We start from the raw sequence: 92,974 nt of genomic DNA, 5'->3' as shown, positions 1-92,974 counted from the left end.
CCTTTGCGCCATGCCAACTTGTCTCCAGGACCGTCCTGAAAATATAACGCTTGAGACACTCAACGGTTGTCATGATTTACGGAAAAATCAATAAGTCTATTAGGGGGGTCCCGGTAGGCGCGATTTCCTATCATAAGCGCCGGGGTTACGTACCATTAGCGACTCCCCCGCAAAATTGTCATAGCGTGACATATAAAATCCGCTGTGCAAGTAGGGCCGACAGGGTCACGGAACGAAATCCGGCCCCCGCAATTCGCCCCCCCTACGGAGCGGTCCGAATTCAAAGCAGATATCCGGCGAACCCAAGCGAGACTTGGTGGGCCATGTCGGATTCGAACCGAGGTTGTCCATTCGGAGGCGGATTATGATCCGGATACTGCGAAAGCGGACGCTCAGGTCGTCGCTACTGAGCACCCTGGGGACTGACCGCTTAGGCCGACAACGTGCTGGCCAATCTGACCGAGCGAATGGCCGTTGCACCTGGAAGCGGCCATTGAGGCCGTGCCCAGACGACCGGCTGTTGTGGGTCGGGTGCCGCCGATCGCCGTCCTTTCCACTCCGCCGTAAAATAGCTTCGCCTGTGACAGCGGAGAGTACAAGGCGCTATGAAAATCCGTACGCGGTTCGTCACCGCAATATTGGCGGTGCTCGTCGCCATCGCGGTGCTCTTTATCCCGTTGCCGCAGCGAATTGGGCTCGACACGCGCATCATTTCGGTTGCGTCGATACAACGCCCTCCCACGGTCGTGTTCGACTATGTCACGACGCCGGCTCACTGGCCAATCTGGCATCCGTCGTCGCTCGCGGTCAGCGGTTCGGTGGAACATTCGCTCGATGTGGGCGAGCAGGTAACGGAGGAATTCAGGGTGGCGGGCAGGCGTGGCCGAGTTGTGTGGACAGTCGCGGCACGTGTGCGTCCGAGCAAGTGGGTGATAGCAGGAAAGATTGACGGCAGATCGGCCGGCACCGTCACTTATTCGCTGACATCGACTGTGAGCGGAACCCGTTTCGAACGTGAATTCACCTATCGCGCGCCGTCGTTGTGGTTCGCGATATTGAACTGGTCCGTGCTGCGCGCGCGGATTCAATCTGAATCGGATACGGCAGTCTTGCGACTTAAGAGCCTTGTGGAAGCGTCACCGCAGCATTAGCAACGTCGCTCGGCTGGCGTTGTGACTTGGCGTTTTCACGACCAGACTGAATCCTTGGGTACAAGTCTGCTAGCGGCCATTCGTGAGGGCAATCGAAGCGCAAGAGGGTGCCATATGCGGAACCGGGTCAGAGTCAGCGCGCGGCCATGAGGTCGTTCGCCATTGCCACGATTTGGACATTTGAGTGTCCGTTCACACCGGTTGAATCCGCTATTCATTGGAAAGTCCGCTTCGGATCGCGGGCCTAGACCGCTCGCGCGGCAGGGGCTCCGATAGACGGTGGCGCAATGGAGAGGAAACCGACTCTGTCTTCATGTCGACGGGCGGGGAAATCCGCCTCGTCTTCCATAGTGGGAAGCATTGACGGCCACATGTCGCCGAGATCGGTGGGGGCAGGCGGTGAGCAGAACTTCCTAGCGCCAATCGTCGAGGACGAAGTCGTTAGGGCGGCTGTAGGCAGGCTCGTTAGGCCGATGCATGGTCACCACCTGCATTTGGCTGCGGAAACCGCGTGCCATCATCTGGCGATAGGCTTGCTCGCGCCCGGTATTGACCCCAACCAGGACCCTCGCCATCCCCAATGCGGTGGCGAGCGCGCCGGCGGCGTCGAGCAGCACGCCGAACCGATCGGAGGCACCCGGGCCGGGGCGCACCGCGCCGAATTTGATGAAGAGACAATCGGCACCGGCCTCGCTCGCCGGTCCCCAATGGCAAACCGCGAAGCCGCCCAGCTGGCCCGAACGCTCCCATAACAGCAGGGCGTCGCCGAGGCCGCGCGCGGCGACGGTGCGGATCTCAGCGGAGAGATCGAGGCCGTCGAGGATCTCGTCGCTGAGCGCGCGGCTCGCTTCTTCCGCCGCCCGCCGCTCGCCGGCCGCGAGCGCCGTATAGCGCGCGTCCTGCGGCAGCGGGCCGGACGCCGCCGCCGGCGCCGCCATGATCGCGGTGAGAAAGCGCGGATAGAAGCCGAACTTCTGATAGAGCCAAATGTGTTTCGTGCTTTGGGCGAACGTGCACAGGCCGGCATGGCGCGTGCCCCAGTCCGCGAATTGTTCCGAGACCGCTGCGACCAGCGGCTGGGCGATGCCCTTGTCCCACAGATCAGGGCGAACCGAGAGTGGGCCGAAAAAGCCGACACTGCCCCAGTTGGTGGCGAAGTTGACGCCGGCGAGCGTGCCGTCGTGGTCGGCAGCGAAGGCGGCAGTATGCTCGCATCCGAAGCGGCCATAGACGTAGTCGAAATCGGTCCAGAAACTATCGGGATCGGCGACGCCGAAGAAGGTACCGAAGGCGCGCCGCACGATGCGCTGCCCCTCCGGCAGGTCGCGCTCTTCAAGTGGACGAACGTTGAGCATGTTGGCAATCCCCCGTCCTCGGCCATAACCTGCAACGATCGTAGCATACGGTCGGGTCCTCGCGAATAGGCGGGGCGGAGGTCTGTTGAGGTTTACGGGCGGCCCCGTCAGGCCGAGGTTGGCCCAAGAGCGGTCGGTCGACATCGACGTCCGGAACGTTGGCAATCGATGCGCACCCGTATTCGGATGGAGCGTTCCCATGCGAATTCTCGTTGCTGTCCTGCTCTCGCTGGTCAGCGAGCTTTGCTGTTACTGCCTACGATGTACATATCGTTCTTAAAGCGTTTTGGGCCGAAGAGTCGCAGCCCCAATTCATCTTGGCAGAGTGACAGAGCGACCTTGGCGGTGGCAACGAGGTCCACCTCGTCCAACGCGACGACGATTAGGGCAATCGTTTGGAGACAGCCATGCATTTCGACTACCAACAATTCCACATCGACGCGTCACCTCTTGATGAAGGCGGCCGCTATTACGCTCGCGCAAAGATCTACCGGCGCGCCTCGGCGAGTGGCGATGCCGTCGAGGTAAAGTATTCGGGCGACCTCGGCGATTACCCCTCCGACGCGGATGCTATTGAGGCGGCGCAGCGTTGGGCGATTCAGTGGTGCGACGAGAACTCCGCTTAGGCTTCACTATCCAGGTCCAGGCTGTTCCGGAGTATTCGCCGCACCCACCAGACATCCAGTTCGGGGGCACGCGTCAGGCGAGAGCGATACGTGCAGCAAGGGCTGACAACGGCCCTCACGACTGGTCCTGCTGAACCCCGGCAAAAGAAGCGGCGCATAATGCACACATCCCTTTGTCAGGACGATGGAGGTAGATGTGACAACTTTTGCTATCGACGCCGTTCGCATCAACCCGACGAACGACAGGTTTACCCATGTGCGTTGGGCTCCCGTCGATCCGTCGACGCGTGAATGGCTGTCCCCCCCTGCGATTGTGGAGGTGGCCGAAGTCGTCGCCGCGATCCGTCGGGGCGATGTTGTTTGGTCCCTTTTTACGCTTGGTGGCACACGGTATCTCGGGCCAAAAATTGTGTCTGTCTCTCACACCGACGGACACGCCGGGATCGACACGGATGCCCCTGGCGATCATGTCGAAAAATGCATTGACGATTTGCCGCACCTTTGACGGCATACCTTTGAGGCCGTCGGCGATCGGACTGTGAAAGGTCTGGACGGGTCGGTAAGACTCGTTGATGGACAGAGACAGCTGACATTCGCCGACGCCAGTTTGTAAAAGTCAGCAAAGCGATACGCGACAGCCGCACCAATTTGATCGGCGAACGTCGGCTCAGGCCGATGACCCACCGGTAGCCTTTCCGCGACGAAAGTCCGCTTCACTCTTCAAAGAGCCATTGATGCTTCGACATGCCGGAAGTCGGCTCTGGGTCGGCAAGACTCATCCATCCATGACTTAGCTGACATTCACCGGCACTGGGTTGCGAAGGTCAGCAAAGCGACCTGCTGCCGCCGCACGCTGCCCGATCGGCAACCGACCGCTATGGCCGAAGTGTACGCGACGGTTATCAGGCAGGTCTTCTGGAGAACCAGCCATGCGGATGACGGCTTTGAGTATAAGGGGCCGGATTCACCCGATGAGAGGTGCGCCAAAAAGCGGGGCGCACGAGCCGGGACGTAGCATTGTTTCGCACGGCTAGCGTCGGTCGCGCTCGATTTCAGTCTGTTCTGGGCTGCTTCGTACGGACCAACCCCGCGCCTCGTCGCATCGCTCGGAAAATATCGAGGGTACAAGGCAGGGAGATACTCTCCGTACCATAACTTAGACGCCCCCATCCTGACGACACGCCTGAATATGAGCGGTGGCGACCGCGCGCTAAACTGGGTGTGTGCTATCGAAAAGTTCGGTGGGTCGAGCGCAAGACGATGAAATTCACCCGAATGATGGTCGGCCTCGCCGTCGCGTACATGACCGTGTTAGCCGGAGTCGCCATCTTGCAGGATCGTTTTCTCTACTTCCCTCAGAAGGCCGCAATCGAGGAGCTCACCTCCGATGGACTGCGCGCCTGGCCGACACCTGAGGCGTTCAGGGGCCTCATGGCGGAGCCGGCCGGGTCCGCGCGCGCCACGGTCATCGTCTTTCATGGCAACGCGGGGCATGCCGGCCACCGCTCATTCTATGCCGCGGCGCTCACCCGGCTCGGGCTGCGCGTGGTTCTCGCCGAATATCCAGGCTACGGGCCGCGCGGCGGGGCGTTAGGCGAAGCGAGTCTGGTCGCCGATGCTCAACAAACCATCGCGCTGGCCCATCGCCTCTATGGCGCGCCGCTGCTGCTCATCGGCGAATCGCTCGGGGGCGGCGTGGTGGCCGCGGCCGGCTCGCGTGAACGCGACAAGATCGCCGGTTTAATGCTGATCACGCCATGGGATCGGCTCGAGCACGTCGCCGCTTACCACTATCCGTGGCTGCCCGTGAAGTGGCTGCTGCGCGACCAATACGACAGCGTGACCCATCTGGCGTCGTTCGGCCGCCCGGTTCTCGTCGTGGTTGCTGAACGCGACAGCATAGTCCCCCCGCGCTTCGGCGAAGCGCTCTACAACTCGCTGGCCGAACCGAGACAACTGATGGTGGTGAAGGCGGCTGACCATAACGACTGGATTGGCCACGTCGACGAAACCTGGTGGCGGGAGGCGACCGACTTCCTTCTCACGCCTTTGCATTGAAATATGAAGACGCCACCGGTCTCGTTTAGCTCGGAGCGCATCTATGTTCTCGATGCGAAGAACAGGCCTGTCGAGGTGTTCGACCACGGCGCGTGGTCGCGCTGGATGACGGAAAACGAACTGATCTTCCGCCGCACACTGCTGGACGACTACGGTGTAACGGTCACGACCCGCTTCCGTGGTGTGTCCAAACCGAAAACCGGGGAGGCCTTGCTGTTCGTGACGCGCGTCGCCGGAATGCAGGCGCAAGACAACAGGAGCTACGGAGCACGTACGCTCGATGAGGCGCTGGAGCAGCATGAGCGCATCGTGCAGAAAATCCTCAGGATAATGACAGGGCGGTAACGATCACAGCACGACGATTCTGCGGAGCCGTAGCCCCAGGAAGTCGCCAGATGGATCTGGTGCAAACGGCGCAAGCGAATCGGTTAGAGTGTCCTGCTGAACGAATAGAGAGCCGTCGTGGCGTGTCGATGAAACGTAGCTGAAGATCCGCGGCAGGTGGGTGTAGCTCTGCCGGGCGGTGGATCGGGCCGGCCAGACAGTTGACTTCATGCTACGTGCAAAGCGCGACGTGAAGGCGGCCAAAGCCTTTTTCAGGAAAGCTCTCAAACATCAGGGCAAGCCGCCGAAGACCATCTCGCTGGATGGCTATGCCGCCTCACACGCGCGCGAACGGACGAACCGCCCAGCTGAGCCGCTTACTGAGAACGAGAGCCGGTCGACAGCGCACCTCAATCCCACCGCTCGTCACGCACCTGAACGACGCCCGCCTCGATCCGCACCGGAAACGCCACCACGTCCTCATATGCCGGCGGCGCCAGCACCTTTCCGGTCCTGATGCAAAATCGTGCACCGTGGCGCGGACAGACGACCACGTCGCCTTCCACCACACCGCCAGTCAGGATGCCGCCGTCGTGCGGGCAGACATCCTCGATTGCATAACAGGTGCCGTCGACGTTGAACACAGCAACCTGCGCGCCATCGACCTCGACGCTGCGAACCGACCCGGCCGGAAAATCCCCGATCGCAGCGACATCGACCCAGTCGGACATGTCAAAGCATCCCCAATTGCAGGCGCGCCGCATCCGACATCCGGTCTCTCGACCACGGCGGATCCCACACCAGTTCAACGTGCACGTCGTTCACTCCGCTCGCCGAGAACACCGCATCCTCCACCGTCGCCGGGAAGGTCTGCGCGACCGGACAGCCGGGCGCGGTCAGCGTCATGCGGATCCCAACGCGGCCTTCGGCTTCATCCACGTCAAGACCATAAACAAGCCCCAAATCGTAGATGTTGACCGGAATCTCCGGGTCGAACACGGTGCGCAGTGCATCGATCACGCGTTCTTCAAGACCTTCTGTTGTCGTGCCACTCCCGGGTTGTGCGGCCTCGGCGCGCTTCAGCCAGTCGAATGTGCTCATCGTCTGCCTCACTCTGTCGAAACGGGGCGATGCGCGTCGTGCAGCGCGGCGTGGAGCGTATGCCAGGCCAGCGTCGCGCACTTCACACGCTCGGGAAATTCCCGTACACCGGACAGCACCGCCAGCTTGCCCATCTCCGGCGCGGCTGTCGCCTGCCCTGCAGCGGGTGTTGTCACCATGTCGTGAAAGCGCCCGAACAGCGCTTCGGCCTCTGCTTCCGTTTTGCCTTTCAGCGCCTCGGTCATCAGCGACGCTGATGCCGTCGCAATTGCACAGCCCGCGCCTTCGAAACTCGCTTCTTTGACGATGCCGTCCTCGATTCGCAGATAAAGCGTAATCCGGTCGCCGCACAGCGGGTTAAAGCCCTCAGCCGTGTGATTGGCGCCGGACAGTCCATGACAGTTACGCGGCCGCCGGTAGTGGTCGAAGATGACTTCCTGATACAGATCGCGCAGATCGCTCATTTTCCGAATATCTCCCTGACCTTTCCGAGACCTTCGATCAGCGCGTCGATATCCTGGTGCGTGTTGTAGAGGGCGAGCGACGCGCGTACGGTCGCCGGTACGCCGAAGCGCTGCATCACCGGCATCGCGCAATGATGGCCCGCACGCACCGCGATGCCGTGATGATCGAGAATCGTGCCGACATCATGGGCATGCACGCCGTCGAGCACGAACGACAGAATGCCTGCCTTGTCGCGTGCACTACCGATAAAACGCAAGCCCGGTATCACCCGCAGGGCGCCCGTCGCATAGGCGAGCAGTTCGTTCTCGTGCGCGGCGATGACTTCCATGCCGATGCTGTCGACATAGTCGAGCGCCGCGCCCAGCGCAATCGCGCCGGCAATGTTCGGCGTACCCGCTTCGAACTTCCACGGAATCGCGTTGTATTCCGTTTTCTCGAACGTTACCGATCGGATCATGTCGCCGCCGCCCTGCCATGGCGGCATCGCTTCAAGCAGTGCGGCCTTGGCGTATAGCACGCCAATGCCAGTCGGCCCGTACACCTTATGCCCGGACAACGCGTAGAAATCGCAATCTATCGCGCGGACGTCGACCGGCAGATGCGTGATTGCCTGTGCACCATCCAGCAGCACCGGCACGCCCCGCGCGTGTGCCGCTGCAACGATGCGCTCCACCGGATTGATGCTGCCGAGCGCGTTGGCCAGATGAGTCATCGCGACCAGCCGCGTACGTTCACTCAACAAACGCTCGTACGCGTCGGCATCGAGCGCGCCCATATCGTCGATCGGCACGACTTTCAGCGCCGCGCCCGTCTGCTCGCAGACGAGCTGCCACGGCACAATGTTCGAATGGTGCTCCATCGCGCTAATCAGGATTTCGTCGCCGGGCTTGATCTGCGGCCGAGCATAACTCTGGGCGACGAGATTGATCGCTTCGGTCGTGCCACGCACGAACACGATCTCCTCCGGACGCTGCGCATTGATGAAGCGTGCAATCTTCGCGCGTGCGGCCTCGAATGAATCGGTCGCGCGCTGCGACAGCAGATGCACGCCGCGGTGCACATTCGCGTTGCTATGCCGGTAGTAAGCGTTTTCCGCGTAGATGACCGAGGCAGGCTTTTGCGTAGTGGCGCCATTGTCGAGATAGACCAATGGCCGGCCATGCACGCGCTCGCCCAGAATCGGAAAATCGGCTCGCCAGTGCTCGACATTGCGCGGATCGGGCGTCTGCATCTGTTCGATCGGCTTCATAGCAGCTCCCTGATGCGCTCGCCTTCCGGGGTGCGCGCGAACAGCAGGTTTTCGAGCCGGCCACGCAGCGAATCGATGCGCACACCTTCGACAATGTCGCGCGCAAATGCGTATGTCAGTAGCGCCCGCGCCATGCGCTCTTCGACACCTCGTGCACGCAAATAGAACAGCTGGTTGTCGTCCAGTTGACCGACCGTCGCGCCGTGTGTGCATTTCACGTCGTCGGCGTAGATCTCGAGTTGCGGCTTCGTGTCGATTTCCGCATCGCGTGACAGCAGCAGGTTGTGATTCGCCTGATGCGTGTCCGTTTGCTGTGCATCGCGATGCACGATGACGCGCCCGTTGAACACGCCGCGCGCTGCGCCGTCGAGCACCCCGCGGTAATGTTCGCGACTCGTGCCATGCGGCTCTGTGTGATCGATGCGCGTGTGGTGATCGACGTGCTGCCGGCCCCCGACGAAATAGAGACCGTTCAACGTCGCTTGCGCGTTCGCGGCGTTCAGGCTTGTGCCGATACCAGTGCGCGACAGCGCGGCGCCGAACGCGAACGCATGTGAGGTAAAACAGCTGCCCCGTTGCTGCGCAGCGGCGACCGACGCGATATGAAAAGCCTTCGGGCCCTCTTGCTGCAACCGGTAGTGCTGCACGTCCGCCTGCTCGTCTGCGACGATGCGGGTAACCGCATTGGTCCAGTACGCGTCGCCGCTCAGCCCTACAAAATGCTCGACGATCGTGCAGCCCGAGCGTGCTCCTGCAAGCACGACATTGAACGGCTGCACCGCAAGACCCGCTTCGTCGGTCAGGAACAGGATCTGCAGCGGTTGATCGATGACCTCGCCAGGCGGCAGCACGATGGCAAACCCATCCGTCATAAACGCCGTATTTAGCGCGGCAAAGCCATCTGAATACGCCTGCGAGGCGAATGCCGATTCCAGTTGTTGTGGCATTTCTCTCAACGCCCGGGTGAGCGAGCCCACAAATACCCCGTGTGGCAAACCATTCAGTTTCGACGGCCGCGGCACATGCCGACCGTTGACAAAGACCAGTCGATGCGCGGCAGGCTCCAGCTTGAGTTCATCGATGACGTGCCGCACGTGGCTATCGTCCGTGCGTTGTGCCTTGAAATGCCAGGGACGCTTGCCAATCGCCGACACGTTCGTGTATTTCCAGTCCTCGTGCCGCGTGGTGGGCAAACCCAGCGCGTCGAACTGGTCGAACGCACTTCGGCGCGCGGCACGCAGCCATGGAAACTCAACGCCGGGCAACGTCTTCGCGAGTTGCCCAAACTGATGGAAATAGTCGAGAGATTCGTTTTTCATGGATGCCCCGCACTTTCCTGGCTTGCTGTATTTTCTGGTTGCACCGCTTCATCGTCGATCCAACCATAGCCTTTACGCTCCAGCTCCAGCGCCAGTTCACGGGACCCCGACTTCACGATCCGGCCATTCGCCAGCACATGCACGCGATCCGGCACGACGTAGTCCAATAGCCGCTGATAGTGCGTCACGAGCACGATCGCCCGTTCTGGACTGCGCATGCTGTTGACGCCCTGCGCGACAATCTGCAATGCGTCGATGTCGAGTCCGGAATCCGTTTCGTCGAGAATGGCGAGCCGGGGCTCCAGCACGACCATCTGCAGAATCTCGTTGCGTTTCTTCTCTCCGCCGGAAAACCCTTCGTTCACGGCGCGATACAGCAGACTCTCGTCCATCCGCATCAGCGTCATCCTCTCCTTGACCCGTTGCAGAAACTCCATCGCATCGAACTCCGGCTCGCCACGATACCGCCGCTGCGCATTCAGCGCCGCCTTCAGCAGATAAACGTTGCTCACGCCGGGTATCTCGACGGGATACTGGAACGCGAGAAACAGTCCTTGGTGTGCGCGCTCCTCGGGTGCGAGCGCCAGCAGGTCGCGGCCGAGATACGAGACCTCGCCGCCCGTGACAGCAAAGTCCTCGCGCCCGGCCAGCACCTGGGCAAGCGTGCTTTTGCCCGAGCCGTTCGGACCCATGATCGCGTGCACCTCGCCGGCCCGTACATCCAGATCGATGCCACGCAGAATTTTCTTGCCGTCGACTTCGACCTGCAGATTGCTGATTTCAAGCATGGTCCGAATCCCTCGCGAATCGCTGTGGGTTATCCCACGGCGCCTTCCAGGCTGACGCCGAGCAGCTTTTGTGCCTCGACTGCAAACTCCATCGGCAGCTCCTTGAAGACCTCCTTGCAGAAGCCGTTCACGATCATCGACACCGCATCTTCCGGCGACAACCCACGCTGCCGGCAATAGAACAACTGGTCTTCGCCGATGCGTGATGTCGATGCTTCGTGTTCGACCTTCGCGGTCGGGTTCTTGACCTCGATGTAGGGGAATGTGTGAGCGCTGCAACGGTTTCCGAGCAAAAGCGAATCGCACTGCGTGTAGTTGCGCGCGCCTTCCGCCGCACGGCCGACCTTCACGAGACCGCGATATGCGTTCTTTCCGCGGCCCGCCGAAATGCCTTTCGACAGAATTGTGCTGCGCGTATTGCGGCCGACGTGAACCATCTTCGTCCCGGTATCGGCCTGTTGATAGTGGTTGGTCAGTGCCACCGAATAGAATTCACCGACCGAGTTATCGCCCTGCAGGATCACGCTCGGATACTTCCACGTAATCGCCGAACCGGTTTCCACCTGAGTCCATGAAATCTTCGAATTGGCCTCGCGGCAGTCGCCACGTTTGGTCACGAAGTTGTAGATGCCGCCCTTGCCCGACGCATCGCCCGGATACCAGTTCTGCACGGTCGAATAGCGGATCTGTGCACCTTCCAGCGCGACCAGTTCGACCACAGCGGCATGCAGCTGGTTTTCGTCGCGCATCGGCGCGGTGCAGCCTTCCAGATAGCTCACGTACGCGCCTTTGTCCGCGACGATCAGCGTGCGCTCGAACTGCCCGGTGTTCTGGGCGTTGATACGAAAGTAGGTCGATAGTTCCATCGGGCAGCGCACGCCCGGCGGGATGTAGCAGAACGACCCATCGCTGAACACGGCGGAATTAAGCGCAGCGAAGAAATTGTCGGTGTGCGGCACGACCGAGCCGAGATACTTTCGCACCAGTTCGGGATGATGCTGTACGGCATCCGAGAACGAACAGAACACAATGCCGAGTTCCGCCAGCTTTTCGCGGAACGTAGTCGCTACCGACACGCTGTCGAATACCGCATCCACCGCTACGCCCGCCAGCAGTTCGCGCTCCCTCAGCGGCACACCCAGCTTTTCGTAGGTACGCAGCAGTTCCGGATCGACTTCATCGAGACTCTTCGGACGATTCTTCTGCGTCATCGGCGCGGAATAATAGATGATGTTCTGGTAATCGATCGCCGGGTGTTCGACCGTCGCCCAATGCGGCTCGGTCATCGTGAGCCAATGGCGATAGGCCGCGAGTCGCCATTCGAGCATGAACGCCGGCTCGTCTTTCTTCACCGAAATGAGCCGGACCACATCCTCGCTCAGCCCGCGCGGAAGCGCATCGGCCTGCAGATCAGTCACGAAACCGTGCTGGTATTCGCGGCTGATCAGTTCATCGAAACCGGTTGTGGATGCGCTCATGTGTGGCCTCGGTCAATCGACTTGCGCGCAGGCGTCGCGCCCGCGCGATGGGTGGAGATACCACGCGCGCGGATCGCGCTGATATCGACTGCGCGCAAGGTGGGGCCCGCCATGTCCGCCAGCGTGACCTGCTGCAACGCTTCGTAAATCAGGCGATTGACCTTCTGCCAGTTGGCGCGCACCGCGCACGCCGCCTCCTGGATACACAGGCCTGGCGTAGTGCTGCATTCGGTCATCCCGATCGGGCCGTCGACGACGGCGATCACCTCCGCCAGCGTGATCCGCGCGGGCGGCCGCGGCAGCAGGTAGCCGCCGTTTGTGCCGCGCAGCGACTCCACGACACCACCGCGCGTCAGGACTTTCAGCACCTTTGACACCGTTGGCCCCGCGACGCCGGTCGCCGCAGCAATGCTGCTTGCGCTGTGGACGGCATCGGGATCGCGCGCCATCGCAGTCATGATCACCGTGCCGTAATCGGCAAGTTTGCTCATGCGCAACATCGGAACATCTCCCGTTTTAATCAGGACCCTTTTGGTCCAGATTACATCGAAACGAAAACCGCACGTTTGGAGTGAGCGACACTGTCCTGTGTGGGGATTCCTGGCCACGTCGCGAATCGCTTTCCGTTTCGGGAGAAGTATTTCGCGAACGGCCCAACGCCGATTCCATTCTAGACCTGTATATATAACCTTGTCAGTGTATTGGTCTTCGTGACGGACCGCTCTGGTGAGCCACGCTCCATCGACTGCGAATACCCACTCGCCCGACGAGACATCAATTGTTTGATATCCAGAATATCGAAAACTGATTTAAAAGCCGGAATCCGCGTGAAGGATGCGCGATGTGCATCGCCTATCTCGGGAGAGGCCCGCCGCATAGTACTTTGGGCTGTTGTGGCATCCGGACCCAGTGGGGCTACTGCCCGATCTTTCTGGTGATTGTGGTCGTGTGGAGTGTTGAGCAGGTGCGCGGACTGAATGTCGAACGCGCCCATTGCCCTCGGCCTACGTGTTCAGCGCATGCATGGAAGCCCGGAATCCACGGTCACCGTTGCCAGTTGTCGCTGTCGGATGAATGATCCCCCGTCAAGGTTCGGGCGTTTTACGTGCGCTAACGATGACGGCCCCTTTCGTCCGTGCCTGCATGAGATTGCCCTTCAAGGCGTACAGGCACTTAACAATTTTGCGCCGATAAATTCTGATTATTTCATTTTCAGAAAAAGTATTTTACGAAGTAGGCGTTTACCCATGATGGACACCTCCTGTTCCAAAGGATAGGTATCCACGAAAGCGGGTCAACTCCAGAAGGTCACATTCGGGTAGGTTTGGGTGCGACTTCTGTCCTTGCAATACACGATCTTTGACTTTTCAGGATGCATCGTCAGCTCACATTCCGTCAGCGCGAGCCGCTCGATCGTTAGCGGCTCCTGCAAATGCGCACGGATGTATTCCTCCACCCGTCGTACATAAAACGGCGCAAGCGGTCTGCGCTCGCGCGTCATGCCGCTTCGTACGCTGTTCGGTTGACCGTAGATAAGCGCGTTCAGTAGTGTCGACTCGAACTGCTCAAATGCGAGTGGATTGCGCAGCGGATGCGCCTCCGTACTCATGATTTCCGCGAGCATCGGCAGCAACTGCATCAGGCACACCCCTGTGCCGACGTCAGTGCGAATCCTGGCTCGAATTCGATTGCCCACGCGCCGCGTCGCCGAAATGACGCTGTGCATGACGCTCGAGCACATCGCGCTCGATACGCAGGATGGCCTGCGGGCAAGCTTCGCCCCACCGCATGCGCAGCGCCAGCGTGGGCGACACCAGCGAGCCGGCGAGCGTCCATATTGAAGTGGACCTGCGCGTAGGCGAGCTCGTACAGTTTGCGCTGCTCGTCGGAAGGGCGGCCGTCACCGATCAACGCTCGGCTCGCATCATCCCGCTGCATAGGGTATCTACCGAACATTTCATGCTTGCGTTGTCAGGATACCTGATATCAAATACGGAACTATCGCGACGGACAGGCGCGTCTTCCAGGACGCGTTTTATTTTGTTCTTTATATCAGTTTGCCTGATATTGTATCAACGGTGATCGGCGCCGGCATCCCCGTCACGCTCATCGCTGCAATCGCCTGAAACCGAAGATCCCTCAACCGCAGTTCAACAAAAGAACATACAACTGGTCTGGAGACGTCACCATGCAATTGAAGTCGACTCACGTTCTCATGTTCGGTGCGCTATGCGCGCTGAGCACTGGAGCCTTTGCGCAATCGAGCGTCACGTTGTATGGCATCGTGGACACGGGGATCGAGTATGTCTCGCACGCGAACGCGAAGGGCGACAGCGTCTTTCGCATGCCATCCGTTACCGGAGAGTTCCCATCACGCTGGGGGCTGCGCGGCAACGAAGATCTAGGCGGCGGCTACAGCGCTGTCTTCACGCTCGAAAGCGGCTTTAACGTGCGCGACGGCAGTTCTGGACAGGGCGGGAGGCTGTTTGGACGCCAGGCATTCGTCGGCATGAAAAGCCCGTATGGAACGCTCGCGTTCGGCCGTCAGTACACGATGACCTATCTTGCGGTTCAGGGCGCCGACATCATCGGTCCGGACATTTACGGCATGGGCTCCCTGGATGCCTATGTGCCCAACGCACGCGCCGACAACTCCATCACCTATCTTGGCTCGTACAAGGGCTTTACGCTGGGCGCGGGCTATTCATTCGGACGGGACGCGGCGGGTACCGGCAACTCGCCGGGACAAGGAACCTGTACCGGCTCGGTTCCAGGCCACGCCACGGAATGCCGCGACTGGTCCGCAATGCTCAAGTACGACTCTCAATATTTCGGCGCGGCTGCGTCGTACGAGGAGCAACGCGGCGGCGCGACCGCAGCCGCCAACTTCTTCGACGGAATTGCGCCGACACCCCTCATCAACGCCGCGGACAAGGACGCCCGTACCCAACTGAGCGCCTATGCGCAGTACGCGGGCGCGAAGATCGGCGCAGGTTGGATTGGACGCCGCGTAGTGACCCAGTCGCCGACAGTACCGAATATCCGTTCGGATCTGTTCTTCCTCGGCGCTTCGTACATGGTCACGCCTGCGTTCCTCCTCGATGGCGAAGTGTTTCGGATCATCAATAGCGACCACGATACCCGCGCCACGATGGGAACGCTACGCACCACCTATCTTCTGAGCAAGCGTTCGTCGGTCTATGCGCAGGCTGCGTATCTCGCGAACAGCGCGAAGGCGCGCTATTCGGTCAGCGGTGGCGGCGGTGGGACCACACCAGGCGCGGGCATGGGTCAAACGGGCGTGATGGTCGGCATTAAACACATGTTCTGATAGGGGGCGAGAATGAAACGAACTTCAATTGCTATGTGCGTATCGGCAGTGTCCGCGATGCTGGCGGCCTGCGGCGGCGGTTCCGACTCGCTCTCCACCAGTGCGACACAATTGCCTCGGCTTTCCGCAGCACAACCCGCGACGCTGTCAGGAAACTGCAGCGCGCTCGCCGCCAGGTTGACGTTTGCGGCCACGACGTTCACGTCCGTTACCGACGTGCCGGCCGGAACGCTCACGGTGGCAGGAAAGTCCGTGCCCGAACATTGCGTGATCGAAGGGAAAATGAATCAACGCACGAGCGCCGTTGACGGCCAAACTTATGCGATTGGTTTTGAAATGCGGCTACCTATCGCGTGGAATGGTCGCTTTTTCTATCAGGCCAACGGTGGTCTCGACGGTAATGTGACATCGGCGACGGGGGTGCTCAGTGGCGGGGGCCCGCTGAACAACGCGCTAAACATGGGCTTCGCCGTGATCAGTTCGGATGCAGGTCATTCCGGGTCGCAAAACCCGCTGTTTGGTCTCGATCCCCAGGCGCGCCTCGATTATGGCTATAACGCCGTTGCCACGCTCACGCCAATGGCCAGGCAGGTGATCAAGTTGGCCTATGGCAAGGGCCCCGACCGCAGCTACTTCGAAGGTTGCTCGAACGGCGGCCGTCATGCGATGGTGGCGGCAGCCAGGTCTTTCGCGGATTACGACGGCATCATTGCCGGCGACCCCGGCTTTCATTTGCCAAAGGCGGCGATCGGGCAGATGTGGAGCGCACAACAGCTAGCTACCGTCGCGACCGCCAAAACGTCGGCCGGAATTGCCGATATCACCACCGGCTTGACGACTGCTGAAAGGCAGCTCATCGCGTCGAAGGTCATCGCGAAGTGCGATTCGCTGGATGGTGTAGCGGACGGGATGGTGCAAGACATCAAAGCGTGCCAGGCGAACTTCGACCTGGCCACGGACGTACCGACATGTTCGAGCAATGGGCGCGACGGCACCTGTCTTACGGCGGCTCAAAAGCAAGCCGTTGGAAATATTTTTTCTGGGGCGAAAAATAGCGCTGGCACTGCGCTCTATGCGAGCTTTCCGTATGACGTCGGTGTCAACGGATCAGGCTGGGCCGCGTGGAAGCAAGGCAATTCGATCAGCCTTGACCCGGCCGCGGCGGCCTTCGTATTTACGTCGCCGCCGCAGAGCGCTTCGCTGCTCAGCTCCATCGGCGCCTACGCTCTGAACTTCAACATGGACAGTGACGCGCCGAAGATCTTCGCAACGAACGGTGTCTATTCCGAGACTTCGTGGTCATTCATGACCCCGCCGAACGAGACTGATTTGAGCGGTCTGAGGAGCCGGGGCGCGAAGTTGATCGTCTATCACGGGACGAGCGATCCAGTGTTCTCGTCGAACGATACGACCGACTGGTATCAGCGCTTGTCCACGGCTAGTGGCGGTGACGCGAGCAATTTCGCCCGGCTCTTCACGGTAGCAGGGATGAACCACTGCAGCGGCGGTCCGACGGCCGATCAGTTCGACATGTTGACGCCTATGGTGGCATGGGTCGAGCAAGGGCAAGCGCCGAACCGGGTCATCGCAACGGCTCGCGACACGACCAACGCGATACCGAATAGCGAGGTGCCGACTAGCTGGGGTGCCGGGCGCACGCGTCCGCTCTGCGCGTATCCGAAGGTGGCCCGCTATACCAGCGGAGACGTGAACTCGGCAAGCAGTTTCACTTGCAGCTAAGCCACTGACCGTGCGAGGGGGGCGAAGATGTGAACGCTCCCCCACTACGCCGAGGAAACGTTAGGCGCCCTCACCGCCCGCGATCGCTTTGAGCCGCCGATAAAGCGTGCGCTCGCTCAATCCCAGCTGCGCGGCAAGCTCACTGCGTTTTCCGCGGAATTGCGCCGCTGCGCGCGCGAGTTCCGCATCGGTCAGCTTGCGCGGCAAGCCCACGCCCACCGCCAGCGAATCCTGCCCACGGCCGGAAGCCCTGTCGCGGACCGCCTGCGGCAAGTGTTCGGCGCGGATCACGCCACCGTCGGCGAGCAGGTTGGCGCGCTCGAGTACGTTGCGCAATTCGCGGATATTGCCGGGCCACGCATAGGCGCGCAACTGCGCCATCGCGTCCGCGGAAATCGACGCTTTATGCGACGATCCGGCGCGCGCCGACGCAATGCGCCGCAGGATCGAATCCGCGAGCAGCGCGATGTCGTCGACACGCTCGCGCACCGCGGGCAAATGAATCGGAAACGCGCAGCCGCGCTCGCGGCCACCGGTTCGCTGACGGGATTGATGACGGGGATGCTCGGTGTCGGCGGCGGCTTCATCATCGTGCCGATGATGCGCAAGCTGACGGACGTGTCGATGCACGGTATCGTCGCGACTTCGCTGATGGTGATCGCACTCGTCGGCAGTGGCGGCGTTCTCGCGACGGCCACGCACGGCGCAACGCTTCCACCCGAAGTCGCGTTGTGGTTCACTGGCGCCACCGCCACCGGTATGCTCAGCGGACGGCTTGCATCGCATCACATCGCCGCGCGTCAGGTGCAACTGGGCTTTGCGAGCATCCTCGTCTGCGTGGCGCTCGCCCTGCTGGTCAAAGCGGCGCTGATGTAAGCGCTGCCGCTTCCCTCCAACTCACACGACAGTCAACCTGAACGATGATCGATCTCGACCATTTCACCCCGCTCGCGTCCCTGTGCGGAGGCCTGCTGATCGGCGCCGTGGCTGCGGCGATGGTGCTTTTGCTGGGCCGCATCGCCGGAATCAGCGGGATAGTCGGCGGCCTGCTGCGCTGGACCAGGCGAGACGGCGCATGGCGCGTCGCCTTCGTTGCCGGGCTGGTCGCTGCCGCGGTAATCGCGCGCGCGGTCGGTGCGCCCGTCGCGATCACCGTCGACGCGTCGTGGCCGGCCGTGATCGCGGCCGGCTTTCTGGTCGGCATCGGCACCCGCTATGGCAGCGGTTGCACGAGCGGACACGGCGTGTGCGGCATTTCACGCGGCGCCACGCGCTCGCTCGTAGCGACGGCGACGTTCATGGCGGCCGGCTTCGTCACCGTCTATATCATGCGATATCTTCTCGGAGCCTAGGATGGCAACAGTCGTTTCATTCGTATGCGGGCTGCTGTTCGGCTTCGGCCTGCTGTTGTCGGGCATGGCCAACCCCGCCAAAGTGCTGGGCTTCCTCGATTTCGCAGGACGCTGGGACCCGTCGCTCGCGTTCGTGATGATCGGCGCGGTGGCTGTCGCAGCAATCGGCTTCGCGATCGCGAAGCGCCGCGGCAAGTCGCTGCTCGGATTGCCGATGCAGATTCCCACGTCAACGCACGTCACGCGAAGGCTGATGGTGGGCAGCCTCGCGTTCGGCGTCGGTTGGGGAATTGCAGGGTTCTGTCCCGGCCCGGCGCTCGTCGCGCTCGGACTCGGGTCGGTGAAAGCGTGGGTGTTCGTGGCGGCGATGATCGCGGGAATGGCGGTCTTCGAGTCGTTGGAACGGCGCAGACAGGCGGCCTTGGCAACCGCCCCTTAACCTGGCCTTAAGGCGCGGTCGTGTACGATCTGTTTCGACTGAATCCAACTCACAGGCTCCCCTATGCAAGTCTCCCCTGAACACCGCTATGACATCGTCGCACGTTTGCTCCATTGGCTCGTCGTCGGGCTGGTTGCCGCGCAGTTCGTGATCGGCTGGACGATGCCGGACGTGCACCGCGATACCGTGCCGGACGGCGAAATCGCCTGGCACCTTGGCGTCGGCACCGCACTGCTCGCAGCGATGGTGTTGCGGGTGCTGTGGCGCGTGACTCATCGGTCGCCGCCGGACAACCTGCCGCCGCTGTTTCGCGCCGCTTCGAAGCTCACGCACCTCGCGCTGTATGTGCTGCTGGTGCTGGTGCCGCTGCTCGGCTGGATCAACGCTTCGTCGCGCACGTGGACGGTCCGCCTCGCCGGACTTGCTTCGTTGCCCTCACTGTCGGCACCGGGTTCGTCATTCGGACATGCGATGGGCGATGTTCACGGCGTCCTCGCTTGGGTTCTATTCGGCGTGATCTGCCTGCATATCGCAGCGGTGATGTTTCATCAGTTCGTCGCCGGCGACCGCGTTCTGCAGCGCATGAAGCTCTAGCGGTAGTTCGAGCGCTCCCTACATTTGCCCGTCAAACAGGGCAAAGCTGCGTGGCATGTCACGCGGGCGGACAGTTTCCCGAACTGACGCCGTACGGTCGAATGTTCAAGCTGAACGGATATACCTTCGGCGAACGTACGATTCCAGTGGTCGTGATGGCGATGCTCGACGTGACCAGGACGAGGCTCAACCATGATGCCAGCGGCAATATCGTCTCTCCCAAAGAGGGTCTGCCGATTTTCGATTCAGCCAGCATCTTCCTCGCCGGCAAGATCACCGACAGGATCGGTGCGTTCACGCAATTTACCTACTCGAACTACGATCATCAGGGCGGCGATGGACGCTGGATCGGCCACTTGGCATCGGACAACATGGATTGCCGTTATGTCGACAGGATCATTGGGAACGCAAGCGGACCTGATTCCCGGCACCACCCTGCACAACAACCCGATCGTTCAGGATGTGTGGAACAGTTCTCCGGCATGGAGTTACCCGTACGCTTGCTCTTCGACGAGCACGGTTGGCTCACCCCAGTTCCTGCCAATCCTCGAAGGTACGCTCGCGCAGCAGGTTGTGGGTGCGGGCGGCTACCTCTACTGGAACCGGACAGTCTATGCGGAGCTGTCGCTATATAGCACCGCTGATGGCATCTGGTCGTTCATCCGCGGCATTGGCAGCAGTCTTGCGGATGAGACGATTATCGGTGCGATCATCGCACTCGCCCGCAATCTGCTCGGCCAGGAAAGCCAATTGTTCCGCTCGTTCGACGCCTTCCGCGACGACGTCACTTTAGCTGTGCGACGCCAAAGAGCGGCGCCTCGCCGCTCTTTGGTGCGTCGTATTTAACGCGGATCCGACAGCGTCTGATTGAGCGTCTGCCCAGCGATGATCACGTTCTGCAACGTAATGTCGTGCACGTTGTAGAGGTAGATCGGACCCGGCGTGCTGGCGCTCGCTGGGCCTGCGGCCACAGGCGTGCCGAAGTCGCAGTTGGAAATCGTCACTCCCGTGATTGCCGGTACGGTCGGCGCAGGCGCCGGACCATTGTAATCGAACGCAACTGGACCTTGTGCAACGATGGCCTGGAAACAGGAGCCGGTTGTACTGCCCAATGTCACGTTCGAAGCATTGACGTTCGTGATGTTGACGTTGTCAATGAGCGCGGGGCGTGTGCGAATCGCATCGGCGGCAGGCTGGTAATCGCAATCGAACGTGATCAGGCCGCCTTGAGACGCGGACGGGTTGGCGGCTGTTGCGGTGGCCACACCGATGGGCACGGTGCCGTTGATCGGACTGCCCGTCAGCATCTTGCTGCCGTAGCCTCCACCCGTCAGGCTCACGCCATGCGGAAGCGTGACGCCATTCACGTAGAAGTTCTTGACGTAGCCTCCACGGTTCATGTTCGTCTTGATACGGATCGCGATGTTCAGCGAATTCGTTGCCCAGAACTGATTGAGCATGGTCAGATTGCGCGCGTAGATGTTCTGCACGCCGCCACCCATCTCGCTGCCGAGCGTAATGCCGCCGTGACCGCTATTCATCATGCAGTTCTGGATCACATGGTTCTGCGCGGGTCCGTACTCCGTGTCGAGATCCTTGCCTGACTTGATCGCGATGCAGTCGTCGCCGGTGTTGAACGTTACGCTGTCGCACAGCACCGTGTTGCAGGCGTCGGGGTCGAAGCCGTCGTTGTTCGGTCCGATACTGTCGGCTGTCACGCCACGGATCACGACGTTCGTGCAGTCCGTCGGATGATGCTGCCAGAACGGCGTGTTGTTGGTTCGGTAGTTTTCCATCAGCACGTTCGTGCAACCGATGAACTCAACCATACACGGCCGCAGATAGTGGCCGAGACCAAAGATTCGCTGCGCGACCGGCACGCCCGCTTCGGAGAGCGCCGGCAGGTAGTTCTGGTCTTGCTGCCACGGCGTAGCCGGATTGGTCAATAGCGTGTAGAGCGAGGCCGAGATGGTAGGGGCGACCACCATCAGATCGACGTTGTTCGGATTCGTATAGGCCTGGGACGGCGTGGTCGAGCCCGCGCAGCCGTATGCGCCGCTGGAACCCTTGTAGGTCCACCAGCAAGTGCTGGTGTTTCCGCTTCCGGCGAACGGCGTCATCGCCTGACCGTTCAGCACCGAGGTCGGGCCTTCGCCAGTCACCGCAATGTTGTTCGCATTTCGCGCGTACACGGGCGAGCCGAAGTTCAGGCAGTCGTTCGCCTGCCAGCGGCTGTAGTAAAGGTTGCCGTTGGCGCCGCAGTTGACCGGACCGTCCTTCGCATAGTCGGCGGGATTCGGGCTGAAATAGATCGTGCAGTTCGCGCTCAGATGGAAGTTGACGTTGCTCTGCAGCACGATGGGACCCGCGCAATACCACGTGCCCGCCGGCACCACGACCCGGCCGCCACCGGCTGCACTGCAGGCCGCGATTGCCGCGAGGAAAGCGGGACGTGAATCGAACGATCCCGGTGCGTTGGTCGCGCCGGCCCCCGTACTCAGGGGCGATGAACTGCCGGTGTAGGGGTTGGCCTGGGCAATGACCGCGCACGGTTGCGCACCGTACTGTTCGACCTGGAAATCGACGGCCGGGAACGCGCTCTGCGTGATCTTCTGCAGCGCATTAATGATGTTCGTCGCTGAGCCGTTGGGACCCCAGATCGGGTCGGCCGCATCCGTTGACGGCGTGCTTCCCGTCGCTGGCGTGGAACTACTGCTTCCGCCTGCCGCGGCAGCGGAAACTCCGCTGCCGCCGCCGCAAGCCTGCAGGAGTGCGCTGCCGGCGAGCGCGCCTCCGAGGCCAATGAAGCCACGGCGCGAAATGCGCAAGGTGTCGCCCGTTGCGGGCGCATTTTTATCAAGATCGCACGACAGCTTGGACATGGAGTCCCCTCCGGACAAATAGTTGTAGGCGCACGAGAGAATCGTCATCGCGCATGTTGTATGACAAGTACAGAAGAGTAAAGACAAGACGCGGGTCAGTACACATGGTGGAAACCCTTGCTAAATGTTTCCTCGATAGCATTCGCGAGGTGTGAAGAGGGTTCGGGTCGCCTTTGGAAACTCGCGCAGGCGCTTCGACTAGAATAATTTCGACGTGCGGCTCCGGATTCGATGCACCACACCCGTTAATAGGTATCGCCATGACCGACGGAAGGCTCGTATTGCATGCGCGACATCGGGTTGAGGGCGGCGGCCTGCTGGTCGCAACGTGCATTGCGGGCATCATGCAGACCTCACCAGTGGCGGCACAGGCATGGCGCGACCTCGCGCCGCGACCCGCACCGCAGGCGCCGCGAAGCGCGTCGTCACCCTCCTCCCCGGAAGCGCAGGCCGAGTCCGCACGGATCGCTGTCGAGCGGCTTGCCGGGCTCATCTTCGAACCGGCCGGCGCGTCCGCGGCGGCATCGCCGAGGCAGCAAGGTCGTATCGTCGCGCAAGGATTGCCCGTACTCGACGCCGCCTTCCTGCAGAGCTTCGCCACGGACCTCGACAAGCCGCTGACCTTCGGCCGCCTCGCCGAGATACGCCGCGCCGTGGTCGCGCGTTATCGGGCGGCGGGAAAGCCGCTCGTCGACGTCTACGTGCCGGAACAGGACGTGAGCTCGGGTGTCGTGCGTATCGCCATTGCCGAATTCAAACTGGGTCGGGTTCATGCCAGCGGCAACACCTACTTTTCGAGCAGGCTTCTCGAACGTGAAATGCCGCTCGAGCCCGGCGGACCGGTCCTGCAATCGGCGGTCTCGAAGGGACTTGCGGTGCTCAACGCGAATCCATATCGACGGGTCGATGCTGTTTTTGCGCCCGGTGAGGCCGCCGACACGACCGACGTCGTGTTGCAAACCGAAGACCGGCTGCCGCTTCGCGTAAGCGCGGGTTACGACAATGAAGGCGTGCCGGAGCTCGGCCGTGATCGGTTCTTTGCAGGCATAGGCTACGGCAACCTGCTTGGTCTCGATCAGCAGATCGCCTATCAATTCACGGCCAGCAACGATTTGTTCAGCGGCAATCCGAATATCGAAGGCCGCCCGAACCGTGCCCGCTTCACCGCGCACGCGCTGAACTACACGGCGCCGCTGCCTTGGCTCGACAGTATCGAATTGTTCGGCGTCTACGCGCAGAGCACGCCACGGTTGCCCGACACGTATGGGCAAACGGGCATTTCTGCGCAGTTCAGCTTTCGCTACGACTTGCGTCTGCCGACCATCACGGACACGACACAGTTGATCCAGATCGGATACGACTTCAAGCGCAGCAACAACGACCTGGAATTTGGCGGCTCCCAGGTTTTCAACTCGAATACGCACATACATCAGTTCGTGTTGTCTTACGACATCAGCAAACCGACCGAGGCTGGCACGGCGCACGCCGCGGCGGCACTCGTCGCCAGTCCGGGCGGACTGGATGGCAACAATCAGGATTCGGCATTTAACGCCGCGCGGCAAGGCGCGACGGCCCGCTACATCTATATGCAGTTGACTGCGTCTCGTGCCACCGCGCTTGGGGCTGGCTTCACGCTGATCACGAACGGAACGTTCCAGTGGACGCCGAACACGTTATTACCGAGCGAGGAGATGGGGCTCGGCGGGGAGTCCAGTGTGCGAGGCTACGACCCATACGTCACGCTGGGCGATCGCGGCTGGAACATTCAGACCGAGGTGCGCACGCCTGCGATCTCGCTCGGCGCGAGCAACGCAGTCGTGCAACCCTTTGTGTTTTTCGATGCGGGCCGCGTATGGAGCACGATCGACCAGCCAGCCGAAACTAACCCCGGTCTGCTCGCGGGCGTCGGCGCGGGCGTGCGCGTCCAATGGTCGAGATTCGTGGATTTGCGCTGCACCTATGGCGCGCCATTACGCTCGGCGACACCAAATGGTTCGAAGGCGCCGATCGTGCTCTTGTACGTGTCGGTCGGAACGTGAGCCGTCGATGCTCAAAGTCCGGCCGTAGCGCGACTCTTCCGTCATGGGCTCCAATCAACCGCCCCAGATGAAGCAGCAGGGCGCGTCGCGAGCGTCTTCCATGATTCGCTGAGCCTTCGATCAAGACAATCGAATCGCATCCGGTCAATTGCGCCGCCACGCGGGCCGCTCTCCGAGCGGCGTTCCACTTCCAGGCCCACGGCGGCCGGCGAAGTGAACGTTGATCGGGGTCGATGCATGAGCCGCGTTACCGTCACCCGCGATTCTTCTGCTCGATGTGAGGCTGGCGACCCGTCACAAGCAATAGCTCCGACAGAAGCCCAGACACCGCCTCGAGCAGATCGTCGAGCGAGACGATGCCGGTCAGCCCGCCAGCGGCGTCGACGACGGGCAGGCGCCGCACGCCGTTCAAACGCATTCGCGAGGCGGCGAGCCAGAGATCATCCCGCCGAGCCCTGCTCGGGCTCCCAACCGCGCGCGGCGGCGAGACAGGCGCGGACTTCTTCATCGGTCGTCTGGTCGAAATTCACATAGAACCCGCCGATCCCCATCAACCAGTCGGGCTGCAGCACGCTCACGAACGCGTGCGCAATTCCTTCGAATGCCGTGCACGCATCGGATTGCGACACCGGGACCGCCACCACGATCCGAGCGGGATGTCTGCTGCGGAGTGCGTCGAGCGCCGCATGCATCGACGCCCCCGTCGCGATGCCGTCGTCGACCACGATCACCGTCTTGCCCTGTACTGGCACCGGCGGGCATTCCCCACGGTACGCCAGTTCCCTGCGCGCGAGTTCGGCTGTTTCGCGCGCGATCACGTCGGCCAATTCGGCGTCACTGATTTGCAGTTCGCGAAGCACCGACCTTTCCAGATGAAGGGCGCCCCCCGTCGCGATGGCGCCCATCGCCAGTTCCTCGTCTTGCGGCGCCCCAAGCTTTCTGACGACGAGAACGTCGAGCTTCGCGTGCAATGCCCGTGCAACTTCGAACGCGACAGGAACGCCGCCGCGCGGCAGAGCCAGCACCACCAGATCGCCGCGACCCTGATAGTCGCGCAGTGCGTGGGCCAGTTGTCTGCCAGCGTCGGCGCGGTCGCGAAACAGGTTGCCCATCGCTTTTCCTCCCGCAACGTCGGTGCGCGTTGCCAGACCCACTATGCCATCACTCGGCTGCATCAAGGAAAATCACGGTTGTAGCGCGATGGCGCGAAGATCGTCACCGAGCGGAAGAACTGCGACGTCTGGAACGGACGGTCGAGGTCCAGGCACTGCGTCGGGACCATGGCGCGGCACGGCGTGCAGGGCATGCCGGAATGCCCGCGATTTGCCGCGCCCCTGTTCACATAGGCGTGAACGCGACCGGATATTCCAGATGATCCTTTACGCCCTTTACCCCTGGCACCCGCGCGGCGGCGGCGAGGATCGCCTCGCGTTCTTCCTCGGAGCGCACCGCTCCCCAGCAATGAGCGACGCCGTCCGTGACGATCAGGCCGTCGGCGACCATCGCCCAACGATGTCCGTCGAGTTCCTTCGTGATCGCGCTGCGAATCTGATCGTCCGACGGTTGCGCATCGAGCTGCGCGGGTGCGCAACTCGCGAGCGCGCGCACCAGATTGGCCCGGCTGACGATGCCGACGAGCTTGCCCTTGCTCAAGACCGGTAACCGCTTGATGTGCTTGCGCCCAAGCAGTTCGGCGACCGCGCCAAGCGGCGTCGATTCGTCGACGGTGACGGCGGGGGCGCTCATCACGTCACGCACCCGAATCGAACGCTCCTTCAGATACTCGACCGCGAGTTGACGCGTAGGCGCGAGGAACTCCGCGAGCCACGAGCGCCGCTGCGTTTCGGTGCCGGTTTCGACGCGCCGGAGCAGATCGCCCTCGCTGACGATGCCAATCACGCTGCCTGCGTCGTCGACGACGGGCATGCCGCTGATCCGGCTGTCGGCAAGCAGCTTTGCCGCGTCATAGACCGAACTTTCCGCTGCGATTGAAACCACCCGGGTCGTCATGATGTCCGAGGCTTGCATAGTGATCTCCATATCGAGTGCCCTGCGCTGTCGCACATGGGTGCAGGCAGGCGCGAGGCGACGCAATTGACAGGCGCTGAAGGACGCGTCGCCGTGCTCCCTTCGGCGCCAACTTCGAATCCGCTCGCTCGGTGCGCCGCCGCGACGAAGTTCGCGTCGACCAGTCGTTGCAACGCCTCGATTCCGCCGTGCGATGCGCCTATCGCAAAGATCCGGCCACTCGTGATGAGCCCCGGGTTCGAGTACAGCCCAATGATCGATGCGTAGCGGCGGACCATTGTTGATTTGCATCAAGCATCAAGCCCGCCCTCCTCTGTCCAAGCGACAGTGACGGCGCCCATGTCGATGCGCCACCTGGGGAATTCGCACTGCCGACTGCGATGCGGCGGTGAATTACCGGTCACCCGCTCCACGAACGTCGCGTCAAAACGCAACGCTGAACGCTGTCACGAATTCGTCGAGCCGCGCGCGATCGAGCCCGTCGATACCGGCGGCAGCGACCCTGCCGTTTCCTCCGAACTTCCTGCAAAGGACGTCGGCGCCTCGCGGACAATCGAGCGGAGCCCGTACGCTCGCCGTGTATCGGCCATCGGCGCCGGCCGTCAGTACCGCGTGCGCTTGCGCCGGGTCGCGTCGCGCGACGAGATTGGCGAAATCGCCTCGCACGCGCCGCGCCCACGCCGCGTCGGGAAGAATGTGCAGCGTTCCATTGGCGACCCGCCGCGTTACCGCGAGTCCCAAGGCCAGTTCGAGGTCTTCCGTTCGTCGCGCCTGCAGTTCGGGCAGCACGCCGGTCGACGCAATGAACTCGAGCGGATCCGAATAGGGTTGAATGGCGCGATACATCTCGACAGGATCGACGGCAAGATCGACGACGCTGTCCCCGTAGGCGTTGTAGTTGATCGCTTCGCCGAGTTCGCGCAGTTTGCGCTCATCGGACGAGTTCACCGCGCACGCACTGGCGGCCCGATGCGCCGCCCGGTGCAGGTTGTCGCCATAGGCCGCGACCACCGCCCATCGCGTGTACCGGCCTTGAAGATGGCGGTCCACGATCAGCGCAGTGCACCTATCCGGTGACATATCGATATGCGTCGTCAGCAGCGCGTGTGCGGGGATGGGACCGGGGAAATGATGATCGAAATAGTCGATCTTTACACCAAGATCCAGCAACGCGATGAGTGGCTCGCGGTTCGAGTCGAGCGAAATATCCAGCACGGTCACGCTGTCGCCCGGCTGCGCGTTCGCGCGTTGCAGAAGCGTTACCTCGCGCTTGGCTCCCGTGATCAGGATGGTGTCGGCAGGCTCGGCGAGCCGCAACTGATGCAGCGCGCAGATGCCGTCGGCGTCGCCATTGAAAATATCGAATCGCTTCATCCGCTGCTCCACCGGCGCGTTGCTGCCACGATCGCACGCGGCTTGACTGCGGTCAATCGGTGGCCCACGCTGCATTTCGTATGGAAGCGTACAGGCAGTTGCCGACCGACTGGCGATGCCCGGCTACCGCCTCGTTGATTCAGATCAAGCCGGTTACCATACCCGATGGCTTAAATGAGTAGACGATTCCGGCTCGCGCGCAAGGCGGGCGCCGGCCGTCCCACCACGCGGAGGTCAACCGTGCCGAATGAGACGCTCGTGCTTCACCATGACGCCCGGCAATGGCTGCTCGATGGCGTCAATGCGCTCGCCGAGGCCGTCAAGGTCATGCCTGGTTTCGGCGGGCGCAGCGTGATCGTCGAACGCGCGCCCGGCGTGCCGCTCGTTGCGAATTCCGGCCCGGTTGTCGCGGGCTCGGTCGACTTGAGCGGTCGCCACGAAGAAATGGGCGCGCAGCTGCCTGCGAGGTGGAGTCCGGCATGAGTTCGCCACGGAGCCGCAAGCTTTCTTCAGCACGCGCCAATGCAGGCATGCGCGGCATCCAGCATCTCGCCAACCGGCTCCGCGCCGCGCGCCGCAGCGTGCGCGGACTCGACGCGACGCTGCGCAGGCCGGGCACGTACCGTCATCCGGCGGGCAGGATCGTCCGGGTCGAAACGCACATATCCGTCGTGTATCTCGCCGGGCGCTTCGCGTACAAGATCATCAAACCCGTCGCCCCGGGTTTCGCGGACTTTACCGCCACCGCGACCCGCAAGCGCTGCTGCGAAGCCCAGCTCCGTCTGAACCGGTCACTCGCGCAAGGTATTTACGCCGGCGTGCTGCCGATTGCGCGCCACGCCGGCGTGCTGACACTCGGGGACGGCGGCGTGACAGTCGATCACGCGGTCAAGATGCGCCGCTTCGACGAGGCGATGCTCTTTTCGAGTCTCGCGGCGAAGGGAGCACTGACGCCGCGCGACATCGACGGCGCGGCGAAGCGGCTCGCCGACTATCACCTGAGGGCGCCCCGCAACGCGCCGTCGTCGCGCTACGGGAGCGCCACGCTGGTGCGAACGCAGATCGAAACGATCAACGCGGCGCTGCTGGCCAATTGCAGCCATCCCGCGCTGCCCGGCATTGCCGCGTGGTGCGCGCGACAGCTCGACCAACTCGCGCCGCTGATCGAGCGGCGCCGCGCCGAGGGTTTCGTGCGTGGCTGCCATGGCGATCTGCATCTGGACAACGTGGTTCGCTGGCGCGGCGCAATCGCGATGTTCGACTGTATCGACTTCGACGATGCGCTACGCTGGATCGACGTCGCAGCGGACGTCGCGTTTCTCGTGATGGACCTGTGCGCGCGAGCGGAGCCCCGTCTGGCCAATCGACTGTTGAACCGTTGGCTCGAAACGTCGGGCGATTATGCGGCGCTGTCGCTGATGCCTTTGTACGTCGCCTATCGCGCGCTGGTGCGGGCGTGGGTCGCGTGCCTGAAAGCGGGATACGTAGCGGGCCGCAACGTCGCCATCCCGGATCCGGCCCTGCGCTACCTCGAGGTGGCACGGGCGCAAACGCAGAAGCCGGGACCCGTTTTGCTGCTGTGTCATGGCTACTCCGGTTCGGGGAAATCGGTCGCGAGCCGGGCCCTTGCGGACCTGTGCGGCGCGGTGCGAGTGTCGAGCGATGCCGAACGCAAGCGTCTGCGGCCGGCGCCCGACGCGCAAACCTCGCTTGGCGCCGAACACTACACGCCAACTGCACGTCACGCGATCTACGACCACCTTCTTCGACTCGCGCACCGCGTGCTGCAAAGCGGCCACAGCGCGATCGTCGACGCGACCTTTCTCGAGTTCCGTCACCGCGACACGTTTTTCGCGCTCGCCCAACGGCTTGGCGTACCGGCTCGCATTCTCGACTTTCGTGCCGAACCAACGGTGCTCGCGCAACGCGTCGAAGCGCGCCGGCATGGTCCGCGCGATCTATCCGACGCCGACACCGCGACGCTCGCGCGTCAACTCGCGAGCGCCGACGCACTGACGCCGGCGGAACAGGCGTTGACCTTGTCATTCGACACCGCGGTACCGATGGCGGCGTTCGACTCTCCCGCGTTCTGGCGACCCGTGCTTGCACTGATGCAGTCAGCGCCGTTTGCGACCCGCTGATCATGTTCCGACGCGAAGCGGGGTCATTGATCTGCGCGCGTGATCGAGGTCGCGTGCGCGTCGACCACGGCTGGCCGATGCTTCACCAGATCCGTTGATACCGGTGGGCGCTTAGAAGTAGCGCGCGCTCATTGCCGGTGCCTGTTCAACGGGCGGAAACACGTCCCACGAACCCTTGCCGTGCCGGGAAAATACGATCGTCAGCGGTCCGGAAGAAATCGCGCCCTCGAGCCAGACATACCGCGCCCGGGTGATCGCCAGGCGGCCCGTGCGCACCACGTGCGCCGGTGTCGTGCCGGTCGGCGCAAGCCATTTCTCGACCAGTGCGCGCAGCAGGATGATGGTGTCGTTCATTGCCGCCTCCCTGGACTCGCCGACCTTGGCGCCGGACATCGCGGCGTGTCGTCGAATCTATTATCGGCAACGGCTGGCGTTATCTAAATCAGCGACGGCGGAAATGGGGTTAGTCCGTCGTAGCCGGTCGTAGGAATCGGCTGACCCCAGTTGAACGATCGGACGACACGGTCCGTGCTCCACCGCCGAGGCTCAAACGCACGTCACCGAACCGAGCAGCGACACGCAGAGCCAGCACGCGGCGCGCTTCACGACTGCCCCCGTGCCGACGTAGCCGGCGGCACGCAGGCGCCCGTCGCGGCCAGTTCGGCGATTTCGGCGGTGATCTCGTCCTGCCGGACGATCCGATAGTCGCGCGTGAGTTCCTGCAGCCGGTCCTTCACATGACGGCTCGCCGCCAGCATCGCCCCGACGCGCGCCGCGCTTTCCGCCGCGAATGACTGCATCAGGCCTTCGCACAGTTCGAGGTACACGTAGCGCTCGGTGAGGCCCCTCAGCAAGCCGTCGAGCGGCAGGTTCAAAAGCGGCGCCTGCCCGCGCGACGCCACCCGGAAGCGCGTGAAATCGAACGGCACCAGCCGCCGCGTCACGATGCGCTCGTCGAGTCCGGGGCCGGGCGTCGCGTGCACGAGCCACACCTGCGACGACGCCTGATCGCGAAAGCGCGCGAACACCGCGTCCGCGAGCTGACTGGCCACGCGCATCACGTCCTCCGCGTGCGAGGCCATTCCCACGGACCAGCCGTAATGCAATGCGCGTTCCTGGGCGAGCATCACGCCGCGCGTGCCGACGATGAAAATCTCGCCCGGCTCGTCCGCCTTCAGTCGTTCGACACGCGCCAGCAGATGCTCGTTGAAGCCGCCGACGAAACCCTGCTCGGTGCATAGCACGATCAGAATGCGCGCGGTGCCTTCCGGTGGCGCGCATTGCGCCGCATGTGCCGACGATACGGCAGCCAGCACCATCCCGATCGCCTCGCCGACGGTCGCCGCCGTCGAGCGGATGCCCGCGAGCCGCGCCTGCGCCTCGCGCTCGCGCGCGGCGGCGATGCCGCGCATCGCGCCAATCACCGTTTCGAGTTGCCTCGCCGAAGCGGTGCGGCTTTCGATCTCACTGAGCTTGCCGCTCATCGGGACTCCCTGCTGGTTGCGCCGCGCGCGCACGTTCGTGCATCGCGCGCTCGACGAGCGGCTCCGCAACTCCCTCACGATAGCGGCCCGCCCAGCATGCAAGCTGATCCGGATCAAACCTTGCAAGCGACGCGTATCCTGTAAAGGTTCCCCAAACTATCTCGTCAAGAACGACCCGGTCAAAGTCTGCGCGCTTTCGCGTGGGGTGATGTCGCTTAGCAGCTCAACCCCTATCCACCCCATTACAGGGCGGCATTCGCTTTCTCGACCATCCTCTACCCGCATCCCCGTCAGCGTTCCTTGCGGTTTGCCTGCCACGAGGGCGAAGATTCGGGCTTACCGTGTTCCACGCCAGTTACACGAACAGCTTAGGTCCCGCCTTTCTTCCGGTGACTGTCTGTCCCTGTTGCTCGCAGCACGTGTCGAGCAACCTGTCACATACCTTTTGGTCCAAGCCTGCCAGCATCTTGGGCTTGTCAAATTTAACGAAAGTTGCGGCGGTTCACTTACGTTGACCATCCTGTTCAGCCTAGCGTCCCTGCCGCCCGATGCTGGCAGCAATTGAGCGCACCTCGCGGCACGCTCTTCTCATGCGAAGGACTTCATTGTCCCGAGGGCTCCGAACCCGGCCGTTACCAGCCACGCTCGCCCCGGTAGGCTATCGCTGAGGGAACAGCGAGTCTCACTATCCCTTGCGGGCCGAGACGATAACTGGCGCGACTTCACGTCGCACGCGTGCTTTATATTCTGAATTCTGAAGCTATCCCAGATAGACATAGTGCGTGAGGATAGCCAGCAGGCCTAGTCCTATTCCTACGCTGACGAGCGCGTTACGCCAACGGATGTAGCTCAATGCCACCGCGACTAGCGCGACGACCTGGTCAACGATTGGCGCGGCAGAACTACCCGCGACGACGGAATGCGTGACAAGAATAACCATCACGCACATGGGAAGTTCAAGATTAAGCGTCGTCATCCATGGACTGCGAAGGACGGAGCGATGCATCAACAGGGGAAGCGCTCGCAGCAAGATTGTCAGCGCACTCATCACCCCTACGGCTAGCCAGTTGTCAATTGTTCCCATCACTCCCTCGCGCAACTGTTCCATCAAATGCCGACGGAAGTGCCACCGATCGCGTTAGCAGGATGGCTAAAGCAATCCCCAATGAGACGATCAAGGCGTAGTTCGGCAGCATTACCTTGGCGACGAAGTAAGCGCCGATGCCGACGACAGCCGGCACCCAGCGACGCCGGGCCATATACTGCTCCACCGCCAGAATCGTAAACAATGCCGGTAACGCAAAATCCAAGTTGGGTATCCAGTGCGATACATGCGTGCCAAGCAACACGCCTAGCACTGTGCCACCGACCCAATAGCTGTGGTTAACCAAGCTTACCGCGGTCGAGAGATCACGGCGTGCCTCTTCCGGAATGGTCGTCAGGACAGAATAATTCTCATCAGTAAGCACGGCTACAACGTAGGCACGGCAAACGCGCGCCTTGGGAAAGTAGTCAAGCAGTGGAACCGCATAGAGGATGTGTCTTAGGTTGATCAGCAGTGTGCTCAATGCGACCGTGCCCAAGTCGCTCGCCGAGGTGAGCAACGGAACAGCGGCAAATTGCAGCGCGCCGGCAAAGATGAATATACTCATGGCTATCACGAGCATCGGTGAAAGCCCCGCCTGACAGGCAAGCACACCAAATGCAAAACCGGTGGGAATGTAGCCCATCCCTACCGGCGTCGTTAGCCCAAGGATCACTGTTCGCCTACTGGTCATGATGTCTCATGCCCGTTATATGAAAGTGCATCCGACGTCTTGTAAAGCGAAAATGACTTGATCGCCGGCCGAATCGCATCTTCTTGACCAAACAGGCCGACACACACAATGCGGTTCTCACCCGGCGAAGCAGAGAACGTCGCCGCCTGCTGATCGGCTGCACTTGCGCCAAGCATCGAGTCGATAAAGACGTTATGCACGATTCTCGCTTCTGCAAGTTGCTGCACGAGCTTTTCCAGCTGGCTTGAGCGTTTCGAACGGAGCACGATCACGGGGTATTCGCTGATGTTGCTGGTTACACCAAACCCTGGACTTCGGTAAGGCAAAGGGTTCCATGTCGAAGAAGCATTGGTGGTAACCATGCCTAGCACTGTGTGCGCAACCGCGTTGAGAATGGTTGTGACTGAGAACTCGGCGTTGACGACGAGCACCGTCTTGCTGGAATTATTGAGGTACTTTATTTTTACTCTCCTGAACTAAGGACCGATTCCTCTGTGTGTGCGCACTCGTTCGCATTCGCGACAGAGTAAGTACATCTAATGCTTTGCAGCCACAAAAACTGATGTTCAATCATACTGTACATGCCCCAAAGTTCCCGTTGTGCGAAGCCCGGCTTGTCCCCATCGCTTATCGCCAACTGTCGCAGATACAGACTACGCGTCCAGTCACGTGAATTCTGTCCCGCCATGTGAGCCAGATGATGCCAGTCGTGTGCGGGAAGATCTGCCACCATGCAAGCCGCGCGAACCGGGAGATGTAGGACAAACATTTTTGTTGCCCATAGACACACGCGAAAGACACGAGTAAAGACGCTGTCGGAACCGCTTTTTCCTTGACGGGAAGGGAATGGCTCGCCACAAAAGCGCCCCCAGCACCGGCTTTTGTACTCGTTCCAGTTGTCCACCGCTCCCCCGGCGACATTCCACGCGTGTTCAGTGAGAAACTGCAACAGGGCACTGATGTGGTAGAGAACGAACATTGGAAAAAAAACAGCAATGACGTAGACCTTCCAGCCTGCAATCACGATAAATGCAATATGGCCGATCGCTACACCCAACGCGAGAAGCGTTTCACCGGGCTTGTTGCGTAAAAACACCGACTCCAGGCGTGCACGCGCAAACACAATGTGGAACACCGGACTCGCGACCGTCATCCAAAGGTTCATCCATAGTTCACCTATTTCGCGACCGGGGATGAACCCGAGTTTCGCCAGAAAGGCGGCATCGGAATCACGCTCTGTCGTAAAAATGTCAGCGTTGTGATGTTCGAGATGTTCCTTGCGGTACTCGAAACCATTTTGCACGAATATTAATGATGGTAAAACGCACGCATATAGCTTGTTAAGGCGCGGGCTTGCAAAGAGTCGATTGTGGATCGCGTGATGCAGATGGGTGACCTGCATTTTTCTAAGAAGCCCAACTAAAACAAGCCATGACACGAGAATGAGCGGCAGTGCGACGATGGTCTCTTTTCCTGCAAGCCAGACAAGGGAACTGACAATAGCAACCGTAGAAGCAAAGGTTATAAGAACATCCAGAGCGTTCGGAAGAATAAGACGCGCCTCGTTAACCTCGAGCGGCTTACCCGTTACCCACGTCAGGACAGGTTGTAGGATGCGCGGAAGCACACGCATTGACTCTCTGGCGCCACTTTCAAACATGCTATCCACCCCAGATCGGATATAGGAGGTTATCAGGCTTCAGCCCCATCGCATGCGAAGAGGCTGAATTGGCTCAAGGTTTCTCTGCCCGAAAACGCAGACGCGTGTAATCGATTGTCCAGCGCCCATCTTTGCCGAGCAGACGCGCTGCCAACTGTCGAGTCACCTCAGCGAGTAGCGGTTCGCACTCGTTTTCGTCTAATACAGTGAGGTATGGACTGCCGAATGTTCTAATCCAGTCACTGACCGGATAGTCAATCACTACTGGCCGATCGAATAGCTCAATGTGCGAGACAATGAGTCCCTCGCCTTCCAGCACCTCCCGATACTCGCCTGCCTCCGGTAGATACCATGGGTCGATTTCTTTGGCGTCGAAGCCGCGACGCGTCAGTGCCTCATGAACGGCCTGCCTGATGTAATACGCGTTTCTCGCGCCGGCGAATTCACCAACAAATCGCCCGCCCGGCTTCAGAGCCCTTCCTACCCCTCGAACTACAGCATCGGCGCACCGCATCCAATGCATCGCCGCATTGCTGAAGGCGCCATCGAATTCTTGAAAATAATCGAGTTCTTCCGCATTACCGACGCGAACATCGAGACCACGCGCCTGCGCCGCTGCTACCAGTTCGGGGCTGTAGTCAACACCGCTCATCATAGCGCCCGTCGCGGCAATCTTTTCAGTCAGGTAACCATCGCCACAGCCTATGTCGAGGATACGCTCACCTGGTCTAGGGTCCAGTAATTCAACTGCCCGCGCGGCAAGATCACCAACAAATCGGGCGTTGCTCTCATAGAGCGTGGTACTCCACTTTTGGCGTTGCGATGTACCGCGTTCAAAGACTTTCGTGCTCATTACTGCGCCTCGATACGGGTATGAATGTCGGCCATCGCTTTTGCTGTCTTACCATCGACGAATGTCCGGTTGAGCATTGTATGGTCAGTGTGCGTCGGACCCGAGTCTGAATCTGGGTGGTATATGACAATACGCATGTTTTCTTCTCCACTTTGGAAGCTATGCGCAACGCCAGGCGGAATCACGAAAGCCGTGCCAGCGCGAAACTCCAGCAGTCCCTGATGTGTGTCGCAATGACCGTCACCGGAAAGAATCAGCCCGACCCGTATGGTCGGATGAGTGTGCAACGTTTGCGAAGTCTGAAGTGGCAAATGCAGAAAATTCAGGCAAGGTTCGCCGCGAGTAGGTGGTGAAATTAGTAAGCTACTCGTACAGCCATCGATATAGCGCAGTCGACCGACGTCCTCGATCGGTCCGCCCATCAGAGTTACGCCCTTGTAACCGAGGCTCGTGGTAACTAAGGCTTTGGCGTTGCCTCTCAACGACAATGCGCCAGGAAAGCAACCAAATTGCCCGCTCCGTAACCGATAGACGCTTCCGTCGTGTGAGACATCCACTTCACCGGATTGCACAACGATGAAATGTGTGGAATCTGCATCGAGCCCCTGCGTATCTCCCGGCGAAATAAGAACTTTGGTTGGGCAATCCGTCTGGCGATAGTCGAGCGCGACAGCCTCATTCATCGAAAACACCGACATCTTTTCGTTACACGGCGTATGCATATCAACAGCCATAATTGTTTCTCCACTCTTCGATTCATCAGTTTTAGAAGTCCGTTACTTCACCTTAATTTATTTTCAAGATACACCTATCAATCAGATAGGTTGTAAAGAGATACCCGTGTGGGTAAACATGCGCGGATTTCTTACGGTTCTACGTTGAATCTGGCCGAAATTTGACAAATTTTGAAGTTCACGGCATGTCCAGCGGACCTCTGGTCTGGCGCAAGCTGTATCTTTGTCATTGATCGGCGTAAAATTCGTCACCAGAAACTGCTGCGCGGCTGGCTTGACATCCGGGCGTTCGATGCGAGTGAGGCTACGTCGCTTGCTGAACTGGCGTCGGCGGAAGCCCGGACAAAGATCGAACTGCCCGATATCATCAACGTGCTGATCGAGGAACTGGTCCGGCGCCGGTACGAGCTGCCGCCACTGGCAACGCTGCAGCGCATCGCCACGCAGGCGCGCAACGATCACAACGAGGCGATCTATGGGGCCATCACCGGCGCCCTCGACTCAGCACTCGTCGAACGCATCGACGCGCTTCTCGTCGTCAAGGCCGGCAAGTCCGGTTGGGACGATCTGAAACAGGAGCCGAAGCGACCCGCCGCGCGGGCGATCGCCAGCTTCCTCAAACATATCAACGGGATCAGGACACTGGCGGAAAGCTTGCCGGCGCCACCCTCGATCCTGTCTGTTAGCAAACGAGCCCAACTGGTCACCGAAGCGCGGGCCCTAGACGTCGCGGAACTGCGTTCGCTCAAGACCGCGAAGCGTCATGCGCTTGCGGTACTGTTCACCCAGGCGCAGTTGCAGAAGGCGCTTGATGACGTCGCCGAGATCTTCATCAAGGTGGTGCGCAAGCTGGAGTCCTACGCAAAGGTCCGACTGCAAAAATACCAGCTTGAACACGCCGGTATGCTGGAGGGGCTGGTCGGGCAGTTCCGGGACGTCCTGCAGATTCTCCAGGATGGGGGCGTACCGGAGCCTAAGCGGTTACCGAAAATCCGCGAGTCGCTCGGCGACCCGGCCGAAGCGCTCGCGCAATGCAACGAGCACATCGCTTATGCCGGGCAGTTCGATCTGCCTTTCATGCTCGTGCCGTACCGCACCCAGCGCTCGCTGCTGTTCCAGTGCCTGGACGTGCTGCCGCTGCAATCGAGCTCGCAGGACCGCGCGGTGCTGGTCGCGCTCGCGTGGCTGCAAGGTTTCCGCAACGCGCACCGCGAATACCTGCTGCTGACCGACAACGACCTCGCGAATCTGCCGCTGAACTGGCTTCCGGAAAATGGGAGCGTGCGGTGCTCCCACACGGCCGGGACAGCCGGATGCTGCACCGCCGGTTCTTCGAGCTGGGCGTATTCGGCCAGATCATGCGGGAATTCCGGCGACCTCTACGTGGAGGGCAGCGACCCAGGTCGCCGCCATGCGAAGGCGAAACACGGCCGAAGTGACATCTCACACAAACACGGCCCGACTGCCCGCCACGGATAGCGGATAATGGATCGCGAACGAGACGCCGATCGCGAGACGGTTGGAGCCAGCGGTCACGAAATGCCGTTCGGATTGATCGGCGTGCGCGAACACGCGCCGATGCTCGGCGACTCCATGCGGATCGATACAGCGCAAAGCGCCGATTTCGCGATTGCGGTCAGGTTTCCCTGGCAATGGATGCAACCGGGAGAGATCACCCCATGATCAAGGTGTTGCTGGCCGACGACCACACGCTCGTGCGCGACGGACTGCGCCATATCCTGCAGCAGGCGAGCGGCTTCGAAGTGGCCGGCGAAGCTTGCGACAGCGCGACGACGATCGGGCTGATTCGCGCGACGCAGGCCCACGTGCTCGTGCTCGACCTGTCGATGCCGGGGCGCAATGGCATTGAACTGATCAAGCAGATCAAGGAGGAAAAACCCGGCCTGCGGATTCTGGTGCTAACGATGCACGCCGAGCAGCAATACGCGGTGCGAGCGTTCAAGGCGGGCGCGTCCGGCTATCTGACCAAGGAAAGCGCGAGCGCGGAACTGGTCGGCGCGGTGACGAAGGTCGCGTCAGGGGGCGTTTATGTAAGCCTCGCGATGGCCGAACGCTTTGCCCAGAACCTGAACGAGCCTGCCGACGCGCTGCCGCACCAGCGGCTGTCCGATCGCGAATTCGACGTGTTCCGGCGCCTGGTCGAAGGCGAGAGCATCACCGAGATCGCCAACGAACTATGCGTCAGCGTGAAGACGATCAGCACGCACAAGACGCGCATCCTCGAAAAAATGCAGATGCCGAACGAGAACGGGCTGGTTCGCTATGCGATCCGCCATAAGCTGTTCGACGACGAACACGACCTGTAGCGCTTCTCCGCTGCGAGACCCGCGCAAAGCGTACGCGAGACATCTGAAACGTCGACCTGCCACAAACCTGCCACGGTACCCGGCGACACGATGACGACACGAACCGCGTGCTCGCGGGAACGATCCGAAAGGAGACTTCGAGATGAACGATGCCGCCCAACATGACGCGTGGGAAATCGGCGAACCGCACTTCCACGCCTCCACGCCACTGGAACACCAGCTGCGCTTTGCGCTGCATTATGCGGTGCTCGCGCCGTCGAATCACAACACGCAACCGTGGCGGTTCATCGTCGACGGCGAGACCGTACAGATCTGCGCCGACCGCATGCGCGCGCTTCCCGTGGTCGATCCTTTCGATCGCGAACTTCTGATGAGCTGCGGCGCGGCGTTGCTCAATCTTCGCGTGGCGCTGTGCCGTCTCGGTCTCGCTTATGCGATCACCCTGTTTCCATCGGAAGCCGACCCCGACATCGTGGCGCTCGTGCGCGTGTCGCGCGACGGGCCTCGCGATCCCCACCTGCGCGAACTCTTCGACGCGCTGACGGCGCGCGTGACGACGCGTGCGCCGTTCGTCGACGAAGCCGTTCCGGCGGCACTGCAACGCAAGCTCAGCGACGCCTGCGACGACGAGGGTGCGATTGCCTGTTGCGTGGAGCAAACGACCGCGCGCGAGGCGCTTGCGCAACTGATCGCCGACGCCGATCACGCGCAGTTCGCGGACCCACGCTTCCGGCGCGAGCTCGCCAGCTGGATCCACCCGCGCCGGCGCGACGATGGCATGCCGGCTTACGGTACCGCCGTCGGAGCATTGCTCGACTTCGCGGCGCCGCTCGTCAGCCTGGCCGTCCGCGTATTCGATGTGGGCGCGGGACAGCCCGCTACGCATCAGCACCTCGTGCAAGGCTCGCCGCTGATGGTCGGCATCGCCACGATGCGCGACGACCCCGAGGCATGGCTCGCGGCGGGACAGGCGCTCGAGCGGATGCTGCTGGTCGCGGCATCCGCGGGACTGACCGCTTCCTACGGCGGATTCAACCGGTCGATGCAATAGTTCGATGGAATCGTTCAGCCGGTGTTTCGTAATCCAGGGTCTTTCGTGGTCGCTCGTTCAGCCTTCGTGCCACGGCGTTGAGTTTGGCCTGTGAGTAGACCGACAGGTCGATGCCTTTCGGAAAGTACTGTCTTAACAGGCCGTTGGTATTTTCATTCGAGCCGCGTTGCCAAGGGTGTTTCGGATCGCAGAAATACACGGAAATGTCGGTTCGCGGGCTACACCGTTACCACGATCTTTCCGAACTGCCCGTTGGTTTCGAGGTAGCGGTGCGCGTCGACGATCTCGTCTAACCCAAAGGTGCGATCGATGACCGGCTTCAGCGAACCGCTTTCGAGCCCCTTGAGCACGAACTCCACCGCAGCCTTTCGGCGCGTTGGGTCGCCACTCGTCAGCCAGATGTTGTGCGCCTTCACGGAATTCATTTTGGCGATCATCGGCAGCACGGGCAGCGTCGTGGCACGTTCGTCTAGCGCGCCGTACAGATACGCGATCCCCTGGAAGGACAGCGCCGAGACCAGTTTCGCGAAGTTCGGGCCGCCGACCGGATCGAAAGCGACGCGAGCCCCCTTTCCATCCGTGATCCGCATGATCGCTTCGACAAGGTCCGACTCGTCCGTCACGACCACGTGTGCGGCACCCGCGTCGAGCAACTGCTGCCGCTTGCCAGCATGGCGCGTGACCGCGATCGACGTCGCCCCCGCGTAATTCGCTAGCTGGATCGCTGCCAGTCCAACGCTGCTCGAAGCGGCCGGTATGACGACATAGTCGCCGGCGCCCACCTTCGCATCTTCGATCAGCGCGCCATATGCGGTGACGAACATCATCCACACCGACGCGGCCTCGGCGAAGGAAAGAGATTTCGGGTGCCTGACGACTGCATGGTCCGGCACGATGACGACTTCGCCGTAGGTGAAGTACTGATTCATCGAGAACGACGGGATCACATTGACCTCGTCTCCGGGCGCGAAACCGCCGACGCCCTCGCCCACCACGTCGACAATGCCGGCCGCCTCGTACCCGAGCCCGGCCGGAAAGCGGACGGGCTCGATGTACTGGTCGGTGCGCCACATCGATTCCGCGCGATTGAGACCGATCGCTTTCACGTTGATGCGAACTTCACCGCGGCCGGGGCCGCGGACCGATTCGTCGACGAATCGAAGCACTTCCGGCCCACCGGCCTCGGCAAACCTGACAGTCCGCGACATCACTACCTCCTGGATGGATTGATGGTAGAGCACTGCGAAAATTACCACGCCGTTCCCGCGAGGGAATTCGACTGATAAGCGGGGAAATCCGAACAGTGCTTTTCGTCGTCGCCCCAGAACGCCGCCTCGCACAAAGAGGGTCGATCGAAAACTACGCGGTGGACGGATTTTCGCTGGTCATTCGCCTGATGATCGCAAGCAGTTCTTCGATATCGACGGGTTTGACGAGATGACTATCACACCCCGCTCCCGCTGAGCGAGCCACGTCCTCGGGCTGTCCGTAGCCCGACACGGCGACGATTTCAAGGCGCTTGCCGGCCGCCTGACGATCCCTCAGCCGACGCGCAACCTCATAGCCACTGATTCCCGGCAGACCAAGATCAAGGAAAACGATCTGCGGCTCGAAGGCAGCGGCGATCTGAAGCGCTTCTTCCCCGCTGTGTGCGGTGCGCACATCGTGCGCGTCGAGAATCATTGCGAGCGACAGCGCCGCATCGCTGTTATCGTCGACGATCAGAACACGCAACGGATCGGACGGCGGTCGACCTGCTTCGGCACCGTCCTTCGCCTGCTGGTTGCTGCCCTGGCAAACGGGTAGACGTATTTCGAACTCACTGCCTCTGTTCTTGCCTTCGCTCCTGGCGACAATGGTCCCGCCGTGCATCTCGGTCAGCGTCTTGCACACCGAGAGCCCGATCCCAAGACCGCCCCTGGACGGCTCGCCGTGGCAGGAACCCTGTACGAACAGATCGAACACGTGAGGCAGTGCGTCGCCCGAAATACCCGTGCCCGTGTCCGACACGGTAACGGATACCTCCTGACCGACGAGCGTCGCGCATACGACGATCCGGCCACCCTCGTCGGTGTATTTGATCGCGTTATCCAGCAGATTGGAAAATGTCTGGGTGATCCGCGCCGGGTCACCGTGGACGTACACTGGGTGCGCGAGCGGCAGACGCACGATGTCGTGATGCCGCTGCAACGCAGCCGGCATCGTGATCTCGAGAGCGTGGTCGAGTGCCAGCCTGATATCGAAGACCTCGCGCTTCAACTCGATCTTGCCGGTGGTGATCCTCGATACATCGAGCAGGTCGTCGATCAGATGCGACAGGTGGCCGGTCTGGCGTTCGATCACCTTGCGCAGCCACTCACGTTTGGCGGGATCGGCTCCCGCGCCGTGGCCCAGCAGATGCGCGGCGTTGCGCACGGGCGCCAACGGGTTGCGCAGCTCGTGCGCGAGCGTGGCCAGAAAGATGTCCTTGCGGCGATCGGCGTCCTGCAACTTCGCCTCTGCGTCGGTCCGCTCCGTCACGTCGCACAAGCTGCCAATGAACGTGTAATCGTCCTGCTGAACGGGCGGACGCAGATACCCGAACATTTCTACGGTCCTGAGCGCGCGGTCGGTTACGCGGTGCAGCCGGAACGCGACATGCACCGGCTCGCCGGAGACCAGCCGGGACTGAAAATGGCATTTCAGCAGTTCGACATCGTCGGGATGAACGACCGACGTCATGAACTCGGTTTCCGTCAACGGCCCCCTCTCCTCGGGCTGCCCGGTGATTTCGTACATCTGGCGGTTTTCCCACACGCCTTGTCGCGAGGCGCCACACCACTCGAAGATGCCGATGCCGGCCGCGCTCGTCGCGACACGCAGCCGCTCCTCCGTGAGCTTCAGCGCAGTCAGCGCCGTGTGCAGGCTGTCCTGCGCCGCCGCCACCTCGGCGGCCTGACGTTGCATTTGCGCCTCGATGGCGTTTTCGATCATCGCGCGAAACGTGCGCTCGACGATGTCGTGTGCCCGTATGTGAACGTCGATGGAAGCCGCAACCGGACCGAAATACGCGCGGATCTCGTCTTTCAGAAAGCGCTGCATCAGATCGATGTTGCGAAACAGATCCGTGACCCGCCAGCCCTCTGGCCAGAACCTGCCGGGATGCGCGACAGCCACATGCGCGGATAGTGACGCGTCGCGCTCGGCGACCAGCAGGGCAGCGCATACTTCGGCCAGCATATAGGCGAAACAGCCCATGAGTCCCTGCCCGCTGTCCGCATCGGTGTGCGCTCCCTGCTCCGAGGTCTCGGCGATCCAGCGATGCATCAGTTGCTCACGGGTACGCCCCAGCCTGCGCGCCAGCCCGTTTAGCGTGATCGCGCCTCGGGAATCCAGATCGAGATCCCGATTCATCCAGGTACCCCCGGACGCAAGCTGTGAGCCCGCGATGCCGTCCCGGCACACCGGCTTGTGTCAGTCAACCTCTTTGTCATGGATCGTTTTAGTACGTTACGCAGCGCGCGACTATAAATAGTATCGCAGTATCCGGGGCGAGCCGCCATGGCATGCGGGACAGGACGAACCATTGAAAGCTCGACGTTTCCGACGCAAGTATCCTCGCGTGCGCGTAAGATTGCCGGGAAGGCGATGAAGACGCGAAGGAGCGATGGCGATGGAGGAACCCCGGAACTCGACGCGACAGAACGGCCCCAAGGTCGCGTTTGCCCTGCAAGGCGGCGGTTCGCACGGCGCCTTCACGTGGGGTGTGCTCGACCGTCTGCTGGAGGCTTCGTCGCAGGCAACCCCGCTCGATATCGCGGCAATCAGCGGCGCAAGCGCGGGCGGAATCAATGCGACGCTGTGCGCGGCGGGTCTCGCAACCAGCGGCGCACCGAAAGCACGCGAGATGCTGCGCGCCTTCTGGGAAGCGGTATCGCGCGCCGGCGCGCTGGCGGGCAACGCGCTCCTCGGCTTTTCCGAACCCGGCCCATTCGGCGGCTGGAATATCGACTGGAATCCCGCCGCCATCATGCTGGAGGCCGTGGGACTCGTCGCTTCGCCTTACGGCAATCCGTTTTACCGCGATCCGCTCGGGCCGTTGATTCGTTCCGCCCTCCCCGAACAGGATCTCGCCGCGCTCAATACCACGCGCGATGGCCCGCAACTGTTCATTTGCGCAACCGACGTACGAACCAACCAACGCGCAATTTTCACCCGCCCCGAGATTTCCATTGACATATTGCGCGCTTCCGCATGCCTGCCGAGCGAGTTTCGCACCATCAGCGTGGGCGGCATACCGTACTGGGATGGCGGCTATCTGGGCAACCCGCCTTTGGCGCCGTTGATCGCCCATGCCCAGGACCTGATTCTCGTTCTCGCGAATCCGTTCGTGCGCCACGACATGCCGCCTAAAGACGCGCGCGGCATTCTCGACCGGCTCAATGAAATCGGTTTCAACGCGTCCGTCGTACTGGAGATCAACGCGATCGAAGCGGTCAACCGTGTGCTCGACTCGGTCGGCGAGGAAGCGGCGCGCAAAAGCCGCTTCAAGCCCGTCAGGTTTCACCTGATTCGCGACGACGATTTTCTCGCGAAGTTCGGTTTTGTTTCCAAGAGCAGCACGTCCTGGTCATTGCTCAAAACGCTCTTCGAGCGTGGCCGCGAAGTGGCGAACGTATGGCTCGAGAACGACTACGCGAAACTCGGGCAAGCGTCTTCGCTCGACGTCAAGGGTTCGTTGCTCGATCCGACGCTCAAGCACAGCGGCAACGCGAGCGCGCGACGAAACTGAAAAGGACGATTTCCATGCCGCGCACCGCATCGAGAGCGCTAGCGACGGCTTCGACGTCGGTCTGGAACCGATCCGCCATCGCGCGCACGTTAGCCGGACCGATCGCGTGTCCAGCCGCGGCTCCAGGCTTGCGGCAGTAGTCTCAATCGCCTGCCCGCGAGATGACCCTCGCGATGGCCTCCGCAGCCGTCGCAACGTTGTTGTCATTGAGCGCGGCGACGCACATGCGCCCGGACCGGATCAAGTAGACGCCGTGCCGTTCGCGCAGCGTGTCGACCTGGTCTGCCGACAACCCGGTGTACGTGAACATACCGCGCTGCTCGAGGTAGCGCGCGAGCATCGTGTCCGGCACCTTGCCGCGCAGGCGTTCATGGATCTCCGCACGCATACGCACGATGCGCCGGCACATCGATGCAAGCTCTCGTTGCCATGATTGCCGCATTGCCGGTGTTGTCAGCACGCGCGCTACGATCTTTGCGCCGTGCGTCGGCGGATTGCTGTAGTTCGCGCGCACAGCGCTCGTCAATTGACCCAATACGCGCCCGGCAACATCCGGCGACTCGCAAATCACCGACAGTCCGCCGCACCGCTCGCCATACAGCGAGAAGTTCTTCGAGAATGAATTGGCCACCAACGCCGGCACGTTCTGGCGCACGAGTTCACGAATCGCAAATGCGTCCGCGTCGATGCCCGCGCCGAAGCCCTGGTACGCCATGTCGATGAATGGCAGCAGGTTCCGCTTCCTGATGACCTCGATCAGTTGCACCCATTGCGCGTCGTTCAGATCGACGCCCGTCGGGTTGTGACAGCACGCATGCAACAGGACGACGCTGCGCGCCGGCAGCGCGTCGATGGCCGATAGCATCTCTTCGAACTTGAGCCCGCCGCTCGATTCGTCGTAGTACGGGTACGTGTCGACTTCGAATCCCGCGCGCTCGAAGATGAAACGGTGGTTTTCCCACGTCGGATCGCTGACCCATACCCGTGAGCCCGCAAAATAGCGCTTGATGAAATCCGCACCGACCTTGAGCGCGCCCGAGCCGCCCAAGGTCTGCACAGTCGCGATGCGCCCCTCGGTACGTGCCGGCGAGTCGTCGCCGAACAGCAACGATTGCACGGCATCGCGGTAGTGGGCGAAGCCCGCCATCGGCAGGTACGGCTTTGGACCGAGCTCGGCGAGCAGGTGTCCTTCGGCCTCGCGTACGGCTTGCATCACCGGTAAGCGGCCTTGATCGTCGTAATAGATGCCGATGCTCAGATTGACCTTATGGTCGCGCGAATCCTTCGCGAAGTTCTCGTTCAAGGTGAGGATCGGGTCGCCCGCATAGGCATCGATGTGTTCAAACATGCTGGTTCCCTGGATTAGGCCAAAAGATTGCAAAAGCGCGGTGCCTAGCGCATCGGCACGCCAACCGGTACCGAGGCGCCCGCGCGTCGATTGCGCAAGCGATAGCCGACGCCCAGCGCAACGAGCCAAACGGGGATCAGGTAGACCGACATGCGCAGATCCGGTATCAGCCACATCACCACCAGGATGCCGCCAAGGAACACCAGACACAGATAGTTGGTAAGCGGATAGCCCAGGCTGCGGAATACGGTCGTCTCACCGGCTCGCGCTTTCGCGCTGCGAAAGCGCAAATGAATGATGCTGATCATTGCCCAGTTGATGATGAGCGCCGAGACGACGAGCCCCATCAGCAATTGAAATGCCTTGCCGGGCATCAGGTAGTTGATCACCACGCAGGTGGCCGTCGCCACGGCGGAAACACCCAGCGCGACGAGCGGAATCCCGCGGGCGTTCACCTTCAGCAGAGCGCGCGGCGCATTGCCCTGGCCTGCGAGGCCGTAAAGCATGCGGCTGTTGCAGTAGACGCCGCTGTTGTAGACCGACAGCGCGGCGGTGAGCACCACCGCATTGAGCACGTTGGCGACGAAGTTACTATTCATCGCGTGAAAGATCAGCACGAACGGACTACCGCCCGTAACGACTTTTTCCCACGGATACAGCGACAGCAGCACGCCGAGTGCGCCGACGTAGAAAATCAGGATCCGGTAGATCACCTGGTTGGTCGCGCGCGGGATGGTGTGCGAAGGATCTTCCGCCTCGGCGGCCGTAATGCCGACGAGTTCCAGTCCACCGAACGAGAACATGATGACAGCCATCGCCATCACGAGGCCCGACACGCCGTTCGGAAAGAAGCCGCCGTGGCGCCAGAGATTGGCCACGCCCGCGTCAGGGCCTGCGTGGCCAGAAATCAACAGGTAGCCGCCGAAGCCGATCATGCCGACGATCGCCGCGACCTTGACGATCGAGAACCAGAACTCGAGCTCGCCGTACGACTTCACGCTGGTGAGGTTGATCGCGTTGATGACGCAAAAGCAGGCGAGCGCGGAGACCCACGTGGGCAGACCGGGCCACCAGTACTGCATGTAGATGCCAACGGCCGACAGTTCTGCCATTGACACGAGAACGTACAGCACCCAGTAGTTCCAGCCGGACACGAAGCCGGAGAATTGGCCGCAGTATTTGCCTGCGAAGTAGCTGAAGGATCCCGCCACCGGCTCGTCGACGACCATTTCGCCGAGTTGCCGCATGATGAAGAAGGCGACGATGCCCGCGATCGCGTACCCGAGCAACACGGACGGTCCTGCCGTCTTGATGGTCTGCGCGATGCCGAGAAAGAGGCCGGTGCCGATTGCGCCTCCTAGCGCGATCAACTGAATGTGACGATTCTTCAGGCCGCGCTGTAGCGTGCCCTGTTGCTGGTGTGCCACGATGTTGTCTCCTGTGTCCTGCGGTTGGTTCTGGACGCCACGCCTCGCTTTTCGCCTGCTCTGGTCGAGAGCTATCAACGGGGTTGTACCGCGCGTCAAACCTTCAGCGTGCCCCGCTCGATCTGATCGCGTTCGAGCGACTCGAACAGCGCCTTGAAATTGCCTTCGCCGAAACCTTCATCACCCTTGCGCTGGATGAATTCGAAAAAGACAGGGCCAAGCAGCGGCTTGGAAAAAATCTGCAGCAGCAGGCGCGGCGACCCGTCTGCCGTCGTTCCGTCGAGGAGGATGCCGCGCGATTGCAATTCGCCCACCGCTTGACCGTGGCCCGGCAAGCGCGTCTCGAGCGCATCGTAGTAGTAGCTGTTGGGTCCCGTCATCAGCGGCACGCCTGCCATCTGCAGATTGTCGATAACCGTTATCAGATCGTCGGTCAGGAACGCGATGTGTTGAATGCCCTCGCCATTGAAGGCCATCAGGAATTCCTCGATCTGCCCGCTCCCCTTGCCAGATTCCTCGTTCAATGGAATGCGGATCTTGCCGTCCGGCGCCGTCATCGCCTTCGACGTGAGACCCGTGTATTCGCCCTCGATGTCGAAGTAGCGTAGCTCACGGAAGTTGAACAGAGTCTCGTAGAAGTTGGCCCAATACGTCATGCGGCCGCGATAGACGTTGTGCGTGAGGTGGTCGACGAGGCGCAAGCCATGACCGGCCGGCCGCCGCTCGACACCTTCGATGAACTCGAAATCGATGTCGTAGATCGACTTGCCGTCCTCGAAGCGGTCGATCAGATAAAGCGGTGCGCCGCCAATGCCTTTGATTGCCGGCAATCTCAGCTCCATTGGACCGGTTGCGATTTCGATCGGCTGAGCCCCTAGCGACAGCGCGCGGGCGTAGGCCTTGTGCGAATCCTTCACGCGAAATGCCATGCCGCACGCACTCGGGCCATGCTCTGCGGCAAAGTAAGCGGCCGCACTGTTGCGCTCGCGATTGACGATGAAGTTGATTTCGCCCTGGCGGTAAAGCAGCACGTCCTTCGAACGGTGGCGAGCCACCAGTGTGAAGCCCATCTGCTCGAACAGCGGTTCAAGGACATTGGGTACGGGCGAGGCAAATTCAACGAATTCGAAGCCCATCAGTTGCATTGGATTGTCAAACAGGTCGGCCATGATCTCTCAGGTTCAGCAGAGGGTGAATGATTTGCGGCGGGCAACCGGCACCGAGTGGCGCTGGGTGTCGGAATAATGAAAGAAAATTTCTCCAATCGCCACGCAGGCAGCGTCCTCGGACCACTCTCTCAACGCATTAGCCGGCGGCCTCGCAGCGACATCTGGATTCAGTGTAAGTTTTTATCGACGCAATTGGATTTCCTTGCAGACGCAGACAAACCCTGCTTTGTGCATTAATATTTCATTTCACTGGTGAACGAGGAAATAAAAGTGCATACAATCGACATCGACCGTATCGACGTGCGTTTACTGGAGATTCTTCAGTCCCAGGGGCGCATCTCCAATCTCGAACTTGCGGAGGCGATCAAACTGTCGCCCGCGCAAACGCTGAGGCGGCATCGCCGGCTCGAGGAAATGGGTGTGATCAAACGCTACGAGACGCGGCTCGACGCGCAGTTGCTGGGCTTTGGCGTAGTGGCCTTCATCCAGGTGACGATGGAGCGAGGCCATGTCCGCGACCTGTCGAAGTTCAAGCGAATGATCTCGGAACTCACCCAGGTTCAGGAATGCTTCGTCGTAACGGGTGATATCGATTACATGCTCAAGGTCGTGGCGCAAGACCTGAAAGCGCTGTCGGAGTTTCTGCTGGATACGCTGATGCGCATTCCGGGCGTGAGCGGAGTCAAGTCCAGCGTTTGCCTCGATGAAATCAAATGTACGGGCGCTGTCCCGTTGGCGGCCTAGCCCGCTGAGCGCGAGCGTCGCCCGTCACATTCCGGTGCTGCCCACTCTTATTGAATCGACTCGGAAACGGTACTGACGATCAACGAAAACAAACGGTCCATTTCACCTTCGATCTCGCTGCCGCCGAACGGATCGCGATTGGCGCCGAACGCCTCGTGTTGATGTTCGCGAACAATGGTCTGCACCGCCCGCCGCGCGACTGGGTATTGCATGTGATTGCTCCTGAAGGTCACAGCTCCCAGGCGATGCAGAGCGAGGCACTAGTTCACCCTCCCGACCGACCGCAATACCGAGCGTCCTTGCGCAGTCAGACGCCCTCGCGCGTATCCAGATGCGAGCTTTTCCAGAAATACAAGTTGGCGCTCGCACAACGCGTCGAGATCGCCGGGATCGATATTTTCTGGACGGGGGTTTGTCTCGAGAAGCATGAGCGTTGCGATCTCATGTGGGCTAAGCATCGTCGTCTCCCTGGCTCTGATGTTCCATGCATCATGGTCCTTCCTCGAAGGATAGATGCTCATCAAAACGTGTCGACGCGCATTTTGTCGCATACCTCGATGCCCGATTCCGGCTTCCCGGGGGGCAGGTCGAAGCCTCAGCATGCCGCCACGCTTCGTGTAGGACATTCCGCCCCGAGATAGCCCAACCGCCCCGCAACACGGTCGATAGCCACGAGATGACTGAGTGCCTGACAGAACGTCTCGTCGAGACTCCGCTCCGCATCCAGCGCGACCACGCCGTTGACCTCGAACACGGCGCGGTAGGCCGCCACCTGACGCGTCAGAAAGCTCATCGGCGGCGGCTGGTCGTTCTCGTCGTTCCTTGCCCGCACGCGACGGTGTGAAGTCGCGCCGGAAACGTTCAGACCAAAGGCGACGTCGGGACGCAGCAAATGACCAGCGATACTGCGGAGCACAGGCGCAGTCTCAGCGGGATCGGAACGCGTGCCGATTTCAGCCTGAGAGGTGAACACGTAGCGGTCGCAGAAAACGACGTCGCCACGTTCCAGTGCCGGTATGACCGTGTCGGTCAGATGCTGGACGAGGTCTCCCATGATGGACAGCAGAATGCCCAGCATGTCGACGCGCCGTCGGTTTACGTCGAGTCCGGAACCGGCGCTCGATGTATGCCAGTGGCTGTCCACCATATCCCGGAACACCGCGTCTTTGCGAATCCGACGGGTCGGCGTAAACGTCGTCACGCAGTTGAGCCCCGCACGCGTGCACGCGCTTTCGAGCCTTTCCATCAGTGACGACTTCCCCGCCCCATCCACACCGCACAACGTGACCAGAACCCCCGGATAAGCATGCGGTTTGAGCTCGAGCGTTTCGAAGACACCATTCGACATGAAATCACCTCAGACCATAACTTCCCGAGACTCCCCGAGCATCTCGTCACAGGCCTCGATCGGCGCGAGGACCGCGGTGAAGTGCTTGAGCATCGACGGTGCCGAGACGATGCGCATTCCCCGGATCGCATCGCGTCGTTGGTAGACCCGGATCAACGCGGCGGCAGCCGCCGCGAGGTGGCTATCGGTGTAGACGCGGCGAGGAATGGCCAGCCTCAGCAGCTCCAGCCTCGGGGCGCTGACAGTGCCCGTCGACGGATCTTCTTTCAGGAACGCCAACGAGCCCAGACCGACGGCGCGCACGCCGCCCTCCAGATAAAGCTCGGCAGCCAGCGCCTCGGCCGGGAACTGCGAGCGCGGCAGGTGCGGCAGGAAGGCGGCCGCATCGACGTACACCGCGTGTCCACCGGTCGGTCTCAGTATCGGAACGCCGCCGGCAAGCAGTGTGTCCCCTAGCCGTTCGACCTGACCTACGCGGTGTTGCAGGTATCCGTCGTCGACCATCTCGCGCAGACCGATCGCGAGCGCCTCGAGATCGCGGCCCGCCATCCCTCCGTAGGTGACGAAACCTTCGTACAGCACGAGCAGCGGCACGACCTGCTCATAGAGCGCGCGCGACCGTGTCGCGAGCAAGCCGCCGATGTTGACCAGCGCATCCTTCTTGCAGCTGAACGTGCAGCCCTCGGCATAGGAAAACTGCTCCTTCAGAATTTCCGCCACGGACCGGTTCGCATAGCCGCTCTCGCGCTGCTGGATGAAGTAAGCATTCTCCGCGCAGCGCGCCGCATCGAAGTAGACCGGAATCGCAAACTCATCGGCCAACGCCCTCACCGCGCGCAGGTTCGCCATCGATACCGGCTGACCGCCGCCCGCGTTGTTCGTCAGCGAGACCATGATCAGCGGAATATTGTCGCGCCCTTCGCTTTCGATCACGTTGCGCAGCTTCTGCACATCCACGTCGCCCTTGAACGGGTGCTCGACAGCGGGTTGGTAGCCGATTTCGGCGACGCACGGTATCGCGCTCCCGCCGGCAATCGATACGTGTGCCTCGGTCGAATCGAACGGCGCGTTGAATGGCACCACCTGGCCTGGGCGCACGAGGGTCCGGAACAGGAAGTGCTCGGCCGGCCGGCCCTGATGGGTTGGCAATACGTATTCGAAGCCGAGCATGTCCCGCACGGCCTGCGTCAACTTCGTGAAACTGCGGGAACCGGCATATGATTCGTCGCCGGTCATGATGCCGGCCCACTGGTTCGCGCTCATCGCGGAGGTGCCGCTGTCCGTCATCAGATCGATGTAGACGTCGTCTGCTTCGAGGCGAAAGACGTTGTACCCGGCGGCGACAAGCCGCGCCTGCCGTTGCTCGCGGTCGATCAGCCTGATCGGCTCGACCATCTTGATCCTGTACGGCTCAGGCTGGCTGTTTTCTAAAAGCATGCACTCCTCCTGGGTTGAAAGCACGCAGGCCACTGGATGACTGGCCGCTTCGGGCATCGCACACCGCATCAGGCACTTTGCTCGATCGGCACAACCTCGATCGGTGCCCGATCCGCATCGCCGCCGGCCGCGGACGTGCGGTGACAACCGCGCGCGTCGTGGGCCGCTTCGAAGCGTTTCTCGATCCGGTTCAGGATCGACCAATACGCGCCCCGTTCGCCTTGCGCGATCGCTTCGACCAGCGCGTCGTTCGCGTTGTAGTTGAACAGACTCGCGTTGGTCCCGAAGAACCGCCGATCATTGCCGATGAGATCGGCAATGAATTGCTGCGGGTCCGGGCCCAATGCGGTCGGCAGATAGAACACCGGATGCAGCAGATGGTCGTTGCCTTCGATATGGCCGTGAAGATTCGGATTTCCGACGTGCAGGCCTTCGCGGCGAATCATCTGCTCGAGCTCGGTGCCGGGGAAAATCCTCAGCCCGACCGTCACCGAAACGCGCTCCGGATCGACCCGCTTGATGAACTCGATCGTCTCGCGCGCGGTTTCCTGCGTCTCGCCGGGCGCGCCGAACAGCAGCTCGATGATGTGCTCGAGGCCGTGGCGCTTCGCCGTATTGACCGCATGCTCGATGTCGTGGGCGCTAAAGGTGCGGCGCAGTATCTTCAGCATCGTTTCGCTGGCGGTGTCGACGCCGAAGTTCATGCCGACGCAACCGGCTGCTTTCATCGCGGCCGCGAGTTCATCGGGAAACGGCCGCGGCATCCCGTACGCATACCACTGGATTTTGCCGGCGAGCCCGTGCCGGATGATGGCCGCGCACAGCGCAAGAGGATGCGCGACGCTCAGATTGAATTCCGAGTCGTTGATGTGAAAGACGTTGACCCCGCGTTCTTCGAGCGATGCCATCTCGGCGACGACATCATCGGGTTCGCGCATGCGCACCGTGCGGCCTTTGATCAGCGGCTCGACGCAATAGATGCAGGAGCGATTGCAACCGCGCTTCGTTTCGATGCCGATCTGGCCGCCTTTGGCGAAGTAGTGGGGGTTGTCGACCAGCTCCCGTTTGTGAGGCCCTATGCTGGCCAGCGGTCCGCATGCGTTCGGGGCGAGCGGCGTAGCGCGCACCCCGGCCGTATCGCGGTAGACCACGCCGGGTATGTGCGTGAAACTCCTGCCTTCTTCGAGGCAGGTCAGCAGCTCGGGAAAGCTGAATTCGCCTTCCCTGACGATGCCGAAGTCGGCGTCGAGGTAAGCAAGCAGCTTTTCCGGCATCACCGAGTAGCCCGCGCCGCCCATCACGACCGGAACCGCGCGCGCGCGCCGAAGCAACGCGACGATCTCCCTGATTCTGTCGAGAAAGCTGTAGCCGCTGGAAAAATAGACGTCGTCGGTATTTCGCAGCGTCACCCCCCAGTAATCCGGCGCGGCGGTGCGGCAGTGCGCGGCAATGGCCGCCTCGCAATCGTCGGAGAAGCACAGGTCGAGCAAATCGAGCTCGAACCCGGCTCGCTCCATCGGCGCCGACAGGTAGTCGAACGCAATCGGCGCAATCGCCGGTTTGATCTGGTTCGTGTTGACGAAGGTGACGCGCTTGGCCATGTTCGATCGGTCTCGGTGGAAAGGTTCGCGAGGGCTCGCAGGAATGCGCCTAGACGGCGACGTCGATGGACATCTTCTGGCCCGCGCGGGCCACCGTCATCTCGCTCATGAATTCACCGAACCGATGCATCATCACCGCCGCGAGGTGCTTCGCCTTGTCCTCGCAGTCGGAGAATGCATAGAAGCCCGGACCCGCGCTGCTCATCCCCGCGTACACCGCGCCCTCGCGTTGCATCGTCTCGTCGAACTCGCGCATCACGTCGGTCCGGAAAATGCCTTCGAGCACCTTCATGTTGCTCATGCTGTTGAGTTCCCAGCCGTGCTTCAGAAACGCGAACAGGTCGTTGCGATGCAGTGCCGGCCGCAACTTCTGCTCGATGAAGTTGCGCCACGCGATGCCGTAGCGCTTCTGCCACTCGACAAAATGCGTCGGCACGAAGCCCGCCTCGGTGGTACCGGACATGTCCGCGCCTTCGCCATGGGCGCGCAGCGCTTCGGTCGATAGCGTGTCGTAGTTGCCAACGGCGGTGGTCACCCACAGGTTTTCCGAACTCAGGTTGCCGAGGAAGCGGCCGTTGCCGTGCTTTTCGTCGACCCAGACCAGACCGCCGAAGAACAGGCACGCTTCGCCGACGCCGGTCTCCAGTCCGAAATACACGTGCTCGTCATCCTTCGCGGTCTCGACGTAGTTGCGGGTGATCATTTCCCACATGTCGTGCGGCGAAAACGGTGAGCCGAACAACGCGTTCAAGCCGGCGAGCGTCGCGGTATTGAACGAGACATTCGAGCCGAAGCCGCTGTGCTGGTGCTGGATGCTGCGCACCCGATCGACGCGGATGTCGTCACGTGCGTAGCCGACGGCTCGCTTGAACAACTCGAGCATGTGCCGCCCGCTCGGCACGTCGCAGCCGCCCTCGCCGTTGGTCGTCTTCGTGACGGTGATCCGGTGTCCGACCGTGCTCGTCGATACGCCGAGTCCGCCGCCGCCGAAGCCGGGCGCCATTTGCATAAAGTCGAATACCGCGAAGTGAAGGCGCCCTGGCACCGAGACCTCGGCACGATCGTAGCTCGGTACCGCGTCGCGCTCCCAGTGCGGCAGCACAGTCAGATTCGCGCCCGGCAGGAACTGCCCCGCTTTCGCCTTCCATGCCTGATTCATTGCTCTACCTCCATCCTCGTGAGTATTCCCAAGCGATACGTTTCGCGACCATCAATGCGCACCACTCATCGTTCGCGCTCCTGGCGCACGGTTCGTGCCAGGCACGCTCTTGCAGCGCGACGTGAGTCCTCGTCAGAAGCAATGACGCAAGCGGGCAGCCAGATTTCAAAGGGCAGCGCGATACATGCGCACGTTTAGATGTTTGGACGTCGGCATGCGTACCGGGCCGGTCTCGAATGTCCCGCAGTCGATCTGCAACCAACAGATGCGCTTCACCTGTTGGCCCGGCACCGACATCCAGCGGGCTGCAACGGGCTCGCTCCGAACGTGCGTCGGCAAATCGCAGACTCCGCTTCAATCGGCGCGATACCCGCGCCGCCTTTTGAGATCTGGGCACTTCGGTCCGTTCTTGCAGGGAATGAGGACGACCTTCGTGCTGCCGACGCACGACTGGCATGAACCCTGCAAAAGGCATCCACAGTTGGTGGCCGGCCTGCCTCGATTCCTTCTTGCCGTAGCCGAACCCGAATCGCGAGGCACCGGTCGATTGCCACTCGTGACTCGCCCTCTTGATCTTTGCCGGGAGCCGCAGATGACAGCAACCTTGAAGGACGACGCGCTGGCGCGACGCCACATCGATTGGCCGCGCGCGTTGCGGGCGATCAAGGCGTTGAGGGCGAACGTAGACGATATTCAGCATGCCTACGAAGTGATGATCGCGCTCGACGGCGGCCAGATGGAGGCGATGTACCAGCGTTTTCTCGGCGAGCCCGGCGCCGGCGCGCTGCTTGCCGGGCAGCCGTCACTGCTCGGCACGCTCGCGGATTCCGACACGCTGCTGCGCTTGCCGCCGGGATCGTTCGGCCGCGCTTACATGGCGATGATGGAGCACAGCGGCTACAGCGCCGATGGTCTGCTGCAGGCGAGCCGACTTGCCGCGGGCCTCGAAGAAATCCTCCCCGGCCCGGACCGTCAGTGGTTCATCGAGCGCACCGGCTGCATTCATGACCTGCTGCACGTGTTGACGGGCTATGGCCAGGACTGGGCCGGCGAGACCTCGCTTCTCGCATTCGACTGCGGGCTCGAACCGATGCGCGCGCGCATCGTCGGTCTGCTCGGCACCGCGTTGACTGCGCCGTGGTGGCCGAACTTCTGGGTCCATCGTTTTCTGCGCCGCGCGTGGCTGCGTGGCAAGCGCGCGCGCATTCCCCTTTCCTACCGCTGGGAAGAAGCGTTGCAGCGGCCACTAGAAGCCGTCCGCCTGGAGTTGGCGATCGAGCCTGTCGCGCTCGCGCATCCACAGGGCATCCTGGCCGGCGGCCAGACACTGCCGTGGCGCTACGCCGCGTCGAGCAACGCGTGAACGGAAAGGATCCCAGCATGGCCAGCACATCGAAAAACGCGTCGACGCGCAACACCGTATTCGGAGTCGTACGCACGCAGTTACTGCGCGTCTGCCGCGAGAATCAGCGTGACTTCAACACTGAGATTCACCTCGACAGTTCGCTGATCGCCGATCTTGGCCTCGACTCGCTGTCGCTCGTCGAAGCCGTGGTCGCAATCGAGCAGGCGTTTGGCATCGAGCGTCTGCCTCTGGAAGCGTTGAACGAAGAACGCGCCGAAGCGTATTTCACGGTCGGCTCGCTAGTGGACCTGTGCATCCGGCACGCGGCGGTCCGTATAGACGCCAATGAGGGGATGCGCACATGAGCCCGCGCCTTTCGCTGGCCACCGCGCATGCGAGACGTGGCCGGCTTGCCACTGCGGCAGCCGCGTTCGGCCACACGCTCGGCCGCATGCCGCTGGCGGCCGAGGCGGTGCCGATCGCCGGCGCGTTCGTCTGCTCGCTGCTGCTATACGGACGGATAGCCGGCGTCGCCATTGAACCGGGCTGGCGCTTGCTGGCCGGTCTTGCGTCGTTTTTTTTGCTGTTCGTCCAGCTTCGCCTGATCGACGACCTCGACGACCTCGAACGCGACTGTCCCGCCGGGCACGCGCTGTTGGCGCGACGCGCGGCGCGACGCACACGCCTCGTCGCCAGCCTCGCGGCAAGCGCGATCCTGCTCGTTGCGCTGAACACCAGCATGGGGCACGCGAGGACGGCCGCCGCTGCCGCCACCGCACTGGCCTTCGCTGCGCCGTTCGTCTTCAAGCGGCTGCTCCCGACCCACCCGCTGCCGTGCCTACCCGTTTTCGAGGGCGCGCCCTTCGCCATCTTCATGTACGGCTTTTTCTTGTGGCGCGACGTTGCTGGGCGCGAACTGAGCTTCTACGTCGTGGTGTGCGTAGCGGGTTCGATGTGGACCGGCTACGAATTCTGGAAGTTCTCGCGCAAGGTCGGCACCAACGCACTGCAGCCCTATCTCCTGTCGGCGCGCGCCATTCGGGTCGCGCTGAATGCCCTGCTGATTCTGGCGCTCGGCATCAACGTGTCGCTCTCGCGCCTGGCAAGCCTGTCGCAAACGTATTCGATCTATGCCGCAACGCTGCCGCTCGTGTGGCTCGTCTGGCTCAACGCGAGCTGGCCGGGCCCCGCGAGCAGACCGGGCCGGCCACGCTGGGCTGGCACCCGCTTCATCGTCGCCGTCGAGCTCGGACTGCTGGCCGGGCTTCTCCTCAAATGACACGCAACCCTGGATGGTCACCCACGATGGATAAGCACGTTCTCGTCACCGGTGCGCGAGGTCTGTTGGGCGCCGAAGTGATCGCCCGGCTGACGGCAATGGGGTACCCGGTCGTCGCATTCTTGCGCTCCGATGGACCGGTTGTCCGCAACGACGGCACACCGCTCGCGGCAACACCGTACGGCGGCCACACACCCGCTGCCGGAACCTTCGCATGTGTGCGGGGCGACGTCGCCGAGCCCCGGCTTGGACTCGATCCGCACACCTACGAGGCACTGCGCGCGGCAACCGGCGCGATCGTCCACTGTGCCGCGCTAACCAGCTTCGGGCGCAAGCCCGAGGTCTACGACGCGATCAACTTTCGCGGCACCGAGCGCATCGTCGAGTTCGCGCAAGGTAGCGGCGACGCGCCGATTCCGCTGCTCTACGTGAGCACCGCCTATGTCTGCGGTGAGCGCCCCGGCGTGTTCAGCGAGGACGATCTCGAGCTCGGTCAGCGTCTGGGCAACCCGTATGAGCAGAGCAAGTACCGCGCGGAACAGTCGGTGCGAGCGGCGATGCGCAGCGGTCTGCCGGCCGCGGTGCTGCGCCCGTCGATCATCGTCGGCGACTCGGCGAGCGGCGTGATCCGCAAGTTCGACACGCTGTACACCGTCGTGCGCCTGACGGCCGCGGGACTCGTGCGCACGATGCCGGGCGACTACGGCGCGACGCTGAACATCGTGCCGATCGACTGGGTCGCGGACTGCGTCGTCGAAGCGCTGGCGAAGTTTCCGCTCGTGCGCGGACGCACGCTGCATCTGACCTCGGGCACGCCGACGACGCTGCGCGAAATCAATGACGTCTGCGCGGAGTTTCCCTCGTTTCACGTGCCTCGCTATGTGCCGCGGCATGTCTTCGACGCCGCCGCGATGAAACCGCTCGAGCGGCGTTACTACGACGAGGTCGTGAAACTGTACGAGTCGTACCTGACGCGCCAGGTGCGCTTTGCACGCGACGCGACCGCCGCGATCCTGCCGGCCCTGCCTCGCGCGACGGGCAAAACGCTGCTGCGCAGGATCCTTCGTTACGGGATCGCGGCGGGCTACTTCGTGCCGCGCACGGCTTGACGCTCAGGGAGCCTAACCATGTTGATGACTGATCCGATGCTCGCCGGGCTCTGGCAAAAAGCGCGGGCCGCGCTCGGCGCCCAGTTCGAACAGCGGGCACCGAGCGCCGTGTTTCTCGAAGGCTCGATCGCCGAAGGCTTTGGCAACGAGCGCTCCGACGTCGACTTCGTCGCGATCGTCGATAGCGGGCTGGAGCCAGCCACGATGCCGTACATCCTGTTCATCGACGGCCGGCGCGTCGAGGTCAGGTTGCTGAGTCCGGCGCGGCTGCGCCGCGAACTCGCGCAGGTTCGCGCAGCGCTCGGCAAAGGCCGGCGCGCGGTCGCGCGTCTGTCGTGGAATCTGCTCGAACGGTGCCAGCGCTTTATCGGCGCGCTGCCGATCGACAACCCGGCGTTGATCGAGACGCTGCAAGCGGAGCTTGGCCGCGAGGCGCTCTGCGAGGCGGTGGCGCTGTGGTTCGAGGATTTCGCGCGTCAGACCGGCCGTTATGCGGTGGCGATGTTCGCGCTCGGCGAGCCCGACTACGCACGCGCCTGGATCAGGACCGCCGCGTTTCATGCGGCGAAGAGTCACGTGGCGCGCCTCGGCGAGTGCTACATGAGCCCGAAATGGCTGTCGCTGCAACTCGAACGCGCGGCCGTCGACGCCGGCCGCGTCGGCCGTCTGTGGAGCCTGCTGCACGCGCCGCGCGAGCATGGCGCCGAAAGCGGGTTCCTCGCGGCGGGGGTCGCGCTGATCCGCGAGTTCGGCGTCAACGGTGTGAGCCTCATGGCCGACAACGTGCTGATTGGCCCCGGCAAGGACACGACGACCTGGCAGATCGGCGAACGGCTCCACGTGCTGCGAGGTAGCGACGTTTTTGCGCTCGACGACGAAGCGGCCGAGGCCTGGCGAGCGATCACCTTCGACACGCCATGCACGGCCATCGCCAACCGTGGCGACGCGCAAGCGGCGAGCCGGCAGCGCGCGCTGATCGCGGACTTCAGCCGGCTGGGTCTCGTCAGCCTGCGCTGGAAGGGCAGCGGAGAAATCCACGCACGTCAGCAGGCGACGTCGATGCCGGTGTCGCGCGCGCCGTTGATTTCGATCGACGGCGCGCGCCTCGCGGGCGGCCGCACGAGCGGTGCCCAGTTGCTGCCGATGCCCGCCGGGCGCTTCGCCGAAGCGGGTCTCGAGATGATCTGGGCCAACATCGGTCTCGAGAACGCGCGAGAGGATGCCCAGGGCGCACTCCAGCGCGGCCAATGGAAGGTGCTCGAGTACGCGCTGCAACGGATGATGCAGACCGCCTGCATGGTCACGCTCGGCGCGCATGGCGTGACGCCGCAGTCGACGATGGAAGAAGCGACGCTCGACGCGATCCGGCTGCTGCCGCTCGATGCGGCGCTGATCGACGGCATCCGCGAACTCGAACAGTGCTCGATCGGATCGGCTCGCGATGCACAGCGTTACGCCGCGCTGGCCGACGAACTCGCGCAGCGTCTGCGCGACCTCGGCGGCGACCCGCAGTTTCCGGCGAGCTTCGATACGGCGTCGGGCTGGCGCGGAACGATCCACGCCGCCTACGACTGGATCAACCTCGGCGCGCATCTGCACGCGCGCTTCCCGCAGACCGCTCACGGCGGGCGCGGTACAGCCGAGGAAGCAAGAGACCTGCTCGCTTCGTCGAGCACCTGAGCAACGGGGACCTCAATGACTTTCGACACCACTACGCGCGCACGCGGCGAATTCGAATCGGCCGAAAGCTGCGCCGCCCCGACAGCATCGCCACGCCTGATCCTGACCGCGGCGAGTCCGGCCGAAACGATCGAGCGGCTCGCCGGCAACAAGGGACGATCGCTCCATCGGCTTGCGAACCTCGGCGTGGCGGTGCCGCACTGGGCGATTCTCGGCACCGACTGCTTCGCGGAGTTCCGCCGCGACGGCGGCCTCGATCAGACCATCGCCACGCTGCTCAGCGACTTCACGCCTGCGAACGCCGCCGCGATCGCGAGCGCGATCCGCGAGGCTGTGCTGACGTGCGACATCAGCGCCGCGTTGCGCGCCGACATCGCACGCGCGCACGACATCATTGGAGACCGACCGCTCGCGGTGCGCTCGTCCGGCATCGAAGAAGACAGCGCGAGCTTCTCGTTCGCAGGCCAGTTCGACACGTTCCTCGACGTCCGCGGGCTCGACTCGACGCTCGAACACGTACGCCGGTGCTGGGCTTCCGCGTATTCCGAGCGCTCGCTGCGCTACCGGCATCAGCACGGACTCGATATCGCCGGCGCCGGTATGGCCGTGATCCTGCAGCGCCTCGTTCAGGCGGACACGAGCGGCGTCGTGTTCACGATCAACCCGGCCAACGGCAACCGCGACGAGCTCGTGCTGAGCGCCGTCTACGGGCTCGGCGAAGGACTCGTGTCGGGCGCGGTCGACGCCGACACGATCACCGTGGATCGCCACACCGGACAGCCCAGGCAGGTGGTGATCGGTGAAAAACACGAGCGTCATGACGGCCGCCACATCCGCGAGGTGCCGGCCGCGCTGCGCGACGCAGCGGCCCTCTCCAACGACGAGATCGAGCGCGTCGTGGCGGCGGCCCGCACGCTCGAAAGCGAGCTCGGCGAGCCGCTCGATATCGAATGGTGTATCGCGGAGCACCAGCTGTGGATTCTGCAGGCGCGCCCCGTGACCACGCCGATCGCACCGGCCCCCTCGCGGACCGGCGAATTTCAGCTGTGGGACAACTCCAACATCGTCGAGAACTATCCCGGCGTGACGACGCAACTGACCTTCACCTTCGCGCAGCACGTCTATGCGCAGGTGTTCCGCGAGTTCTGCCGGTTGCTCGCGATTCCGCACAAGCAGCGGCGCGAGATGGATGGCTTCCTCGGCTCGACGCTCGCGTTCCTGAACGGGCGCGTGTACTACAACCTGCTGCACTGGTACAAGCTTTCCGGGCTCGCGCCGTTCCAAAACCTCGGGCGCAAGATGATGGAAGTCCAGATGGGCGTCGACGAGCCGCTCGATCTGGCGAGCTTCGCCGCGCTGATCGCGCCGTACAAGACCGGCTCGCGCGCCGGACTCGCCTGCATCCGGGCCTTGAGCGGCACGAAGTTCGCGTGGCACTTCGCGCGTCTCGTGCGCAACGTCGAGCGCTTCCGCGCGTTTTTCTATCCGGTCTACGACGAGTTCAACGCGCTCGACTATCGCTCGCTTCCCGCCGACGCCGTCTATGCGCACTACTGCCGCTTCGAGCAGGCGCTGCTAGCACGCTGGGGCATGATGATCGTGCTCGAGTCGGCGATCGGGCTCAGTTACGGCGTCGTCCGGCGGCTGATCAAGCGGTGGATGCCCGGTGCGCCCGACTGGCTCGAAGTGGCGGTGATCGGCGGCATGGACGACATCGAGTCAATCGAGCCGGTCCGCAGGCTGAGCGCGATTGCGCAAGCCGTGCGGGCGAAGCCTCAGGTCGAAGCGCTGATCCGCAACACGCCGTCTGCCGTTGCGTATGCGGCGCTGCGCGGATGCGGCGCGCCCGAGATCGTCGCCGACATCGAGCGCTACCTCGCCGACTTCGCGTACCGCAGCAACAACGAACTGAAGCTCGAAGAGCCCGATCTGCGCGAAGACCCGGCCGTGCTGTTCGATATGTTGAAGGCCGCGCTCGCACATGGTGCCGCGTCGATCGATCGCAGCGCCACCGAAGCGCGCATCGACGCGTTGTTGCGTGAGCGGCTCAATCCGCTGCAGCGCTGGATTTTTGCACGCGCGCGCGGCCGCGTGCGCGCCGCGATCCGGGCGCGCGAGACCGTGCGCTTTTGCCGTTCGCGCGCGTTCGGGGTCGCGCGCCGGATGTTCCGCGCAATCGGCGAGGGTCTCGCCGCCGACGGCGTGCTGGCGACGGGCCGCGACATCTTCCATCTGCGCCTCGAGGAAATCCGCGGGTGCTTCGAAGGCACCGTCTCCCACCGCGAACTGCGCCCGCTCATCGAGCAGCGCAAGCGCGACGATGCCAGCTATCGCGACATGGCTGACCTGCCGCCACGCTTCGTCACGCATGGCCCGGTGGCGGCCTGGCTCAGCAACCCGGCGAACCTCGCCGCGTTGCGCGCGGCGCCTGCCCACGCGGCCGGCGCGACGCTGCGCGGCACGCCCTGCTCGCCGGGCTTCGCCGAAGGACCGGCGAAGGTCGTGCGCGAAGCGAACGAGTTCGACGGCGGCATCCTCGTCACCTATCGGACCGACCCCGGCTGGGTGCCCGTATTCGCGTCGGCGACCGGGCTGCTGATCGAGCGTGGCAGTCCGTTGACCCACGCCGCAATCGTCGCCCGCGAAATCGGCATTCCGACCGTCGTCCAGATTCCGGGCCTCACCACGCGCGTGCAGTCGGGCATGCAGCTCAAGGTCGATGGCCATAGCGGCGTGATCGAACTGCCCGAGCCGACCTGAGATGAATTGACCGCCCGCTGACCACCGAAACCGCCCCTGAAGGAAACCGCCATGTACCGCCTGCTCAACGATCGTCGCGACCTGCCGCATCTGCGGCTCTACCTCCAGTGCGCGCTGATATTCATTCCCGCCGCAGCCGTGCTGTTTGGGCTCGGCCGCTTTCCCTGGTGGTCAGGCGTTGCATACGTGCTCGTCTGGAACGCGTTCGGCGACCGTTTCACGATGAGCTACCACTGCACGCTGCATCGGCGGCTCTTCAGGAAGCAGTACCGTGCGCTCGAAATCCTGCTCGACTGGGTGCTGTGTCCGTTCTTCGGTCAGACGCCGGGCACGTTCTATGTCCATCACATGGGCATGCATCACATCGACGACAACCTGCCACGCGACCTGAGCTCCACGATGCGGTTTCAGCGCGATAGCGTCATCGGCTTTCTGCACTACTACCTGCGCTTCGCCGCGCTGGTGCCGCTCGATCTGTCCGTCTATCTGTGGCGCTCGCGCAATACGAAGCTGATCAGGCAACTGCTCGTGGGTGAGGTCGCGTTCTACGCGGCGGTCGCCGCCGCCGCGTACTGGAACCTGCGGGCGACGCTCGTCGTGTTCGTGTTCCCGTTCGTGTTCGTGCGGCTGATGATGATGATCGGCAACTGGGTCCAGCACGCGTTCATCGACCCCGATCAGCCTGACAACCCGTACACGAGCAGCACCAATACGATCGACTCGCGTTTCAATGCGCGCGTCTTCAACGCCGGCTATCACATCTACCACCACGTCCGCAAAGGCACGCACTTCAGCGAGCTCACGAAGGAATTCGCGGCGAACCTCGAGAAGTACGGTCGCGAGGATGCGGTCGTGTTCGATCGCATCGACATCGCGCAGATCTGGCTGCTGCTCGTCACGCGCCAGCACCGCAAGCTCGCCACGCATTTCGTGCGCTTGCCGGGCGCGCCGGTGCGCAGCGACGACGAGGTGATCGCGCTGCTGCGTCGCCGTCTGCAGCCGATCCGCGACTGGACGCCCGCTGCTTCGCTCGATCACTGAATCTCGATTAATTGACCGGAGACCCGTCACCATGAACCAGACGCTAGTCGATGCCGTTGCAGCGCTGCCGCGCGGCGACGCTCGAGGCCTTCGCTTCGTCTCCACGCGCGGTGACGAGCACTACTATCCTTACGAGGCGCTCGAACGCGAGGCGCGCAACCACGCGAAAAAGCTCGTGGCACTGGGGCTGAACAAGGGCGAGCGCGTCGCGCTCGTGATCCTCGACCCGGAAGCGTTCATCCTGAGCTTCCTCGGCGCCTCGTTCGCCGGTCTCGTCCCGGTACCGATATTTCCGCGCGGAAGCCTGAACTTCAGGACCCGCACACGTTACGCCGAAACCGTCAGTCACATCGTGCGCTCGGCAGGCGCCCGGATGCTGCTCACGTCGAACTCGACGAGAGAGACCATCGAGGACGTGCTCGCCGTCGACACCGGTCTCGAACGTATCGTGACCATTGAAGCGCTGCTCGACGGCGAGCCGCCCGCGTGCGATTTGCCCACGCTGCATCCCGATGACCTGTGCTTCCTGCAATACACGTCGGGCAGCACGTCGCTGCCGAAAGGCGTGATGGTCACGCATCGCAATCTGGTCGCGAATGCGACAGCGTTCCTCGGACCCCGCGGCATCGCTCTGCGCAAGCAGGACGTCTATGTCAGCTGGCTGCCGCTGCACCACGACATGGGGCTCATCAGCGTGCTCGGCGCGCTGATCTGCGACTTGCCGTGCGTGCTGCTGGCAACCGAAGCGTTCGTGCGCCGGCCCGGCCTCTGGATGGAGGCGATCACGAAATACCGCGGCACCATCAGCTTCGCGCCGAACTTCGCGTACGCGCTCGCCGCTCGCCGTAGCCGCGACCAGGACCTCGAGGGCCTCGATCTGCGGCGGCTGCGCGTCGCCGGCTGCGGTGCCGAGCCGATCAACGCGCAAGCGCTGCGCCAGTTCTGCGCGCGCTTCGAGCCGGCCGGTTTTCGTGCCGAAGCGCTGCTGCCGTGCTACGGGATGGCCGAAGCAACACTCGCGATCACGTTTCACGACCACGGCCAGCCGCTCGTCACCGACGTCGTCTATGCGGCCGCGCTGGGGCTTGGTCGAGCGATACCGGCTGCGCGTGATAACGGCTTACGCACGATCGAACTGGTCGGCTGCGGCCATTGCTTTCCCGGCCACGAGTTGCGGATCGTCGACGAATCCGGGCGCGCGCTGCCCGAACGCTGCGTCGGCGAAATCGTCACGCGCGGGCCCAGCATCACCGTGGGCTATTACGGCCAGGCCGACGCGAGCGCCGACGCGTACCGCGACGGCTGGCTGCAGACCGGCGATCTCGGCTACCTCGCCGGCGACCAGCTCTATATCTGCGGCCGCAGCAAGGACCTGATCGTCATTCACGGCTCGAACCTCTATCCGCAGGACATCGAATGGGCGGTGGCCGAGTTGCCGAGCGTGCAAAGCCGCGGTGTCATCGCGTTCAGCGTGATGCGCGACGGCGACGAGACACTGGTCGTCTGTGCCGAGGGCAAGCCGGCGGAGGCCACGGCGCTGCGGCGTGCGATCGCGCAGAAGGTCGCCGAATGCGCCGGCCTGCAGGTCGGTCACGTTGCGATCGTGCAGGCGGGCAGCTTGCCGCGGACCTCGAGCGGCAAGGTACAGCGCCGCCGGACCAAGGCACAGTTCGAAGCCGGCGAGCTGGAGGAACACTCGTGAGCATGCGCTGGCGCGAGATCATGCTGACGCTGTCGGGCGCGCTCACGCTCGCCGCCTGTCACGCGAAAGAAGCCGAGGTGACGCTGCCGCGCCCGGTCATCGCCGTGGTCGTGCATCGGGACAGCAAGCCCGTGCTCGCGACGCTGCCGGGCGAAGTCAATGCACGCTATGCGACGCCGCTGTCGTTTCGCATCGCGGGCAAGCTGATCGAGCGGAAGGTGCGGCTCGGCGACACGGTCACGGCCGGCCAGGCGATCGCGCGGCTCGATGCCGACGACGCGCAGCGCAGCCTCGCGAGCGCGCAGGCCCAATTGATGGCGGCGCAGCATCGGCTCACCTTCGCCGAGCAGCAACTCGATCGCGACCGGGCGCAGGCGCAGGAACAGCTGATCTCGACAGCGCAGCTCGAGCAGACCCAGGATGCGTATGTGGCAGCCGCCGCGCAGCGCGATCAGGCGCTACAACAGTTCGCGCTGCTGAAGAATCAGACGCAGTACACGGTCCTCACGGCGGACCATGCCGGCGTCATCACCGCCGAAGACGCCGATACCGGGCAGAACGTCGCGGCGGGACAAGCGGTCTACCATCTCGCCTGGTCCGGCGAGGTCGATATTCTCTGCGACGTGCCCGAGAGTCTGCTGAACGCGCTGGCGATCGGCAGCGCGGCCAGCGTCTCGCTGCCGGCCGCCACGGGCAGACGCTTCACGGCACACGTGCGGGAGCTGTCGCCGGCCGCGGACCCCGGCAGCCGCACCTATCGCGCGAAACTGACGCTCGATGCGCCAGGCCCCGAGGTCCGCCTCGGCATGACGGCCACCGTCACGTTCGCCGCGGCCGGCGAGGCGCAAGCGGACGACCCGATCACGCTGCCCGCGAGCGCGCTCTTTCACGACGGCAACGCGCCGGCCGTCTGGGTCGTTCGGCCGGGCGACCAGGCGCTGGAACTGCGCCGGGTCCAGGTCGGCCGCTACGACGACCGCACGATCTCGGTCGCGCGAGGCCTCAACGACGGCGAGCGCGTCGTGCTGCAAGGGGTGCATACCGTCAGCGCCGGCGAAACCGTGCGCGCGGTAGCGCCGTTGCATCCCGAGGACTTCGCATCATGAGAGCGCCGTTCGGCCAGGGGCCCGACGGAGCGGGTGGACCCAGCGGACCCGGTGGAGCGGGCGGAGCGGGCGGACCGCGGCGGCCGGCAGCGGACGATACCGGCCGCTTCAATCTGTCCGCGTGGGCGATCCGTAACCAGGCGCTCGTCATCTTCGCCGTCGTGCTCGCGACGCTGTTCGGTGTGCTCGCCTATTCCCGGCTCGGACAATCCGAGGACCCGCCGTTCACGTTCCGCGCGATGGTGATCCGGACCTTCTGGCCCGGCGCGACCGCACGCCAGGTCGAGGAACAGGTGACCGACCGGATCGGCCGCAAGCTCCAGGAAACGCCTCATCTCGACTATCTGCGCAGCTACTCGCGTCCCGGCGAATCGCTGATCGTCTTCACGATGAAAGACTCCGCGCCGGTGAACGAAGTGCGCGAGACGTGGTACCAGGTACGCAAGAAAATGGCCGACATCGCGGATACGCTTCCGCCCGGCGTGCGGGGGCCGTACTTCGACGACGAGTTCGGCGACGTCTACACGAACATCTATACGCTCGCCGGCGACGGGTTCTCGCCGGCGCAATTGCACGACTATGCCGACGAACTGCGCGGCGTGCTGCTGCGCGTGCCCGGGGTCGCGAAAGTCGATTATTTCGGCGACCCCGACGAGCACATCACGATCGAGATTCCCAACGCGCAATTGACGCGGCTCAGTATCACGCCGCAACAGCTCGCGCGGGCGATCAACGCGCAAAACGCGGTCACGCCGAGCGGCACGCTGACCACCGCGTTCGACCGCGTGTACGTGCGTCCGAGCGGCCAGTTCACCGACCTGAAGGCGATGGCCGACACGCTGATCGACATCAATCACCGCCTGGTTCGTCTCGGTGACATTGCCACGATCAGGCGCGGCTACGACGATCCGCCGGTCTCGCAGGTTCGCGCCGGCGGCCGCGCGGTGCTCGCCATCGGCATCACGATGCAGGCTGGCGGCGATGTGATTCAGCTCGGCAAGCGGCTCGATGCGCAGACAGCGGAATTGCGTGCGCGTCTGCCCGCGGGGCTCGAACTCGTCGAGGTGTCGAGCATGCCGCACGCGGTCTCGCATTCGGTCAACGGTTTTCTGCGGGCCGCCGCCGAAGCGATCGTGATCGTGCTGGCCGTGAGCCTCATCTCACTGGGCTGGCGCGCCGGCGTGGTGGTGGCGATCTCGATCCCGGTCGTGCTCGCGGTCACCGCGCTATGCATGAACGGCTTCGACATCGGCCTGCACAAGATCTCGCTCGGCACGCTGGTCCTCGCGCTGGGCCTGCTCGTCGACGATGCGATCATCGCGGTCGAGATGATGGCCGTGAAGCTCGAGCAGGGCTGGGGCCGCGCGAGGGCCGCGGCGTTCGCCTACAGCAGTACCGCATTTCCGATGCTGACGGGAACCCTGGTCACGGTGGCGGGATTCCTGCCGATCGCGCTGGCAAAATCGGCCACCGGCGAATACACGCGCTCGATCTTTCAGGTGTCCGCGATTGCGCTGATCGCTTCGTGGTTCGCGGCGGTCATGCTGATTCCGTTGCTCGGCTATCACCTGCTACCCGAACGCAAGGACACGACCGCACGCGAGACGCCTCGGCGCGCGCTTCGCAAGCTCCGCCGGCGCGACGACGCGCAGACGCGCCGGACCCCGGTGGCGGCGCCGCGCGCCAGCCGCTTTCATGACCGCCTGCGCGACTGCATCGCGTGGTGCGTGAAGCGGCGCCTCGTCGTGCTCGGCGTCACGGCCGCCTTGTTCGTTGCCGCGTTGGCCGGCTTCGCGCTCGTGCCGCAACAGTTCTTCCCGAGCTCCGAGCGGCCCGAACTGCTCGTCGACATGCGGCTGCCCGAAGGCGCGTCGTTCGAAGCGACGCTGCGCGAAGCCGCGCGCCTCGAAAAGACGCTGGCCGGCCGGCCCGAGATCGATCATCTGGTCGACTTCGTCGGCGCGGGCGCACCGCGCTTCTACCTGCCGCTCGACGTGCAGTTGCCCCAGCCCAACTTCGCGCAGCTCGTGATCACCGCGAAGTCCGTCGACGACCGCGCAAAGCTCGAACGCTGGCTCGCGAGCACGCTGCAAAACAGCTTTCCCGCCGTGCGCGCGCGCGTTTCGCCGCTCCAGACGGGCCCCTCGGTCGGCTATCCGGTGCAGTTTCGCGTCAGCGGAAGCGACCTCGCCACCGTGCGGGAGATCGCGGAAAAGGTCGCGGCGACGATGAAAGCCGATGCCCGCACAACGGGCGTCCATTTCGACTGGGACGAACCCGGCGAACGCTCGGTGCGCTTCGAGATCGACCAGCAGAAGGCGCGCGAGCTCGGCGTCACGTCGGAAGACGTGGCGAGCTTCCTCGCAATGACGCTATCGGGCTATACGTTCACGCAGTACCGGGTCCGCGACCGCTTGATCAGTGTCGATCTGCGTGCGCCCCAGCGCGAGCGGGTCGACCCCGACGAGATCGTGAACCTCGCGATGCCGACGCCGAACGGCCCGGTGCCGCTCGGCGCGCTCGCCCACCTGAACAACGAACTCGAATACGCGGTGATCTGGGACCGCGACCGTCAACCGACGATCACGGTCCAGGCCGACGTGCGCGGCAACGCGTTGGATATCGACGTGACCCAGGCGATCGATCGGACGCTCGCGCCGCTCCGCGCGTCGCTGCCGATCGGCTACCGGATCGAGACCGGCGGCGCGGGCGAGATCAGCGGCAAGGCGCAGGCGTCGGTGATCGCGCAGCTTCCGCTGATGCTCGTCGTGGTGCTGACGCTGCTGATGATTCAACTGCGCAGCTTCGCGCGCGTGCTGATGGTTGTGCTCACCGCGCCGCTCGGGCTCATCGGCGTGGTCGCCGCACTGCTGCTGTTCGGCAAGCCGTTCGGCTTCGTGGCGATGCTCGGCGTCATTGCGATGTCCGGCATCATCATGCGCAACTCGGTGATTCTGGTCGATCAGATCGAACGCAATATCGCCGCGGGCCAGGGGCGCTTCGATGCGATCGTCGGTGCCACGGTCCGGCGCTTCCGCCCGATCATGCTGACCGCCGCGGCAGCCGTGCTCGCGCTGATCCCGCTGCTGCAATCGGCCTTCTTCGGACCGATGGCGACCGCACTGATGGGCGGCATCACGGGCGCCACGGTGTTGACGCTGTTCTTCGTTCCCGCGCTGTACGCGACCGCGTTCAAGGTGCGGCACTTCGAACGCGGTGTGCGAACCGCGACCCCGCCAATCGAATATACGTGGAGCTGATCGTGGGCACAGACTGCAACCCCGTCGACGGGCCGGCGCTCGCGAGCGCGCCGCATTTCGCCGGCGCGCCGGGTCGAGCGCGGGCAGCGGCGATCCATGGTTGGCGCGCGGCGTTCGGCGCGGCCGCGACGATCGCGCTTGGCGCATGCTCGTTCGGTCCGAACGGCGAGCCGCCCGCGATGCCCTCTCCCGCCCATTACGGCGTCGAGCCTCAGCCCGCGCAAACGGTCGCCGCGCTCGGTGTCGCGCAGCACTTCACCACCGGCGCGCAGCCTGTGCCGCAATGGTGGCGGCTGTTCGAATCGACAGCGTTGAATGAGCTCGTCGAAGAAGGTCTGCGCAACAGCCCGACCCTCGCTGCCGCCGACAGGCACCTGGCCGCCGCACACGAACAACTGCGGGCGCAGATCGGCGCCTCGCTGCTGCCGTCGGTCGATCTGGTGGGGCAGGCCTCGCGCGGGCGCGATCTCGGCATTCCGGTCCCCGGCGGCCCGAACACGCTGCTTTACAACGAGTTCATCGGCGTAGTCCAGGCGCAATATACGTTCGACCTGTTCGGCGCGGCGCGTAAAGCCAACGCGGCCCGATCAGCGCGTGTCGAGATCGACGCGTATCAACGCGAAGCCGCGCGCCGCGCACTGGCCACCAACATCGTCACGGCGACGATCGCGGCGGCGATGTTGCGCGCCGAGATCGACGCGACCGAGCGATTGATCGCGCTTGCGGGCGATCAGGCTCACGATACCGAACGGCATTACGAACTCGGATCGCTGACGCGCGGCGACGTGTCGACTGCGCGGCAAAGCATCGCCGCGCTCGAGGTCAGCGTGGCCGATCTGCGGCAACGGCTGACGGTGACGAGACATGCGCTTGCGGTGCTGCTCGGCCGCACGCCCGACGCGGCGCCGCCCGAGCCCGAGCTGGCGAGCCTGCACTTGCCGCAGGACCTGCCCGTCGTGCTGCCATCGGACCTGTTGCGCGCGCGGCCCGATATCGCGGCCGCCGAGTCGGCGCTGAAAGCCGCCGCAGACGACGTCGGCGTCGCGACGGCACAGCTGTTTCCGAGCCTGACGCTGAACGCCTCGATGGGACAAGGCGGGTTCAACTGGCCGCTCGCGCTGTCGGGCGCAGGCGCGATCTGGAGCATCGCCGCGACGATGTCGCAAGCGCTTTTTCATGGCGGCGCGCTCGTCGCACAGCGGCGCGCGGCAATCGACACCTACGAGGCCGCCGTGTTCGAGTACAAGCAGACCGTGCTGGCGGCGTTCGAAAACGTCGCGGACACGCTTGCGTCGCTCGAACACGACGCGCAGGCGCTCGAGGCCGCGAGCGGCGCTGCGCGTGAAGCACGCGAGGCGTTCGACGATGCCACGTCGCGTCACCGGCTCGGCGCGCTGCCCGCTGCATCCGCCCGCGGCGGCGAGCAGCAGTACGAAGCAGCGAGGCTCGAAGAAATCCGCCTGATCGGCCGGCGCCTGGCCGATACGGCGACGCTGTTTCAGGCGATGGGCGAGCTGCCGGCGGGCAGCAGCCAGACACCTGACCATCTGGCCGGCAAGTGATCGGGCCGCCGCTGCCGACGGCGCCCGCTTGCGTTCAGCCGGCGCGTCCCCGCGGAACGCCCACAAGGTAAGTCAGACCGATCGGCGAGCCCTGCACCGGCAGCGTGCCGATGTCCCATTCGAAGCTCTGCTGGTCCGGGATACTCGCCACCATCTCACGCAATTCGTCGGGGTTGTAGATGCGCAGCATCGACACGATGCCGTCGAACAGACACAGCAGCGGGATAGCCGGCAGTACATAGGTGAGCGCTAGTCGCGACCAGCGAAACGGTCGGATCAGCGGAGTCAGCGCGAGCATCATCAGCGGCATCACCAGGATGAACACGATACCGAGCAGCCGGTGGTCGGCACCCTCGACGATGACGATCGCGCGACGCTTCATCACCGCGTCGGCGAGGATCGCCCGCGCATCGTCCGGCCGAAAATGGTGGAAAGCGTTGAACATCGTGCGCACACCGTCGAATCCCGATGGCACGTCCATCGCGTCCACCGGTTCGCTCACATAGGTGACGCGGCCGGCTGCCCCGGCGGATACGCGCTCGTACGCGGCGCGATTGGGATAGAAGTCGGTCAGCTGCACCGTCACGCGTCCGGACTGCGCGAGCAACGGTGCAAGCGTCTGCCACGGGCCGCCCCCGCCCGAGCACAGATCGACGATCCGGTCGTTGCCGACCCGCCGCATCGCTTCGCGCAGCTTGCCCGCGATGACGTTGAAGCCCTTGAGGGTATTGGCCAGGAAATGCAGCCAGTCCGTGCCGCCGTCACGGATCGCCCGTGGGCACCACGGCTGGTCTTCGATTTCGAGCAGATGCAGGCGTCGCATGATCACGCGGGCAACCGAGGTAACTGAAAACCGGCGGATTTCATAACGTGCCCTGGCAGTGTGCAACCGGGTAGACAGAGAAGGCCTGCACGCCAGGGCCTGTCAGCCTTGGCGAGCGGCAACTTACTACCGAAGTTAAACGAGTCAACACGTGGGCTTCTTAACGACGTCAGTCGACTATACGCTGAGCCGCGCCGGCGACGTTAGCAGTTCGCATCCTGCATAATGAACACGCATGAGGATTTACCCGCATCATCCGCCGGACGGCGGCCGGGAGACGAGCGATGCAAAACGACAGACCCCCGCCGCGGCGGGTGACATATGAGAAAGGGATCCGGATCGGCGGCCCCGGCTGGTTCGGCCGGTTGCTGACCATCGCCCTGAGCGCGATCTTGTTCGTGGTGGCCGCGATGCTGTCGATCGTGCTGTTCGCCGTGCTGTTCGCGGTCGGCACGATCGTCGTCGGGTATCTGTGGTGGAAGATGCGCGCGTTGCGCCGGCAGACGGTCGCGAATGGCGACGACGCCCGCACCATCGACATGGAGGTCGTCCACAAGGACCCGCCCGACGACGATTCCGCGCCACGCTGAGGATCGGCTACGCGCGCCTCAAGCCGCAAGGGCCGCTTCGACCGCGCTTAAGTAATTGCGAAAGCCGGCCTGCTGCAGCGCCTCTCGCAGTCGCAGCAGTTCAAGTCGCGTGGCTTCGCTGAGCGGCGCCTGAAGCGCGAGTGCAAGCGCACGGCCACGCGCCGCGAAAAGCTCGGACCACGGCAACGGTTCGCGCTGTGTATAGGCCTCGAGTGCGTCCACGTAGTGCAGCATGCCAGCAGGATCGCCCGCCCCCAGCATCGCTTCGACGGCGTCGCGGTAAAACCACAGGTGATTGTGGCCGACCGCGCCAAGACGCAACAGCGCCTCGCCTTCAGCCAGTAGCCGCGTACGCTCGTCTTCGTCGTCAACCGCGCGGCTCAGTGCGCTCAAGGCCTTTGGCCCGGAAAACTGAGTCCCTACCTCGCGTGAGATGGCGAGTGCTTCGCGCAGCGCCACCACTGCTTCACTACGGCATCCTTCGTCCAGTAACAGGCGACCCTGCATCTCCAGATTCTGCGCTTCGAAGCGGCGCGCACCCAATTGCCGGATCACACGCATTTCCTGCACCAGATGCTTGCTGGCCGCCTGCGCATCGCCCAGTTCCTGGCAGGCGAACACCCCCAGCGTCTCCCCCAGCAATTGCGCGCGAGGCTGCCCGATCAACTCGGCGGCGCGGGCGGCGGCGCTTGCGTCCTCGCGAGCCTGACTTGCGTCGTTCAGATAAATGCGGCTGAAGCCCTGCATCGACAGATTGGCGACCTCGATGCGGCCGAACCCGTGTTCGCGGCTCATCGCGACGCATTCGCTGAAATGATGGAACGCGGTCCGCATGCGCCCCTGCGCATACGCCGCATCCGCCAGGCCGCCGAGCGCGCGAGCCTCTGCCTCGGGCAGACCGAGTCGCCGCGCGTAGCCGAGACCGCGCTCATGCTCGGCGCTGCAGGCGTCGATCTTGCCGAGCGGAAAGAGAATGTTGCCGCGCAGATAGTGGAGGCTTGCAAGCTCCGCCAGCCGGTTGTCTCGCTCCGCGATCTTTTGCGCTTGCGCGAGTAAGCCGAGTGCTTCGTCGAGACCCTCGCTGACACGCAGACCCTCCGCGAGCCCGAGCTGGCAGTCGCAACGGGCGGCGTCGTCGGTGGCGGCGGCGAGTGCGGTGCGGTACGTCACGATCGATCCTGCGATGTCGCCCAGGTCGCGCTGAAGTTCGCCCTTGCAGCAGCTCAGTGCATGGCGGTCCGCGTCCGACTGCGCGATTTCGATGCCGCGCTCGGCCAGCCGCAGCGCGGCTTCGAAACGATGGGCGGCACGCTGTGCGGCCGCCGCGCCCAGGTAGGCGTGCGGCGCGTGCTCGTCTTCGGCGCGGTCGAGGTGCTGGGCGTACAGCGTGACATCGCTCTGTGCGAACCATTCAGCCGCGCGCAGATGAAGTTCACGGCGGCGCGCGCGCAACAACGTCGAGTAGGCGCTCTCCTGGATCAATGCGTGGGCGAACAGGAAGTCGTCGCCTTCCGGCAGCACGAGTGCATTGACGAGCAGGCCGTCGCAGGCGTAGCCAGGATCGCCCACGAGCTCTCGCAGCAGCGCGAGGTCGAAACGCTGACCGATCACGGCGGCCGCCTGGAACGCCAGGCGGTCACGGGGCGCGAGCCGGTCCATCCGCGCGAGCACGAGACTGCGGATCGACGCGGGCACGTTGCCGCCGCTGCCTTCTTCAGCGTTGCGCAGCAGTTGTTCGAGAAACAACGGATTGCCGCCCGCGCGCTCGATGCAGGCGAGCGCAACGCGCTGGGTCGCATCGATGAAATTGCCCGCCAGGCTCAGGGCCTCGTCCTTGCGAAGCGGTCCGAGATCGATCGTGGCGAACGGGGTGGCGCGGCAACGTGCGCGCCAGCCTGCATCGATCGGATCGCCTTCCACGCGCGAAGTCATGACCAGCAGGCCCGTGCCGTTGGCGATGCCTGACGCGAACGCCGACAGGTAGCCGATGACTTCGGAATCGGCCCAATGCAGGTCTTCGACGACGATGAGCGTCGCCGCATGGGCGCAAGCGTCCTCGGTCAGCCTCGCGGCGAGCGCCTGCTTGCCGCGCTTGCGCGCGCCGTGGTCCATGGCCTCGTAGATGGTTTGCCATTCGGCGGCCTGCGGGAGATCGAGGAAGTCGTGCAGAAACACGATCTGCTCGGCCTTGACGATACCTTGGGTCGCGACCTGCGCGGCGGCGGCCTGCCGCGCTTCACTCGATGCACCGGCCGGTAAGCCGAGCAGGCTTCCAATGATGGTTCGCACCGGATCCTGGCCCTTGCCGACGCCGAAATCGAGCACGAGGCTCCGATGGAGCGTGAAGCCCTGTGCCTGCGCATGGCGGCGCATCTCGTCGACGAGCCGCGTCTTGCCGATCCCGGCTTCGCCTCGCACATGAACGACATGCCCTGCGCGCCTTGCCATGCACGCATGAAGGATGCCGTGAAACTGTTCGAGCTCGGCTTCGCGTCCGACGAAGCGGCTGCGGCTCGTCCTGACGGGCTCGCTGCCAAGCGCGACGAGCCGCCATGCCCGCACCGACGTGTCGATGCCCTTGAAGCGCCGCTCGCCGATTGCTTCGCAACTGGCGGCGTCGCCGAGCGTGCGCGCCGCGTCGTCGGATATCCATGTTTCGCCGGCGGCCGCGGCTGCCACGAGTCGAGCGGCCAGGTTCACCGGATCGCCATGCACGGTGTAGTCCTGCGCGTCGGCGCGGCCCAGCGCGCCCGCGATGACCTCGCCGCTCGCAATGCCGATATGCGCCTGCAACGGCCGCCCGGTCTGCGCGGCCAGCCGCGCCAGGCCCTCGTGAATGTCGAGAGCGGCACGGGCGGCGCGCAGCGTGTCCGTCTCGTGCGAGCGGGGCGCGCCGAACAGCGCCATCACCGCGTCGCCGATGTGCTTGTCGATCGTGCCGCCATAGGCGAGCACGATCCCGTCGACCAGCGCCGTGTAGCGTCCGATCAGCGCGCGCAAGTCTTCGGGATCGAGCGAGCGCGACAGCATCGTGTAGCCGCAGAGATCGGCGAACAGAATCGTGACCTGCCTGCGCTCGTCCGCGGGCACCTCGTTGTCGGCGGACGTCTGGGGCGGTAGCGGCGCGGCCGCCGTTAGGGCGCCTGCCGCCGCGGCCAGAATGCGCTTACGGTGGCCGAGCGACTGTACCCCCAGCTCTTTCAGGTCCACGTCGGTCAGCTGCCCGAGCAGCGACATGTCGATGTCGTTTGCCGCGAACGCGTGGGCGTACTGCTCGAGCCCGAGGTCCCGCAGCCATTTCTTGATATCCATGTTCGTCGCCCCGCCTCCGATGCGTGGCCCCGCGGGCAAAAGCTCAGACGAATAGCGCGCCTGCCGGCCGCTGGTGTGAACGGCTCCGGAGCTGCATGGCCTTTGCGTGGAGTTCGCCAGGTACGGGGCCGATGAATAACCAGTGTAGGTGTCCGATAAGCACGCTGCATCGCGTTTGACAGCCGTTCGAGCCGCGCAGGATACTGGCTGGCGCGCCTCACGGCGCCCTTGCATTCGACCGGGAATCCACGTGAAGCCGGGCAAGACCGTTTCCGTTTCCGTCTCCGAGATTCCGCTGCGCTCGCGTTTGGCGGGTCTGCCAGGCGACGTGGCGGCGGGCGCCGTTTCGACGCTCGTCATGCTGTGCTATGCGATGAGCCTCGGCACGATGATCTTTAGCGCCGATCTTGCCCGCTACGCGATGCTGGGCGTGCCCACCGCGCTCGTGAGCTGCGTCGTCACGGCGCTCGTGATCGCCTTGACGAGTTCGATGCGCGTCAACATTGGCGGCCCCGACAGCAACGCCGCCGCCTTTCTCGCCGGCGTGGCGGCGGGGGTGGCCAGCAGCGTGCGCGCGGACGGCGGTTCACCGCAGACGCTGATCCTCACTGTGCTGATTGCCATCGCGCTCTGTTCGCTCATGACGGGCGTCGTGCTCTATGCGATCGGCTCGTCGAAGCGCAGCCGCTCCTTGCAGTTCCTGCCCTATCCGGTGCTCGGCGGATTTCTCGCGGGCACGGGCTACCTGCTGCTCGCCGGGGCGTTCCGCGTGCTGACGGGCCAGCCGCTGCAGTGGCACACGCTCGCGTTGCTCGCGCACCTTCACTGGCTCACATGGGCTCCGGCGCTAGTCGTCGGCGTGCTGGCCACGGTACTGATGCGCACGTGGCAGCACATTGCCGCGCTGCCGCTCACGCTGGCCTTCGGCGTCGTGCTTTTCTACGTTCTGCTGCAGGTTGCCGGAGTTTCGATCGACGACGCGCGCGACATGGGTCTGCTGCTGCCGCGCGTCAAGCTGCACCTTTCCGGGCTGCCGGAGTTGCACCTGGCCGCGAGGCTCGGACGGGGCGGCATCGACTGGTCGGCGGTCGGCGCGCATCTTCCCGAGAGTCTGGTGGTGACCTCGGTGTCGGCCGTGACGATCCTGATGAATTCAACGGCGATCGGCGCGGCCACCGGGGAGGACGTCGACCTCAATCGCGAGATGCGCGCCGCCGGCCTCGCCAATCTCGCGAGCGGACTGCTGGGCGGCATGGTCGGCTACCAGTCGTTCAATCGCTCGATGCTCAACGCACGGGTGGGCGCAACGAGCCGGGTGGCGGGCGTGTTCGCCTCGCTCGCGTGTGTGGTCGTGCTCGCCACTTCGCCGGGCATCGTGGCGCTCTTTCCGGTGCCGGTGCTGGTCGGCCTTCAGCTCTTCATGGGGCTGCGCTTGCTCGTGCATTGGCTCGCGGGCGCCTGGACCAAGCTCAACTGGTATGAGTATCTGCTCGTGCCCGTGATTCTCGGCACTATCGCGGCGTATGGCGTGATCGTCGGCGTAGGGGTCGGCGTCGTTGCAGCATGTGTGATGTTCACGCTGCTCTACGGTCGGGTCGGCTGCATACGCATGGAGTTCGACCTGCGCGCGCGGACCTCGAATGTTGAGCGCAGCATCGAAGACACCCAGGCTCTGCGCGCAATCGGCCCCCAGGTATGCGGAATGTGCCTGCAAGGGTTTCTCTTCTTCGGCACGGCCAATTCGATTCTGCAGCGCCTTCGCGAGCGATTCGGCGCCGGGAATCCGTCGCAGGTCCGCTTCGTCGTGCTCGACTTTGCGGCGACACATGGCATGGATGCATCCGTATCCATCAGCTTCGTCAAACTCAGGCAGCTCTGCGCCGCAAGAAGCGTGGACCTCGTGTTGACCGCGCTGCCGCCGCGCTCGCGCGATCTGCTCGTGAAGACCGGCACGCTCAACCTGAAGATCCATGAATTCGATACGCTCGATGCGGGTCTCGAATGGATCGAAGACAAACTGCTCGCGTCGAACTCGCTCGCGATCGCGCATGGCGGCGATCTGCGGGCGATGCTCGAGCCGCATTTCACGGCCGGCGCGTTGAACGGCTTGATCGCGTGTCTGGAGGTGCAGGATCTGCTTTCGGGGCAGGCGCTGTTTCGTCATCGCGAGCCGGGCGACGCGCTGTATTTCGTCGAGCAAGGACGTGTCGCGATCTCGCTGCCGCTCGGCGATGGCCGCTCGGCGCGTCTGCGCTCGTTCGGCCCAGGCACGGTCGTGGGGGAAATGGCGGTGTACACGCAGCAACAGCGCAGCGCGGATGTGATTGCCGAGGCACCGACGCGCGTGTACCGCCTGTCGATCTCCCGGCTGCTCGAACTCGAACAGCAGGATCCGGCGACGGCGCAACAGTTGCATCGGTTTCTCGTGAAGACCATTGCGTTGCGTCTTGCTGTGGCCGATGAGGCACTACGCGCGGCTTTATGAGCGGCAGCGCCCCTGACCGGCGGCGCCCCCAACCCGTCACCACGTCCCGCTAAACGCCTGCTGTACCTTGACGGGATCGGTCACGCCGTTGGCCACCAGCAATTGCGTCAGCAATCGCGCCTTCTGCGGATTCAGATCGAGCGATGTGACGAATCCGCGCTCGTCGTCGTCCACCTCGACGTTGCGGTTCACGAACCCCGACACCAGGCGCGTCGAGCGAACCACCACGATGCCTTTTGCCGCCGCGCGGTCGAGCGCCGCGAGGGCTTGCTTCGACATGTCACCATCGCCTTCGCCGGCGACGACGATGCCCTTCGCGCCATCGGCGATCGCATGATCGATCTGGCGGCCATCCATGTTGCTATGCGCGTAGACGATATCGACGCGCGGCAATTGCCCACTCGCAGGCAGGCTCAGCGCAGCGCGCGTCGATTGCACCGCCGGCATCACGAAGCGCACGCTCGCCGGATCGACATAACCGATCGCGCCGGCATTCGGCGACGCGAACGCCTGTACCGCCGTGGTATTGGTCTTGGTGATCCAGCGCGGCGCGTGAATCTGGTCGTTCATCACGACCATCACGCCTCGGCCACGCGACTGCGGGCTCGCCGCCACTTCGACGGCTTCGTACAGATTGCCGGGACCGTCGGCGCTCGCGGAACCGCCCGGTCGCATCGAGCCGACCAGCACCACCGGCTTGTCGGAGCGCAGCACGTTGCTCAGGAAGAACGCCGTTTCCTCGATCGTATCGGTGCCGTGCGTAATCACGATGGCGTCGGCCTCGTTCCGCGCGAAGACCTCGTCGATCCGCCGCGCAAGCTGCAACCAGATCTTGTCGTTCATGTCCTGCGAGCCGACGTTCGAGATCTGCTCCGCGCTGATGCTTGCGAGCTTCTCGATGCCCGGCACGCCGCGCACCAGTTCCTGCCCCTTCACGTTGCCCGAGTTGTAGCCGATCGCCGAACGGGGATCGGCGGTTCCCGAGATGGTGCCGCCGGTGGCCAGCACCAGAACACGCGGCGTTGCCGTGACGGCGCTTGCCTGTTGCGATGGCGCGTCGGCAGCCTGTGCGCAGGTACCCGCGGCAAGTGCCGCGATCAGCAGTGCCGCCGAACCGCACAGCCGCCTTGCTTTTCGATCGATCGTGTTGCCGTTCATCTTTCACTCCTCCATCGTTTAAAAGAGTCGCGTGCGTATGCACGCGACCTGTGACCGGAACAACCTTCGTCGCTCACGCCGCCGACGACATCTTTCTTGGTTGCGTCAGCATGGCGGGTTGAAGAATCTCGTCGAGCTGCGCCTGACTCAACAGCCCTTTGTCGATCACGATCTGCGCGACGCTTTTGCCCGACGCAAGCGCTTCCTTCGCGACTTCGGTCGAGTGCGTATAGCCGATGTACGGGTTCAGCGCGGTCACGATGCCGATCGAGCTCTCGACGATCGCGCGCAGCCGCTCGCGATTCGCGGTAATGCCGTCGACGCATTTCGACGCGAGCGTGAGGCACCCTGCGCGTAAATGGGCGACGCTCTTGAACAGGCTGTGCGCGATGATCGGCTCGAACGCGTTGAGCTGGAGCTGCCCCGCTTCGGCGGCAAAGCTCACCGTCACATCGTTGCCGATGACTTCGAACGCGATCTGGTTGACGACCTCCGGAATCACCGGATTCACCTTGCCCGGCATGATGCTCGAACCCGCCTGCACCGGCGGCAGGTTGATTTCGCCGAGGCCCGCGCGAGGACCGCTCGAAAGCAGGCGAAGATCGTTGCAGGTCTTGGAGAGTTTTACGGCGACGCGCTTCAGTACACCGGAGAGCTGCACGAACGAACCGACATCCTGCGTCGCTTCGATCAGATTCGGCGACGTGGTCAACCCGATACCGGTTATTTCGCTCAAGTGCCTGCATGCAAGCTGCGCGTATTCCGGATGTGTATTGATGCCGGTGCCGATCGCCGTCGCGCCGAGATTGATCTCGCAGATGAGCTGGGCCGCTTCCTTCAGCCGCTCTTCGTCTTCGCCGAGCATCACAGCGAAGGTGCTGAACTCCTGGCCGAGCGTCATCGGTACGGCGTCCTGAAGCTGCGTGCGGCCCATCTTCAGGTCGTTGCCGAATTCCACCGCCTTGCGTTCGAACGATGCGCGCAACACGCCCATCGCGTCGACCAGTTGCATGATGCCCGCGTACGTGGCGATCTTGAGCGCGGTCGGATAGACGTCGTTGGTGCTCTGGCCGAGATTCACGTCCTCGTTCGGATGGAGAACCGCGTATTCGCCGCGCTGTTGCCCGAGATGTTCGAGCGCGAGATTGGCGATGACCTCGTTCGCGTTCATGTTGGTCGACGTGCCCGCGCCGCCCTGAATCACGTCGACGACGAAATGCTCGTGCGCGGTGCCTGAGCGCACCTGCCTGCATGCGTGCACGACGGCCTGCATCTTCACTGCGCTCAATAGGCCGAGATCGTAATTCGCGAGCGCGGCGGCTTCTTTCACGCTCGCCAGTGCGTTGACGAGGTTCGGATACACGGAGATCGGAATACCCGTGATGGGAAAGTTTTGCAGCGCGCGCAGCGTGTGTACGCCGTAGTACGCGCTCGCGGGCACGGCGAGATCGCCGAGAAGGTCGTGTTCGATACGTTCGGTCGGTGCAAGCATGATTACCTCTCAGGTTCTGAAATCGACAGGCGAGCGGGGTCATCCGGCACACCTCGTGTGCAGGTCCGTCGCATTGACTGGGTGATGCGGTTGGGTTATCGAGGCGGCGCTGTCGCGCAGGCGACACACTGCTTCGCGAGCACGTCGGTCGGATCGACCACGCTCATGCGCGCGCCGTTCGCGCCGATCACATACGGCCCGCGAATCAGCAGCGGCAGTTCCGTGCAGCCGAGAACGATTACTTCGACGCCGTCGGCGATAAGCCCGTCGATCGCCGCGGCGAGGTCTTGCTGACACTGCCCCGCCGTGAATCCGGCCTTCACGCCTTCCTTGCCGTAGATCGCGTCCATCACGCGCGCCTGCAGCGCGGGTGCCGGGACGACCTGCCGCAAGCCGTGCGATTCGAGCGCCTTTTCGTAGACGCCGCTCGCGAGCGTGCCGGAAGTCGCGAGCACGCCGACCGAGCGCAGCGCGGGAAACGACTCGCGCAGGTAACGCACCGTCACCGTCAGCATATTGACGATCGGCACGCCGAGATAAGGCTGTATCCGCTCGACGAAGGCATGCGCCGTATTGCACGGGATCGCGATCAGATCCGCGCCGCCCGTTTCGAGTTTCTTGCAGGTCGCATAGAGCGAGATGGTCGGGTCTGGTCCATCGCCGATCAGATTCTCCGTGCGATCCGGGATCTGCGGGTTCTGCTCGACGAGCAGCTTGAGGTGGTCCTGATCGCGCCGCGCGGGCGTCGCGCGCACGATCTTGTGAATGAAATCGACGGTGGCCGCCGGACCCACGCCGCCCACCACGCCGACCTTGAAAATCGTCTCGGGCGTGTGGTACTGGCCGGACACCACGTACTGCGCATAAGCCAGGTTCGAATCGACGAGCGGCACGCGCAACGCACCGAGTTCGTCCGCGACCAGCGCGATCTCGGTGAGCCCCGGCACGATGACGTTGGCGCCCTGTTCGATCAGGTCCTCGCACGCCGCCCGCAGCAACTCGGCCGGACGGCCACGCAGATTGCCGCTCTTCACGCCATCCTCGCCATAAACGGCCTCGGTGACGAAATCGATGCCGTCGCCGATGCGCGGGTGGATCACTTCGAACTCGGGCGCCGCGAAGTACTTCTCGAACAGGCGCCTGCGCCGCGTATGCGCCGACGCGAGCACGCCCACGCGGCGCACCGCGGGAAATCTTCTGCGCACGTGGCTGCGCACCGCATCGATCATGTCGACGATCTGCAGCGGCGAATTGGCCTTCAGTTCGTCGATGAACGTGTGACTCAGGAAGCACGGCAGCACGACCGTCGTCACGCCGCGCTTCTCGAAGCTGCTGATCAGATCGAAGACGTACAGCTTGCGCTGCGTCAACGTCTCGCTGTCGGCATCGGCGCTGCGAAACGGCTGCTGCTCGAAGATCGCATCGAAGTGCTCGGCGTCGCGCGTGGCCGGCGTCGATTTGATCAGTTTGAAGAACACGTCCGCGCTCGCGAGCGGGCCGAGCCCGCCCACCACGCCGAACTTGCGCGCGCTCGTGGCAGACGTTGCGTCCATGCCGCTCATTTCGTCTCGCCTTCGAGCCGGCCGAACGAAGCCGTCGCCATCGCCGTGCGGCGTTCCTGCCGCGTCACGCGCTGGCCCTCCCACTTCGCGATGGCTGCCGTCGCGATGCTGTTGCCGATCACGTTGGTCGCCGTGCGCCCCATGTCGAGAATCTGGTCGATCGCGAGCACCAGCACGACGCCCGATGGCGGCAAATGGAACATCGGCGCCACGGCCGCGACGACCACCACCGAGCCGCGCGCGACACCCGCCATGCCTTTGCTGCTCACCATCAGCACGAGCAGCATCACGATCTGCGTGCCGATCGGCATGTCGATGCCGAACGCCTGCGCGATGAAGATCGCGGCGAAGGCCTGATACATCATCGAGCCGTCGAGATTGAACGCATAGCCGAGCGGCAACGTGAAGCCGACCACTTTCTTGTCGACGCCGAATTCCTCCAGCTTCTCCGTCAGGCGCGGATATGCCGCCTCGCTGCTCGCGGTGGAGAACGCCAGCATCGCGGGTTCGCGGATCGCCTTGAGCAAGGCCCAGACCGGCTTGCCGAGAAACGCGTAGCCGGCGAGGATCAGCGCCGCCCACAGCAGCGCGAGCCCCGTATAGAAGCTGGCGACGAGCTTGCCGTACGTCGTTAGCACGTCGAGGCCATGCACCGTGATCGCCGATGCCAGCGCGCCGAACACACCGACGGGCGCGAGACGCATCACATAGTCGGTCAGTTTCAGCATGGTGGGCACGAGCCCTTCGACGCCCGCGATCAGCGGCGCGACGCGCGGGTCGGACTTGATCACGCTAAGCACGATGCCGAACATCACCGAGAACACGAGGATCTGCAGGATATCGTTGCGCGCCATCGCATCGACGATGCTGGTGGGGAACGCGTGTGTGACGAAGTCCTTGAAGTTCAGGCTCGACGTGTTGAGCCCGGTGGCCACGTCAGCGCTCGTCTGGGACATGTGCAAGCCCGCGCCCGGTTGCAGCAGGTTCGCGAGCACGAGGCCGAGCGCGAGCGAGAACAGTGACGCACACAGGAACCACGCGATCGAGCGCAGACCGATGCGGCGCACGTCGCTCGTGCCTTCCATGCCGGCGAGACCTGACACGAGCGTGGCGAACACGAGCGGCGCAATGATCATCTTCACGAGCCGCAGGAAGATATCGGTGACGATGGAAAAGTAGCCGGCGATCTCCTTCGCCTGCGCGGCATCGGCCGCCGTGCGATGGCAGACATAACCGACGGCCACGCCGAGCAGCATGCCGGCGAGGATGTAGAGGGTAAGCCGATTCTTCATGTGTCTCCGTCCTGAGATTATTTGTGACTGGACGGAATTCTAGAGACGGCAGAAAAGACGTGAATGCTAGTGTTGCATACGGCTATGCAAGTTTCGCATAACGCGGGATAACCCTGGCGGCGCTATTCGGCTGACCCCGACGAGGCCCGCAGATGCCGCCACAGCGTATCGAGCAGTTCAGTGCGGTTCGTGAGGTCGCGATACACGCGCAACTCCAGCTCCAGTTGCCATTCGGAGCGGCCGGCGGCGACAAGCTGGCCGCTGTCGAGTTCGGCGGCGATCGAGCTCTTCGGCAGCCAGGCGACACCCTCGCCTTCCAGCACGAGCTTCTTCACGACCTCGGCCATGTCGGATTCATAGTGAAGATGCAAGGCGGGCGACGCTTTGCTCTGCTCCATCAGCAACGCGAAGCAGCGCCCAAAGTAGCTCGTCTCCGTATAGGCGATGAACGGCATCGGATGTTCGATCACGCCGGGCAGACGGTACACGTGCGCAAGCCGCTGATTGGGCCTGCATACCGGCATGAAAGTATCGACGCCCACGGTCACGCATTCATACCTGGTCGGATCGAGATGCAACGGCAGCTGCGGATGGTGATAAGCGAACATCATCTCGCAGTTGCCGTTGACCAGCATCAGTATCGAATCGTGCACGTTCGCCGGAATCACGCGCGCGCGCACTTCGCCGACATGCTTGGACAGCGTGCGCAGCCACGCGGGCAGGAAGTTGAGCGCGATCGTGTGGCCGGCTGCGATCTGCAGGCTCGTGCCGGCGATGCGCTGTTCGGTGCGAATGATGGCGCGCGTGTCGAACAGCTTGTCGAGGATGTCTTCGGCCGCGTCACGAAACAGTTGCCCTGCCGGGGTCAGGGTCGGCGGAAAGCCGGTGCGATCGACGAGATCGGCGCCGACCCATTGTTCGAGCGACTGGATCCGTCTGCTGAAACCCGACTGCGTGACGTTGCGAAACTCCGCCGCCCGGGAAAAGCTCTGATAGCGGGCGAGCGCGATGAAGTCTTCGATCCACTTGATTTCCATCAGCCGTCGGTCTCCGATCCGGCGACGAATGGACTCGCCGCTGCGCCCGCAATTCTACGCCTGGCCGCGCCGCACGCTGACTATCGGACCAGCGTCAAACCGCCATGCACAGGTACTTCAAGGTAATCATCGATCCCGTAATGCGAGCCCTCCCTACGAGCCCATTGCGCGTCGCCATGCTCGCGACGCGCGCCATCCCATCGACGATCCCGTCACGCCGGCGAGGTTTCGGTGTTCAGCTTCGACACCAAACCCGTCTTCTCGTCGTAGCGGTAGCCTTGTTTCTCGAGGTGAGCGTTGATCGTTTCGACGACCACTTTCTGCTGAATCTCCTTGCGCAGCAATTCATGCTCCGGCTTGATCTGGCCCAGTTCAGCGGCAAGCCGGCGGCTCAATGTCGCTTCGCCTGCGCCGCGGGCAAGGACGACCACCATTTTTTCATTCGCCTGAGCCAGTTGCTGCTTCAGTGCGTTCGAGTAGTCGGACCATTTCCTGACGGTCTCCCGCGCTTCGGCAATTGCGGCGGCATGCGCGTCCGCGTCGCGCGTCATCTGCGCCTTCAATGCCTCGAGCTGCTGAGAGTCGGCAGTCACCGGCGACGCCGACTCCGGGCCCGCGACGTTCTCGCTCGCCACCGCGCTTTCGGCCAGTTCGGCCGCGCGCTGCTGCTCCGCGTCGGCACGCTCCTGCGCCTCCGACAAGCTGGCCGACAGTCTCGCGATTTCGGAGGCGCCCGCGTCACGCTCATCGGTCAGGCCGGCGATCTGCGTCTGGACATTCTGCAATTCAAGTGCGGCGGCATTGCGTTCAGCCTGCGCGCCCGCGACCTCTTCCCGGCGGGCCGCGTGCGCTTCCTGCTCGGCCTGCAGCTCCGCGCGAATCGCTTCGAGCTCGCTTTGAAGACGAGCGACCGCTTCGGAATGCGCCGCTTCCAGCGCCGCACGCTCCGTTTCGTCGGCCGGCGTTTCGACGACTGACCTAGCCGACTCGTTCGCCACCTCGCCCTCGCCCGCGGCGTCGGTCTCCTCGTGCGAAACCGCTCGGCGCTCCGCGGCCAGTTCCGCGCTCTGCAGTTCCGCTTCGAGGAGCGAAACGCGCTCGGCAAGTTCCTGCGCGCGCTTCTCCGCCGCGTCGGTCCGTTGCACGGCGAGCGCAATGTCCTCTTCGAGACCGGCTACTGCGTCGACTTTCTCGTCGTAGGCGCTTGTCATCTTATCCAGTTGGACTTGCAGCGCATCGAGTTCCTGGACGGTGGTTTGCAGTTCCGCAAGCGCGTCGTCGCGCTCGTCGCTGGCGTCCTCGACACGCTGGCGCATCGCGGCGAGGCGTCTCGCCACCGCGCGTTCCGCTTCATCCTGCGCTGAGCTCCACAGCCGGTCGAGCGCATCGCGCATGGTGTCGGTCACGGTTTCCGGCAACGCAGGACGTTCGACGACCTGCGGCACCCGCGGGGCGCGCGTTTCACGCCACTTGCGCAATGCCGCTGCCACCGCGACCACCGAGCCTGTATGGACTTCGGACCAGATGGCTACCGGAGACACCTTCTCGCCCTCTTCGGCCATCCGGTTTGCGATTTCAGCGACGAGTTCGTCCGTGATCGTAATGTTGCTTGACATGCCTGCCTCGACAAAGTGCACGTGGTGACGAATACCGTTTCGTCGTTCGGGAGGCGGCCCCGCGCTGGGACTCGCCTCGCATACCTACGAATTGTCGAGTACTTCCCCGGCGGTCAATCGTTCGAAAAGCCGAGGTTACGGGGAGGTATTCGTCGGATTGCGCCACCAAAGGTCCGGCACACGTGCATTCAGAGCTTCCCGGCGATCCGATCCGCGTGATACGACGACCGCACGAGCGGCCCCGACACCACTTCCATGAACCCCATCTTCAAACCTTCGTCGCGTAGCATGTCGAACGTCGCGGGCGGCACGTATCGCCGCACCGCCATGTGAAACCGCGACGGCGCGAGATACTGGCCGATCGTCAGCACGTCGACGTCATGGGCACGCAGATCGCGCATCGTCGCGAGCAGTTCGCTGTCGGTCTCGCCGAGCCCGGCCATCAGGCCGGATTTGGTCAACACCGCCGCGTTCTGGCGTTTCGCGCGCGATAGCAGTTCGAGCGAACCGAGGTAGTCCGCGCCGGCCCGTGCCGCCCGATACAGCGACGGCACCGTCTCGATGTTGTGATTAAAAACGTCTGGCCACGCCCCGGACAGAGCATCGAGCGCGCGGTCGATTCGCCCGCGAAAATCCGGCGTCAGGATTTCCACGCGAATGCCCGGCACGCGCTCGCGCACGAGCGCAATACAACGCGCGAAGTGCGCGGCGCCGCCGTCGCGCAGATCGTCGCGGTCCACCGATGTAATCACGACGTAGCGCAGCCCGAGCGCCGCGACGGCGTCGGCAAGCCGCGCGGGCTCGTCGTCGTCGAGCGCTTGCGGCCGTCCGTGCGCCACGTCGCAGAACGCACAGCGCCGCGTGCAGATCCCTCCCATGATCATGAATGTCGCGGTGCGCTGCGCGAAACACTCGCCGATGTTCGGACACATCGCCTCCTCGCAGACCGAATGCAAGCTGTGCTCGCGCAGCACCGCCGCCATGCCCGCGACGGTTTCGCTCATCATCGGCCGCGCGCGCAGCCAGGGCGGCTTCGGCAATACGGTCGAACGGTCCGCCGGCACGATCTTCACCGGAATGCGGGCGAGCTTGTCGTGGTTGCGCTTGCCATGCTGGCCAAGCGCCGTGAGGCTGTCGGTATGAGGAGCGGCGTCCATCGCGGTTATCCGAAGAACTCGTTGAGCAGGCGGTTCACCTCCGATGCAGCCTCCATCTGGACCATGTGTCCTTTGCCGTCGATCACGTGCACACGCACCTGAGCGGGCAGCCCCTGCGCGTGCGCGGCAGGAATGATCTGGTCCTGCGCGCCCCAGATCACCAGCGTGCGAGGCGCGAGCGTGTCGAGCCGCTCGCGATAGATGCGGCTTTGCACCCCGCCTTCGAACGCGGACGCGGCAATCTTGCGCAGCGCGACGCTGTACCGGCGCATCGCGCGGCTGGGCATCGTCGGGCCGCATCGCACATAAGCGGCATTGCGATCGCCCGTCTGAGTCTGCCGCTGTGCAGACAGCGTCCGATTCCCACGCCCTCACCCGCAGAGTGAAATCTTTTCGCAGTTCGTCCATCGCGAGCGAAAAGATTTTATTTCGGCACAACCCTGCTCCCACGCGCAGTTTGTGCCGACAGACAGGCATGACTTGCCGGACTCAGTGATCGGTCGCAACGAGAGACCACCCACGACCGCGCATCGAATGTCCTGAACGGCTCACGCGACGCACTCGCGACCCGAAGGACTCCCCAACTTCTCTCCGGATTCCTTGCGGGCCGCCTCGCGGCAGCTCGCGCTATTGTCATGATTGCGCGACGTCAATTTCTTGGTTGTCTCACTGCGCTCGGCGGAAGCGTCGTATTGAGCGCGTGCGGCGGTGGTGGTGGTGGTGATAGCGGTACTGCGGATGCCGGCGGCTCTTCCACGGGCAATTCCACGAACCCGTCGAGCACGACGGCGGCACCCTCTGCGGGCACGGCAACCTCCGGTATCGCGACCTCGACGGGCACGACCAGTTCCGGTACTACGACTTCGACTAGCGGCACGACGACGGTGGCGAACGGCTCGTCGCCGACCGCCTCGACTGGAACGGCCTCCACCGGTACGTCCGGCTCGACCTCGGGCGACAGTTCTGGCGCTCCATCGGACCCGAACTCGGGGTCACCCGGCAACGCTTCGAACGCTTCGCCACAGAACACGACCATCCCCCCGGCGACGGTGATTATCGACAGCCAGAACGCGTCGTGGACCCTGGTCGGCGGATCCGTCTACAGGAACAGTGTCGCGGCGGGCAACACCTACAACGTCTCGTTGATACTCTGGTACGGGGGTACGATCTATCACGAGGGAACCGGCGGCCAATTTTACGGATGGAATGGTTCGGGATGGCAGTCGTGCAATGACCCACGTTTGGGCGGCACCTCCGTCGACGGCACCATGATCCCGCCCGCGTCGTATCTGATCGACAAGGTCGGCGCGATATGGACCGTCGTGAACGGTGTCGTGTACCGCAATCGGAGTGCCGTCGGCACGATGTCGAATGCGGCGCTTCTGCTGTGGTACGGCGGCAAGTTCTGGGCACAATCGACCGGCGGTCAGTTCTACGTGTGCGCCGATGCGGATGAATGGTTGCCGTGCAACGATCCGCGCATCGCGACCGCGGCGCCGGCCGGCTCGTTTCACGGTATCAACGGGCATTACGATTATTTGTATTCGACGTCGCAGCTCGTGTCGATCATGCAAACCCTGGGCTGCTCGACGTACCGGCTCAGCTGTACCGACTACGCACCGCAACTCGCCGCGGTCGTGGCGTTGGCACAAGCATTCCAGCCAGCGGGCTTGACCCTTTTCGTGCTGATCGATGCCGGCATCCACGACGGTAACGGCAACCTGTTCACGAGCGAATCGGCGGCCTATACACGCGGCTTCAATTGCGCGGTAACTGTCGCGACGGCGTTGCAACCCCACGGCGTGACCCTGTATGAATGCGGCAACGAACTGACGCGCGCGAACGGGATCATTCTCGACCCCACCAACGCAGGAACGAGCGTCGTCGACTTCGACAATGCGAACTGGCCGCTGATGCGCGGCGTGATGCGCGGCATGATCGACGGGGTCAAGTCGGTGCAGGCGGATGCTAAATGCGGCGTCAACTTTTGCGTCGCGGACACCGGCGCATCCGACGCTCTGTGGGATGGCAAGCAGCCCGATGGCACGAGCGGCCATCCGACCGTCAGGTGGGACTTGACTACGTGGCACAACTACGAGGTGTACGGCGACATCTTCGATATCGGCTCCGACGGGTCCGGCCCCGGCTTCGACTTGCCCACCTATTGCAAGGCCCGATATGGCGTCCCCTTCGTGATCTCGGAATGGAACACAGGACCGGAGAAGACCGAGGCGTACCGGGCCAACTACATCACGTCGCGCCTGCTCACTTACTATCAGGCGAGAAAGACGAAGAACATTCAATCGGCGATGTATTACGAGCTCGATAGCGGAGACGCAACTTACGGTCTGATGATCAACGGCACGGCGCTTGCGCTTCCGTACAATGCGTTCGCGAGTTTTGTCGCGAGCCATCCCGATAGCTGAGCGTGCGCACTCGCTGAGTCCGCGCGCTGCCTACGGTCGATTCGACCTGCGTGAGACGTTGACGGATAACCCGTCCCGGCCGAGACCGCGATAGGTCTCGTAGCCCGGGGCGACGAGTTGCAAGTCAGGCGACCCCTGTTGCAACGCGGCTGTGTCCGTGCATCACGTTACGCCCACAGCCGCATCGCTACAGCGCACGATTCGTGCAATCAGAAGATCAGAACTGGTGTCGCAGTCCCACGGTGACCGCGACCTGCGTGCCCGTCGACGATGGCGAGAGGGTATTGATCATCGCATCTGCGAGCACGGAATCCGCCGGCGCGCCATGAACATGCTGATAGACGCCTTCCAGGTACACGTCGGTACGCTTGCTCAACGAATAGTCGGTCTGCAGCATGACCGAATTCCATTTTGGAGAGGCTTTCGTGGCCCCCTGGTTGTAAGCACCGTCAGTGAACGTATAGGCACCGGATACACTCCACGCGGACGTCACCGAGTAGTGTGCGTTCACCTCGTAATTGTCCAATCGCAGATTACCGCCAAGCGGCAGATAGCTGCCGAGGCCCAGCGAGATGACGCCCGCCATGTTGTCGATCTGAGTATGGCTCCACACGAATCCGACAGTTGCGGGGCCGAACGTGTAATTGCCGCCGGCGCCCCAGATACGCTGGCGCTCCGCGATGAAGTTCGCGCTGCCGTCGCCCTGCGCGATTGCCCCATTCGGATTCGTGCCCGATACGCCGCCGCCTGCGTTATTGAACTGCAGGTACCCGCCAGCAAGATTCACTGGGCCCTGCGCATAACCTACGCTAAAGCCGTACGCGCGATTGTCAGCGAATCCTCCCGCCTTGTTGCTGAACGAATACATGCCTTCGAACGTCACGCCGGCATAGGTCGGACTCACATACTTGACCGAGTTGTTGACGACCACCGAATCAGCCGCCAGGTTGTCGTTCTCGAACGGGTGTGCGGCGAGGTTGCCACCCCACGTGTTGCTCCCCGCGGTGATCGGTCCGAGCTGGTCGTTCAGCACATCGAACTGGCGGCCCAACGTCACGGTGCCGAGATTGTCGCTTTGCAACCCGACCCAGGCCTGAGAACCGAAGGCGTCACCCGGAAAGGCCTGGCTACCGTTGTTTAGATTGAAGCCCTGCTCGAGTTTGAAGATCGTACGAACACCACCTCCCAGATCTTCAGTACCCTTGAGGCCAAACACCGTATTCTGCGTGGAGCTGGTCGCCATTTGCCAATTGCTATGACCGACCTGGTTGTTGGTATAGATGAGTCCCGTGTCGATAAGACCGTACAGGGTCACGCTGTTTTGCGCATACGCGGAAACCGAAAATGCGCCGAGGATCCCGATTGCCAGCAAGGCTCTTTTCATGTCTTTATGCCCCATTTGCGATTACAGAAAAATAGAACAGCTTTTTCTTAATTGGAGTTCCACCCCGGGACATTCCACCTGGGATAGTCAGCTCGCGCCGATCTGCTTCTAAATCGAAATGTGCTTTCCAATCGCATCAAACAAGCAGAATGGCCACTAGCTGACCGGCGGTCGCAATCACGATCGCCAGATCAACCGGATTGGCCAGAAGAAATCCGAGAAAGTCTGAATCGACGGCGCGCGTGCGCCACATCCCGACAAAGCCGACCGACAGAATCAGCCCGAATAAAAAGTCGAATCCGAATCCTGCGGCGAGCCATCTGTTATGCCTGACGACATGTTCGGCGAATGCGAACATTGCCAAAAAGGCGATTTGCGATATGAGAACAACCAGTACGACAACACGCTGCTGATTATTCTTTTTCATCGGCTGGCGGAAATCCGGTTGCTCGAACCCGGCACGACCTCCTCGCTCGTCTGGCCGAACTTCGGCAGTACGGGCGCGTACCTGGTAGACACCCGCATGCTCTCAAGTACGGAGGGTGCTCCGACTTCTGTCGCGGCCTGGCCGCTGTAAGCGCCAGGCCCCAACCCAAGGCACGCAGGCGCCCTGCCCCGCATGGCAGCGATCCCGGCAGGTACGCGGCACCCCAAAGGAGGGGCGGTGACCGTCGTACCCGCTCCATCCGCGGCGCAACCGTTATTCGACCGCCTCGCCATGCAGCACCAGGTCCAGTCCTTCGCGCTCTTCTTCCTCGGCGACACGCAACCCCATCACTGCGTCGATTGCCTTGAGCAGAACAAACGAGACCACCCCGCTGTAGATCAGCGTCGTCGCGACACCCTTGAGTTGCAGCATCACGTCACCGTCCGCGCCGCCGATGTCCTTGACCGCGAACACGCCGGTCAGCAGCGCACCGACGATCCCGCCCACGCAATGCACGCCGAACGCGTCGAGCGAATCGTCGTAACCGAGCTTGTGCTTGAGCCACGTGGCCGCCCAGAAGCAGACCACACCCGCGACGATACCGATCACGAGCGCGCCGAGCGTGCCGACGAAGCCCGACGCCG

General features: G+C 63.2%; 77 protein-coding genes and 8 pseudogenes. 36 read left to right on the top strand and 49 right to left on the bottom strand.

Annotation, left to right across the window (positions count from 1 at the left end; all coding sequences use genetic code 11):
* Positions 1-605: 605 nt before the first annotated feature.
* Positions 606-1,151, top strand: a complete 546-nt coding sequence (locus HDG32_RS31290) for an SRPBCC family protein (protein ID WP_184073252.1) — start codon at positions 606-608, stop codon at positions 1,149-1,151.
* 413 nt (positions 1,152-1,564) lie between these two features.
* On the opposite strand, the gene HDG32_RS31285 is transcribed toward HDG32_RS31290, so the two are convergent.
* The gene (locus HDG32_RS31285; protein WP_184073250.1) at positions 1,565-2,506 is read right to left on the bottom strand and encodes a GNAT family N-acetyltransferase; all 942 of its coding nucleotides are present in this window, start codon (positions 2,504-2,506) and stop codon (positions 1,565-1,567) included.
* A gap of 407 nt (positions 2,507-2,913) precedes the next feature.
* Here HDG32_RS31285 and HDG32_RS31280 point away from each other — a divergent pair, with 407 nt between their 5' ends.
* The 5 genes from HDG32_RS31280 to HDG32_RS37340 all read left to right on the top strand — a co-directional run bounded on the left by HDG32_RS31280 (position 2,914) and on the right by HDG32_RS37340 (position 6,031).
* The gene (locus tag HDG32_RS31280; protein WP_090811471.1) at positions 2,914-3,132 is read left to right on the top strand and encodes a hypothetical protein; all 219 of its coding nucleotides are present in this window, start codon (positions 2,914-2,916) and stop codon (positions 3,130-3,132) included.
* Between the two features lie 196 nt (positions 3,133-3,328).
* On the top strand, positions 3,329-3,637 hold the full coding sequence (locus HDG32_RS31275) for a hypothetical protein (RefSeq protein ID WP_184073248.1): 309 nt from the start codon (positions 3,329-3,331) through the stop codon (positions 3,635-3,637).
* A gap of 755 nt (positions 3,638-4,392) precedes the next feature.
* Positions 4,393-5,190: an alpha/beta hydrolase gene (locus HDG32_RS31270; RefSeq protein WP_184073246.1), complete on the top strand. Its 798-nt coding sequence runs from the start codon at positions 4,393-4,395 to the stop codon at positions 5,188-5,190.
* 3 nt (positions 5,191-5,193) lie between these two features.
* Positions 5,194-5,535 carry a hypothetical protein gene (locus HDG32_RS31265; protein ID WP_184073244.1) on the top strand — a complete coding sequence of 114 codons (342 nt, stop codon included), beginning with the start codon at positions 5,194-5,196 and terminating at the stop codon, positions 5,533-5,535.
* 208 nt (positions 5,536-5,743) lie between these two features.
* Positions 5,744-6,031 carry a DDE-type integrase/transposase/recombinase gene (locus tag HDG32_RS37340; protein WP_409340066.1) on the top strand — a complete coding sequence of 96 codons (288 nt, stop codon included), beginning with the start codon at positions 5,744-5,746 and terminating at the stop codon, positions 6,029-6,031.
* Here the strand turns inward: HDG32_RS37340 and nirD are convergent.
* The 9 genes and pseudogenes from nirD to HDG32_RS31215 all read right to left on the bottom strand — a co-directional run.
* Complete coding sequence (nirD, locus tag HDG32_RS31255; RefSeq protein WP_090811477.1) at positions 5,925-6,245, bottom strand: nitrite reductase small subunit NirD; 321 nt, start codon at positions 6,243-6,245, stop codon at positions 5,925-5,927. The two genes, HDG32_RS37340 and nirD, sit on opposite strands and share 107 nt — an antisense overlap.
* 1 nt (position 6,246) lies before the next feature.
* A complete protein-coding gene (locus HDG32_RS31250; protein WP_090811480.1) occupies positions 6,247-6,615 on the bottom strand; it encodes an SUF system Fe-S cluster assembly protein in 369 nt (122 codons plus the stop codon).
* A gap of 8 nt (positions 6,616-6,623) precedes the next feature.
* Positions 6,624-7,079 (bottom strand): Fe-S cluster assembly sulfur transfer protein SufU, encoded by a 456-nt coding sequence (sufU, locus tag HDG32_RS31245; RefSeq protein WP_184073242.1) that lies wholly within the window; start codon positions 7,077-7,079, stop codon positions 6,624-6,626.
* Positions 7,076-8,329 (bottom strand): cysteine desulfurase, encoded by a 1,254-nt coding sequence (locus HDG32_RS31240; RefSeq protein ID WP_311540527.1) that lies wholly within the window; start codon positions 8,327-8,329, stop codon positions 7,076-7,078. Before HDG32_RS31240 ends, sufU begins: the two co-directional genes overlap by 4 nt.
* Positions 8,326-9,648: a Fe-S cluster assembly protein SufD gene (gene sufD, locus HDG32_RS31235; protein ID WP_184073240.1), complete on the bottom strand. Its 1,323-nt coding sequence runs from the start codon at positions 9,646-9,648 to the stop codon at positions 8,326-8,328. Before sufD ends, HDG32_RS31240 begins: the two co-directional genes overlap by 4 nt.
* Positions 9,645-10,436 (bottom strand): Fe-S cluster assembly ATPase SufC, encoded by a 792-nt coding sequence (gene sufC, locus HDG32_RS31230; protein WP_184058733.1) that lies wholly within the window; start codon positions 10,434-10,436, stop codon positions 9,645-9,647. The genes sufD and sufC overlap by 4 nt, the downstream gene beginning before the upstream one ends.
* A 29-nt stretch (positions 10,437-10,465) precedes the next feature.
* Positions 10,466-11,914 (bottom strand): Fe-S cluster assembly protein SufB, encoded by a 1,449-nt coding sequence (sufB, locus tag HDG32_RS31225; RefSeq protein ID WP_184073237.1) that lies wholly within the window; start codon positions 11,912-11,914, stop codon positions 10,466-10,468.
* Positions 11,911-12,414: an SUF system Fe-S cluster assembly regulator gene (locus HDG32_RS31220; RefSeq protein WP_184073235.1), complete on the bottom strand. Its 504-nt coding sequence runs from the start codon at positions 12,412-12,414 to the stop codon at positions 11,911-11,913. The genes sufB and HDG32_RS31220 overlap by 4 nt, the downstream gene beginning before the upstream one ends.
* 899 nt (positions 12,415-13,313) lie before the next feature.
* Positions 13,314-13,734, bottom strand: a pseudogene (locus HDG32_RS31215) (AraC family transcriptional regulator); the annotation flags it as partial.
* A 368-nt stretch (positions 13,735-14,102) separates the two neighbouring features.
* Here HDG32_RS31215 and HDG32_RS31210 point away from each other — a divergent pair.
* The gene (locus tag HDG32_RS31210; RefSeq protein WP_184058736.1) at positions 14,103-15,245 is read left to right on the top strand and encodes a porin; all 1,143 of its coding nucleotides are present in this window, start codon (positions 14,103-14,105) and stop codon (positions 15,243-15,245) included.
* 12 nt (positions 15,246-15,257) lie between these two features.
* Positions 15,258-16,985, top strand: a complete 1,728-nt coding sequence (locus tag HDG32_RS31205) for a tannase/feruloyl esterase family alpha/beta hydrolase (protein ID WP_184073233.1) — start codon at positions 15,258-15,260, stop codon at positions 16,983-16,985.
* 60 nt (positions 16,986-17,045) lie between these two features.
* Here the strand turns inward: HDG32_RS31205 and HDG32_RS31200 are convergent, their stop codons facing one another.
* Positions 17,046-17,366, bottom strand: coding sequence for a helix-turn-helix domain-containing protein (locus HDG32_RS31200; protein WP_311540525.1), 321 nt, complete (start codon positions 17,364-17,366; stop codon positions 17,046-17,048).
* Between the two features lie 138 nt (positions 17,367-17,504).
* On the opposite strand from HDG32_RS31200, the pseudogene HDG32_RS31195 reads away from it, so the two are divergent.
* From HDG32_RS31195 to HDG32_RS36800, 5 genes and pseudogenes are all read left to right on the top strand, one after another.
* Positions 17,505-17,861 (top strand): annotated as a pseudogene (locus tag HDG32_RS31195) (TSUP family transporter); the annotation flags it as partial.
* Positions 17,862-17,905: 44 nt separating this feature from the next.
* The gene (locus HDG32_RS31190; RefSeq protein WP_184073231.1) at positions 17,906-18,337 is read left to right on the top strand and encodes a YeeE/YedE family protein; all 432 of its coding nucleotides are present in this window, start codon (positions 17,906-17,908) and stop codon (positions 18,335-18,337) included.
* A 1-nt stretch (position 18,338) separates the two neighbouring features.
* The gene (locus HDG32_RS31185) at positions 18,339-18,776 is read left to right on the top strand and encodes a YeeE/YedE family protein (protein ID WP_184073229.1); all 438 of its coding nucleotides are present in this window, start codon (positions 18,339-18,341) and stop codon (positions 18,774-18,776) included.
* A 63-nt stretch (positions 18,777-18,839) separates the two neighbouring features.
* Positions 18,840-19,370 carry a cytochrome b gene (locus HDG32_RS31180; RefSeq protein WP_184073227.1) on the top strand — a complete coding sequence of 177 codons (531 nt, stop codon included), beginning with the start codon at positions 18,840-18,842 and terminating at the stop codon, positions 19,368-19,370.
* A gap of 384 nt (positions 19,371-19,754) precedes the next feature.
* Positions 19,755-20,216 carry a hypothetical protein gene (locus HDG32_RS36800; protein ID WP_260336660.1) on the top strand — a complete coding sequence of 154 codons (462 nt, stop codon included), beginning with the start codon at positions 19,755-19,757 and terminating at the stop codon, positions 20,214-20,216.
* Here HDG32_RS36800 and HDG32_RS31170 read toward each other — a convergent pair.
* Complete coding sequence (locus HDG32_RS31170) at positions 20,213-22,252, bottom strand: glycoside hydrolase family 28 protein (RefSeq protein ID WP_184073270.1); 2,040 nt, start codon at positions 22,250-22,252, stop codon at positions 20,213-20,215. The two genes, HDG32_RS36800 and HDG32_RS31170, sit on opposite strands and share 4 nt — an antisense overlap.
* Before the next feature lie 344 nt (positions 22,253-22,596).
* On the opposite strand from HDG32_RS31170, the gene HDG32_RS31165 reads away from it, so the two are divergent.
* A complete protein-coding gene (locus HDG32_RS31165; RefSeq protein ID WP_409340067.1) occupies positions 22,597-24,291 on the top strand; it encodes a ShlB/FhaC/HecB family hemolysin secretion/activation protein in 1,695 nt (564 codons plus the stop codon).
* Between the two features lie 253 nt (positions 24,292-24,544).
* On the opposite strand, the pseudogene HDG32_RS31160 reads toward HDG32_RS31165, so the two are convergent.
* From HDG32_RS31160 to HDG32_RS31145, 4 genes and pseudogenes are all read right to left on the bottom strand, one after another.
* Positions 24,545-24,736 (bottom strand): annotated as a pseudogene (locus HDG32_RS31160) (CBS domain-containing protein); the annotation flags it as partial.
* Positions 24,732-25,403, bottom strand: coding sequence for a phosphoribosyltransferase (locus HDG32_RS31155; RefSeq protein ID WP_184073225.1), 672 nt, complete (start codon positions 25,401-25,403; stop codon positions 24,732-24,734). The pseudogene HDG32_RS31160 and the gene HDG32_RS31155, both read right to left, overlap by 5 nt.
* Positions 25,404-25,629: 226 nt before the next feature.
* Entirely contained in the window at positions 25,630-26,319 is a 690-nt protein-coding gene (locus tag HDG32_RS31150) for a CBS domain-containing protein (protein ID WP_184073224.1), read from the bottom strand.
* A 423-nt stretch (positions 26,320-26,742) separates the two neighbouring features.
* Entirely contained in the window at positions 26,743-27,693 is a 951-nt protein-coding gene (locus HDG32_RS31145; protein ID WP_184073222.1) for an acetyltransferase, read from the bottom strand.
* A 174-nt stretch (positions 27,694-27,867) separates the two neighbouring features.
* Here HDG32_RS31145 and HDG32_RS31140 point away from each other — a divergent pair, with 174 nt between their 5' ends.
* The gene (locus HDG32_RS31140) at positions 27,868-28,176 is read left to right on the top strand and encodes a hypothetical protein (protein ID WP_184073220.1); all 309 of its coding nucleotides are present in this window, start codon (positions 27,868-27,870) and stop codon (positions 28,174-28,176) included.
* Positions 28,173-29,834, top strand: a complete 1,662-nt coding sequence (locus tag HDG32_RS31135; RefSeq protein ID WP_184073218.1) for a bifunctional aminoglycoside phosphotransferase/ATP-binding protein — start codon at positions 28,173-28,175, stop codon at positions 29,832-29,834. The genes HDG32_RS31140 and HDG32_RS31135 overlap by 4 nt, the downstream gene beginning before the upstream one ends.
* Positions 29,835-29,945: 111 nt before the next feature.
* On the opposite strand, the gene HDG32_RS31130 is transcribed toward HDG32_RS31135, so the two are convergent.
* From HDG32_RS31130 to HDG32_RS31095, 8 genes are all read right to left on the bottom strand, one after another.
* Complete coding sequence (locus HDG32_RS31130; RefSeq protein ID WP_409340065.1) at positions 29,946-30,227, bottom strand: hypothetical protein; 282 nt, start codon at positions 30,225-30,227, stop codon at positions 29,946-29,948.
* 209 nt (positions 30,228-30,436) lie between these two features.
* Complete coding sequence (locus tag HDG32_RS31125; protein ID WP_184073216.1) at positions 30,437-31,318, bottom strand: F0F1 ATP synthase subunit gamma; 882 nt, start codon at positions 31,316-31,318, stop codon at positions 30,437-30,439.
* A gap of 760 nt (positions 31,319-32,078) precedes the next feature.
* Positions 32,079-32,402, bottom strand: a complete 324-nt coding sequence (locus HDG32_RS31120) for an AzlD domain-containing protein (protein WP_184073214.1) — start codon at positions 32,400-32,402, stop codon at positions 32,079-32,081.
* Positions 32,389-33,048, bottom strand: a complete 660-nt coding sequence (locus tag HDG32_RS31115) for an AzlC family ABC transporter permease (RefSeq protein ID WP_260336658.1) — start codon at positions 33,046-33,048, stop codon at positions 32,389-32,391. Before HDG32_RS31115 ends, HDG32_RS31120 begins: the two co-directional genes overlap by 14 nt.
* Positions 33,049-33,092: 44 nt before the next feature.
* Positions 33,093-33,527 carry a DUF2000 domain-containing protein gene (locus tag HDG32_RS31110; protein ID WP_311540524.1) on the bottom strand — a complete coding sequence of 145 codons (435 nt, stop codon included), beginning with the start codon at positions 33,525-33,527 and terminating at the stop codon, positions 33,093-33,095.
* A gap of 32 nt (positions 33,528-33,559) precedes the next feature.
* Positions 33,560-34,756, bottom strand: a complete 1,197-nt coding sequence (locus HDG32_RS31105; RefSeq protein ID WP_184073210.1) for a fatty acid desaturase — start codon at positions 34,754-34,756, stop codon at positions 33,560-33,562.
* Between the two features lie 73 nt (positions 34,757-34,829).
* Positions 34,830-35,609, bottom strand: coding sequence for a class I SAM-dependent methyltransferase (locus tag HDG32_RS31100; protein WP_184073208.1), 780 nt, complete (start codon positions 35,607-35,609; stop codon positions 34,830-34,832).
* Entirely contained in the window at positions 35,609-36,343 is a 735-nt protein-coding gene (locus tag HDG32_RS31095) for a cupin domain-containing protein (RefSeq protein WP_184073206.1), read from the bottom strand. Before HDG32_RS31095 ends, HDG32_RS31100 begins: the two co-directional genes overlap by 1 nt.
* 240 nt (positions 36,344-36,583) lie before the next feature.
* Between HDG32_RS31095 and HDG32_RS31090 the strand changes: the two are divergent.
* The 4 genes and pseudogenes from HDG32_RS31090 to HDG32_RS31075 all read left to right on the top strand — a co-directional run.
* A pseudogene (locus HDG32_RS31090) lies at positions 36,584-37,741 on the top strand (DUF4158 domain-containing protein); the annotation flags it as partial.
* A gap of 87 nt (positions 37,742-37,828) precedes the next feature.
* The gene (locus HDG32_RS31085) at positions 37,829-38,026 is read left to right on the top strand and encodes a hypothetical protein (protein ID WP_184073204.1); all 198 of its coding nucleotides are present in this window, start codon (positions 37,829-37,831) and stop codon (positions 38,024-38,026) included.
* On the top strand, positions 38,023-38,670 hold the full coding sequence (locus HDG32_RS31080) for a response regulator transcription factor (protein WP_184073202.1): 648 nt from the start codon (positions 38,023-38,025) through the stop codon (positions 38,668-38,670). The genes HDG32_RS31085 and HDG32_RS31080 overlap by 4 nt, the downstream gene beginning before the upstream one ends.
* Positions 38,671-38,812: 142 nt before the next feature.
* A pseudogene (locus tag HDG32_RS31075) lies at positions 38,813-39,694 on the top strand (Acg family FMN-binding oxidoreductase); the annotation flags it as partial.
* Positions 39,695-39,701: 7 nt separating this feature from the next.
* Here HDG32_RS31075 and HDG32_RS31070 read toward each other — a convergent pair.
* The 3 genes and pseudogenes from HDG32_RS31070 to HDG32_RS31060 all read right to left on the bottom strand — a co-directional run.
* A pseudogene (locus tag HDG32_RS31070) lies at positions 39,702-39,932 on the bottom strand (IS30 family transposase); the annotation flags it as partial.
* 7 nt (positions 39,933-39,939) lie between these two features.
* Positions 39,940-40,929: a zinc-dependent alcohol dehydrogenase family protein gene (locus HDG32_RS31065; RefSeq protein ID WP_184073262.1), complete on the bottom strand. Its 990-nt coding sequence runs from the start codon at positions 40,927-40,929 to the stop codon at positions 39,940-39,942.
* A 151-nt stretch (positions 40,930-41,080) separates the two neighbouring features.
* Positions 41,081-43,114: an ATP-binding protein gene (locus HDG32_RS31060; protein WP_184073200.1), complete on the bottom strand. Its 2,034-nt coding sequence runs from the start codon at positions 43,112-43,114 to the stop codon at positions 41,081-41,083.
* Between the two features lie 259 nt (positions 43,115-43,373).
* On the opposite strand from HDG32_RS31060, the gene HDG32_RS31055 reads away from it, so the two are divergent.
* A complete protein-coding gene (locus tag HDG32_RS31055; protein WP_184073198.1) occupies positions 43,374-44,492 on the top strand; it encodes a patatin-like phospholipase family protein in 1,119 nt (372 codons plus the stop codon).
* Between the two features lie 142 nt (positions 44,493-44,634).
* Here the strand turns inward: HDG32_RS31055 and HDG32_RS31050 are convergent, their stop codons facing one another.
* The 3 genes from HDG32_RS31050 to hppD all read right to left on the bottom strand — a co-directional run bounded on the left by HDG32_RS31050 (position 44,635) and on the right by hppD (position 48,436).
* On the bottom strand, positions 44,635-45,840 hold the full coding sequence (locus HDG32_RS31050; protein WP_184073196.1) for an amino acid aminotransferase: 1,206 nt from the start codon (positions 45,838-45,840) through the stop codon (positions 44,635-44,637).
* Positions 45,841-45,884: 44 nt separating this feature from the next.
* Positions 45,885-47,267: an amino acid permease gene (locus tag HDG32_RS31045; protein WP_409340064.1), complete on the bottom strand. Its 1,383-nt coding sequence runs from the start codon at positions 47,265-47,267 to the stop codon at positions 45,885-45,887.
* A gap of 95 nt (positions 47,268-47,362) precedes the next feature.
* The gene (hppD, locus tag HDG32_RS31040) at positions 47,363-48,436 is read right to left on the bottom strand and encodes a 4-hydroxyphenylpyruvate dioxygenase (RefSeq protein ID WP_184073194.1); all 1,074 of its coding nucleotides are present in this window, start codon (positions 48,434-48,436) and stop codon (positions 47,363-47,365) included.
* A 270-nt stretch (positions 48,437-48,706) separates the two neighbouring features.
* Between hppD and HDG32_RS31035 the strand changes: the two genes are divergently transcribed.
* Complete coding sequence (locus HDG32_RS31035) at positions 48,707-49,180, top strand: Lrp/AsnC family transcriptional regulator (protein WP_184073192.1); 474 nt, start codon at positions 48,707-48,709, stop codon at positions 49,178-49,180.
* A gap of 47 nt (positions 49,181-49,227) precedes the next feature.
* Here the strand turns inward: HDG32_RS31035 and HDG32_RS31030 are convergent, their stop codons facing one another.
* The 6 genes from HDG32_RS31030 to HDG32_RS31010 form a co-directional block, all read right to left on the bottom strand.
* Positions 49,228-49,392: a hypothetical protein gene (locus HDG32_RS31030; RefSeq protein ID WP_184073190.1), complete on the bottom strand. Its 165-nt coding sequence runs from the start codon at positions 49,390-49,392 to the stop codon at positions 49,228-49,230.
* A gap of 48 nt (positions 49,393-49,440) precedes the next feature.
* A complete protein-coding gene (locus HDG32_RS36795; RefSeq protein WP_260336661.1) occupies positions 49,441-49,638 on the bottom strand; it encodes a hypothetical protein in 198 nt (65 codons plus the stop codon).
* A 137-nt stretch (positions 49,639-49,775) separates the two neighbouring features.
* Positions 49,776-50,528, bottom strand: a complete 753-nt coding sequence (locus tag HDG32_RS31025; RefSeq protein WP_184073188.1) for an AAA family ATPase — start codon at positions 50,526-50,528, stop codon at positions 49,776-49,778.
* 9 nt (positions 50,529-50,537) lie between these two features.
* Positions 50,538-51,965, bottom strand: coding sequence for a tryptophanase (locus HDG32_RS31020; protein ID WP_184073258.1), 1,428 nt, complete (start codon positions 51,963-51,965; stop codon positions 50,538-50,540).
* A gap of 68 nt (positions 51,966-52,033) precedes the next feature.
* On the bottom strand, positions 52,034-53,566 hold the full coding sequence (locus HDG32_RS31015; protein WP_184073186.1) for a B12-binding domain-containing radical SAM protein: 1,533 nt from the start codon (positions 53,564-53,566) through the stop codon (positions 52,034-52,036).
* Between the two features lie 49 nt (positions 53,567-53,615).
* Positions 53,616-54,725, bottom strand: coding sequence for a hypothetical protein (locus tag HDG32_RS31010; protein ID WP_184073184.1), 1,110 nt, complete (start codon positions 54,723-54,725; stop codon positions 53,616-53,618).
* Between the two features lie 592 nt (positions 54,726-55,317).
* Here HDG32_RS31010 and HDG32_RS31005 point away from each other — a divergent pair.
* The 11 genes from HDG32_RS31005 to HDG32_RS30955 all read left to right on the top strand — a co-directional run bounded on the left by HDG32_RS31005 (position 55,318) and on the right by HDG32_RS30955 (position 71,569).
* Complete coding sequence (locus HDG32_RS31005) at positions 55,318-56,088, top strand: Coq4 family protein (protein ID WP_184073182.1); 771 nt, start codon at positions 55,318-55,320, stop codon at positions 56,086-56,088.
* A 17-nt stretch (positions 56,089-56,105) separates the two neighbouring features.
* Positions 56,106-56,435: an acyl carrier protein gene (locus HDG32_RS31000; protein WP_184073180.1), complete on the top strand. Its 330-nt coding sequence runs from the start codon at positions 56,106-56,108 to the stop codon at positions 56,433-56,435.
* Between the two features lie 86 nt (positions 56,436-56,521).
* On the top strand, positions 56,522-57,349 hold the full coding sequence (locus HDG32_RS30995; protein ID WP_260336656.1) for a hypothetical protein: 828 nt from the start codon (positions 56,522-56,524) through the stop codon (positions 57,347-57,349).
* 26 nt (positions 57,350-57,375) lie between these two features.
* Positions 57,376-58,458 carry an SDR family oxidoreductase gene (locus tag HDG32_RS30990; protein ID WP_184073176.1) on the top strand — a complete coding sequence of 361 codons (1,083 nt, stop codon included), beginning with the start codon at positions 57,376-57,378 and terminating at the stop codon, positions 58,456-58,458.
* A gap of 18 nt (positions 58,459-58,476) precedes the next feature.
* Positions 58,477-60,138: a nucleotidyltransferase domain-containing protein gene (locus HDG32_RS30985; RefSeq protein ID WP_184073174.1), complete on the top strand. Its 1,662-nt coding sequence runs from the start codon at positions 58,477-58,479 to the stop codon at positions 60,136-60,138.
* 15 nt (positions 60,139-60,153) lie between these two features.
* Positions 60,154-62,898: a phosphoenolpyruvate synthase gene (locus HDG32_RS30980; RefSeq protein WP_184073172.1), complete on the top strand. Its 2,745-nt coding sequence runs from the start codon at positions 60,154-60,156 to the stop codon at positions 62,896-62,898.
* A 51-nt stretch (positions 62,899-62,949) separates the two neighbouring features.
* Positions 62,950-63,939, top strand: a complete 990-nt coding sequence (locus HDG32_RS30975) for a fatty acid desaturase (protein WP_184073170.1) — start codon at positions 62,950-62,952, stop codon at positions 63,937-63,939.
* Positions 63,940-63,970: 31 nt separating this feature from the next.
* Positions 63,971-65,641 carry a fatty acyl-AMP ligase gene (locus HDG32_RS30970; RefSeq protein ID WP_184073168.1) on the top strand — a complete coding sequence of 557 codons (1,671 nt, stop codon included), beginning with the start codon at positions 63,971-63,973 and terminating at the stop codon, positions 65,639-65,641.
* Positions 65,642-65,643: 2 nt separating this feature from the next.
* Positions 65,644-66,747 (top strand): efflux RND transporter periplasmic adaptor subunit, encoded by a 1,104-nt coding sequence (locus HDG32_RS30965; RefSeq protein WP_184073256.1) that lies wholly within the window; start codon positions 65,644-65,646, stop codon positions 66,745-66,747.
* A complete protein-coding gene (locus tag HDG32_RS30960) occupies positions 66,744-70,007 on the top strand; it encodes an efflux RND transporter permease subunit (protein ID WP_260336655.1) in 3,264 nt (1,087 codons plus the stop codon). Before HDG32_RS30965 ends, HDG32_RS30960 begins: the two co-directional genes overlap by 4 nt.
* Positions 70,008-70,009: 2 nt before the next feature.
* Positions 70,010-71,569 carry an efflux transporter outer membrane subunit gene (locus tag HDG32_RS30955; RefSeq protein WP_409340063.1) on the top strand — a complete coding sequence of 520 codons (1,560 nt, stop codon included), beginning with the start codon at positions 70,010-70,012 and terminating at the stop codon, positions 71,567-71,569.
* Between the two features lie 34 nt (positions 71,570-71,603).
* Here HDG32_RS30955 and HDG32_RS30950 read toward each other — a convergent pair whose 3' ends face one another.
* Complete coding sequence (locus HDG32_RS30950; protein WP_260336654.1) at positions 71,604-72,392, bottom strand: class I SAM-dependent methyltransferase; 789 nt, start codon at positions 72,390-72,392, stop codon at positions 71,604-71,606.
* Positions 72,393-72,676: 284 nt separating this feature from the next.
* Here HDG32_RS30950 and HDG32_RS30945 point away from each other — a divergent pair, with 284 nt between their 5' ends.
* Entirely contained in the window at positions 72,677-72,982 is a 306-nt protein-coding gene (locus tag HDG32_RS30945) for a hypothetical protein (protein ID WP_184073165.1), read from the top strand.
* Between the two features lie 18 nt (positions 72,983-73,000).
* Here the strand turns inward: HDG32_RS30945 and HDG32_RS30940 are convergent, their stop codons facing one another.
* A complete protein-coding gene (locus tag HDG32_RS30940; protein ID WP_184073163.1) occupies positions 73,001-76,294 on the bottom strand; it encodes an adenylate/guanylate cyclase domain-containing protein in 3,294 nt (1,097 codons plus the stop codon).
* 250 nt (positions 76,295-76,544) lie between these two features.
* Between HDG32_RS30940 and HDG32_RS30935 the strand changes: the two genes are divergently transcribed.
* Positions 76,545-78,779 (top strand): SLC26A/SulP transporter family protein, encoded by a 2,235-nt coding sequence (locus HDG32_RS30935; RefSeq protein WP_184073161.1) that lies wholly within the window; start codon positions 76,545-76,547, stop codon positions 78,777-78,779.
* Between the two features lie 36 nt (positions 78,780-78,815).
* Here the strand turns inward: HDG32_RS30935 and HDG32_RS30930 are convergent, their stop codons facing one another.
* The 8 genes and pseudogenes from HDG32_RS30930 to HDG32_RS30895 all read right to left on the bottom strand — a co-directional run.
* On the bottom strand, positions 78,816-79,937 hold the full coding sequence (locus HDG32_RS30930) for an asparaginase (protein WP_184073159.1): 1,122 nt from the start codon (positions 79,935-79,937) through the stop codon (positions 78,816-78,818).
* A 73-nt stretch (positions 79,938-80,010) separates the two neighbouring features.
* Complete coding sequence (gene aspA, locus HDG32_RS30925) at positions 80,011-81,429, bottom strand: aspartate ammonia-lyase (RefSeq protein WP_184073157.1); 1,419 nt, start codon at positions 81,427-81,429, stop codon at positions 80,011-80,013.
* Positions 81,430-81,524: 95 nt separating this feature from the next.
* Positions 81,525-82,991 carry an aspartate/glutamate racemase family protein gene (locus tag HDG32_RS30920; RefSeq protein ID WP_184073155.1) on the bottom strand — a complete coding sequence of 489 codons (1,467 nt, stop codon included), beginning with the start codon at positions 82,989-82,991 and terminating at the stop codon, positions 81,525-81,527.
* Positions 82,988-84,283, bottom strand: coding sequence for a dicarboxylate/amino acid:cation symporter (locus tag HDG32_RS30915; RefSeq protein ID WP_184073154.1), 1,296 nt, complete (start codon positions 84,281-84,283; stop codon positions 82,988-82,990). The genes HDG32_RS30920 and HDG32_RS30915 overlap by 4 nt, the downstream gene beginning before the upstream one ends.
* A 122-nt stretch (positions 84,284-84,405) precedes the next feature.
* A complete protein-coding gene (locus HDG32_RS30910) occupies positions 84,406-85,320 on the bottom strand; it encodes a LysR substrate-binding domain-containing protein (protein WP_184073152.1) in 915 nt (304 codons plus the stop codon).
* 212 nt (positions 85,321-85,532) lie between these two features.
* On the bottom strand, positions 85,533-86,936 hold the full coding sequence (locus HDG32_RS30905; protein WP_184073150.1) for a DNA-binding protein: 1,404 nt from the start codon (positions 86,934-86,936) through the stop codon (positions 85,533-85,535).
* 188 nt (positions 86,937-87,124) lie between these two features.
* Complete coding sequence (gene lipA / locus HDG32_RS30900) at positions 87,125-88,093, bottom strand: lipoyl synthase (RefSeq protein ID WP_184073148.1); 969 nt, start codon at positions 88,091-88,093, stop codon at positions 87,125-87,127.
* 5 nt (positions 88,094-88,098) lie between these two features.
* A pseudogene (locus HDG32_RS30895) lies at positions 88,099-88,347 on the bottom strand (alpha/beta fold hydrolase); the annotation flags it as partial.
* A 381-nt stretch (positions 88,348-88,728) separates the two neighbouring features.
* Here HDG32_RS30895 and HDG32_RS30885 point away from each other — a divergent pair.
* Entirely contained in the window at positions 88,729-90,519 is a 1,791-nt protein-coding gene (locus HDG32_RS30885; protein ID WP_221307925.1) for a hypothetical protein, read from the top strand.
* A gap of 217 nt (positions 90,520-90,736) precedes the next feature.
* On the opposite strand, the gene HDG32_RS30880 is transcribed toward HDG32_RS30885, so the two are convergent.
* The 3 genes and pseudogenes from HDG32_RS30880 to HDG32_RS30870 all read right to left on the bottom strand — a co-directional run.
* Entirely contained in the window at positions 90,737-91,903 is a 1,167-nt protein-coding gene (locus HDG32_RS30880) for a porin (protein WP_184073142.1), read from the bottom strand.
* Positions 91,904-92,039: 136 nt separating this feature from the next.
* Entirely contained in the window at positions 92,040-92,330 is a 291-nt protein-coding gene (locus HDG32_RS30875; RefSeq protein WP_184073140.1) for a hypothetical protein, read from the bottom strand.
* A gap of 273 nt (positions 92,331-92,603) precedes the next feature.
* Positions 92,604-92,974 (bottom strand): annotated as a pseudogene (locus tag HDG32_RS30870) (ammonium transporter); the annotation flags it as partial.

This window comes from Paraburkholderia sp. CI2 (assembly GCF_014201055.1).
GTDB classification, from domain to species: domain Bacteria; phylum Pseudomonadota; class Gammaproteobacteria; order Burkholderiales; family Burkholderiaceae; genus Paraburkholderia; species Paraburkholderia tuberum.
This window is presented reverse-complemented; position numbering and strand designations above follow the sequence as displayed.

Bases quoted from the DNA above. Each gene is read 5' to 3' on its own strand.
- HDG32_RS31290 (WP_184073252.1), top strand. From the start codon at position 606: ATGAAAATCCGTACGCGGTTCGTCACCGCAATATTGGCGGTGCTCGTC.
- HDG32_RS31285 (WP_184073250.1), bottom strand. From the start codon at position 2,506: ATGCTCAACGTTCGTCCACTTGAAGAGCGCGACCTGCCGGAGGGGCAG.
- HDG32_RS31280 (WP_090811471.1), top strand. From the start codon at position 2,914: ATGCATTTCGACTACCAACAATTCCACATCGACGCGTCACCTCTTGAT.
- HDG32_RS31270 (WP_184073246.1), top strand. From the start codon at position 4,393: ATGAAATTCACCCGAATGATGGTCGGCCTCGCCGTCGCGTACATGACC.
- HDG32_RS31265 (WP_184073244.1), top strand. From the start codon at position 5,194: ATGAAGACGCCACCGGTCTCGTTTAGCTCGGAGCGCATCTATGTTCTC.
- HDG32_RS37340 (WP_409340066.1), top strand. From the start codon at position 5,744: ATGCTACGTGCAAAGCGCGACGTGAAGGCGGCCAAAGCCTTTTTCAGG.
- nirD (WP_090811477.1), bottom strand. From the start codon at position 6,245: ATGTCCGACTGGGTCGATGTCGCTGCGATCGGGGATTTTCCGGCCGGG.
- HDG32_RS31250 (WP_090811480.1), bottom strand. From the start codon at position 6,615: ATGAGCACATTCGACTGGCTGAAGCGCGCCGAGGCCGCACAACCCGGG.
- sufU (WP_184073242.1), bottom strand. From the start codon at position 7,079: ATGAGCGATCTGCGCGATCTGTATCAGGAAGTCATCTTCGACCACTAC.
- HDG32_RS31240 (WP_311540527.1), bottom strand. From the start codon at position 8,329: ATGAAGCCGATCGAACAGATGCAGACGCCCGATCCGCGCAATGTCGAG.
- sufD (WP_184073240.1), bottom strand. From the start codon at position 9,648: ATGAAAAACGAATCTCTCGACTATTTCCATCAGTTTGGGCAACTCGCG.
- sufC (WP_184058733.1), bottom strand. From the start codon at position 10,436: ATGCTTGAAATCAGCAATCTGCAGGTCGAAGTCGACGGCAAGAAAATT.
- sufB (WP_184073237.1), bottom strand. From the start codon at position 11,914: ATGAGCGCATCCACAACCGGTTTCGATGAACTGATCAGCCGCGAATAC.
- HDG32_RS31220 (WP_184073235.1), bottom strand. From the start codon at position 12,414: ATGTTGCGCATGAGCAAACTTGCCGATTACGGCACGGTGATCATGACT.
- HDG32_RS31210 (WP_184058736.1), top strand. From the start codon at position 14,103: ATGCAATTGAAGTCGACTCACGTTCTCATGTTCGGTGCGCTATGCGCG.
- HDG32_RS31205 (WP_184073233.1), top strand. From the start codon at position 15,258: ATGAAACGAACTTCAATTGCTATGTGCGTATCGGCAGTGTCCGCGATG.
- HDG32_RS31200 (WP_311540525.1), bottom strand. From the start codon at position 17,366: ATGGCGCAGTTGCGCGCCTATGCGTGGCCCGGCAATATCCGCGAATTG.
- HDG32_RS31190 (WP_184073231.1), top strand. From the start codon at position 17,906: ATGATCGATCTCGACCATTTCACCCCGCTCGCGTCCCTGTGCGGAGGC.
- HDG32_RS31185 (WP_184073229.1), top strand. From the start codon at position 18,339: ATGGCAACAGTCGTTTCATTCGTATGCGGGCTGCTGTTCGGCTTCGGC.
- HDG32_RS31180 (WP_184073227.1), top strand. From the start codon at position 18,840: ATGCAAGTCTCCCCTGAACACCGCTATGACATCGTCGCACGTTTGCTC.
- HDG32_RS36800 (WP_260336660.1), top strand. From the start codon at position 19,755: ATGTCGACAGGATCATTGGGAACGCAAGCGGACCTGATTCCCGGCACC.
- HDG32_RS31170 (WP_184073270.1), bottom strand. From the start codon at position 22,252: ATGTCCAAGCTGTCGTGCGATCTTGATAAAAATGCGCCCGCAACGGGC.
- HDG32_RS31165 (WP_409340067.1), top strand. From the start codon at position 22,597: ATGCAGACCTCACCAGTGGCGGCACAGGCATGGCGCGACCTCGCGCCG.
- HDG32_RS31155 (WP_184073225.1), bottom strand. From the start codon at position 25,403: ATGGGCAACCTGTTTCGCGACCGCGCCGACGCTGGCAGACAACTGGCC.
- HDG32_RS31150 (WP_184073224.1), bottom strand. From the start codon at position 26,319: ATGCAAGCCTCGGACATCATGACGACCCGGGTGGTTTCAATCGCAGCG.
- HDG32_RS31145 (WP_184073222.1), bottom strand. From the start codon at position 27,693: ATGAAGCGATTCGATATTTTCAATGGCGACGCCGACGGCATCTGCGCG.
- HDG32_RS31140 (WP_184073220.1), top strand. From the start codon at position 27,868: ATGAGTAGACGATTCCGGCTCGCGCGCAAGGCGGGCGCCGGCCGTCCC.
- HDG32_RS31135 (WP_184073218.1), top strand. From the start codon at position 28,173: ATGAGTTCGCCACGGAGCCGCAAGCTTTCTTCAGCACGCGCCAATGCA.
- HDG32_RS31130 (WP_409340065.1), bottom strand. From the start codon at position 30,227: ATGTCCGGCGCCAAGGTCGGCGAGTCCAGGGAGGCGGCAATGAACGAC.
- HDG32_RS31125 (WP_184073216.1), bottom strand. From the start codon at position 31,318: ATGAGCGGCAAGCTCAGTGAGATCGAAAGCCGCACCGCTTCGGCGAGG.
- HDG32_RS31120 (WP_184073214.1), bottom strand. From the start codon at position 32,402: ATGGGAACAATTGACAACTGGCTAGCCGTAGGGGTGATGAGTGCGCTG.
- HDG32_RS31115 (WP_260336658.1), bottom strand. From the start codon at position 33,048: ATGGGCTACATTCCCACCGGTTTTGCATTTGGTGTGCTTGCCTGTCAG.
- HDG32_RS31105 (WP_184073210.1), bottom strand. From the start codon at position 34,756: ATGTTTGAAAGTGGCGCCAGAGAGTCAATGCGTGTGCTTCCGCGCATC.
- HDG32_RS31100 (WP_184073208.1), bottom strand. From the start codon at position 35,609: ATGAGCACGAAAGTCTTTGAACGCGGTACATCGCAACGCCAAAAGTGG.
- HDG32_RS31095 (WP_184073206.1), bottom strand. From the start codon at position 36,343: ATGGCTGTTGATATGCATACGCCGTGTAACGAAAAGATGTCGGTGTTT.
- HDG32_RS31085 (WP_184073204.1), top strand. From the start codon at position 37,829: ATGGATCGCGAACGAGACGCCGATCGCGAGACGGTTGGAGCCAGCGGT.
- HDG32_RS31080 (WP_184073202.1), top strand. From the start codon at position 38,023: ATGATCAAGGTGTTGCTGGCCGACGACCACACGCTCGTGCGCGACGGA.
- HDG32_RS31065 (WP_184073262.1), bottom strand. From the start codon at position 40,929: ATGTCGCGGACTGTCAGGTTTGCCGAGGCCGGTGGGCCGGAAGTGCTT.
- HDG32_RS31060 (WP_184073200.1), bottom strand. From the start codon at position 43,114: ATGAATCGGGATCTCGATCTGGATTCCCGAGGCGCGATCACGCTAAAC.
- HDG32_RS31055 (WP_184073198.1), top strand. From the start codon at position 43,374: ATGGAGGAACCCCGGAACTCGACGCGACAGAACGGCCCCAAGGTCGCG.
- HDG32_RS31050 (WP_184073196.1), bottom strand. From the start codon at position 45,840: ATGTTTGAACACATCGATGCCTATGCGGGCGACCCGATCCTCACCTTG.
- hppD (WP_184073194.1), bottom strand. From the start codon at position 48,436: ATGGCCGACCTGTTTGACAATCCAATGCAACTGATGGGCTTCGAATTC.
- HDG32_RS31030 (WP_184073190.1), bottom strand. From the start codon at position 49,392: ATGCAATACCCAGTCGCGCGGCGGGCGGTGCAGACCATTGTTCGCGAA.
- HDG32_RS36795 (WP_260336661.1), bottom strand. From the start codon at position 49,638: ATGCTTAGCCCACATGAGATCGCAACGCTCATGCTTCTCGAGACAAAC.
- HDG32_RS31025 (WP_184073188.1), bottom strand. From the start codon at position 50,528: ATGTCGAATGGTGTCTTCGAAACGCTCGAGCTCAAACCGCATGCTTAT.
- HDG32_RS31020 (WP_184073258.1), bottom strand. From the start codon at position 51,965: ATGCTTTTAGAAAACAGCCAGCCTGAGCCGTACAGGATCAAGATGGTC.
- HDG32_RS31015 (WP_184073186.1), bottom strand. From the start codon at position 53,566: ATGGCCAAGCGCGTCACCTTCGTCAACACGAACCAGATCAAACCGGCG.
- HDG32_RS31010 (WP_184073184.1), bottom strand. From the start codon at position 54,725: ATGAATCAGGCATGGAAGGCGAAAGCGGGGCAGTTCCTGCCGGGCGCG.
- HDG32_RS31005 (WP_184073182.1), top strand. From the start codon at position 55,318: ATGACAGCAACCTTGAAGGACGACGCGCTGGCGCGACGCCACATCGAT.
- HDG32_RS31000 (WP_184073180.1), top strand. From the start codon at position 56,106: ATGGCCAGCACATCGAAAAACGCGTCGACGCGCAACACCGTATTCGGA.
- HDG32_RS30995 (WP_260336656.1), top strand. From the start codon at position 56,522: ATGCCGCTGGCGGCCGAGGCGGTGCCGATCGCCGGCGCGTTCGTCTGC.
- HDG32_RS30990 (WP_184073176.1), top strand. From the start codon at position 57,376: ATGGATAAGCACGTTCTCGTCACCGGTGCGCGAGGTCTGTTGGGCGCC.
- HDG32_RS30985 (WP_184073174.1), top strand. From the start codon at position 58,477: ATGTTGATGACTGATCCGATGCTCGCCGGGCTCTGGCAAAAAGCGCGG.
- HDG32_RS30980 (WP_184073172.1), top strand. From the start codon at position 60,154: ATGACTTTCGACACCACTACGCGCGCACGCGGCGAATTCGAATCGGCC.
- HDG32_RS30975 (WP_184073170.1), top strand. From the start codon at position 62,950: ATGTACCGCCTGCTCAACGATCGTCGCGACCTGCCGCATCTGCGGCTC.
- HDG32_RS30970 (WP_184073168.1), top strand. From the start codon at position 63,971: ATGAACCAGACGCTAGTCGATGCCGTTGCAGCGCTGCCGCGCGGCGAC.
- HDG32_RS30965 (WP_184073256.1), top strand. From the start codon at position 65,644: ATGCGCTGGCGCGAGATCATGCTGACGCTGTCGGGCGCGCTCACGCTC.
- HDG32_RS30960 (WP_260336655.1), top strand. From the start codon at position 66,744: ATGAGAGCGCCGTTCGGCCAGGGGCCCGACGGAGCGGGTGGACCCAGC.
- HDG32_RS30950 (WP_260336654.1), bottom strand. From the start codon at position 72,392: ATGCGACGCCTGCATCTGCTCGAAATCGAAGACCAGCCGTGGTGCCCA.
- HDG32_RS30945 (WP_184073165.1), top strand. From the start codon at position 72,677: ATGCAAAACGACAGACCCCCGCCGCGGCGGGTGACATATGAGAAAGGG.
- HDG32_RS30940 (WP_184073163.1), bottom strand. From the start codon at position 76,294: ATGGATATCAAGAAATGGCTGCGGGACCTCGGGCTCGAGCAGTACGCC.
- HDG32_RS30930 (WP_184073159.1), bottom strand. From the start codon at position 79,937: ATGAACGGCAACACGATCGATCGAAAAGCAAGGCGGCTGTGCGGTTCG.
- aspA (WP_184073157.1), bottom strand. From the start codon at position 81,429: ATGCTTGCACCGACCGAACGTATCGAACACGACCTTCTCGGCGATCTC.
- HDG32_RS30920 (WP_184073155.1), bottom strand. From the start codon at position 82,991: ATGAGCGGCATGGACGCAACGTCTGCCACGAGCGCGCGCAAGTTCGGC.
- HDG32_RS30915 (WP_184073154.1), bottom strand. From the start codon at position 84,283: ATGAAGAATCGGCTTACCCTCTACATCCTCGCCGGCATGCTGCTCGGC.
- HDG32_RS30910 (WP_184073152.1), bottom strand. From the start codon at position 85,320: ATGGAAATCAAGTGGATCGAAGACTTCATCGCGCTCGCCCGCTATCAG.
- HDG32_RS30905 (WP_184073150.1), bottom strand. From the start codon at position 86,936: ATGTCAAGCAACATTACGATCACGGACGAACTCGTCGCTGAAATCGCA.
- lipA (WP_184073148.1), bottom strand. From the start codon at position 88,093: ATGGACGCCGCTCCTCATACCGACAGCCTCACGGCGCTTGGCCAGCAT.
- HDG32_RS30885 (WP_221307925.1), top strand. From the start codon at position 88,729: ATGATTGCGCGACGTCAATTTCTTGGTTGTCTCACTGCGCTCGGCGGA.
- HDG32_RS30880 (WP_184073142.1), bottom strand. From the start codon at position 91,903: ATGAAAAGAGCCTTGCTGGCAATCGGGATCCTCGGCGCATTTTCGGTT.
- HDG32_RS30875 (WP_184073140.1), bottom strand. From the start codon at position 92,330: ATGAAAAAGAATAATCAGCAGCGTGTTGTCGTACTGGTTGTTCTCATA.